The following is a 115,343-nucleotide window of genomic DNA, read 5'->3' as shown; positions in this document are numbered from 1 at the left end:
CCGCGCACGGCCCCCGGCGACCTGGCGTACGTGATCTACACTTCGGGGTCGACGGGGCGGCCGAAGGGGATCGGCATGCCGCACGCGGCGCTCGTCAACCTGATCGAGTGGCACGCGGCGGCGCTGCTCGGCGGGGCGCGCACGCTGCAGTTCGCGGCGCTCGGCTTCGATGTGTGCTTCTACGAGATGTTCACCGCCTGGCGCACCGGCGGCTCGGTCCACATGATCGACGAGGCGGTCCGCCACGACGTGGCCCGCCTCGGCGCGGTCATCGAGGCCGAGGCGATCGAGAAGGTCATCCTGCCGGTGGTGGTGCTGCAGCAGCTGGCGGAGGAGTTCGCAGATCGCCCCGAGGTGCTGCGCAGCCTGAAGGAGGTGACGACGACGGGCGAGCAGATGCACCTGACCGCGCCGGTGATCGCGCTGTTCGAGCGCCTGCCGCGCTGCACCCTGCACAATCACTACGGGCCGGCGGAGAGCCACGTGGTCACCGCCCACGCGCTGCCCCCGGCGCGCGCGCAGTGGGTGCCGCACCCGCCGATCGGGCGGCCGATCGCCAACACCCGCGTGCTGGTGCTCGACCCGCACATGAACCTGTGCCCGGTCGGCGTGCCGGGCGAGCTTTACATCGGCGGCGAGGGCCTGGCCCGCGGCTACTGGAACCGCCCCGACCTGACCGCCGAGCGCTTCGTGCCCGATCCGTTCGCCAGCGAGCCCGGCGCGCGGCTCTATCGCACCGGCGACATCACCCGCCAGCGGCCCGACGGGATCGTCGACTACCTGGGGCGGCGCGACGATCAGGTGAAGATCCGCGGGGTCCGGGTCGAGCTCGGCGAGGTGCTGTCGGCGATCTCCCGCCACCCGCGGGTGCAGGAGGCGGTGGTGATCGCCCGCGAGGACACGCCGGGCGAGCGCCGGCTGGTGGCCTACTTCGTGGCGACCCAGGGCGAGGCCGCCGGCGAAGTGGCGGCCGAGCTGCGGGTGTTCCTCCGCCGCTCGCTGACGGAGGCGATGATCCCGACGGCGTTCGTGGCCCTGCGCGAGATGCCGCTGACGCCGAACGGGAAGATCGACAAGCGCGCGCTGCCGCGGCCCGAGGACGAGGCGACGACGAGCACGTCGGTGCCGCCGCGCTCGGAGCTCGAGGTGTCGCTGGCGGCGATCTGGCAGGACGTGCTGAAGGTCGAGCGGGTCGGGGCGCACGACGACTTCTTCGCGCTCGGCGGGCACTCGCTGCTGGCGACGCAGGTGCTGGCGCGGGTGCGGCGGACCTTCGGGGTCGAGCTGGCGCTGGCGCAGCTGTACGCGGGGCCGACGGTGGCGGCGCTCGCGGGACTCGTGCGGGCCCGGCGGGCGTCGCCGAGCGAGGCGCCGCCGATCGAGCCTGCGGTGCGCGGCGGGCCGCTGCCGCTGTCGCTGGCGCAGGAGCGGCTGTTCTTCCTCCACCGCCTGGCGCCCGAGAGCACGGCCTACAACTGCCCGCACGGGTTCCGGCTGCGCGGGGGGCTCGACGCGGCGGCGCTGCAGCGCGGGCTCGACGGGCTGGTGGCGCGCCACGAGGCGCTGCGCACGACCTTCGTCGAGATCGAGGGGCAGGCGCGGCAGATCGTCGCTACGCGCGGGGCGGTGCCGCTGCGCCGCTTCGACCTGCGCAGCCTGCCGGACGAGCTGCGGGCGCTCGAGCTCGAGAAGCGGCTGGCGACCGAGGTGCGGCGGCCGTTCGACCTCGAGCGCGGGCCGCTGGTGCGCGGCTGCCTGGTGCAGCTGGCCGACGACGAGCACTTCCTGCTGCTCGACCTGCACCATATCGTCATCGACGGCTGGTCGATGCGGCTGCTGCTCGACGAGCTGGCGGCGCTGTACGAGGCCGACGTGCGCGGCGAGACGGCCGCTCTGACGCCGCTCGGGCTGCAATTCGCCGACTACGCGGCGTGGGAGCGCGGGCGCCTGCAGCAGGGGCTTTCGCGCTCGATCGCGTGGTGGCGCGAGACGCTGAACGGCGCGCCGCAGCTGCTGCCGCTGCCGACCGATCGGCCGCGGCCTTCCACCCAGAGCTTCCGCGGCGGGGCGATCGCGCTGACGCCGGGGGCCGAGGTCAGCGCGGCGCTGCGGCGCCTCGGCGCGCCGGCCGGGCTGTCGCCGACGCTGGTGCTGCTGGCCGGGTTCGCGGTGCTGCTGCACCGCTACACCGGCGAGTCGACGATCGTGCTCGGCATGCCGACGGCGGCCCGCGACCGCGTCGAGCTCGAGGGGCTGGTCGGCTTCTTCGTCAACACGCTGCCGATCCGCGTCGACCTGGCCGGCGACCCGAGCTTCGCCGAGCTGCTGGCGCAGGTCCGCAAGACCACCCTGGCGGCGTATGACCACGACGCGGTGCCGTTCGATCGCATCGTCCAGGAGCTGCGGCCCGAGCGGACCCTGAGCCACAACCCGATCGTGCAGGTCGGCTTCGCGCCGCAGCCGCCCGGGGCTCGGGAGCTGCGACTGACAGGGCTTGAGGTCGAGAGCGTCGAGGCCGACGTGCCGCGGGCGATCTTCGACCTGACGCTGTACGTGTCCGAGGAGGGCGGCGAGCTGACTGCCATGCTCGAGTACAGCGCCGACCTGTTCGAGCGGGCGACGATCGAGCGCATGGGCGAGCACCTGCTGGCGCTGCTGCGCGGGGCGATCGCGCGGCCGCAGGGGCGGGTGTCGCAGGTGGCGCTCCTGGGGCCCGAGGAGCGTGCCGAGGTGGTGATTCGCTGGAATCGGACCACGGCGGCGCCAGGGCGATCGGAGGCGACGATGCACGCGCTGGTGGCCCGGGCGGCGGCGCAGGGGCCGGAGCGCGTGGCGGTGAGTCTCGGCGAGGCGCGGCTGACGTACGCGGAGCTCGAGCGGCGCGCCGGGGCGCTGGCGCGGCACCTGGCGGCGCGAGGCGTCGGCGCGGAGTCGCTGGTGGCGGTCAGCGTGGAGCGCTCGCTCGAGCTGGTGATCGCGGTGGTCGCGGTGCTCAAGGCCGGGGCGGCGTTCCTGCCGCTCGACCCGGCGTACCCGGCCGAGCGGCTAGGGTTCATGCTGGCCGACAGCGGCGCCCGGGTGGTGCTGACGCAGGCGCGGCTGGCGGAGCGGTTCGCCGGGCGCGAGGTGATCCGGCTCGACGCCGATCACGACGCGATCGTTGGCGATGCAACGGACGTGACGGTCGCCGACGACCCGGGGCGGGCGGCCTACGTCATCTACACCTCGGGCTCGACGGGGCGGCCGAAGGGGGTGGTGGTCGAGCACCGCAGCGCGGTCAACCTGGCGCGGGCCCAGCGGGCGCTGTTCGGGCTGACCGAGGCCAGCGTGGTGCTGCAGTTCTCGGCGCTGAGCTTCGACGCGTTCGTGTTCGAGCTGCTGCTGGCGTGGGGCGTGGGCGCGACGCTGTGCCTGTTGCCGCCGCGGCTGCCGGTGCCGGGGCCCGAGTTCGGCGAGCTGCTGCGCAGCCAGCGGGTGTCGATGTGCGTCCTGCCGCCGTCGGTGCTGGCGGCGATGGCCGACGACCCGCTGCCCGACCTCGTGCACGTGGTGGCCGCGGGCGAGGCCTGCAGCGCCGAGCTGGTGGCGCGGTGGGGCCGCGGGCGGCGGTTCGTCAACGCCTACGGGCCGACCGAAGTGACCGTGTGCGCCAGCGCGGCCGCCTGCGAGCCCGGCGAGGGTCCGCCGCCGATCGGCCGGCCGCTCGCCGACGTGCAGGTGTACGTGCTCGATCCGTCGGGGGAGCCCGCGCCCGTCGGCGTGTTCGGCGAGCTGTACGTCGGCGGCGCCGGGGTGGCGCGTGGCTACCTCGGGCGGCCCGCCCTGACCGCCGAGCGCTTCGTGCCGGATCCGTTCTCCGGCCAGCGCGGGGCCCGGCTGTACCGCACCGGCGACCGCGTGCGCTGGCGGCCTGACGGGCAGCTCGAGTTCGCCGGGCGGCTCGATCGCCAGGTCAAGCTCCGCGGCTTCCGCATCGAGCTCGGCGAGGTCGAGGCGGTGGTGCGCGCTCACCCCGAGGTGCAGGACGCGGTGGTGGTGGTGATCCGCGAGGAGCTGGCGGCGTACGTGGTGCCGCGCAGCGGTGACGCGGGGCTGTCGGCGGCGGTCCGCGCGTTCGCGCAGGGGCGCCTGCCGGGCCACATGGTGCCGTCGTCGGTGGTGGTCGTGGAGGCGTTCCCGACGCTGCCGAACGGCAAGGTCGACGTGCGGGCGCTGGCAGATCGTGGGCCGCGGGCGGAGGCGCGGGCGCCCCAACTGCCGCGCTCGCAGGTGGAGCAGGCGCTGGCGCAGATCTGGCGCGAGGTGCTGGGCCTCGAACAGGTCGGGATCGACGAGGCGTTCTTCGAGCTGGGCGGGCACTCGCTGCTGCTGGCGCGGGTGCGCACTGCGATCGAGGCGCGCTTCGGGCGGCGGGTCGACATGGTCGAGCTGTTCCAGCACCCGACGATCCGCAGCCTGGCGGGGCGGCTGGCCGGGGCGGCGCCGGAGCTTGCAGTTGCAACTACCGCGACGCGACCGGAGGCGCGGAGCGAGGCGATCGCGATCGTCGGCATGGCCGGGCGCTTCCCCGGGGCCGACGACGTCGAGGCGCTGTGGCAGGGCCTGATCGGCGGGGCCTCGGGCATCCGCTTCGCCGACGCCGAGGAGCTGACCGCGGCCGGGGTCGACCCGGCGCTGCGGACCGCGCCGGGCTTCGTGCCGGCGTTCGGGCGCATGAACGACGCGTTCTGCTTCGACGCGGCGTTCTTCGGCTACAGCCCCCAGGAGGCGCGGCTGATGGACCCGCAGCAGCGGGTGTTCCTCGAGGCGGCGTTCGCGGCGCTCGAGGACGCGGCCTGCGATCCGGCCCGCGGCACGCTGCGCGTGGGCGTGTTCGGCGGCTGCGATCCGCCGCGCCACTGGCTGGCGCTCGGCGGGTCTTCCGGGGGGATCGACGAGTTCCAGCGCGGGGTCGCCAACATCCCCGACAACCTGACGTCGCGCGTGGCCTACAAGCTGGGGCTGCGCGGGCCGGCGGTGACGGTGCTGTCGGCGTGCTCGACGTCGCTGGTGGCGGTCCACCTGGCCAGCCAGAGCCTGCGCGCCGGCGAGTGCGACGTGGCCCTGGCCGGCGGGGCCGCGGTGGCGCCGGCGTCGGTGCTCGGCCACGTCCACGAGGACGGCTCGATCCTGTCGCCCGACGGCCACTGCCGGCCCTTCGACGCCGAGGCCGGCGGGACTGTGGGGGCCAGCGGGGTCGGGGTGGTGGTGCTGAAGCGCTTGAGCGACGCGCTGCGCGACGGCGACGCGATCCGGGCGGTGATCCGCGGCTCGGCGATCGGCAACGACGGGGCCGAGAAGGTCGGCTACACCGCGCCGGGGCTGCAGGGCCAGGTCGACGTGCTGCGCCGGGCCTACGCGGCGGCCGAGGTGTCGCCGGCCAGCGTGGCGTTGGTCGAGGCCCACGGGACTGCGACGCGGCTCGGCGACCCGATCGAGGTCGCGGCGCTGACGCAGGTGTTCCGCGGGGCCGAGGCGGCGGTCGGGAGCTGCGCCCTGGGCTCGGTGAAGAGCAACCTGGGCCACCTCAGCGCGGCCGCGGGGGTGACGGGGCTGATCAAGGCGGCGCTGGCGGTGGAGCGCGGCCAGATCCCGCCGACGCTGCACTTCCGGGCGGCGAACCCGGAGCTGCGGCTCGACAGCAGCCCGTTCTTCGTCAACACGGCGGCGGTGGCCTGGCCGGCGGGCGCGGGGCCGCGGCGCGCGGGAGTGAGCGCGTTCGGGGTCGGGGGGACGAACGCGCACGTGGTCCTCGAGGAGGCGCCGACGCCGGCGCCGAGCGGGCCCGGGCGGCCGTGGTCGCTGTTGCCCCTGTCGGCGCGTACGGGCGCCGCCCTGGCGTCGCAGGCGGAGCGGCTGGCCTCCCACCTGCGCGAGCGGCCGACGCTCCCGCTGGCCGACGTCGCGTACACGCTGCAGCAGCGGGCCGCGCTGGCGCCGGCGCGCTGCGTGGCGGTGTGCCGCGACTCGGAGGGCGCGCAGGCGGCCCTGGGCGGCCGTGGCGCGGGCCAGGTGGTCCGCGGCCAGGTGCGCGCCCGCGCGCCGCGGGTGGTGTTCGTGTTCCCCGGCGGCGGCAGCCAGCACGTCGACATGGGCCGCGAGCTGTACGCCCACCTGCCGGTGTTCCGCGCGGCGCTCGACGAGTGCGCGGCGCTGTTCGTGCGCGAGCTCGGCGAGGACATCCGGGAGTCGATGTTCCCGCCGCCGGGCGGGTTCGAGGCGGCCAAGCAGCGGTTGCTGGCGCCGTCGCGCAACATGGCGTCGATCTTCGCGGTCGAGTACGCGCTGTCGCAGGTGCTCGTGAGCTGGGGCCTGCGCCCGGCGGCGGTGTTCGGCCACAGCCTCGGCGAGTACGTGGCGGCCGCGCTCGCGGGGGTGTTCTCGCTGGCCGACGCGGTCGCGCTGGTGGCCACCCGCGGGGCGCTGTGCGACGCGGCCCCGGCGGCGGCGATGGTCGCGGTGCCGCTGGCGGTGACGACCCGCTTGCCGCCGGGGCTGTCGGTCGCGGCGATCAACGGGCCCGAGGACTGCGTGATCGCGGGCGCGGCCCCGGCGATCGAGCCGTTCGTGGCGGCGCTGCAGGCCGAGGGGCTCGAGGCGCGGCGGCTGCCGATCGCCACCGCGTCGCACTCGGAGCTGATGCAGCCGCTGGTCGAGCGCCTGGTCGAGCGGGCGCGCGAGGTCGAGTTCGCGGCGCCGCAGATCGCCATGGTCTCGGGCGTGACGGGCGACTGGATCGACGCGGAGGTGCGCGACCCGGCCTACTGGGGCCGCCACCTGCGCCAGACGGTCCGCTTCGCCGACGGGGTGGCGACGCTGCACGCCGACCCCGACTTCGTGTGCCTCGAGGTCGGCCCCGGCGGCCACCTGGCGAGCTTCATCCGCAACCACCCGGACGCGGGCCCCGACCGGCTGGTGGTGGCGTCGATGGCCCACTGGCGCTCGGGTCGCAGCGAGCTCGAGGCGCTGATGCTGGCGGTCGGGCAGCTGTGGTGCGCGGGGGCGACGATCGACTGGCAGGCGTTCACCGGCGAGGAGCGCCGGCGCAAGCTGCCGCTGCCGACCTATCCGTTCGCGCGCACCCGCCACGCGCTCGAGCTGCGGCCGGGCGCGCCGACTCTGGTGCTGGTCCCGCCGCCGGCGGACGAGCCGACGGGCGCGGCGGAAGTCGACGCCCAGGCGCCGCGCGACGGTCTGGCGGCGATCGCGGCCGACATCTGGCGCGAGGCGCTGGGGGTCGGGCGCGTGCGCGACGAGGACAACTTCTTCGACCTCGGCGGGACCTCGCTGACCGCGGTGAAGATCCGCGCCCGCCTCCGCGAGCGCTTCGGCGTGACGACCCCGGTCCACGCCCTGCTCGAGCGCCCGAACTTCGCCGAATTCGTGGCCGCGCTGCGCAGCCTGATCGGCGGCCAGGACGAGGCCCGCGGCGCCTCGCTGCTGGTCCAGCTGCGCCCGGGTCGCCCGGGCACGCGGCCGATCTTCCTGGTCCAGCCGATCGGCGGCACGGTCTACACCTACCTGCCGCTGGCGCGCCACCTCGACGCCGGCGGGGCGGCGATCTTCGGCGTGCGCGCGTCGGGCACCGACCCCGGCGAGCCGGTGCTCGACGAGGTGCCGGCGATGGCGGAGCGCTACGTGGCCGACATCCTGCGCGAGCAGCCCGAGGGGCCGTACACCGTCGGCGGCCACTCTGCCGGCGGGATCACGGCCTACGAGGTGGCCCGCCAGCTCGAGGCCCGCGGCCACGCGGTCCGGTTGCTGATCCTCGACGCGCCGTCGATGCCGGCCGTGTACGACGACGTGATCGAGACGATCGAGGACTTCCTGCGCAGCCACGAGGCGTTCGCGTCGTGCGAGTCGGCCTCCTATCAAAGCTTCGTGGCGGCGCTCGAGACCGACCCGGCGCTGCGCCAGATCGTGCTGGCGACGTGCCTGGCCGAGCAGCGCTACAAGCCGCGGCCGATCTCCGCGGAGGTGGTGTACTTCGCGGCCAGCGAGCAACGCGACGCCCGCGACACGCACGCGGGGATGTACTGGCTCGACCTCGTCGAGGGCGAGTTCTCGCTGTACCGCACGCCGGGCGACCACTTCACGATGATGGACGACCCGTGGGTCGAGACCCTGGCGCGGCTGATCGACCGCCACCTGGCGCGCGACCTGCCGCGGCGGGCCTGAAGCGCGCGGCCGCGGACAGGGGCGTCCGCGGCCGCGCGAGGTTTGTTTTCGAGGAGCATGTCTTTCGGGACATGTGATTGGTGCGTCGGGCGGGCTCGAGGGCGAGCATGTCTCTCGGGGCATGTCATTGTCGCGGCTGCGGATGCTCGTGACCGTGGCGTTCGCGCTCGCGCAGAAGCTGTCTTTCGGGACATGTCATTGTCGCGTCGGGCAGGCCCGCGCAGCTGGTGACGAGCCGTCTCTCGCGGCCGGTGTCACTGTCGCAGCGGCCGAGGGCCTGGCATCAGGGCGACGAGACTGTCTTCACGGCTGCGGAGGCGAGCGAAGCCCGGTCTCCGCGTCGTCGAGGGCGCCCCGCACGGCGTCCAGGAAGGTCGTCTCGACCGAGGCCTCGAGCACGAGCTCCGGCATCTTCGCAGCGAACGGGCGCCGGCAGACCGCGCGGGCCGCCGCGACGTCGACCAGCCACAGCTCGCCGACGGCCTGGCCACCCGAGTCTCGGGCGCCGGGGTGGCGCTGCGGCGGCTCGATCTGCTGGACCTGCGCCACGATCACGTGCGTCCACGGTCGCCGCTGCTTGCACACGAAGTCCGCCTGCGGATCGGTAGAGTCGGGGTCGGCGCACAGCTCGAACGCGGGGTCGTGGGGGATCATGTTCGTCCACGCGGGGATCGGCGTACCGGGCGCGAGGCGTCGCGCGTCGAGGTGCGCCGTGCCTTCGGCCGGGGCGGTGGATGCACAGGTCTCGGGCGGCGCGGGCTGAGCCAGGGCGGTCTTCACGGCCGCCCGCGCTTTAGCGACGTCCTCGGCCACCAGGCCCCGCACGCGCCGCGCCGCGTCAGCCGCCGGGTCGTCGCTGCCGCCCGGGAGCGAGCGACAGTCGTCGAGCTGGTCCGCTCCCCCGAGCACCGACCACACCTGCCCGCGGCCGAGGCACAGCTCGAGGACGAAACGCCCCGACATGAAGTCCGGCTGCACGAGCACGCGCGTGAGCTTGTAGCCACCCGGGACGGCGACGAGCTCCCCGCCGCACTCGACGAGCGGAGTACGGCCGAGGCGGCCCCGGCCGGAGTGGTAGAAGTCCATGGCCAGCCAGCACGCGTCCTCGCCCGTCAAGGTCGCCTGCCGGGCGGAAAGGCCTCGCGCGGGCGCTTGGCGCCCGACCGAGGACTGTCCCTTGGGGCATGTCCTTTCATGCCGCCCGGTGAACCCCGGGCGTCTGCGCGACGAGACCCGGGTGTGTCCGGGACCTCGGGCGGAAGGCGGGACTCATGGCTCGCAGTCGTGGCCTCGCAAGTCACAGTCATGGTGTCGCAGAGCCGGGGCGTAGGGAATCATCGAGAGCGGGAGGACGGCGGTGCGGAGCGGGCGACGACCGTTTCGCGTGCTCGGGGTCGGCGGTGAGGTGGGACCTGTCTCTCGGGACACAATTCGCCGACCCTTGAATTTCGCCGCCCACTTCTCGAAGATGCCGGCCGATGGCGACCGAGACGCGCGACTATCTGCTGCGGCAGCTCGACACTGCGTGGATGTTGACGCAGTACCACCTCGACGGGCTCGCCACCGAGGAGTGCCTGTGGCGCCCGGCGCACGTCGGCCTGCACGTCCACCGCGCCCCCGACGGCCGCTGGCGCGCCGACTGGCCCGAGCACGAGGGTTACGACATCGGCCCGCCCAGCATCGCCTGGGTGACCTGGCACGTCGGCTTCTGGTGGTCGATGGCGCTCGACCACTCCTTCGGCGCCGCCACCCTCGCGCGCGAAGACGTGACCTGGCCGGGCGACGCCCAGGGCGTGCGCGAGTGGCTCGCCCGCCTGCACGGGAGCTGGCGCGCCGCCATCGAGGCCCTCACCGACGACGACCTGCGCGCGCCCGAGCGGACCCGCTGGCCGCTCCAGGACCGCCCGTTCGCCGAAGTGGTCGCGTGGGCCAACATCGAGCTGATGAAGAACGCCGCCGAGATCGGCTACGCCCGCTTCCTCTACGCCGTGCGGGCGCGCTGAAGCTGGGCTGTCCTCAGGGACATGTCGAACGCCGCGGCGCTCGCAGCTCGACGAGCAGGCGTACTGAATTGCACATGTCCTCGGAGACATGTTGCCGCACGGGACTCACGACGCTAGTCGCTCGCGGGCAGGTTCTCGTCGCCCGGAGATGACACGCCGGTAATGACGCGAGAAGGCGTCTGTTCGGCAGCCAGCCCTGGCCGTCGAACAGGCGCCCCACGATCTGCAGCCGGCCACGCCCTGCAGCGGAGCCGACGACGGCGGGTCGGCCTTGTATGACGGGCGAGCGATCTACGAGAGTTCCTGTCGAAGACTCCGGGAGACCGAATCGGCCTTGGGCCCCGAGCCCGCGTGAGAGCAAGGTACCCGGAGTCTAGTCTGTCCTCCACGAGCCCGAACAACTGCGTGAAGCCTCTTTCTGAGCTCGTATACAAGGTTGGGAGGGAGGACAGGCACCAATCACAAGGAAGTGAACCATGAAGCGAACAATTTGGATCGGGATCGACGTCGCCAAGGACAAGCTCGACGTCGCGGTGAAGATGACGGAAGCTGGCCAGCACCCGGCCCCGGCGAAGCGGGCTCAGGAGGCGTGGGTCTCGCCGAACACCGACAAAGGAGTGGCGGAGTTGGTCAAGCGCCAGCACTCGCTTGAGCCCGAGCGGATCGTCATGGAAGCGACCGGAGGCTACGAACAGCGGGTGTTTCTGGCGCTGCGGGCGTCTGGCCTCCCGGCGGTGATCGTGCCGCCCGGAGCGGTTCGCGCCTCCGCGGAAGGGATCGGGCGCAAGGCCCCATGCCGACGCGAACCAAGGACCTTCGAACCAGTACATGCCCCGAAGGACATGTCCAAAAGATCATCCAAAAGGACTCTCGAGCTCGAATACCTCGTGCGCCACCATGCGCCCGTACAGCTCCTCCCCGCGATCGATCACCCCCACCACGCGGAAGCCCAGCCGGCGCACCAGCGCTGCGCTGCGGACGTTGCCCGGCGCGATCCGGGCCCGCAGCGTCTTGAGCCCCAGAGTAGCGAACGCGAACTCGACCACCGTGCGCAGCGCCGCCGTCGCCAGCCCGCGGCCAGTCGCCGGCTTTGCCAGCCAGTAGCCGATCGAAGCCGCGCGCGCCGACCACTCGATCTCGTGGAAGCTGATCACCCCCACTGGTTGCCCCCCGTGACGGATCGCCCATTCGATCGCACCTTCGTCGCGGGTCCGGCTGCGCGCCTCGGCGATGAACTCGCGCAGGTTCTCGGCCTGGATCGTCACATCGAGCCAGCCCAGCCACTCGCGGAGGTGCTGTCGGTTCTCCTCGATCAGCCGGAAGTGCCCGGGCGCGTCTGCCTCTTCCATCCGCACCAGCTCCACCTCACCGGCCGCGCTGACCAGCCGGAGGCCTGTCTGCTCGAGCTGTCGGGCCAGGCGCGCTTGCAGCTCGGCGATCTGGCTGGCAGGGCTCTCGTGGGTCATGACGATGCTCCGCGTCGTCCCTCATGCTCCTGCATCGAACCGCATCGTCGGGTCGGCCGCGCCGGGACAGGACCTCAGGCTGCCGGCAGCGTGAAGAAGAACAGGCTCCCCGAGCCGAGCTCGCTCTCGACGCCGACGCTGCCGCCGAGGCGCTCGATGATGCGGCGCACGATCGACAGGCCGAGGCCGTGGCCTTCGGCGCGGACCGTGTCGAGGCGCGAGAACTCGGCGAACAGCTTCGCCTGCGCCTCCTCGTCGATGCCTGGGCCGTTGTCGCGGACCCAGAAGCGGATCTTGCCGTCCTGCAGGTCCGCGCCGAGCTGCAGGCGCGGGGGCGAGCCGCCGTACTTGAGGCCGTTGCTGATGTAGTTCGTCCACGCCTCCTCGATCCACGGGGCGTAGCCGATCGCCGCTGGCCACGCCTCCGGCCCCGCGATCTCGCCGCCGTACTCGCGCAGCATGTAGTCCATGCGTTGCTCGACCTGGCGCAGGATCCCTGCCATGTCGAGGCGGGTCGACTGCACCTGCTGCTTGCGCACTCCGGCCAGCAGCAGCAGCTCGTCGATGATGTTGGTCGCGGTGTGTGACGCGCGGCGGATGTTCTCGACCACGCGTTCGGTCTCCTCGAGGTCGACGTCGTCGATGTTCTCGAGCAGGTACTCCGAGTAGCCGACCATCGCTCCGAGCGGGTTCTTGAGGTCGTGGGCGACGGTGCGGGCGAACGCGTCGAGTTCGGCGTTGCTGGCGGTCAGCGATTGATTGACGCGGTGCAGCTCGTCGGTGCGCTTCTGTACCAGCCGCTCCATGTTCGCGTACAGGTTGGCGTTCTCGATCGAGATCGCCGCCTGCGAGGCGATGAGCTTCAGCGTGTGCAGGCGGGCCTCGGGGAACACCGACGGGATCAGCTCGTTCTCGAGGTAGAGCACCCCGGTGAGCTTGGTCTGGTGGACCAGCGGCGTGCACAGCACCGAGCGCATCCCGCTGCGGGCCACGTACGTGTCGGTGGTGAACGGCCCGGCGCGGGCGGCGTCCTCGAGCACCACGCTGTCGGTGGTGTGGACCACGTAGTTGACGATCGAGACCGGCACCGCCGCCGTCTCGCTCAGCGGCAGCGGCTGCTTCAGCGTGTACGAGCCGGTGTCGACCGACGACTCGGCGACCACGCACAGTTGGCCGTCGCGCTCGAGCAGGAGCACCCCGCGGCGGGCCCCGGCGTTCTCGATCATGATCTGGATGATCTTCTCGAGCAGCGGCTCGACCGCGATCTCGGCGGTCAGCGCCTGCGCCGCCTTGATCACGCTGGTGAGGTCGAGGCCCTGGTTGCCGGTGGTGGTCAGCGAGCTGGTGATCAGCGCGCGGCTGCTGCTGGCGGTGATCGTCGCGCCGACGCTCTCGGCGCGGGCGGCCAGGTGCGGGTACTTGACGTCGAGCGTGCGGACCTTGGCGAGCGCGCCCCAGCGCTCGTAGCCGTAGCGGGCCTGGCCGAGGTAGACGCGGGCGATCTGGGCGCGGCCGCGGGCCTGGTGGAAGCGCCCGCACAGCTCGTTGGCGATCGCCTCGTGGTGGATGAACTGGCTGCGGCGGGCCCACTCGATCGCGCGGTCGTACTCGTCGAGCGCCACCAAATCTTGGCCGCGGATCCGCGCGATCTCGGCGTCGATGATGTGCAGGCGGTGCTGCTCGTTCTCGGGGCACAGCTGGGCCCACTGGGCAGTGACTGCGCGGTGCTCGAGCAATTGGGCCATCAGCGACGCGCGCTCGGCCTCGTCCGCGGCGGCGGCGTGGCTGGCCGCCAGCGCCAGCGCGCTGTAAAACGGCAGGTCGGCGGTGTGCGGCCCGCCGACGGCGACGGCCATGAGCGGCTGGGCGGCGGCGCCGAGCGCCAGCGCCTCGGCGTACGCCTCGAACAGCGTCGCCACCATCAGCTTGTTGACGTGGTGCAGGAAGCGCACGATCACCAGGCCGGCGCCGTCGACGACCTTCAGCCAGTCCGCCTCGCCCTGGTTCTCGCCGAACAGCGGGCCGCCGAACCACCGCTCGTGCTGCAGCGCGTCGACGACGTTGCCGAGCAGCACCAATTGTGCCGTCGACATCGCGTCGCGAGTGCGCACCATCAGCGCCCGGCCTTGATCGATCTCCTCGCGGACCGCCGACAGGTCCTCGCCGCGGCGCAGGTTGGCCAGCGCGTGGAACACGGCCCCCTGCGACGCGTACATGAAGTCGCCCGTCTCGAGGCCGAGCACGCGGGCCTGGTTCAGGTGGTGCAGGCTGTCGCGCAGCGGGCGGGTGTGGCCGGTGTAGAAGCCGACCATGAAGTGGACGCGGCTGGCGACCTCGGTCGAGGTGAAGCGCTCGAGCAATTGCAGCGCGAGCCGGCCGTAGCGCAGGCCGTCGGCGGGGCGGCCGAGCGGGCCGACCAGCAGGTAGCCGTAGGTAGCGAAGCCGAAGGCCGACAGCTCGCCCGGGCCGTGGGTGAGCGACAGCAGCACGTGCTTGAGGATCACGACCGAGCCGAGGCGGGCGTCGACCACGAAGCCGGCGCCGAACGCCTCGTTGAGCAGGCGCAGCACCGCGCTGCGGGCCGGGTCGCGCATCGCCGGCGCGTCTGCCAGCGACTCGACGGTGCGGCCGGCCAGGCTGGCCTCGATCTCGCCGTAGACCGCCCCGAAGGTCGCCATCGTCGCCTCCGGGGTCTCGGGCAGGAGCTCGCCGAATTGCGCGAGGCCGGCGCGGCTGGCCACCAGGCCCTCGGCGAAGCGGCCCTGCGACGACAGCAGCATCACTCGCAGCGCGAACAGGTCGGCCTGCTCGAGCGGCGAGCGGGCGCGGCGGATCAGGTCCTCGAGCTTGGCGTCGGCCCGGTCGACCCGGCCGCACATATAGTCGCACTCGGCCTGCTCGCGGTGGAGCGCGAGGGTCAGCGCGTACTGCGAGTCCCAGGCGTCCTCGGGCAGCACTGCCACGCCGGCGGCCGCGAACGAGGCGCCGGCGGCGTAGGCGGTGGCGCGCTTGGCCGCGCGCGCGGCCTCGAGGTTGGCGCGGGCCAGCTGCAGGCGCTCGCCGGGGTCGGTGAGGCGCGGCGCCCCGGCGTTGAGGTGGCGGACCACGTCGAACAGCGCGTCGCCCCGCAGCTCGCCGACGTGCGCCGCCTGCAGGCTGCGACCGATCCGCAGGTGGACCTCGTGCAGCGCCTCGGGCGTGCTGAGCGACAGCGCGGCCTGTTGCACGCGGTCGTGGAGGAACCGGCAGGCGACCACCAGCTCCACTGTCTCATTCGCCTCGGGCGCGCCGTCGTCGACCGCCTCGAGCAGGCGGTAGTTGGAGTCGAGCGGCACGACCAGGCCGGCCTGCAGCGCGGGCCACAGCTCGGCGGCGACGCGGCCCACGCCGCGCTCGGCGATCCGCGCCAGGGTGACGACGTCGAACTCGTGGCCGACGCAGGCGGCGACGGCGAGCAGGCGCTGGGTGTCGGGCGGGAACTCGCGCAGGCGCTCGGACAGCAGCTCGGCGACGTTCTCGGTGATCGGCGCGGCGGCCACCGCCGCGGGGTCCCACGTCCACCCGCCCGTGGCCGCGTCGAAGCGGACCAGCCCGTTCCGGTGCAGCATCGTCAAGAACTGCGTCAGGAAGAACGGGTTGCCGTGGGTCTTGTCGAACACCAGAGTGGCGAGGCTCTCGAGGCGTTCGACCTCCTCGCGCGGGGGCGCGGCGCCGGGGCGCTCGCGGGTGAGGGTGTCGGCCAGCAGGGCGCGCACGCTGGCGCGGTCGAGCGGGCCGAGCGCGAGCTCGTGGAGGGCCACGCCGTCCTTGCGCAGCTGGGCGACCGCGGCGCGCAGCGGGTGGGCGAGGTCGACCTCCGCGTCGCGGTAGGCGCCGACGAGCAGCAGGTGTCCGCCGTCGGGGTCGGTGAGGACCAGGCGCAGCAGCGACAGCGTGCCGGCGTCGGCCCACTGCAGGTCGTCGAGGAAGACCACCAGCGGCGACGTGCGCGGGCACAGGGCGCGCACGAAGTTCTGCATGACCAGGCCGAAGCGGTTCTGCGACTCGGTCGGGCGCAGCGGCGGCAGCGGCGGCTGCTTGCCGATGATGCGCTCGAGCTCGGGGACGAGGTCGACGACCAGCTGGCCGCTGGCGCCGACGGCCACCTGGATGCGCGTGCGCCACTCTGCCAGCGTGCGCGACGACTCGGTGAGCAGCTGGCGGATCAGCTCGGACAGCGCCGACGCCAGCGCGCTGAACGGGATGTTGCGCTGGACCAGGTCGAACTTGCCGCTGACGAAGCGGCCGCCGCCGCGCGCGATCACGCGGTGGATCTCGTGGGCCAGCATCGACTTGCCGACGCCCGCGCCGCCGGCGACCAGCAACAGCTCGGGGCGGCCGTCCTGGACGCGGCCGAACGCCTCGGTCAGCGCGCGGATGTCGGCCTCGCGGCCGTAGAGCTTCTGCGGGATGCGGAGCACGTCGGCGCGGTCGCGCTGGCCGAGCTCGAACGGCTCGATCTCGCCGGTCTCGTCGAGCGCGGCGAGGCAGCGGGCGAGGTCGGCCGCCAGCCCGAGGGCGTGCTGGTAGCGGTCCTCCGGCCCCTTGGCCAGCAGCTTCATGACGATGTCGGAGACGACGCGGGGGATCGTCGGCGTGCGCACCCACGGCGGCACCGGGGTGCGGGCGATGTGGCTGTGGACCAGCTCCATCGCGTCGTTGGCGTTGAACGGGACCGAGCCCGTCAGCATCTCGTAGAGCGTGACGCCGAGCGAGTAGAGGTCGGTGCGCTGGTCGACGACCCGGTTCACGCGCCCGCTCTGCTCGGGCGACATGTACATCAGCGTGCCCTCGAGCGCCTCCGGGCTCGACACCTGAGCTGTCTCGTGGGCCAGGTTGGTGGCGATGCCGAAGTCGATCAGCTTGACGCTGCCGGTCGACGAATTGACGAGGATGTTGTGCGGCTTGATGTCCTTGTGGATGATGGCCCGCTCGTGGAGCCGGGCCAGGGTCTGGGCCAGCGCCAGGCCGAGCTCGAGCGCGCGGCGCAGCTGCAGCGCCTCGCCGTGGATGACGTCGCTGAGCGGGACGCCGCCGTCGTCCTCCATCACCAGCGCGAGGCCGTTGCCGTAGCTCTCGAGCGAGTAGACCTGGACCACGCCGGGCACGTCGAGCTCGCGCAGGGTGACGTACTCGCGGCGCAGCTGTCTCAATGCGCGGGGGCTCGGGTACTCGCCCTTCAGCACCTTGATCACGACGGGGGTCTGCTCGTCTTCGCGGACGCCGCGGAAGATGATCGAGTTCTGCCCCTCGTGGAGCCGTTGCTTGAGCGAGAAACGTGGAGAGGCGTCCATGTCGGGGTCGCTGAGCCGAACAGGCGTATCATACTGTCTGGCGACCCCGCTGCGTCTCGAGTCGTCACCCCTGCATTCGCGCGGTGCGCAGGGCCACGCCCGCAGGCGGGGTCAGCCCTTAGCGCCCTGGCGGCGATGACGCGCCGCTGGAGCCCGCGAACACCCGTCCGCGGGCCGTGGCGCGCAGTCGGCCCGAAAGCGCGCCTTGCACCATCCGCACGACGTCCGCCTTCGATCGAGCGCCACAGCACAGGGCCCGCGGCGCTCGCAGAAGGGCCTTGTGTTTCGGTTCTCGGCCGCCGTGCCGCGATGTATGCTCAACCATCTTGAACCGTCGGCGGCGGGCCGAGCCGCGCCGTCGCCACGACGGTCTCGGAGCTCCCGCCGATGTCTCTTCAGCCGACCGCGCCTGCAGTTAAATACGACATCCTCAGCCCAGCTTTCTTCGCCGACCCGTACCCGACGCTCCGGCGCATGCGCGAGGAGGACCCGGTGTTCTGGCACCCGCTGCTCAAGAGCTGGGTGCTGACCCGCTACGCCGACATCCAACGGGTCCTGCGTGACAGCAAGTCGGAGTTCTCCAACTCGAAGGTCGAGCAGTACGGCCTCGGCGCGCCCGAGAGCGTGCGCGACAAGCTCGAGGTGTTCAACACCTTCGTCTCCAGCTGGGTCGCGTTCATGGACCCGCCGAACCACACGCGGCTGCGGGCGCTGATCGCCAAGGCGTTCACGGTGCAGGCGGTCGAGCGGCTGCGGCCGCGGATCCAGCACGCGGTCGACGATCTGCTGGCCGCGGTGCGCCGGCGCGGGCGCATGGACGTGGTGGCCGACTTCGCGGCGCAGCTGCCGATGATCGTGTTCAGCGAGTTGATGGGCATCCCGCGCGAGGACGGCGAGCGGCTGCGGGAGGACGCGCTCACCGTCATGTCCCTGTTCGGCGCCGGCATCGCCACCGCCGACGGCGTCGAGTCGGCGTACCGCGGCGTCATGAGCTACTACGAATACTTCAACGCGCACATCGCCGCGCGGCGCAGCCGCTCGACCGAGGACCTGCTGAGCAAGTTGGTCGAGGCGCGCGTCGACGGCGTCGGGATGACCGACACCGAGCTCGTGGCGATGTGCGTGACCCTGTTCCTGGCCAGCCAGGAGACTACACTATATATGGTGGCCAACGCGGTGAACACTCTGGCGCGCCACCCCGAGCAGGCGCAGCGCCTGCGCGAGGAGCCGCGCCTCATCGACGGCGCGCTCGAGGAGCTGATGCGCTACGACAGCCCGACGTTCGGCACCTTCCGTCGCGCGGTCGTGGCCATCACCGACCTCCCCGGCGGCACGATCCCCGCGGGCGACTATGTGCTGAGCGTCATCTGCTCCGCGAACCGCGACGGCCATCGCTTCCCCGATCCGGACCGGTTCGACATCGAGCGTCAAGACACACGTCACCTGTCCTTCAGCTCTGGTATCCACACTTGCCCGGGCGCGGCGCTGTCGCGGCTCGAGGGACGTATTGCGATTCAAACGCTGTTGCGGACGTTCTCCGAGCTCCGCCTCGAGGTCGACGCGCCGCTCGAGTGGGTGCCGAGCATGATGGTCCGCGGCTTCAAGTCGCTGCCCGTCGCGGTGACGCCCGCCTGACAGCCGCTCGCTGCACGGGCCCCGCCCGCGACGCCCCGCCGCAGCCTCGCTCGGCGGGGTTCGGCAATTGTGAGCACGCGTCGTCCTCGGTGTGGCGATTGTACATACAGACTTCGGGCGCGGTCTTCCGACCTCGGCGCGTGGGTCGGGTGCGGTGGGATACCCGGAGCGGGGCGACGTGGCGGGGATTTAATTAATTAATCGTAGACCTAGGATCCTTTGACCTGCTAACATACACTAATACGACGGCGCCGCGCCCGCGCAGGCGCCTCGGACAAGCGACAGTAGGGGTCGGACCCGGGGGGGGACGATTCGTTGGACAATCGGCTCTGCGCAGTTGGAGGTTGGGGATGCTCTCGATAGGCGCGCGCGTATTTTCGTGGTCGGTAGGTCTCGGGCTGGTGATGGGCGCGACGGGGGCGGCGGAGGCGACGCCCTCTTCGTACACCCTGTTCGAAAGCGGACAGGTCCGTCCGCTTGCGCTCTCGCCCGACAAGCAGACGTTATTCGCCGTCAACACGCCGGACGGCCGGCTCGAGGTCTACGACGTCACTTGGTGGGGCCTGTCCCACCGGGCCTCGATCCCGGTCGGCGTCGAGCCGGTCGCCGTGGCGGCCCGCAGCAACACCGAGGTGTGGGTCGTCAATCACGTGTCGGACAGTGTCAGCGTCGTCTATGTCGGCACCGCCGCGCCCAATCGCGTGACGCGGACGCTGCTCGTCGGTGACGAGCCGCGCGACATCGTCTTCGCCGGTCCGAACAAGAACCGGGCCTTCATCACTACGGCCCACCGCGGGCAGAACATCGGCTTCGACCCGCAGTTGACGACGCCGAGCGTCGGCCGCGCCGACGTCTGGGTGTTCGACGCGACCAACCTGGGCGCGGCGATGGGCGGCACGCCGAAGACCGTGATCACCCTGTTCGCCGACACCCCGCGGGCGCTGGCGACGTCGCCCGACGGCTCGAAGGTCTACGCGGCCGCGCACTTCTCCGGCAATCGCACGACCACCATCGACTCGGTGCTGGTCGCCGGCGACACGCCGCCCCCGAACGAGAACTACGACGGCGTCCCCGCGCCCGACAACCCGCTGATCGTCAAGTACGACGGCCAGCACTGGGTCGACGAGCTCGGCGTCCAGTGGGACGCCAACGTCAAATTCAGCCTGCCCGACAAGGACGTGTTCGTCATCGACGCCAACGCCGCCACGCCGGTGCAGCTCGCCGGCTCTGCGGGCTTCTACACCGGCGTCGGCGCCATCCTCTACAACATGATCGTCAACCCGGTGAACGGGAAGATCTACGTCGCCAACACCTCCGCGCGCAACGAGGTCCGCTTCTCCGGACCCGGCGTCTTCGCCGAGTCCAACGTCAACGGCCACTTCGCCGAGAACAACATCAGCATCCTCCATCCGCAGAGCCACACGGTCACTACCCACCACCTGAACCCGCACCTCGACTTCGACGCGCCGTTCCAGCCGCTGCCAAACGAGGACGCCGAGCTCAGCCTCGCGCTCCCGCAGGGCATGGCGATCTCCGCCGACGGCACCACGCTCTACGTCGCCGCGCTCGGCTCCGACAAGATCGGCATGTACGACACCGGGGCGCTCGAGAACAACGCGTTCTGGCCCGACCCCGCGGAGCAGCTGCAGGTCAGCGGCGGCGGACCGACGGCGGTGCTGCTCGACGAGTCGCGCTCCCGTCTGTATGTGATGACCCGCTTCGACAACGCGGTGTCGATCCTCGACACCTCCGACGGCGACGAGATCCAGCACCTGGCGATGCACAACCCCGAGCCGGCGAGCGTGACCGAGGGCCGTCGCTTCCTTTATGACGCGACGTACACCTCGGGCCGCGGCGACTCGGCGTGCGCGACCTGTCACGTGTACGGCGACGTCGACCACCTGGCGTGGGACCTCGGCAACCCCGACGGCGACGTGACGATCGCGCCCGGGCCGTTCAAGACCATCTTCCTGCCCGACTTCCCGATCGACTTCCACCCGATGAAGGGGCCGATGACGACCCAGAGCCTGCGCGGCATGGCCAACCACGGGGCGATGCACTGGCGCGGCGACAAGACCAGCCCGAACTTCCCGCCGAACACGCAGCCGAACCAGGGCTCGTTCGACGAGGTGATGGCGTTCAAGCAGTTCAACAAGACGTTCGTCGAGGTCATGGGCCGGACGCAGGAGATCCCGGCCACCGACATGCAGAAGTTCACCGACTTCGTGCTGCAGATGACCTACCCGCCGAACCCGGTGCGCAACCTCGACAACTCGCTCACCGCGTTCCAGGCGGCCGGCCGCGACCTCTACATGAACAAGCCGGCCACGCTCGGCATGACCTGCAACTTCTGTCACGTACTCGACCCGACCGGCAACGCGCAGTACGGGGTCGACCGCCCGGGCTTCTTCGGCTCCGACGGCTCCTACGTCGGCACCGAATTCGTGCAGACCATGAAGGTCCCGCACCTGCGCAACGCCTATACGAAGATCGGCAAGTTCGGCCTGCCGCGCAACTCGTCGATCAACCCGCAGGAGGACGACTCGTTCCTCGGCGACCAGATCCGCGGCTTCGGCTACACGCACGAGGGCTCGATGGACTCGGTGTTCGGCTTCCTCAGCCAGATCGGCTTCGTCGAAGATCCGGTCTTCAACCCCGGCGGGCTCGAGTCCGACACCCCGACCGAGCGCCGCCAGGTCGAGGCGTTCGTGCTCGCCTTCGACTCCAACATGGCCCCCATCGTCGGTCAGCAGATCACCCTGACCAGCAGCAACGCCACGATCGTCAGCTCGCGCCTCACGCTCATGCGGACCCGCGCCAGCGCCGGCGAGTGCGACCTCGTGGTCCACGGCCCCTACGGCGGGAGGATGCGCGGGTACCTGTGGAACGGCACCGCGTTCCAGCAGGACGAGCAGGCCAAGCCGACGCTGACCGACTCGCAGCTGCGGGCTCGCGCCACCCTGCTCCTGCAGGAGCTCACCTACACCTGCGTACCGCCCGGTTCGGGCACCCGCGTGGCCATCGACCGCGACCTCGACGGCACGCTGAACGGCGACGAGTGCTGACGGCGACGCGGGCGTGAGCCCGACTGTCGGGGGCAGGCCCCGCGGCGCGCGGCGTCGCGGGGCACGTATATCGCGGGGCGCGATTTCGCCGGGAATCGATCTTCTCGATCCTCGCCATCGGCGGCCCCACCGGATTCGCGCATGGGCCGTTCCGCGGGCGCCAGGCGCCGTTTCGGCCGGCTCGGGCCGGTGCGGCGGCGCGGGGCCTCCGATATAGTGCGGCCCGATGGCGACCGCAGATCCTGCTCTCAAGCTTCAGGTCCTGACCGGGCTGCTCGAGTCCGAGAGCACGACGCTGATCGGCATCGACGGCGGCGAGGTGTTGACGCTGGCCGAGGGCAGGGGGCTCGAGGCGATGGGAGTGGCCGGGACTGCGGCGCCGGGCGTCGCGCTCGCGGCGGCGTTCGCCGAGCACCCCGAGCTGGTCGAGCTGTTCCGGCGCAGCCTGCGGGGCGAGCGGGTGCGGGCCGAGAGCACATATGGCGAGGCGTACTGGCTGCAATCGTTCTACCCGCTGCGCGGAGCCGACGGCGCCATCGTCGGCGCCGCGATGCTGGCGATCGACGTCACCCGCGACCTGAACACGGTGCGTCAGGGGCAGATGCTCCGCGAGCTCGTCAACAACCTGCCGACCAACGTGTTCGCCGTCGACCCGCGAGGGGTCTGCGAGATCTCCGAGGGCGGCATGCTGGCGCAGATCGGCCTCAAGCCGGGGCAGAACGTCGGCGTCAACGTCTTCGAGGCCTACAACGCCACCATCCCCGACCTCGCCGACGCCATGGCCGCCGCCTTCCGCGGCGAGACGCGGGTGATCGAGTTCAGCTTCGGCGACTCGCTCTACAGCCAGACGACGCTGCCGCGCCGCGACGCCCAGGGCAACTACGCCGGCGCCTATTGCATCGCCTCCGACATCACCCAGCGGCGCCGCGACGAGGAGCTGCTGCGGGCGCAGATGCGCATCATCCAGGAGCAGAAGGAGGCCATTGTGCGGCTGTCGAGCCCGATCATCGAGGTCGGGCACGACGCGCTGGCGGTCCCGCTGGTCGGGTCGCTCGACGAGCAGCGGGCGGCGACCATCATGCACGGGCTGCTCGAGGCGATCGCGCACAAGCGGGCGCGCTTCGCCATCCTCGACCTCACCGGCGTCGACACCGTCGACCCGACGTCGGCCGAGCACTTGATCCGCATCATCCACAGCGTGCGCCTGCTCGGCGCGCAGGCCGTCATCACCGGCATCCGTCCGCCGATCGCCCGGATCATGGCCGAGCTCGGCCTCGATCTCAGCCGCCTGCACACCCTGCGCTCGCTGCAGGACGCGCTGCGCTACTGCAGCGAATCGAGCCCCGGCGTCCGCTGAGGCCAATCATCACAGTCGGCCGCGCTCGCCGACTCGCTGCTCGCTCGCCGTCGGTTCGCTGGCGAGCGCGTCGCGGATGACGGGGTGGCGAGCCCTCCTGAAGGGGCGCTCGCGCGTGGCCGCGCGCCCCGCGGGTCGCGCCGGGGCGCCGCCGGGAGCGCGACGGCCTGGACGGCCTATTCCCGGCATCGGTGAGCGGTAGACGCACGCATCAGTGACACCGCTGCTGACGCTTCAGGGTTACACTGGCGAGTTCATGGGTTTTTCACGACCGGCGTCCACGATGCGCGAGCGCACCTATCCACCTCCTTTCCCTGACGGGTGGTACCGCGTCGCGCTGTCGAGCGAGGTCAGGCGCGGCAAGATCCGCTACCTCGAGTGCCTCGGCCAGCAGATGGTCGTGTACCGCAGCGACGTCGACGACAGCGTGCACGCGATGGCCGCGTTCTGCCCGCACCTGGGGGCCAATCTAGCCGGTGGCTGCGTCAAGCAGGGCCACGTCGAGTGCCCGTTCCACGGCTGGCAGATGGCGAGCGACGGTCGCGTCGCTCACATCCCTTATGCCAGGCGGCTGCCCACGCGCTCGCTGCAGGCGACCTGGCCGATCCGCGAGCAGTACGGCCAGATCTTCATCTACCACCGCGGCGGTAGCACCCCCGACGCCGCCGTACCGCCGCCGTACGAGATGCCGGCCATCCCCGACATCGACGACGGTCGCCTGGTGTTTCGCGGCAAGCACGACGCGGAGGTGGTGCACATGCACTTGCTCGAGTTCGCCGAGAACAGCGTCGACTTTCAGCACTTCGGCCCGCTGCACGGCAAGATGTTCGTGCCGTGGACGCGCCTGCAGGTGCCGGGGATCGCCATTCGCCACGAGGCCGCGTGGGAGCTGGACATCGACCCGGCGCGCCAGCACCTGGCCTACTTCAAGAACCACGCGATCCTCAAGATCTTCGGCCGCTTCGTGCAGAGCACCCGGGCGTCGGCGCTGATAACGTTCTACGGCCCCGCCGGAGTCGTCACGTTTCGCTTCACGATCCCCGACCTCGGCGAGATCGTCATGTTCCAGACGCACCTGCCGCTCGGCCCGCTCGAGCAGAAGGTCGATTTCCACTGGTTCGCGGCGCCGAAGATCCCGCGGCTCTTGGTGTCGTACGTCATCGGCAATTGGGTGTCGCAGTGGCGCAACGACGTCGTCATCTGGGAGAACAAGATCCACCGCCCGCGGCCGGTTCTGGTCCAGGAAGACGGGCCGATCCACCGCCTGCGCCGGTGGTTCTCGCAATTCTACCCGGACGGCAGCGACGCCAGGCTGACCCCGCAGGGCGACCTGGCGGCGGCCGGCGATTGACCACCTGCTCGAAGGGGCAGGTCATCACGCGCTGCGGTCGATGATCTGCTGCGGCCGGGCGCCCATGAGGTGCTTGCGGACTCGCTCGGTGTCGTTGCTGCCGACCGAGCGGATCGCCTCGCGCAGCTCGAGCTCGGTGACGCCGAGCTCGCGCGTCCAATAGTCGAGCTCCCAGTCGTGGTCGAGGTCGATCTTCTTCGGGTCGTGCGGCCCGTGGATCTTCTTGGCGGCGGTCATTCCTCGAGTGTGAGGGCGGGCGATCGCGGGCGCATGCGGGCTCAGGCGATCGCGGCGGGCCCGGCTCATTCGTCGAGGTCGTCGGGGCTGTAGTCCTCCTCGGGTCGGCCGCGCGAGGCCGGCCTCGTCGGTTCGTGCGGGCCGTCGTCGTGCCGGCCGCGGCCGGTGACCTGCTGCAGGGCGTCGATCCGCTTCGAGGCCTCGGCCTTCGTCAGCGCCGGGTCGAAGTCCTCGTGGGCCTCCTCGCACAGCGTCTTCAGGTACGAGGCCTGGGCGTCGGTCATCCGCTCGTCGCCGGTGACCCAATCGTCGGGATCTTTCTCGAGGTTGGAGGGGGCGTCGTGCTCGCGCGGTGCGAGCTTCGGGTTGTCCTTGCGCATGCAAGGAGTGTAGGGGCGGCGCGCGATTCGCCCAGCCGCGGGCGCAACTGCGGCGAACTCCGGCGCCCGCGGCGGCACGCGCCCGCTGCCGCGCAGGCCGCGGCGCAGCGGCGACGGTCGCGATCGCTAGGCGCCGAGGCGGACGCGCAGCTGCGACGGACCGCGGTCCTGCAGGCTGGCGCCGCGGTAGTCGAATCCGCCGACGAGCTGCCACTCGGGGAATCGCAGCAGGGCCTGCAGCGCCTCTTCGAGCTCGAGCCGGGCGAGCGGGCCGCCGGGGCAATAATGCGGGCCGACGCTGAAGGTCATCGGTCGCCCGCCGCGCGCGAGGTCGAGGCGGTCGGGATCGGCGTAGGCGGCGGGGTCGCGGTTGGCGGAGGCGAGGATCGGGAACACCAGCTGGCCCTTGCGGATCTGCTGGCCGCCGATCTCGAGGTCCTCCGCGGCCAGGCGATTGGTGGTCAGCACCGAAGGGGCGAAGCGCAGCAGCTCCTCGATCGCCGGGATCAACAGTGCCGGGGCGGCGCGCAGGCGGGCGAGCTGGTCCGGGTGCTCGAGCAGGGCCAGGACGGCGCAGGCGATCTGGTTGCGCGAGGTGACGTAGCCGGCGCCGACCATCTGGAAGCACTGGATCGTGACTTCTTCGATGACGGAGGGGTCGTCGCGGTCGTCGCCGAGGAAGCGGCTGATCATGTCGTCGCCCGGGCGGACGCGCCGCTCCTGCACGATCGCGGCGAGCAGCCCGAACAGCCTGGCGGACGACTCCTTGGCCCGCAAAGCCGGGTCTTCGTCGGTGGCGCCGGCGCCGGCGACCTGCATGATGTCGGTGGTCCAGCGGCGGAAGTCGGACCGCTGATCGTCGGGGAGGCCGAAGATCGCGCACAAGACATCGAGGGCGATCGGGTCGGCGTATTGCCACACCACGTCGAGCTCGCCGCCGGCAGTGACGCCCGCGAGGGCGTGCTCGACGCTCGCGCGCACCTCGCCGCGCACGCGCTCGATCGCCGCGGCGCTGAAGCCCCGCATCACCAGGCCGCGGCTGCGCGTGTGCTGCGGCGGGTCGAGGAACCACAACAGGCGCGACCATTGGCCGATCATCGCCTCGAGCTCGCCGGTGCCGCGCAGCGCCGGCATCAGCGTCGACAGCAGCTCGCGCGCGCGGGCATTGACGAGACGTCGATCGCGCACCGCGGCTTCGCAGTGATCGTGGCGAGCGAGGAACCACGCGCCGAGCGGCTCGTGATAATAGACGGGGCACTCCTCGCGGAGCCGTCGCAATAGCGGGTACGGATCGGCGAAGAAGGCCTCGGACAGGATCGGATACTCGGACGACGCAGCCATCGGCCCAGGATAGCGCGGACCCGCGGGCGGCGATCGGCGCTCGTGATCGGCCGCTGCGGCCCTGCGAAACGATGGTTTATGATGAGGTCGGCGATGGGCGCTCGCCATCGCGCGGCTCGCCGTCGCGGGGGCGAGGGTTTCTATTGAAAAGACATTCGCGGGTTCACGCGGGCAGGCGCACCTCGAGCAGCTCGAGATCGGGCGAGCAGGCGGTGAGGGCGTGCGGCAGGGCGGGCGGGACCACCACGCAATCGCCGGCGGCCAGCGATTCGGCGATGGGGCCCGACCAGGTGGCGGTGCCGGCGAGCACGAACCACAGCAGCAGCTCGCCGTCGTGGCGGGCGTCAGGCGTGGCGTCGGCGCCGTGGGGCCGGACCACGCGCACGTCGGCGAGGCCCGCGGTCGCGGCGGCGATGCCGGTGTCGCGCGCGACGAAGCCGGGGAAGCGCCAGGCGTCCCAGCGGGCGCTCGCGGCCTGGTGGCGGACGAACCGCTGGCCGCCGAATTCACGCTCGGGCCGCAGCTCTGCGGTCGGCAGCGCGAGCGCGTGGTCGGCGAAGGTCTCGTGCTCGGCGGGGCAGCTGACCTCGAGCACCTCGAGGCCCGGCGAGCTCTCGAGCACGCGGTGGCGGATGTGCGGCGGTTGCAGCACGCAGTCGCCGGCGTGCAGCTCGAACGGCGGGCCCTGATCCTCGTAGACGACGCGCACCCACCCGCGCAGGCAGTAGATCAGCTGAAACCGGACGATGTGATAATGCACGTAGTCGGGCACCGGGCCGCCGGCGACGATGCCGATCTGCGAGCCGATGAAGCGGCCGCCCAGGCGCCCGGGGATGAGGTCGCGGTAGCGCATGCCGGCCCGGCCGACGCCGCGGTGGGCGTCGTCGCCGGCGCGCGTGAGCACCAGCGCGGACACGAGCGGCGGCAGCTCGAGCGGCGGCTCGGCGGCCACCAGCTCGATCCGGGTGCCGTTGGGCGCGACGAGCTCGGCGGCCCCGTCGGCGACGCGCGCAGGGTCGTCGCAGCAGAGCCGCAGGACGCCGGGCGCGCCCGCGGCCCCATGGAGCAGGCGCAGGCGCAGGCCGTGGCCGCTCAGCAGGGCGGTCCGCGGGGCGTCGGCCGGGGCGATGGCGTCGAGGCGGAAGCCGAGGACGTCGACGAAGAAGGCGATCGTGGGCTCGAGCGCGGGGCAGGGCAGGACGACCTCGGCGGCGCGGATGTTGGTGCTCGTGGACATGTCGTGAGGGACCTGTTGTGATGGACATGTCTCGGAGGACATGTCCGTTGCGTTACGTCGTGGCTCGGGAAGCCCGGGGGCTCGGGGCAATTTAGCTCGAGCGAGCGCGCGACTTTTGGGGGGCGTGGGCCGCAGAGTCCGCGATCCGCGCGAAGGGCGGCGTGGTAGGCTGCGGGCGTGAGACCCGACATCGGACGAAGACTGTGCGTGCCGGCGATCCTGGCGGTGTCCTCGGTGACCGCGGCGCCGGCCTGCAGCAAGGACGACAAGACGACGATGACCGAGACCACCGGGACGTCCGAGGACGGCCCGACGAGCACGAGCACGACCACGACCACGACGGCGACCGAGCCGACCACCGGGACGACGATGGACCCGACGGCGGCGACGACGACCACCACGGAGACGGACACCGACGGGGTGCCCGACTGCGGGGCGATCGAAGATCAGGCGACCTGCGAGGCGACACCGCTGTGCGCCTGGCCGCCGGAGATCTTGCAATGCACCGTCGATTGCATGCAGATCACCGACGAGGCGGTCTGCGGCGTGCAGCAGTTCTGCGCGTGGATCGACGGCGCGTGCGAGATGTTGATCATATGATAGCATCCCGGGCGGCCCGGTCGGGCTGCGAGCTGAACCAGGACGAGAGATGACGGATCCCGAGCGCTGGACCGAATGGAACCTCCGCCGCGCGTCGGTGGTCCGGATCTACGAATGCGGCGAGCGCATGGTGGTGCTGTCCCCGGACGGCGAGGGCCACGCGCTCGCCGGCGACTCGGCGATGTTGGCCGCCGCGGTGCTGGCGTTCCTCGAGGCGCCGCACACGGGGGCCGAGGTGCTGGCGCACGTCGAGGCGCTGGCCGGCGCGCCGATCGAGCGGCCCGAGGTGATCGGAGAGCTGCTCGGCCTGTTGCTGCGAGCGCGCGCGCTCGAGGCGGCGACGGTCGGAGCGCCGGCGAGGCCGACGCGCGCGGGCGGGCCGCGGGTGGTGCTGGGGCTGACCGGAGCGGCGGCGACGATGCACGCGCCGGCGCTGATTCAGCGGCTGCAGGCGCGCGGCTTCGAGGTGCGCGCGGCGGTCACGGACAGCGCGCTGCGGTTCGTCCGCGCCGAGGCGCTCGAGGCGCTGACGCACGCGCCGGTGGTCAGCGCGGTCTGGCCGGAGAGCCAGGTCCACCGCGTGCCGCACATCGAGCTGGCGCAGTGGGCCGACGCGGTGCTGGTGTGCCCGGCGTCGGCGACGACGATCGCGCGGCTGGCCACGGGCGACCACGCGTCGGTGGTGACGGCGATCGCCCTGGCCACGCGCGCGCCGGTGCTGGTGGTGCCGTCGATGAACCCTGCCATGTACGCGGAGCCGGCGGTGCAGCGCAACCTGGCCCGGCTGGTGGCGGACGGGCTGCACGTGGCGCACCCGGCCCGCGCGCTCGAGGTCGCAGACCCGCCGGCGACGCGCACGCCGATGCTGGGCGGGTCGCCGCCGCCGGAGGTGGTGGTGCAGCTGCTCGAGGCGATCGTCCGCGAGCGGGCGAGCGCGACGCTGTCGCAGGCGCCGCGCGGGGCCGCGGGCTGGGACCGGCTGTACCGCACGCACGCGGCCGCCGAGCTGCCCTGGCAGCGCGAGGAGGCCGATCCGGACCTGCTGGCGGCGCTGGAACACGAGGGCGCGTCCGGGCTGGCGGTGCTCGAGGTCGGTGCGGGCCTCGGCGCCCTGGCGTCTGCGATCGCGGGGCGCGGGCACTCGGTGGTCGCTACCGACATCTCGGCGGCGGCGCTCGAGCAGGCCCGCGACCGCGCGCCCGAGAGCCGGGCGATCTGGCTGTGCGACGACATCACCGAGACGCGCCTGCGCGGCCGCTTCGACGCGGCGATCGACCGCGCCTGCCTGCACCTGCTCGCCGGCGCGGAGGCCGGGCGCTACGCGGCGGCGATGGCCCGGCTGCTCCGGCCCGGCGGGGTGCTGATCGTGAAGACGCTGGCCGAGCCGGCCGCGGGCGTGACGCTTTATTCCCGCGAGGCGATCGCGGCGCTGTTCGCCCCGGCGTTCGCGCTCGAGCGCGAGGCCGCGAGCACGCTGGCGGGACCGGCCGCGGCCCCGGCGGCGCGGCTGTTCGTGCTGCGGCGCATGTCCGAATGAGCATGCCCTGAAGGGCATGTCTAAAGGGGCATGTCGCAAGGGACAGTACCATCACGTACGGCGGCGGCTCTCGCCGAGGGTGCCGAGGATCATCGCGCGCATGGCGAGGGCGAGGGCGGGGTCGTCGAGGCGCTCGGGCTCGCGGCGGAGGGTGGTGCGGATGAGGCCGCCGAGGCCGCGGACCAGCACGGTGGCGGTGAGGGCAGGGTGGGCCAGGTCGAGCTCGTCGCGGCTGGCGAGGGCGTGCGAGACCATGGCCTCGACTGCGACCTCGAAGGCGTCGATCGTGTCGAGGTGGTCACGGGCCAGCGATTGGTGCAGCGCCTGATGCAGCCGCGGGGCCACGCGGTGCATGGCGACGATCGCGGCGACCAGGCGATCGACCGCGGCCGGCAGCGCCAGGCCGTCGATGCCAGTGAGGGCGGCGGCGAGCACGGCCTGCATCTCGGCGACGTGGCGGCGACCGATCTCCTGCAGCAGCGCCTCGCGGTCGGCGAAGTACTGGTAGAGGGTGCCGATGCTGACGCCGGCGCGCGCGGCCACTGCGTTGGTGGTGGCCGCGGCCGGACCCTTCCGCGCCAAGATCTGAGCGGCCGCCTCGACGATGGCGTCGACGGTGGCCTGACCCCGGCTCTGAATCGGGCTGCGGCGGCGTTTGGCGGGCTTCTTGCGGGCGGTGGCGGGCACGGGACAAAAGCGAGTAGCGAGGATCTGAGCAAAGGCTCATCTTCCTTGCAAGCCCCGCAGGGAGTGATTCGCATGCGCAAGATCGTCGGCCTGTTCCGCTTCGCCAGCACCTACGTCCGCCTCGTCCGCGACACCGACCGCCTCGACCTGGTGTTCGCCCTCGCCGATTCGTTCGACGAGTCGCCCGGGCTGCGGCGCATGCTCGCCCGCCCCGAGGTGAAGGCGTACCTGGCCCGCCCGCTGCCGCCGCTGACGCTCAAGCTCGAGGAACTGCGCGCGCTGCCGGAGGGCAGCCTGGGGCGCGAATTCGCCAGGTTCCTCGATCAGCGCAAGCTCGACCCGACGGGGGTCTATCACAGCGCGCTCGACACGTCGGGCGACGCAGCGCAGATGAAGCTCCACCTCGAGCGCAGTCACGATCTGTGGCACACGGTGCTCGGCTTCGACACCGACGTGGCCGGCGAGCTCGGGCTGCAGGCGTTCTACATCGCCCAGCTGCAGTCGCCGCTCGGGCACCTGCTGCTGTCGGCGGGGCTGCTCAACGGGATGCTGTTCCAGCACGAGGACGGCGACCGCCGCATGGAGGCGATCACCCGCGGCTGGCGCCTCGGCAAGACGATGCGGCCGCTGTTCGGGGCGGACTGGGCGGCGATGCTGACCTGGCCGATCGAGCAGGTGCGCGAGCACTTCGGGATCACGCCGGAGCACGTGCGCACGGCGGCGATGGCGGCCTGAGCCATGATCGGCGCGGTCGAACCTCGTCTGTGGGGAGCGCCCTTGACAGGGTGCGCCCGGGCGGGCCAGATCGCGCGGCGATGAGCCGGGCTCCGTCGTTCCGCGCGCGCTTCGAGGCGAGGGCCGCCGGCCTGGGCGCGCAGGTTCGCGAGGGGCCGACGCTGCTCGCTTGGGATGGCGAGCATGCGTAGCGCGGCGATCCGGCGCGCGCTGGTGCTGGCATTCGCGTGCGCGTGCGGGCGGCCGGCCGCGGCCCCGCCGGCGACCCTGGTCGGGCGCGCGGTGCTGCCGGCGGCCACGTTCGCGCCGGGGCCGGCCTCGGGCGCCCGGCTCGGTCCGGCGCCGATCCACGGGCAGCAGGCGCCGTTTTCGTCGCAGCCGGTGCAGGGGTTCTCGGCGCTGGTCGCGGTGGGCGACGGGACCTACCTCGCGCTCGCCGACAACGGTTACGGAAAGATCGAGAACTCGGCCGACTTTCACCTGCGGGTCTACACATTGCGGCTCGACCCCCGCGCCGCGAATGGTGGCAGCGGCGCGGTCGAGGTCGTCGGGTACTTCGAGCTGCGCGATCCGGGGCGCGAGGTCGCGTTCCCGATCGTCCAGCAATTCAGCGAGGCGCGGGTGCTGACCGGCGCCGACTTCGACCCCGAATCGCTGCAGCGCGCGCCCGACGGGACGCTGTGGTTCGGCGACGAGTTCGGGCCGTTCTTGCTGCACACGTCGGCCGACGGCATCCTGCTGGAGCCGCCGATCGGCCTGCCGGACGTCGAGCGGCCGGGGCTCGAGCTGCGCGCGCCGCAGAACCCGAACAACGAGGAGGGCGCGGCGCTGCGGCTGATGAACGCGCTGGACTGGCGCGCTCGACAGCGCGGCGCGACCCGGCCGCCGGTGCTGTCGCCGCACCACGCGATGGTGGTCGACGACGAGGCCGGCGAGCTCGGGCGCGAGCTGTTCGACGTGAAGTCGCTGCGCGCGGCCGGGTTCCCGGTGGTGGTGTGGACTGTCAACGAGGTCGCGCGCATGCACGCGCTGATGCGCCTCGGGGTCGACGGCATCATCTCCGACCGGCCCGATCTTTTATTAAAAGCGGCGCGCAGCTTCGACAGGGACGGGGACGGGGTGCCGGAGCTCGTCGGAGTGGACGGGCTGGTGCGGCGCGACGCGATCGACCTGCAAGGTCATCGCGGCGCGCGCGACCTGCGGCCCGAGAACACTTTGCCGGCGATGGAGGCGGCGCTCGATCACCTGGTGACGACGCTCGAGACTGATGTCGGCCTGACCGCGGACGACGTGCCGGTGCTGGGGCACGATCCGCAGCTCGATCCGCGCAAATGTCGTGACGTGCTCGGCGGCGACGCGTCACGGACGGTGCGGGCGCTGACGATCGCGGAGCTGCAGCGGCGGTTCGTGTGCGACGGTCTGGTGCGCGGCCCCGAACAGACCCACGACCGCGCGCTGTCGCCGGTGACTGTCGCGTTCGCCGGCGCGGCGGGGCTCGCAGATCCGTACACGCCGCCGACGCTGGCGCAGTGGTTCCGCTTCGTCGCGGCTTACTCCGACTACTATTCGACGGGACCGGGCGCGAGCCACCCGGAGGCGGCGTTCCGGGCCGCGAACGCCCGGCAGGTGCGGTTCAGCGTGGAGACGAAGTTGACGCCGGAGGACGATTTCGCGGCGCTGTTCGCCGCGCGCGTCAGCGAGGCGATCGCGGCCGCGGGAGTGACCGAGCGGGCGTGGGTGCAGAGCTTCGATCTTCGTGCTCTGGGGCACGTGCAAGACCTTGCGCCGGCGATCGGCACTGTGGTGCTGCTGGCCGACGGGGTGAACCTGCCGCTCGGGAGCGAGGCGCCGAGCCCGTGGCTGGCGGGGCTCGGGTGGCCGCACGGGGTGACCGCGCGGACACAGCCGCTGCGGGTGGCGACGAGCGGCGGGTTCGAGGGGATGGCGCTGCGCAGCTCGCCGCCGGCGCTGCTGCCGATGCTCGAGAAGCCGGTCGCGGGTGCGCCGGCGGGCGAGGTGTGGGTCCACGAGTTCGACCTGTCGCAAAGGACATATACCGGTCGGCGCTGGGTCCATCGCCTGGAGCCGCGCGCGACGGCGGCGGCTGACTTTCAGCTCGACGCGGAGGGACGCGGGTTCGTGATCGAGCGCGACGACAGCGAGGGCGAGCTCGGCGGTTACAAGGCGATCCGCGAGCTCACCCTCGGCGCTCCGGGCGCGACGGCGGAGGTGGTGCGGCAGATCGATCTGCTGGCGATCGCCGACCCACACGGGCTCGCGCCGGCGGTCGCGGGGGACGTGGGTGTGGGCGAGGGTCGTTTCGCCATGCCGTTCGTCACCATCGAGAGCCTGGTGCTGCTGCCCGGAGGGCGGGTGCTGGTCGCCAACGACAACAACTTCCCGTTCAGCGTCGGGCGCCACCGCGGCGACGACCGCCCGGACGACGAAGAATTCGTGGTGCTCCAGTTGCCGCCCCGGTGACGACGGGGGCGGTCGACCTCGCGGCGTAGATCGATCGCGCCGCGGGCTCGTTCGAGGCAGCAGCCTCATTTCCTCGGCGCAGCTCCAGCGACGGCGGTCCTTCGATCCTGTCCGTCGCGGCGAGTTGCGGCGAATGGAAGGTACGCCGTCATGAACCTCGTATGCGATCACCATGGTGCCCTGATCTTGTCCGCCGCGGGCGCGTCCTCGACCCCGCGGTGCAGCCGGTGCGGCGAGTCGATCGCCGGCCGGGAGGTTCGAGGCGCGGGCCGCATGACGGGCGCCCGCGATGAAAACTCGGTGTTGTTCTCGCTCGCCAGCCTGCGCGCGCTCGATGTCGGCCCCGTCGCCGACGCGCCCGCGCCGCTGGCGGTGGCGAAGCGCCCGAAGTCGGCGCCGCAGCCGACCGATGGTTCGGGCCTCATCGACGTGCGGGCGCTCGGCGGGGTGATGCAGGCCGAGCGCCCGCAGGCGCGAGCGCCCCGTTTCAGCGAGCTGACGGCGGCGCCGCTGGTGATTCCGCCGACGCCGGTGCGCAGCCGGGCGACCTCGGCGCCGCCGCCGATGCCGCTGTACCTGCTGCTCGGGGTGGTGGCGCTGGGAATGATGGGACTCGCGGGCTTCCTGGTGACGCGCCCGCCGACGCCGGCGCCGGTGATCATCGAGCGCCACATCTCGCAGGCGCCGATGGTGGTGGCGTCGGCGTCGGCGGCGGAGGCGGAGGCCGAGCCCGAGGCGGAGCCGGAGCCGGTCGAGGCCGTTGCGCCGGTCGCCGCGGTCGAGCCCGCCGAGCCCGGGCCGAGCAAGCGCCCGCGCAAGCCGGGCATCAAGCCGGCGGCGCCGAGCGCGGACAAGCCGGCGCCGATCAAGGTGGTGACGCCTGCCGCCCCGTCCGGCCCGGCGAACGACAGCGTCGAGTGCCTGCTCTCGCCCGAGAAGTGCAAGGCCAAGCCGGCCGCGCCGCCGAAGGCCGATCCGCCGTCGGCGTCTGTCTCTGCGGACAGCTTGCCCGAGAAGCTCGAGCCGGCCGACATCGCCGACGGCACTCGCGCGGCCAAGGCCGCCGCGCTGGATCGCTGCCGAACCCACGCGCGCGGCGGCGAGAAGGTGACGATCAAGCTGTCGATCGCGGGCCCCGATGGCAAGGTGCTGTCGGCAGCGCCGCAGGACGACGCGGGCAACCCGACGCTGGCGAATTGCGCGGCCGGCGAGCTGATGCGCTCGACCTTCAAAAAGGTGAGCAAGGCGCAGATCGGGGCGGTGGCGACGCTCAAGTTCTGAGAGATCCGCGCCAGTAAGACGAGAGCGGTCGCGGGCGAGGATGCCCGCGACCGCTGGCGAATCGGGCCCGCGATTGACGCCGTGGCCCCCGGGGGCGGGCGCCGGGTCGGCCACGACGAGCTCCTGCCATGATTGGTAAGCCAGAGCGTGCAGGCACCGCCAGGTGCGCGTCGAATCTCCGCGATCGCGGATCACGGCTGCGTCGCCCAGAACTCGAGCCGGTGCTCGGCCCGGTGATCGACGGGCTGGATCTTGCCCTCGCCGGCCGCCAGCGCCAGCACGTTCGGGGTCGCCGCAGTGAAGCGGTCCCAGGTCGGGAGCTGCTCGCCGTTCGGATCGCCCGTGCGGGCGAAGTTCGACCAGTAGTGGATCATCTGCTCCGACAGGCGCAGCCGCGCCGGCGTCAACGCCGAGCCGTCGCCGAACAGGTATTCGGTGTCGTCGGCGTGCAGCGCCCCGGTGCGCAGCTCGGGCAAAAACGGGAGGTCGTGCTCGCTCGCCTCGGCGAACTCGAAGAAGTACACCGGGGCGCGCTCGGCGAAGATCGCGTTTTGCTCGAAGGTCGTGCGCGCCCACAGACGATCGGTCAGCAGCTGCGCCCAGGCCTCGGCCGCTGATGCGTAGTTTGCGAGCGGATAGGTGGCCGCAACGGCCTCGGCCTGCTCGCCGAAGGCCTTGGCGAGCAGGTCGGGGTATTGCTCGGCAGTGATCGGCGCGCCGGCGAGGTCGTGGAACAGGCCGACGAACAGGTGGTGCTCGTCGCGGGTGTGACCGGCGAGCACCGGCACCGCGCGGAACCGGCCCGCGCGCAGCGCCTCGCCCGGGTTCTCGGGCAGGATCGGATCGCCGGGCACGTAGGGCTGGAACATGTGCATGACCGCCGGGAGCGCGAGGATCTGCGCGACCGACAGGCCGCGCAGGCAGGCGAGCGCCGTCGCTGGATCGTCGCAGCCGAGCTGGCCTGCGACGTAGAGGCCGAGCGGCTCCTGCTCGTCGCGCGCAGCCCACAAGATGTACGGATCGGCCGGCACGTCCGGGCCCATGCCGCCGGGGACGATGTCCATCAGCGCCTCGCCGCTGTGGAGGATGGCGCGGTGGAACAGCCCGTCGGCGCTCGGCGACGTCAAATGAGCGGTCGTCGCAGTCGCGCCGTACGACACGCCGAACAAGGTGACGTTGTCGGGGTCGCCGCCGAACGCCGCGGCGTTGCGCTGGACCCACTTAAGCGCGAGCTGCTGGTCCTGCAGGCCGAACGTGCCCGAGCCGTCGAGGCCGGGGTAGACGAAGTTGCCGAACACGCCGAGGCGGAAGTTGATCGTGACGACCACGACGTCGCCCTCGCTGGCCAGCCGACGAGCGTCGAACAGGTCGCCGGCACCGATCGCGCCGTCGCCGTGGATCCACACCATCACCGGCCGCGACGTGCCCGGACCGCGCGGGGTGGTCACATTGAGGTATAGACAATCCTCGGTGTCGCTGTCGATGTCGACGTACGCGGTGCCGACCTGCGGGCAGCGGTTGCCCGGGCGGGTGGCGTCGCGCAGCTCGGTCCACGCGCTCGCGGGACGCGGGGCCTGCCAGCGCAGCTCGCCGACCGGGGGCTCGCCGTAGGGGATGCCTTGAAACAGGCGGACCTCGTCGGTCAGCGTGCCGCGCACGCGACCGGCGTCGGTCTCGACGATCGACTCGTCGCTCGTCGAACACGCCAGGGGCAGCGCCGCCAACGACAGCGCCGTCATGACTCCGAACAATTGCTCCGCCGCGCTCTGCATCATCGCCAGACCTCGTGTGCTGCGAGGTTAGGGGACGGACTGCGACGCGCCGGCCTGCGCGGGACGAAGGTCGGCGTCCGGGGGACGAACGCGGCTGCTCGTGGGACGGGCGCGGTTCACGGCAGGCGGTCGCGGTAGCGCTGGCTCACCGGCAGCTCGACGCCGCCGGCGAGGATCGCCCGGTACTCGCCGGCGCCGACGCTGCGCAGCTCCTTGACCGCGTCGAGCCGGACCGCGTAGGAGCGGTGGATGCGCACGAACACGCGCGGGTCGAGCTGGGCCTCGAGGGCGCTCAGGGTCGTGCGCAGCAGGTGGACCTCCGCGCCGACGTGCAGCTCGACGTAGTTGGCGCTGGCCGCCAGCCAGTCGATGCTGGCAGTGGCGACGAAGATCGTCCGTTTGCCGAGGGTGACCGCGACGCGCTCGAGGTAGGTCGTCGCGGCCTCGCCCGCGAGCGCGCGCCGGGCCGCCAGCGCCGCCCGCACGCGGGTGAGCGCGGTCGCCAGGCGAGCCTCGTCGAACGGCTTCAATAAATAATCAATCGCGCCGGTTTCGAAGGCGTCGACTGCGTGATCGGCGTAGGCGGTGACGAACACGATCAGCGGCGCGGGGGTCATGTGGAGCCGCCGCGCCAGCGCCAGGCCGCCGAGGCCCGGCATCTCGACGTCGAGCAGGACGAGGTCGGGTCGCTCGCTGCGAATGGCCTGCAGCGCGGCGTCGGCGTCCTCGGCCTCGGCCGCGATCACGATGTCGGCGTGATCGGCGAGCAGCGCCCGCAGCCGGCTGCGCGCCAGCGGCTCGTCGTCGGCGATCACCACCCGCAGCGCAGTCATGCCGCCTGCCAGGGTTGGAAGGGCAGTCGCAGCTCGGCCGCAGTGCCGCCGCCGTCGGCCGGTGCGAGGGTGAAGCGGGCCGCCTCGCCGAACATCGCGGTCAGCCGCGCGCGCGTGGTGCCGACGCCGGTCCGTTCGCGGCGCCCGGGCGCCAGGCCGACGCCGTCGTCGTGGACGCGCAGCACCAGAGTCTCGCCCTCGCGGCGGGCGCCGAGGCTGAGCCGCCCCGGCCCCGGGCGCGGGCCGATCCCGTGGGCGAGCGCGTTCTCGACGAGCGGCTGCAGGAGCATGCCGGGCACCCGCGCGCCGAGGACGGCCGGATCGACGGCGCGGACGACGGTCAGCCGCGGGCCGAAGCGCATCGCCTGCAGCTCGAGGTAGAGGTCGACCTGCTCGAGCTCGCGGCGCAGCGGCACCTGCCCCTCCGCGCCCGCCTGCTGCGTCAGGCGCAGCAGGTCGCCGAGGCCGACAAGCATCCGCTCGGCGCGCCGCGGGTCGTCGCGGACGAGCGCGGCGATCCCGTTGAGGGCGTTGAACAGGAAGTGCGGGCGCAGCTCGAGCGACAGCGCCCGCAGGTTGGCCCGCGCCAGCGAACGCGCGAGCACCTCGCGCTCGACCCGCTCGTGGGCCCGCTGCAGCACCGCGTGGGCGAGGGTCAGGACGACGAAGCCTGCCGTGCCGCGCATGACGACCTCGCCGGGCTGCATCTGCGCCGCGACCACGCCCGGGTCGGCGCCGAGCAGCGCGACCGCCAGCTCGAGGAACACGAGGGTGACGACGGCGTCGACCGCGACGTAGCCGGCGCACAGCAGCACGCGTAGCAGGCCATGACGCGCCCGCAGCCCGGGCGTGAGCGGCAGGAGGTCGAAGACCCACCACAGCGGCCAGGCGGACGCGACGTACACCGCAGCCCCGGCGAGGCCGACGGCGAACATCTGCCAGCTCTCGACGGCGAGGCCGCGGGCCTGGAGCTCCTGCACCGTCGCGTTGGTCGGGCCGTAGACCATCGCCAGGACGACGCCGACGAACACGAGCCACTGGCCGCGAGTGGTCTGGCGATACACCGAGGGGACGCCCTCGAGCGGTCTGGCGCCGGCGCGCACGCGCGCAGTGTAACCCATGGCGACCCGACCGCGTGCTCGCAGCCCACAGCGCGATGGATGGCGGCTCGCCGCGAGCTCTCGGTCCGCACATCCGGCTCTGCGGATGGTCCGCGAACCCCAGTGAACGGGCGCACCATCGCTCTGCGGCCGAGCCCTCGCGAAATGCGGATGAAGCCGAACGACTTGCTGCGTGTCGGGAGTTCGGGATTCCGTCCTCGGATGGCCTCGCAACTCTCGAGGACGCGATCGGTTCGCGACCCGTAGCGGGGCTGTCGATACCTCGCAGTCTCCGACGCAGCGAACATCCGTCGATCCGACCCGCGCAGTCACGGCGCGCGCAATCCTGCGACGACACGAGCACGCGACCCTGCGGCGCTCGGTCGCAAGTCGACGCGCTCCCTTTTCTTTTTAAAAAAGAAATCATCGGCGGGGCGGGCGCGGCGCCGAATGATCATAGTGCTGCGACGCGTCGTCGCGGGCGCGCCGCCGGGGGCTGCTCGGTTATCCTCGTCGGGTGGAGACGCCTGCCGTTCATCTCGTGTTGTTGGCGAAGTTCGCCGGAGTGATGCTGTTCATCGCTGGTTCGGGCGCCTCGCTGTTGGCGAAGACCCGCGAGGAGCGGCGCCGGGCGACGCATCAGATCGCCTCGACGGGGCTGTTCATCGTCTGGTGCGGCGGGTTCGCCCTGGCGACGCTGTCCGCGATCCCGTTGACCGAGCTGTGGATCTTGCTCGGGCTCGGCCTCTCGCTCGCGGCCCACGTGGTGGTCGTGACCGCGGCCGAGCGCGGGGCCGGACGCGGGCACGTGATCGCCTTCGCGGCGCTGATCCTCGGGATCCTCGCGGCGATGATCTTCCGCCCGGTGTTCGGCGCCTGAGCTCAGCTCTCGCGCTGGCCGAGGTTGGCGTGGATGACCGCGCCGTTCAGTGTCGGCCGTTCGACGCAGAACGCGACGATGTCGGCGACCTCCTCGGGGGACAGCAGGCGGCCGTACGAGATCATGCCGAGCACCCGCTGCATCACTTCGGGGCCGAGCGCGCGCAGCGGGTCGAGCAGCGGGGTGTCGACGAAGCCCGGGCACACGCACACCGCGTGGATCCCGGCGCCGAACAGGTCCTGCACCGTGGCCCGCAGCAGGCCGACCAGCGCGTGCTTGCTGGCGCAGTAGGTGAGGCGGCCGGGCACGCCCTTCTCCGACAGCGTCGAGCCGATGAAGATCACCGACGAGCCGGGCGCCATGGTCGGGAGCAGGCCCGCGGTCAGCTCGGCCGGGGTGACCACGTTGATCCGCATGGCCTGCTCGCAGGCGCGGGCGTCGAAGTCGGTGACCGCGTCGGCGATCGGGAAGGCTGCGTTGTGGATCAGGTGGACGCGGCCGCGCGCGCCGACGAGGTCGCGCACGCGCACGATCGCCTCGGCCACCGCGGCGGCGTCGCCGAGGTCGACCGCGAGGTTCTCCACGCCGTCGACAGGACATGGCCTTCGGGACAGATTGATGACGCGCCGGCCGTCGGCGCGCGAGCGGGCCGCGAGCGCCTGGCCGATGCCGGCGCTGCCGCCCGTGAGCACCACGGTGTCGCCAGCGGCGCTCATGCGCCCCTCCGCCAGCTCGCGGCGCCGAGCTGCCCCGGGCCGGAGGAGACCTTGACCGTGAGCGCGTGGATCGGCGCGACCGCGAGGACCTTGCCCTCGTCGACCAGGCGGCTGACGAGGTGGCGCGCCAGCTCTTCGACCGTGATGTTGCGGATCGGCAGCACCTGCACGTCGCTGCGCAGGAACGGGATCGTCTGGCCGGCGAACTCGGCGTACACGTATTCGCCTTCCTCGCGCAGCTTCAGGTGCGGCGAGCGGCCCGGCAGCAGCATCCACTCGTCGAGGCTGTCGCACAGGCGCGTCACGATGCGCTTGAACTCGGCGTAGTCGCCCATCATCCCGTTGGCGTCCGGCTCGCCGGTGATGCTGACCTGGACCGCGAAGTTGTGGCCGTGCAGCCGCTCGCGCCGCTCGGCCGAGAAGATCGTGAAGTGCCCCGCGGAGAACTTCATCGCCTCCTTGGAGAGCTCGATCGTGATCGGCAGGGACGCGGGGTCGGTGCTCGCGGTCATCGCAGGCCTCAGGCCGCCGGTTGGCGGTCGTCTTCGTCTTCGCCGCGGTAGATGCAGCCGCAGGTGCAGGTCTCGCGCACGCCGACCTCGCACAGGAGCGGCAGCGACGGCTTCAGGCGGCGCCAGATCCACCGCGCCAGGATCTCGCTGGTCGGGTTCTCAAGGCCCTCGACCTCGTTGAGGTAGTGGTGGTCGAGCAGGCGGTGCAGCGGCTCCCAGGCGACGTCGAGGTCGCCGAGGTCCATGATCCAGCCGGTGTCGGCGCCGACCGGCCCGCGCACGCGCACGTCGATCGCGTACGAGTGGCCGTGCAGTCGGCTGCACTTGTGGCCGGGCGGGACCGCGGGCAGGCGGTGCGCCGCCTCGAAGTGATAGACGCGGTAGATCTCCATCGGCGGCCTTTTGCGGGCGCGGCCCGCTAGAACACCACCTTGTGGCGGATGAGGTTGAGGAACTCCTGGCGCGTGTTCAGGTTGTCCTGGAACACGCCGACCATCGACGAGGTCACCGTCCACGAGTTGGGCTTTTGTACCCCGCGCATGATCATGCACATGTGGCTGGCCTCGATGACGACGCCGACGCCGTGCGGCTGCAGCACCTCCTGGACGGCCTCTGCGATCTGCCGCGTCAGCCGCTCCTGGACCTGCAGGCGGCGGGCGAACATCTCGACCACGCGGGCCAGCTTCGACAGGCCGACGACCTTGCGGTCGGGGATGTAGCCGATGTGCGCGCGGCCGATGAACGGCAGCATGTGGTGCTCGCACAGGCTGAACATGTCGATGTCGCGGACGAGCACCATCTCGTCGTGGCCGACGTCGAAGATCGCGCCGTTCAGGATGGTCTCGAGCGACTGGTCGTAGCCGCTGGTGAGGAACCGCAGCGCCTTGGCGACGCGCTCGGGGGTGCGCTCGAGGCCGTCGCGGGCCGGGTCCTCGCCGACGCCGCGCAGGAGCGTGGCGACGGCGTCCATCATCGGGGGCATGACTGTTTCGGCGGGGGGACGGTCGTGGGGATCGGTCACCGAGGCCTCTGAGGTTTTGAGGATAGCACCGCGGCGCGGCGGGCTCCAAGGCCGATGCAGCGAGCTTTCGGACGTGAGAGCCGCGCGTTCTCCGGAGCGAACTCAGCCGACCGGCGCCGGGAAGCAGGTGAACTCGATCTGGCCGTTCACGTCGCCCCAGTTGAGGTTCACTTCGAGCGCCTCGACCCCGAGCGGCATCAGCACGCGGTTGACGCTGGCGTAGTCGGCCGCCTTGAGGTAGCCCGCGAACTCCGAGCTGATGTACGCGCCGCCGCCGTGGATGGTGACGAACTCGAGCAGCGTCTGCATCTCCGCGTCGGTCGGCTGCTCACCGCCGTCGAATTGGCCCGAGCCCTCGAGGTACATCACGATGTCGTAGTCGGCCGCGAGCTGGGCCGGGTTCCCCACGTACTGCGGCGGCAGGTGGATTCCCGACGAATCGCCGGGGTAGTTCCAATTGGCGGGACCGTCGGAGTCGCCCCAGCCCCACCAGAACAGCTTGGGGTTCGGGTCGGGGCTGCCGGCCAGCCATTCGCGGATCGGGCAGTCGGACTGCTCGTTGAACGGGAGGCTGCTGTCGGCGGTGGCGATGAAGCGGCCTGGGCCGGCGTTGCCGAGCGCGTAGACGATCTCGCCCTGCAGCTCGGCGGTGGCGAACACGGTCTGGCCGAGGATCGCCAGGGTGCCCGACTGCTGCGAATCGATCGTCAGGGCACAATCCACGCACTCGGTCATGCCGACGTCGGGCATCGCTCCGAGGTCGAACTTCGCCGCGCCGGTGGTGGTCGCCGGCCCGGTGCTCGTGCTCGTCGCGTCGGTGGTGGTCGGCTCGGTGGTGAGCCCCGCGCTCGTCGAGGTGCCGGTGCCGTCGTCGCTGGTGCCCGTGGTCGCGTCGCCGGTGGTCGTGGTACCCGGCGGCGCGGTGGTCGGCCCCGGGATGCTGGTGATGCCGGCGGTGGCGGTGGCGCTGTCGCGGCCGTCGTCGCCGCAGGCCGCCAGCAGCCCCAGCACCGCGCCGACGAGGCGGCAGAACGGGATTCCGCGCGTGGTAAGGGAATGCATGCGGGCACAGTACGCGGCGCCTGAGCCCGTCACAAGCGCCGCGCGCGGCGCGCGAAACCGGCGTGCGCGGGCCCGGGCGGGTGCGCCAGCAAGCGCGTGCGGACGGCTGTACGGGCCGCTGCAGACCACTGTTGCCGAACGGACAACAGCGCGTTCCACTGTCCAGGCTTACGCGGGCGCGCTCCGGCTGCATACTCGAGCGTGATGCGCGAGCAAGACCCGACCTCCTCCTCGACCGCCGACGCGGTGCTGGGCGTGATCCCGCTCGGCCCGCCGCCGTGGCCGACGCTCGACCCGTTCCTCTTCTGCGTCCACCACGACGACGCGTACCCGGCGGGCAACGAGGCGCTCGGGCCGGCGGCGTCGCTCGCCGGCCGCGACATCGGCCACGACTTCGCGGGCATCGACGGCTGGCGCATGTACCACGGCGACGTGGTGCCCGGATTCCCGGCGCATCCGCACCGCGGCTTCGAGACGGTGACGATCGTGCGCAGCGGCCTCATCGACCACAGCGATTCGCTCGGCGCGGCGGCCCGGTTCGGCGGCGGCGACGTGCAATGGCTGACGGCCGGGGCGGGCATCGTGCATTCGGAGATGTTCCCGCTGCTCGACCGCGAGGGCCCGAACCCGGCCGAGCTGTTCCAGATCTGGCTCAACCTGCCGCGCGCGAACAAGCTGGCGCCGCCGCACTTCTCGATGCTGTGGCGCGAGACGATCCCGACGCACGTGGCGACCGACGGCGAGGGCCGCCGCACCGAGGTGACGGTGATCGCCGGCCAATTCGCGGAGGCGAAGCCGCCCGCGCCGCCGCCGAACTCGTGGGCGGCGCGGCCCGACACCGACGTGGCGATCGCCTCCATCAAACTCGCGCCCGGGGCCCGCTGGACGCTGCCGGCGGCGCTGCCGGGGACGCACCGCGCGCTGTACTTCTTCCGCGGCAGCGAGCTGCGCGCGGGCGGTCGCGCGGTGAAGGTCAGTCATCGCATTCAACTGCGACCCGAGCTCGCGGTCGAGCTGGTGAACGGCGAGGCGGCGGGCGAATTGCTGCTGCTGCAGGGCCGACCGATCGCCGAGCCGGTGGCCGCGTACGGGCCGTTCGTGATGAACTCGCAGGCGGAGATCCAAAAGGCCTTCAGCGACTATCAGCGGACCCGCTTCGGCGGCTGGCCGTGGCGCAGCGACGGGCCGGTGCACGCGCGCGAGGAGGGCCGGTTCGCCGTCCACGCCGACGGGCGCAAGGAGCGGCCAGCGTGAACGGGCAGTGAGCGGGCCGACGGCGGCGGCGCCGGGCTGGCCTGGACGGGCAGCTCGCCGGGCTCGGCGTCGGCGAGCGCGCGGCGACGGAGCTCGCGGCGGATGTGGCGTTCGATCAGCCCCATGCCCAGATACGGCGCCAGAGTGTTGGCGATGACGAACAGGGCGAAGGCGCTCGGCCACCGCATCACGAGGTAGAAGAACACGGGCATCCACGGGAGCGTCACCGACAGCACGATCGGCAGGACCAGGCGCTGCCGCTCGGCGTCGTTCCAGAACCACGTGGTCGGAAGGAAGCCGAGGCGCTGCGGCCGATCGAGGAGATGACGGCGTGCCGACGGGACGTGGAGCGGTTGCACTCCGGACCTCCTCAATCGAGACAACTCGTCAGCGAGCAGGCGACGGCGAGCGCACACCCACCTGCCGAATTCACGCAGCTGCCCGCCGCCGGCAAGAACCCGGCGGCGGCGGCGGTGCAGGTGATCGCCGCGCCTCCGCAAGCGAACGCCTGGCCGAGGATGCTCTTCTTGACGCCCCACCAGCGCGGGCTCGGGACCGCGACTGCAGTCGCGATCTCGAGGCCCGGCGCTCGCGCGTCGGCCAGAGCGAGCCTCAAGGCGTGCGCGTCCTTCCACAGCGTCGAGCCGGCCAGGACCGGTGCGAAGGCGTGATTCACGAGCGCAGCGTCGCCGTGGGCCGCCGCGACTTCACCCTCGAGATCGACCTCGACGAAGGCCGCGGCGTCGGCAGTGTGAGCCGCGAAGGAGAGCGAGCCGGTGAGTCGACCCGAGGTCCCGTCGAGGCTCGACGCGTGGCGAACGCTGCCGAGCCCGGGGAACAGACCTGCGAGCTCGAGCCCGAATTTCGAGCCCTCGTACGTGAAATCAATGCTGACGCTCACGTCGTCCTCGGCGAGGGCGATCGTCAGCTGGCCGTCGAAGCAGACGCAGCGGAGCTCGCTCGCATCTCGGGTCGCAGAGAGGCCGGCTTCGTCGAAATGGACGGTGTAGCCGAGCGCCTCGCCGGCCTCGGCGAGGCGCGCGAGCGCGGGGTCGCAGAACCCGGTCGGCGCGGCGTCGGCGATGGGCGTGGTCGCCAGCGCGGTCGTGGGCGCCATACTCGACAGGGAGACCGCGACGATCGCCAGACGCGCTGCGGAGGACCGGAGGCTGCGGAGCGGAGGTGGGGACATGCACGCAACGTGGCGGAGGGCGCTGCCGCGGCAACGTCGAGCGAGCGGCGCCGGCATCGCCTCGCAACGGACGCGGCGCATCCCGCAGCGGGCCCAGCGCGGCCGGCGAGCGGCTGCGGGGCGGCGCACCGAGGCGCGACCGGCGAGCGTCACCTCGCTCGCGTCGAAGCCATCACAGCGCGAGGGCCATCCAGCGGGTGCCCGGGACCGGGTTGTGGCGGTAAGGCGCGACGTCCTGGAAGCCGAGCGCCTCGTACATGGCGATCGCGCGGGTCATCGACGGCAGGGTGTCGAGGAACACGCGCCGGTACCCGAGCGCGCGCGCCTCGGCGAGCACCTGCGTGACGAGCCGCTGGCCGAGGCCGAGGCCGCGCTGCCCGGAGCGGACGTACAGCCGCTTCATCTCGCAGTCTGTCGCAGTGAGCGCCTGCACGGCGACGCAGCCCTGCGGGACCGCGTCGACGGTGCAGAGCAGGAGCCGGCCCGACGGCGGGGCGTAGGCGCCGGGCAGGCGCGCCAGCTCGTCGGCGAAGCCCTGGAAGCACAGGTCGACCTCGAGCGAGGCCTGGTACTCGCGGAACAGCGCGCGGGCTTGCTCGATCTGCGCGGCGCTGGTGGCGTGCACGACGGCGATCGTCACCCCGATCCGATACCACGAAGGGGCGGCCGGAGGGGATGACCGTCGATCCGCGAATCACAGCAGCGTGTAGCGGGGGAAGATCGCCAGGTACGCCTTGGCTTGCAGGTGGTCGCCGTCGATCGTCAGCTTGACGTAGAACTGGCGGTGGACGGCGACCCGCCACGGCGCGCCGGGCAGCGACACTGTGGTGTGGCCCCACCAGTCGCCGAGCAGCGCCTGCGCCTTTTCGGGGTCGCAGGCGCCGTCGGCGGCCAGGGCGGCGAACGTCTGCTGCCAGGCCGGGAAGTCGGCGGGGCCGCGGGCGACGTAGGCCTCGAGACCGAGGACCGGGCGCAGCGCCTCGCCGGTGGCGATCTGGACCCCGACCTGGCGGAACTCGTCGCCGATCGCCGCGAGGGCCCGCTCGGCGGTCGCCAGGTCGCCGGGCCAGCCGATTTGGCGCAGCCAGGCGGGCACGTCGCGGGCCAGCAGGGCGTAGTGGACCCGCAGGTCGTCGCCGCCGCGGTGCGGGGTGGCGGCGACGTGCAGCGCCCGGCCGGAGGCGGGCAGGGCCTCGGCGGCGCGCCGCAGCGATTCGATGGACCTGGCCGATGGGGCATGTCCAAGGAGCAAGGTCGCGCCGCGCTCGGCGGCGGCGACCAGGCCGGCGAGCGGCGGCCGTTCGGCCCCGCGGTGGGCGCGGAAGGTGTTGGCGCAGGCCGGGTCGAGGCAGAGGAAGGCGAACGCGGCCGGAGGCCCGTCGCCGACGAAGTCGAACTCGAGCCAGACCGACGGGCTGTCCTTGAGGACAGGCTCTCTCGGCCACGCGCGCACCAGCGCCGCCGGACCGGGGCCGCACAGCTCGGGGTCGCGGGCGAGGGCCGCGAGCAATTGCTCGCGGCCGCCGTCCCACGCCTCGCAGCAGCCGGCGAAGTCGATGCGTGGGTCGCCCGCGGCCAGCCGGCACTCGAAGCCGAGCCAGTTGAAGGCCGGGGGCAGCCGCCGCGACCACCCGGCGATCGTCCGCAGGCGGGCCGGGTCGACCAGGGCGGCGGGGACGTGCGGCGCGACGGCGGTGAGGACCTCTTGCGGGGCGGGCGGCACGCTCAGGCCTCGCGGACCTTGAGGGTGCCGAAGTAGCGGGCGACCTTGCGGAACGGCGGCGGCTTCAGGCGGGTGACCGCGACGTCGACCTGGTACTCGCCGGGCTCCTCGAAGCAGGCGATGCAGTCGAAGGTGACCACGTCGACCGGCGGCTTGGGCACCGGGATCGGCAGGACCGGGGCGCCGCGGACGACCGTGCGCTCGCGGCGGAAATACACCTCGACCTCGAACGCCGGGCCGCCAGAGAACTCGTCGGGCGGATCGATCTCGATCGTGATCGCCAGAGTCACCGGCGCGCCGGCGCGGACGATGTCGGGCTTGACGCTGCGGATCGACAGGGTCGGCCCCGGCCACAAAATGGTGGGTGGCGGGACGTCCTTGATCGCGCGGATGGCGTCGACGACCCCGACCGGCAGCAGGGTGACGATGCCCTCGGGCAGCCCCAGCAGGGCCTCATAGTCGGCGGGCTTGACGTTGTAGTCGTCGAGCACCGCGGCGGGGTCGTTGGCGAAGCGGTCGCGGACGCCGGAGACGTCGCGGGCGAAGTCGGTGAGCAGATACAACAGCACGGATAGTCCCTCCTTACGATTCGGGGTACGGAATATAATCAGCGAACAGGGCCACGCGCGTGCAGGTCTCGCCGGGGCACTGGTCGAGCATGCATTGATCGAGCTTGCAGCCGAGCGAGGGCATCAGGTCCTCCTGACCGGACACCAGCAGGCCGACGATCGCGTGGGTCTCGGAGTCGAAGATCGGCGAGCCGGAGTTGCCGCCGTAGGCGTCGAGGTTGGCCTTGAAGTGATCGACGGCCGCGTTGTCGCGTACGACCGCGTTGCCGGCCAGCTTGCGCGGCAGGCCCAGCGGGTGGCCGGCGATATGGACCGGGCGCAGGGCGGCGAGCGGCTCGGTCGCCAGCGGGCGGATCGTGCGGCCCAGGACGTCGCGGTCGAGCTCGAAGATCGCCCAGTCGGCCGGGTCGTCGTCGGCGCAGCGCACGAGCTCGGCCCGCAGCTCGTAGACCTCGTCGACGGGGATCCACACCGCGCCGTCCTGCACCGCCTCGAGGTCGAAGGCGAAGGTGACGACGGTGCTGGCGAGCTGGGCCGGCTCGACGCAGTGCGAGGCGGTGACCAGCCAGCGGCTGCGCCGGCGCTGGGGGAACCGCGCGACCAGGAAGCCCGAGCCGCGCGCGCCCGGCAGGCACGGCTCGCGGGCGAAGCGGTGGTCGCACAGGTCGAAGTGCTCGCGCAGGGGCCTCGTGCGCAGGCGGTAACGGCCGCCTTCGACCTCGCCGAGCTCGGCGCTGTCGAACAGGATCGCCACGCCCTCCTCGTCGGCCCGCAGCTCGCGCAGATAGTCGGTGGCCTGGCGCGGCTCGAGGTCGAGGTTGCCCAGCAGCACGCCGAGGCGCGGCGGCAGCTCGTCGCCGCACTCGGGCAGGTTGACGAGGTCGTTCGAGCCGTGGACCGAGACCATCCGCCGCAGCAGGGCCGCGGTCAGCGCCCGCGACGACACGCCGCTGAGGTCGACCGGCGGATCGTCGCCCGCGAAGCGCCGGTCCAGCTCGCGCAGCAAGGACCTGAGATCGACGTCGCGGAGGTCGGGGGGCGGCATGGCTGTCCGCGAGCGATCGTACGCGCTGGCGACGGCGCGGCAGTTACCGCGCGATTACAGCCAATGTCGACAGAACCCCGGTCTCCGCTTGCGGCCCTGCCCGCCGCGACGTCCGGCGATCGAGGACGAGGTCGTCGCCGCCGTTGTGGGCGGGGAGCGCAGGATCAGGCCGCGTGGAGGACGTGCTGGCGATCGCAGCGCGCGAGCACCTCGTCGCTGTCGACGCTGTCGGTGACGACGAGCACGGTCCACGGGCGGGCGCGGTCGAAGATCCAGTCGAGCAGGGCGGCCCGCTGCGGCGCGGCGAGGTCGAGCCGGTCGAGCCCGAGGTCGATCAGGAGCAGCCGGGGCTGGGCGACGAGGGCCCGCAGCAGCACCAGGCGGCGGACCTCGCTGTCGCTGAGCATGCCGCCGTCGCCGTCGGGCAGCAGCACCTGGTCGAAGCCGTCGGGCAGCGCGAGCACGGACCTGCGCAGCTCGACGAGGTCGATGAGCGCGTCGAGCTCGGCGTGGTCGCCGAGCCAGTCGGGGCCGACGATGTTCTCGAGCAGGGTGGCGCCCACCACCTCGCCGCCGCGGACCAGCGCGACCTGCTCGCGCAGGCTCTCGAGCTCGAGCTGGGCGACGTTGCGGCCGTCGAGCCGACCCGTCAGCGTCAGCGGCGGGTGGCGGTCGTACAGGCCGTACAAGAGGTCGAGGACCTGGCTGTGGCCGTCGTTACCGCCGACCAGCGCGACGCGCTCGCCCGGCTGGATGGCGAGCTGGGTGTGCTCGACGCTCAGCTCGACCCCCATGGGCCGCGCCACCGCCGGCAACACCTCGCCGCCGAGGGGCTCCAGCTTGGCGTCGAGCGTCCGGCCCAGGGTCGCGACCGCGGCCACGCCCTCGTACACCGGGTCGAGCTGCTGTCCGAGGCCGCGGACCATCGCCGCGATCTGCGACACCAGCACCGACGCGGCCACCAGCTGGCCGAGCGTCAGCTCGCGCGAGATGACGAGCCAGCCGCCGATCGCCAGCACGCCGACGATCGCCAGCACCTCGAGCGCGGCGCCGGTGACGATGTGGCGGAGGAGCGTCGAGAAGTAGTTGCCGCGCGCCTGCAGCCAGTCGCGCAGCAGCACCTCGCCGTGCGCGTCGGCCAGGGCCCGCCCACGCGGGTCGGCGAAGATGATCCGCATGTTGCCGACGTCGTCGATCCAGCGGAAAAGCCACCACTTGCAGTCGGACTCGCGCACCGCTCGCGCCTCGGCGCCGAGCCCCGCGAGCATGACGATGGCGATGCCGACCAGCATCACGACGTCGAACGCGAGCAGCAGCGGGTGGTAGAACGCCAGCAGCAGCAGGCTGGCGCCGCTCACCATCATCAGCGAGGTGCCGTCGAGCAGCAGGGACCAGAAGTCCTTCTGCAGGATCGGCATGTCCATGTAGCGGTTGCACAGCTCGCGGTTCGAGATCTCCTGCCGCGACTCGCGCGAGGTCCGGGAGGTGCGGCGGATCCAGTCGGTCACGCCGCGCACCCACAGGCGGCGGTTGACCCGCTCGGCCACGCCGAACTGCATCACCCGCAGCACCGCGATCGCGCTCAGGGCCACCAGCAGCATGGTCGACAGCATCAAGATCGGCTGCGCCAGCGCGTTGGCCGAGATGGTGTTGACGAGCGCCTGGGCGGAGATCGGGACCGCGAGCGAGACGACCGCCATCACCACGCCGTACACGGTGACGACCCAGATCTCGCGCTGTTCGAGCCGGAAGGTCCGCATCAGGCGGATGAACTCGCTGGGCGGGTGCGAGGTCGCCGAGAGCATCATCCGCGGCTCGATCGCCAGCCACGGCTGGCTGACCCGCGCGGCGCCGCGGGGCCGGATCCAGGCCATCAGCGCCGCGGGGCGCATGCGCTGGCGGCGTTCGCTGCGGCCGTCGATCACGACCAGGTCGAGCGCGCCGCGCCGCTGGCCCAGCAGCACGACCCAGCGGTCGCCGACCCGCGTGAACGCCGGCGCGTCGAGGGTGCACAGCCGCGCCAGCTCCTCCGTGGTCTCGACCTCGAAGCGCGCGGCCTTCAGGCCCGCCTGTCGCACTGTCCGGGCGGCGGCGACGTCCCAGCTCTCGAGCCGGGCCGCGGTCTCGTCGTGCGCGTGCATCACCGGGGGCGCGAGCGTCTGCCCGGTCGCCGCGGCGAGCAGCTGGAGCACCCGCGGGGGGACCGGGGCGGGGTCATCCATGATCGGTTGTTGCATCGACTCCACGCGCGACCTCTTGTACTTGCAAAGGACGGAAGGACCGGCTCACGGGGTGACCGGCTGGACGCCCTCGCCGAGCGCCACCTCGAGCCGGGCCTTGGCGACGAAGTAGTCGGAGACGGCCTGGATCTCGTTGTGGGCCGCGTCGGCGCTGGCGACCTCGCGGAGGTTGACGAGGAGGAGGTCGCCGGCGCCGAGCTGGAACTTGCGGTACTCGGCGGCCGCGAGCTGACGCGACAGCTCGACCTCCTGGTTGGCCAGGCGGGCGCGGCGGTAGGCGGCCACGAGCGCCTGGTGGCCGTCGCGGACCTCGACGGCGATCGTGTTGTCGAGGAAGCGCAGCTCGGCGGCGACGATCCGGGCGTTCGCGCGGGTCGCCTCGAGCTGACCGCGGGAGTATCGCAGCGGGATCGGGATCTCGAACAGCAGCGCGATGACGGCGTTGTTGCGCGAGAACTCCGGGATCAGCGGCCGGCCCATGTAGCGCGACACCCAGGCCGACAGCTCGACCCGCGGCGTGCGCTGGTTCTTGGCCCAGCGCAGCTCGACGTCGGCCTGCGAGCGGAGGGTCGTGCGGGCGCGGCGGTCGGGCCGGCGGTCGAGCGCCTCGGCGATCTCGGTGTCGATGTTGCTGCCGGTGTCCGGGGCCTGCATCGCCGGCAGCTGCGCCGGCAGGCGCTCGGCGCCGGCGACGATCGGGTTGCCGTTGCCGTCGCGCAGGTACAGCGACAGCTCGAGGCCGGCCTGCTGGAACGCGCGCTCGGCCGCGACCACGCGGCCCTCGCGGTCGAGGATCAAGCGCCGGTTGTCGACGCCGGCCAGGGGGTCGAGGGCGCCGAGCTCGATGCGCCGGCCGAGCGCCTCGTCGCGCTCCTGCGCCAGCTCGAGCAGCGTCTGCTCGATCTCGAGGCGGAGCCCGTTGGCGACCCACGTCCAGTACTTCGTCGCGGCCTCCACCTCGAGCGAGAGGAGCTGCGCGTCGCGGACGTCCTTCATCCGGTCGAGCTCCATCTTCGTCTGGCGCAGGTTGGCGCGCCGGCGGTCGATCCCGCGGTCGCGCCACAGCGGCAGGGTGAGCCCGGCCGTCAGCGTGCCGGCGGCCGAGCGGACGTCGCGGCTGCCGACGCGGTCGTCGACGTCGAGGATGCTGTCGAGCGTGGTGTTGTAGTAGGGCCGCCGGCCGACGCCGACCTGGTAACCGGCCCACGCGGTGAGGCCCCACAGCGGGGTCGGCTGCTCGACGCGGGCGTCGGCGACCATGTTGCGATAGACCGGCTCGTAGGCGGCGCGGCCGCGCAGGACGGGGTCGTAGACGCCCTTGCTCTGGCGGGCGTGCCCCCGGGCGGTCTCGATCCCGAGCTCGGCGCTCTCCATCCGCGGGTCGCGCTGCTCGACGCTGTCGAGGACCTCGGCCAGGGTCAACACCGGGCCGGTGCGCTGCTTCGGGGCCGGGGCCTCGGCCGGCTTGTCGCGGCTGTCCGGCTCCCACCCCGACGGCTTGCCGGGCTCGTCGACGGGGACCGCGTCGGGGACGCGGTCGCTCGGGCTCGGCGCCCGGGTCGGGACCGGGTCCCTCGGATTCGGCGCCCGGGCCGGGGCCGCCGCTGCCGGCAGGGCCAGGCCGAGGCACAGGGCCGCCGAGCCCGCGATTCGCAGGGTTCGCGTCATCATCGCGCTCACGTGCTCCCTTGCGCGTTTTGCGTCTCGGGCGGCGTGCCGAGGGCCGGCGGGAAGCCGTTGATCTGGCGCCACACCTCGAAGCCGAGGCGGACCCGCTCGAGCAGGACCCAGCCGTTGGCGCGCACGCCCTGGCGCAGCCAGCGGCTCTCGGGCCACGGCAGGTCGTCGGGGTCGGGCAGCACGACGACGCGGTAGCGGCCGTCGTCGCTGGCCATGGCGTCGACGAACACGACCTCGCCGCCGAAGGTGCCGACCGCGACCGACGGCCAGCCGACGAACTGCACCGCCGGCCAGCCCTCGAACTGCAGGCGGACCTTGCGGCCGGCGGAGATCAGCGGCCCGTCGCGGCCCGACGCCCACAGCTCCACGGCGGTCGCGCCCATGTCGGGGACGAAGGTCGCGATCACGTCGCCGGAGGCGACCATGTCGGTGCCGTGGCGGCCGACCAGCTTCAGGACCGTGCCGTCGCGCGGCGCGACGATCTTCATGCGCCGCTGGCGGGCGAAGCGGACCTCGAGCTGGACGAGGTCGGCCTCGGCCGCGGCCAGGTTGCTCTCGGCGTCGGCGAGGGCGCTGCGGGCCTCCTCGATGGTCGCGCGGGCCGAGGTGGAGACGGCGTCGGCGTCGGCCTCGAGGGCCCCGATCTCGCGCTCGGCCGCCTTGAGCGAGGACCTGGCCGTGTCGAGCTCGGCCGAGCAGGTGGCGACCTCTAGCTTGGCCAGCTCGAGCTCGCGGGTCGAGGCCAGGCCCTCGTTGAAGAGCGCCTCGGTGCGGGTGAAGTTGAGCGCGGCGGTCTCGTTGGCCGAGACCGCGGCGTCGACGGCCCGCTGGGCGGCGTCGAGGCGGTCGTGGCCCATCTTGGCCCGCAAGCCGGCCGACGACGACTGGGCCGTCTCGCTCATCTCGAGCGCCGCGATCTTGGCGCGGTTGACTTCGACCGCGCTCTGGGCCGCCAGCCGGCGCGAGTCGATAGCGAGGCGCTCGCGCTCGAGGCGGGCCAGGATCTCCGGGTCGTTGTCGCTGATGTCGGCGATCGGGTCGCCGGTCTTGACGTGCGAGCCCTCCTCGACGTGCCAGGTCTGCAGGCGGCCGTCGATCGGCGCCTCGATCGAGGTCTGGCGGTCGAGCGGCGCGTAGGCGATGACGCGGCCCTGGGCCGGCACGCTCTGCTGCCATGGCACGAACACCAGCGCCGTGACGATCAGGATCAGCGCCAGGCCCAACAGCATGACCGCGACGCGGGTGCTGTGCGGCTGGCGGACGGACAGGAGGCTGGTGCGGGTCGTGTCGAACAACGGGGTCAAGTGCGTGGGTGCGCTCATCGTTCGCTCCCTCCGATCCGGATCACTTGTTGGTGGTCGCAGCGGGCCAGCAAGTCGCGGCTGTGGACGCTGTCGGTGACGAGGAGGATGGTCCAGGGTCGCCTGCGGTCGAACAACCAGTCGAGCAGGGCCGTGCGCTTGGCGGCGGTTAGCCCGAGGCGATCGAGGCCGAGATCGAGCAGCAAGAGCCGGGGGCCGGCGATCAGCGCGCGTACGAGCACGATCCGGCGGATCTCGCTGTCGGTCAGCGGGCCGGCGTCGTTGTCGGGCAGCAGCTCCTGCTGCAGGGCGTTGGGCAGCCGCTGCAGCGCGGGGTGCAGGTCGACCAGGTCGAGCAGGGCGTCGAGCTCGGAGGTGTGACCCGTCCAGCCGACGCCGACGAGGTTCTCGAGCGCGGTGGTGCTGACCACCTCGCCGCCGCGCACCAGGGCGACCTGGTCGCGCATGCTCTCGATCTCGAGCAGGTGGACGTCGTGGCCGTCGAGGCGGGCCGACAGGTTCGGCAGCCAGGTGCGGCCGAAGAAGCCGTAGAGCAGGTCGAGCACCTTGCTGTGGCTGTCGCTGGCGCCGACCAGGGCCGCGCGCTGGCCAGGCCCCACCGTCATGACGACGGCGCCGGCGTCGTCGACCAGCTCGACGCCCAGCGGCGCCGGCAGCCGCGGCAGGACCTCGCCGCCGCTCGGCTCGAGCTCGGCGTCGAGGGCCTGGCTCATCGACCACACCGAGGCGATGCCCTCGTAGATCGGGTCGAGCTGGCGGCCCAGGCGCCCGACGCCGGAGCCGATCTGCGACACCAGCACCGAGGCCGCCACCAGCTGGCCGAGCTCGAGCTCCTGGCTCATCACCAGCGAGCCGCCGATCGCCAGCACCGCGACGGTCGCCACCACCTCGAGGCCGGCGCCGGCGATGACGTGGCGGAGCAGCGGGCGGAAGTAGCGGCCGCGGGCATGCAGCCAGTCGCGCAGCAGGAACTCGCCGCGGCCGTCGGCCAGGGCGCGGCCGCGGGGACCGGCGAAGGTGAGGCGGCCGCCGGCGACGTCGTCCATCCACGCGAACACGGCCCAGCGCGCCGAAGCCTCGCGCTTGGCGCCGGCGGTCGCGCCGAAGCCGGCGAGCAGGACGCCGCCGATGCCCATGATCAGCACCGCGTCGAAGGCCATCAGGACCGGGTGGTAGAAGCCGAGCAGGACCAGGCTGACCAGCATCACCAGCACCAACGAGGAGCCGTTGAGCAGCAGCGCCGCGACGTCCTTCTGGAGGAGGGCGACGTCGAGGAAGCGGTTGGTCAGGTCGCGGTTCGAGGCCGACTGCCGCGACTTGCGCGAGGTCTGGGAGATCCGGCGGATCCAGTCGGTCGCGCCGCGCACCCACCAGCGGCGGTGGATCCGCTCGACCGCCACGAGCTGCAGCACCCGCAGGAACGCGACCGCGCCGAGCGCGATCGCCAGCATCACCGCGAGGATGACGATCTGCTCGAGCATGGCGGTGGCCGAGATCGTGTTGACCAGCGCCCCGGTGGCTAGCGGGACCGCCAGCGAGGCCATCGCCATGGCGACGCCGTAGACGAGCACGATGGCGATGCCGCGCCGCTCGAGCCCCAGGGTCCGCAGCAGCCGCCGCAGATCGTTCGGCGCGTGCGACAGGCGGGCGTACATCAGCTGCGGCTCGATCGCCAGCCACGCCATCGGCCAGGTCGCGCCGTGGTCCGCGAGCCAGCGGATCAGCGCCGGCCCGCGCAGCTGCAGGGCCTCCTCGCCGAGGGCGTCGACGACGCGCAGCTCGAGGGCGCCGGCGCGCTCGCCGACCAGGAGCAGCCAGCGCTCGCCGACCCGCGTCACCGCCGGCGACTCGAGCGAGCGCAGGCGCGAGAGCTCCTGCGGGCCCGCCATGTGGAAGCGAGACGCTTTGAGGCCGGCACGGCGCATGGCCTTGGCGACCGGCGCGACCCAGTCCTCGCCCGTCCAGCGGACGCTGCGCGCAGCTTCGCGGGCCACCTGCAGGGACAGGTCGTGGCCGGCGCTCTTAGCGAGGAGCTCGAGCACGCGGGCGGAGACTCGCGTTGGATCAGTCATCGGAACCTGGATTCAAGGCACACCCGACCAGGCCGTGTGCCGCGATACATGGGCACAGGCGCGCACTGTGGAATGGATTGTTCGCAACACCGGCGAGAGCCCAAGGCGCGGCCTGACACCGCCACCGGCGCAGCCGGCCGCGAGTCATTCGGAGTGGCAGCAATGTCCTGAGCGCTTCACGCGGCCCCCGATCTGCGTCACGAAGTGAGCAGGATGCGGGAGGGTGCAGGCGACCGCGGTCGCCCGAGCAATCAGGCCACCGGCGGAGGACCGCGAGCGCGCGAGACGCAGACCTGACACGAATGGTGCGGGCGGCTCTGCGTCGGCAGCGGCCACGACGCGAACCACTGCTCCTGCCGCTCGAGCATGTCGAGCTGCGGGGGTGCGGGGTCGCTCTGGTCGCGTCGCGGGGAGTGGTCGGGCGGTTCCTGCTGGCGCGTGACGATGGGGATGTCGTGACCGCCAGCGGTCACGCGGTCCTCGTCCTGGCCCCGCTGGATCGCCCACAAGTCGCGCGGCGCCGAAAACAGGAGGGCGGTGAACACTGCGATCAGCAGCGCCAGCACCGACTTCCTTCCTGCTTCCGCGGCGGGACTCATGGAAAACTGCGTAAGGCTATCACAGTCGAAAAGTTCACCAGCAAGAGAGTCGAATCAAAATACAGTGTGAGGTCCAGGCGCCGGGCGTTCCCTCAGCCCAGTTCGTCGCGGACGTTGTGGCCCAGGAAACGCTCTTCGATCGTGGGTCTTTTAGTATAATATACGATCGTTCGTTCCTGTTTTTGGTGTCTTGTGATAGTCTGCGCACAAGCTCGATTCCTTGAATCTTGCACGATTGCAAGGGAAGGCGAGGCGGCCACGAACCCGCTCGGGGGTCTTCACCCCGCACCGCGGTCATTCGGGCGTCGCGGCGCAGCCACACCCCGGATTACGGAAGCGCGCGCCGGACGTCCGTCCGTGGAGCGCCGGTGGGGGCAGCAGCGGCGTCGCGCCGGTCGCTCGAGCTTGCGCGCGGCGGAGGCGATCTCTTCGCGACGGAGCATCGTTCTGCGCGGGCAACTCGCGCATGCGCGCCGTCGGCGACCGCGCACCCGAAGCGCCGGTGCGACCCTCGCCCGCGCGCCGCGCCCGGCCCGCCGGCGCTCACACGAGGAGCAGCCGGATGCCGCCGACGCAGCGGTCGAACGGATAGATGTCGTCGGTCTGCGGCTCGATGAACCACACCGCCTCGTCGCTGGTGATGGCCCAGTTGATCGCGTGCGCCTCGGTGGGCAGCCAGTCGAAGCGGCCCCACGCGAGGCCGACGCACAGGCCGTAGCGCAGCTCGCCGGTGTCGTAGGCGTGGGCCGTCATCTCGCCCTTGATCGCGTAGGCGAAGTCGTCGCAGTCGTAGCGCTCGAGCATGTGCGCCTTGCGGTCGGCCTGGCTCTCGCGGAGGATGAGCGCCAGCTCGCGGCGCGACGGCAAATAGTAGCTGTCGGCGCCGAAGCGCAGCAGCGCGGCCTCGGTCAGCCGCCCGCACAGGGTGGTGCGAATGAGACGGTCGAGCCACTGCGAGGTGGCAATACGACCCGGGGAGCCCGGACGAACGGCGAGCGCGGCTTCGTCTACAGATATCGCCGGTCTCGCCGCGATCCGGGTCCCCGAGAGTCGACCGCGCGCGGATATATAGGGTGAGCTCATCGACCGCCCCTGATTCGCGGGGCCAAGCTCGCACGGCCCCGCCGGCCTGTACATTACCCCTGCGTTACGGCGGTCCAGGCGTCAGACCCGGACGATCTCGACCCGACACGTGCCGAGCCGCAACTGCTTCGTGCCCTTGCGCCGCTCGACCAGCTTCGCCGCGTCGGCGACGCCCGCCAGGCCGAGCTGCGAGCGGCTGCGATGGATGCTGATGTTGAGGTGCCCCGGCTCGATCTTCAGCATTCCCAGCAGCCGGTCCTGCTGCACCCAGCCCTGCTCCGCCTCGGGCACGCCGCGCTGCTGATCGGCCACGCGTGCGCGCGCGAGGAGCAGCAGCGGGTAGTGGTGCGCGCGGGCCTGGAGGTCGAGGCGCCGCTCGCCGACGAACGCCACCAGCTCGACGTACTCCTCGTTCGAGCTGTGAGAGAACCGCAGCAGCAGGTCGGCGACGGTGACGTCCGAGGGGTGCTCCTCCCACGTGCCCGAGCCGCCGGTCGGCAGGTGCACACGCCACATCTCGCCGCGGACCAGGACGACGGCGCGGTCGCCCACCTCGGACAGCTCGCCGTGGCGCTCGCCGATCCAGCGATCGGGCCCGTCGGGGTACAGCAGCAGCTCGGGCGGGTCGTCGTCGGGCAGCGCCAAAAGGCCGGCCGCGGCGACGCGGATCCGTCCGCTGTCGAGGTGGACGGCCATCGGCCGCGGCGGGGCGTCGTCGACGAACTCGAAGGCGCCCGACTGGCGGCCGAAGCGGATCTGGTGGCCGCGCCGCAGCGGCACGCGCTCGCCGAAGGCCAGCCGGTGCTCGCCGACGGCGGTGCCGTTGCGGCTGCCCAGGTCCTGCAGCTCCCACACCGCGCCGGTCCACTGCACGACCGCGTGCTGGCTCGAGACGTCGCGGGCCGCGAGGATCAGGTCGCAGGCGCGCGAGCGGCCGACCAGGCAGCGGGCGGGGAGGAGCTCTTCCCGCCCCGTATCGAGCCCCAGGAGCGCGCCCACGGGCGGCGATGCTATCGCAGTCACGGCAGGAACACCCGTTGCCAGCGTTCGGGGTCGGAAACACCTAGCTCACGGAGGGCCCGCTCGGCCCGCGCGCGTCGCTCGACGTCGGCGCCGGCGCGTCGCTGTTCGATCGACCACGCGGCCAGGGTCATGCCCGCGGCCTGAAAGCCGTCCGCGGCGGCCGCGAGCTCGGCGTCGGCGCGGGCCCGCGACGGCGCGGCGCGGGCCCGGATCCACCGCGCGTGCAGGGCCGCGTCGGGGCGCGACTCGCAGCCGAGGCGGCACGCGACCCGCATCGCGCCGCGACGGTCGCCTCGCGCGAGGGCGCAGCGGGCCCGCAGCAGCAGCGCGTCGATCCGCGAGATCGGGTTGCGCAAGAGGCCCGCGCCGACGATGCTGGGCCACCGCTCGCGCAGCCGCGAGTCGGCGCGGTGGACCTCGCCGTCGTACAGGTCGCAGCAGACCTCGACGCGCAGGGCGTAGAAGTGCTGCAGGGTGTAGTTGCGCTGGGTCCACCGGCGCACGCTGTCGCGCGCGTAGTGGCGGGCCGCCGCGAGGTCGCCGGCGGCGACGCGGGCCTGGGCGAAGAACTGGCTGAACACGACCAGGCCGTAGAGGTCGCCGCGGGCCTCGGCGTCGCGCAGGTGCTCGCCGGCGCGGCGCTCGACGTCGACGAAGCGGCCCAGCTGGTCGAGCGCGGTGAGCTCGAAGCAGGCCCCGAGCACGCGCTCCCAGGGCATGCCGGCGCGCGGGGCCGACAGCGCGTCGAGGCCCTTGGCGGTGCGGGCGACGCACGCGCGCCAGTCGCCGGTGATCATCGCGTCGGCGGCCGAGCACACGTAGGTGAGGCCGAGCAGCTGCGGGTCGTCGCGGGCCTCGGCGATCTCGCGGGCCCGCTGGACGAAGCGCGCGCCGACCTCGGCGCGGCCGATCAGGCGGTGGAAGGCGCCGAGCACCGCGAGCCCGCGGCCGACCCGGCCGGGTTCGCCGGCCTGCAGCGCCGCCAGCACGGCCCGCACCGCGAACAGCATGCCGTCGGCCGGCATGGTGTTGGTGAGGCCCATGCCGACCGACCAGCACAGGTCGACGCGCCGCAGCTGCGCCTCGGTCGGGGCGACCTCGCCGCGGACCTCGATGCCGCGCAGGCGCAGCCTCGCGTAGGTCCACAGCAGCGCGAACACGGCCAGCAGCGGCGAGCGCGGCCACCACACGCCCTCGGCGCGCAGCATCGGCCGCAGCAGGTCGAGCCCGCGGTCGATGTAGCCGGCGGCCATCCACGCGTCGGCGGCCTGGCGCAGGACCTCGGCACGGCTGTCCTCGGGGACATGTTCGGCGCTGGCCAGGAACGCCTCGGCCCCGGCGGCGCAGCGGCCGGCGCGGACCAGCACGCGGCCCTGGCGGCGGCGCAGCTCGGCGGCCCGCGGGTGGTCGAGCCCGGCGATCCACGCGGCCGCGTCGCCGAGCAGGGCGCCGGCGCGTTCGAACGCCAGCGCCTGCTCGGCCTCGGCCGCGGCCTCCTCGGCGGCGCCGCAGGCCAGGCCGAGCTCGCCGGCGCCGTGCCAGTGGCGGGCCCGCAGCTCGGCGGTGCCCCAGCGCTCGCGCTCCAGCGCGTCGGCGATGGCCCCGTGCAGCTGGACCCGCAGCGCCGGCGCCAGGCCGTCGACCACGCCCTCGCCGATCCGGTCGTGGCTCGGCTCGACGATGTCCCACCGCCGCGTGCCCTGCATGCGGATCAGCGACAGCGCCCGCAGGGCCCCCAGCGCGGCCCCGGGGCTCTTCACCCGCGCGGCCTGCAGCAGCACCCCCTGCGGCAGCGGCTGGCCCGACAGGGCCACCGCGGCCAGCAGCCGCGCGGCCTCCTCGGGCAGGCCCTGCGCGCGCCGCCGGACCCACTCGGCGATCGCGGGCGCCGGTCCGGCGGCCCCGTCGCGGGCCAGCGCTTCCACCAAGAACGGGTTGCCACCTGACTCTCGGGCCAGGTCGGAGATCCGCGCGTCGGCCCGCCCGCCGAGGTGATGGCGCAGCAGCGCCTCGCAGGCCGCGGGGGCCAGCGCGCCGACAGTGAGGGGGCGCTCGGCGATGGCCTGGCCGCGGGCGCTGGCGCGGGCGTGGAGCTCGCGCAGGCACGCGCTGTCGGCCTCGCGGTCGCTGCGGCAGGTGGCGACGGTCGTCAGCGCCAGGCCGTCGGCGCGCGGCAGCAGCAGGTCGAGCATCAGGCCGGCAGTGTCGGCGCCGGCGTGGTGCAGGTCGTCGACGAACAGCACGACAGGGCGCCCGTCGGCCGCGGCGGCCAGCAGCGCCCGCACCGCGGCGAACGCCGCGCTGCGATCGTCGCCGTCGGCCGCGGGCAGCGGCGCGCGCAGCAGCGCCGACAGCACCGGGAACACGGTCGAGGCGGCGACCACGTCGTCCTCGCGCCAGCGCCCGGCGGCCTTGAGCCGGCGCATCAGGGCGTCGATCGCCGCGTCGAAGCCGCCGTAGGGCACCGACTCGCACTCGTAGCAGCGCCCGGCCAGCACCCACGCCGCGCCGGTGCGCTCGAGCGACTCGAGCACCTCGCGCACCAGGCGGGTCTTGCCCACGCCCGAGGCCCCTCGCACGCGCACGAAGCCGGGCGCGCCGGCGACGGTCGCCGTGATCGCGGCGGTCAGCGCCTGCCGCTCGTCGTCGCGGCCGAACAGCGGCACCGGGGCGAGCGCGCCCTCGGCCGGTCCGGCGGCGCCGAGGCGGGCGACGATCGCGGCGCCGTCGGGCCTGTCCTTCGGCTCAGGTTCGAGCAGCGCCGCGCACAGGCCGTCGAGGTCGGGCGGGACGTCGGGCGCGCAGGCTCCGGGCCTGCGGCGGGCGCCGGGGAGCTCGCCGGTGAGCAGCTGGAACAGGATCACGCCGACGGCGAACCAGTCGCTGGCGGGCGAAGGCGCGGCGCCCTCGGCCAGCTCGGGGGCGATGTAGCCGGGCGTGCCGGCCGGGCCGCGGCGGCTCTGGGTCGCGCCGGCGCCGGCGCTCTGGGCCAGGCCGAAGTCGAGGATGACGACGCGCCCGCCGGGCTCGACGAGGACGTTGGCCGGCTTGAGGTCGCGGTGGACCACGCCGGCGGCGTGCAGCGCCCGCACCCCGCCGGCGAGCTGGGCCAGGACCGGGCGCAGCCGCGACGGGTCGGCCTTGACCGCGTCCGTGAGGCGGACGCCGGCCACGTACTCCATGGCCAAGAACCAGGTCCCGTCGGCCACCACCAGCGCCTCGTGGCGGACCAGGTTGTCGTGGCGGATGCCGGCCAGGGTGCGAAACTCCTGCTTGAGCCGGAACAGCCGCCACGGGTCGAGCCGGCTCAGGGTCTTGATCGCCACACGATCGCCGAGCTCGTCGTCGATCGCCTCGTAGACCAGGCCCATGCCGCCGGCGCCGAGGTAACGCACCAGCCGGTACGGACCGATGCATTCACCGGGGCCCGGCGGCGGTTCCTGGGGTCCGTCGAAGGAGCCGTCCGCGGTCGTCTCGGTGGTCTCGGACGAATCCGACGTCGGGTCCATGTGGATACGAGGGTTTTACCCAATCCACGCGATTGATGCGAGCCGGGCGCGGCGGCCGGCGCAGGCAGCGAGCGAAACGCAGTTCAGGTGCTGATGTGGGTGGCGCAGGGACTGTCACGACGTCCAGGGGTCGAGGATATTGCCGAGCTCGCTGGCCACGGGGCCCGGTGGGGCGACGGGCCCGCTGCGGCCCGCTGAACGGGGGCAGGGGCCCTGAGCGTCAGGCGCGAGCTCGGGTGATTCGTCGGCGAGCCCTGCTCGGATCGGTCCGCCGGGTGCGAAGATTGGTGGTCCCCCGAGGCTCGTCGCGGGTGTGCATTCACCGCCTGCGGGTCGGTGCATTCGTGGCCGGGGTCATGGCATTGGCCGGAGCCGCGGCAAATGTGAACACCACGCCCCGGTCGGCGAGCGCAGGGGCGCCCGGGCCGACGTCGCGGCACGTGCCCTTGCGGACAGGCCCGCCTGAGCGGGCCCTGCGCTCCCGGCGAGGAGATCTGTCACAAAACGGTCATTGCGCGCCGCCGCGCGCCCCGCCGTCGCGTCCTCGCTGGACGCCGGCGTAGCGATCGGTCGCCGCGGATCGATCTGGGCCGTTTGGCGCCGCGTGGGCCGTGCGTGGGCAACTCGGTGCGCGCTTGTAAGCTCACGATTCTCCGCTTCCGTCGCTGACCCGGGCAAGGTACGTGTGGGGTCACATGGATCTCGAAGAATTCGCGGCGCTCCGGGCCGAGTTCGCTGTTCGAGGGTGGCACCGCAAGGCCACCGGCGCGGTCATCGCCGAGCTCCTGTTCGGCTTCGCCGTCTGCATCACCGGCTACGTGATGTTCCTGGCCTGCGAGTCGCAGCTGTGGGCGTGGCTGGGCATGGCGATCTCGACCTACGGCATGCTGGGGGTCGTCACCAACACGCATACGTCGACGCACAACGGCACGAGCGACAAGAAGTGGGTCAACGACCTGCTGTCGTACCTCGGCTATCCGCTGTTCGCCAACCTGTCCCTCACGTACTGGCGCAACGCGCATATCACGATTCACCACGCGGCGCCGAACGTGATGGGGATCGACGACGATCACGACTTCATGCCGTGGTTCGTGACCAACGAGGCGGAGATGAGGAAGGCGCGCGGGCTGGCGCGGTTCTACTACCGCCACGTCCAGAAGTACTTCTTCCCGGTGATCCTGTGGATCCACGTGTTCCTGCGCCAGAAGTCGAGCTGGGTGTTCTTGACGAAGGCGCTGCTCGACCCGACGCGGCGCCGGCGGGCCCACTGGCTCGACCTGCTGGCCATGTCGCTCTACTGGGTGGCGTGGGTCGGCGTGCCCTGCCTGTTCGTCCCGTTCTCCGACGCGCTGCTGGCGGCGATGGTGCGCATCGCGTTCGTCGGCTACCCGCTGTTCGCGGTGCTGGCCCCGGCCCACTACCCGCACGAGGCGGGGTGCGTCCGCCGCGGCGAGTGGCCCAAGGACTTCCTGGCGCTGCAGACCTGCACGACCATCAACTTCCGCACGGGGCTGTTTGGGGGGTTCGTGTGCTCGGGGCTGCAGTACCAGATCGAGCACCACCTGTTCCCCAACTATTCGCACGTGTACTACAAGCGGATGAGCCCGCACGTGCGCGCCTTCTGCGAGCGCATGGGCTACCCGTACCGGACGATGGGCTGGGGCGAGGCGCTGATGAAGATCTTCGCCATCTTCGCCCGCCCGAAGCCGGTCGCGCCCGACCTCGAGACGCTGCACGACGAGCTGCAGGGCCGCTCGCCCGCCGCGGCCGAAGAGTCGGCCGCGTAGGCGGGCGAATCACGGGAGCGACGGCCCAGCTCGATCGAGGGCCGTCGCTTCGCGAATCACATGAGTGACGACTGACAGGCGCCGAGTTCCTTCATGTCCTTGGCGCTGAGGGCACAGTCGACCTCGGCCCGCGTGCCCTGCTCGGCGCACGCCTCGAGGATGTCGGCGCGCACCTCCTCGAGGATCTCCTCGACCGCCTTGGCCTGGTCGCCGGCGTCGGCCATCGCCAGCTTCTCGAAGTGCGTGAACAGCTTGGTGCAGGTCTCGGGCTCGACGCCGCTGCCGCGCTTCTTCACGTGCAGCTCGCGCTCGGCCTCCTTCTCGGCGTCCTCGCAGCGCAGCAGCGCGTCGAGGGTCTGGGCCTCGGTGACGCACTGCGCGACCTCGGCGAAGATCTCGGGGCCGACGTGGACCCGCTGGTGCTCGAGCGCGTGGATGCAGTCGATCGCCGGCGACGCCTTGTCGGCCATCAGCTTGGCCATGTGCGCGCACAGGGCCTCGTTGCTCGGCCCCTTCTCGGCGTGGTGCGACAGCTCGGCGAGGTGCTCCTTGAGCGCGGGGCTCGTCACCGCCTCGGAGGTCTCGAGCGTCGAGGCCGCGCGCGCCAGCACGCCCGACTTGTCGTGGCTGATGTCGAGGTGCAGCGGCGCGGGCTTGCCCTCCGCGGCCTCCGGCGCCTTCGCTGCGGGCGCCTTGACGTCGGGCGCCTTGGGCGCCTCGGCCTTCTTTTCGCCGCCGGGGGCCGCCTTGCCGGCGTCCGCGCCGCAGGCGAGGGCGAGGGAGATGCTGACGAGAATGGCTGCAGTGCGCATCGCCGGCACGCTACGCGACGGCGATCGCCGTGAACATCGTACAAAATGGCGGGTGTTGCGATTCACGAGAGTGCAGGCGTCGATTCGATGCGACAGGCCTGCGCGATCGGGGGCTCGTCACCCCGGAGCAGCGCCGCGAGCACTGCGGCCCCGTGGGTGACGCTCTGCGGGGTGCAGCGGCTGAACAGGTGCACCGCGTCGACCGCCCACAGCTGACCGTCGCGGACGCAGCGGAGCTGGCCGAGCGGCGAGCGACGGCACAGCTCCTCGGCCTCGGCCGCGGCCGCGGCGAGGTCGTAGCCGCACGGCATGAACACCATGAGGTCGGGGTCGGCTGCCGCGATCTCGGCCCAGTCGGCGCGGCGCGAGGGCTGACCTGTCCCGGAGAGCAGGTGCTCGCCGCCGGCGAGCGCGACCAGCTCGGGCACCCAGTGGCCGCCGAGGAACGGCGGGTGGCCCCATTCGAGGGCGAGGGTGCGCGGGCGATCGAGCGGACGCACCAGCGCGGCGTGGTGGGCGGCGATGTCGGCCAGGCAGGCCTCGCCGCGCTCGGGCACGCCGGCGGCCGCGGCCACGGCCCTCACGTCGTCGGCGAGGCCGGCGAGGCTGGTGGCGGCGAGCTCGACCAGGCGCGCGCCGGGGGGCAGATCGCAGCTGTTCGCGCGGGCGGCACAGACGTCGCAGATCGCCTGCGACAGCACGATGTCGGGCGCGAGGCGGGCCAGCGCCGCGCGATCGACGGTGTACAGCGGCTCGCCCGCGGCCACCGCGGCGCTGACCTGCAGATCGATCTCCGCCGGGCCGGGGCCGTCCGGGTGCATGGCGGCGATCCGGCTGCGCGTGAGCACCGGCAGGCCGCGGGCGATCGGGTGGTCGCACTCGTGCGAGACGCCGACGACGTCGAGGCCCAGGTCCGCCGCGAGGTCGGTGGCGGCGGGGACGAGGCACGCGATCCGGGGCGAGCGCATGCGCGGAGGATAGCGGAGCGCGGGCGCGCGTCGGCCGGTCAATGCGGCCGGGCGACGCGCGGGGTGACGGGGCCCTCGCGGCGGCCGAAGGCGCGGTCGATCCGCAGCACCGCGAGGCCGACGAGCAGGAACACCGCGAGCCCGGCGACTGCGTTGGCCGCGGCCGCGGCGACGCCGAGCGCGCCCACGTCGAGGAACGGGTACGGGTATTCGCCGGCCCAGGCGCCGCGGGCGATTGACCACACCAGGTAGGCCAGCGGGAACAGCAGCCACAGCAGCAGGTGGCGCCTGTTCAAATGGCCATGGTCGATCGCACATGTCCACCAGACCAGGTAGAGCAGCGGCACCGCGTAGTGCAGGCCGGCGTCGGCCCACCACTGCAGGCCGCGCGGGCGCCACAGGTGGCGCAAGACCAGGAAGTACAGGCCGAAGGTGACGACGATGTAGAGCCCGACGCCGCCGCGCGCGCCCGGCCGCGCGAGCAGGCGGGCCAGCGGGCGCTGCGAGGCCGCGGCCGCGAGCCCGGCGGTCAGGGCGACGAGGCCGTTGCTGAGGACGGTGAAGTCGCTGAAAAAGCGGGCGGTGGCCCATGCCGGGCCGACGTTGCCGCGCGCGGCGGCGAGGACGAGGCCGTATCGCAGCACCAGCGCCGCCACGGCGACGCCGGCCACCAGCGCGGCGAAGCGCCGGCCGCCCGGACGCAGGTCGGGGTCGTCGGGGGCCACCTCGGCAGCATGATCCGTGGCCGCCGTTCGTGCATCCGCGGGGGCGAAATCGGCCGACCGCAGAGCTCGCAGGCGTCGCTGTTTCGCCGGGCTCGGCAGCGATGTATGGTGGCACCACCATGGCGCTTGCTCGCTCGATCGTCCCCCTCGGTCTCCTCGTCGCGTTCGCGGGCTGCACCCCCAGCGAGCCGGTCAAGGACAGGACGGCGGAGCAGCCGGCGCCGCCGCCGATCCAGAAGCCCGCCCCGCCCGCGCCGGCGCCCGCGGAGCCGGCGCCCGCGGAGCCCGAAGGCGAGTTCGTGGTGACGCCGACGATCCCGCCGGAGCAGCGCGTGACGCCGCCGGTGCGCCGGCAGGACGGCGAGAAGCTGCGCTCGCTGTGGCAGACGAAGGTCGGTCAGACGACGTTCCGCACGACGATGGCGCAGGTCGGCGAGCAGATCGTGATCGGCACCCACGGCAATTCGCTGGAGGGCAAGAACGACAAGACCGACGGCGTGTACGTGCTCGAAGCGAAGACCGGAAAGCAGATCCGGTTGATCGCCACGCCGGGCAGCGGTGACCGCGACGTCGGCGGGGTGGCGATCGACGGCGAGACGGTCTACTTCACCGCCGACAACGCGCAGATCGTCGCGGCCGCCCTGGACGGCAAGCTGCTGTGGACGGCCAAGGCCAGCGGCAAGGTGCGGGCAGCCCCTGCGCTGGCCGATCTCGACGGCGACGGCGCGGTCGACGTGGTGGTCGGCGACGAGTCGGGGACGCTGCGGGCGTTGAATGGCAAGACCGGGGCGCCGCTGTGGCAGAAGCAGAGCGGCACCAGCGAATACGGGGCGCGCGGCTACATCGGCGCGGTGGCGATCGCCGACCTGGACGGCGACGGCCACGACGACGTGGTCGCAGGGGCCCGCGACGCGATCCTCGCGGCCTATCGCGGCAAGTCCGGCGAGGTGTTGTGGCAACAATCGCGGGACTCGGGGATCCACGCGTCGCCGACGATCGCCGACTTCGACCTCGACGGAAAGCCGGAGGTGCTGGCCGCGTGGTCTTACGGCGACCTCAGCGTCCACGACGGCGCCACCGGCGAGCCGCGCTGGGCCACCGTGGTGCAGATGGACGGCGCGGGTATCGAGGGCCTGTTCGCCACGCCGGTGCCGCTCGCGGGCAAGCCGGGGGTGATCGTGGCCGGGACGGCGTGGTGGGGCGACGAGGACGGGGTGGTGCTGGTCGGGGCCGAGAGCCGGGCCTATCGCGCATACGAGGGCCGGGTGTCGGCCAGCGCGGTGGTGATGGACCTCGGCGACGACGGCCGCCTCGACGCGATCGTCGGCACGGAGAAGGGGCTGCTGCTGGCGTTCACGGCCGACGGCGAGCGACGCGAGCTGGCGCGCCTCGGCGGGGCGATCGAGGCCCCGGCAATGGTGGCCGACGTCGACGGCGACGGGACGCAGGAGATCCTGGTGGCCGCGCGCGACGGGATGCTGAGTGCGTTCGCCACCGGGTCGAAGACGCCGCCGCCGATCCCGCGCTTCCGCGGGGCGTCGCCGCACAACCGCGGCGACGTCGGCAAGGTGGCGCTCGGCTGGCGCTCGGGACAGGGCGGCGAGGCGGTCAAGGCCGCCGGCGGGCGAGGGATCCGCATCGACTATCTGCGCTGCTGTCAGGACCTGGTCGAGGCGGCCACGCGCGCGCCGGCCCCCGACAACGCGCGCCTGCTCGACGCTGCGTCGAAGTGCAACTCGCTGGCCGCCGCGGCGGTCGAGCGCGCCAACGCGATCGCGGCGGTCAAGCTGGCAGCGCAGCCGGCGGAGCTGCCCGCGAGCTGCGAGTGAGGCGTCCGCGGGCTCGCATGCACGAGCCTGGGGGCCGCTGCAGCTCGGGCGCAGTACGAGCATTCGCGTCTGCGCGGTCGACCGCTGCGAATGCAGCGAGCTGCCAGCGAGCTGGGCCGCGAGTTGCATTCGATCGGAGGTGCCGTACCCTCGCGGGGTCATGCCGGAATTCACGGGAAAGGTCGCTATCGTCACCGGGGCCGCCACGGGGCTGGGTGAGGCCATCGCCGAGAAGCTGTACGCGCTGGGGGCCGCTGTGGTGGCCGCGGGGCGGCGAATGGAAGGGGTGCTGAAGCTGGCGTCGCGCCTCGATCCGTCGGGGCAGCGGGCGGTCGCAGTCGAGGTCGACGTGCGCGATCCCGAGGCAGTACGCGCGTCGGTGCAGGCGGCGGTCGAGCGCTTCGGCGGGCTGCACTTCGCGGTCAACAACGCCGGCGTCACCGGGCCCGCGGGCGTGACGATCGCGGACACGACGATCGAGGACTGGCGCGAGGTGATCGACACCGACCTCGGCGGGACTTTCTTCGGCATGAAGTATCAGCTGCCGGCGATCGTGCAGAGCGGGGGCGGGGCGATCGTCAACCTGTCGTCCGCCAACGGGGTGGTCGGGCTGGCCGGCCTGGGGCCGTACACCGCGGCCAAGCACGGGGTCCTCGGCCTGACGCGCAGCGCGGCGCTCGAGTTCGCGACTCAGGGCGTGCGCGTCAACGCGATCGGGCCTGGTTATGTGAACACCCCGCGGATCGCCGAGATGCCGGACGAGGTCCGCGCCGGGTTCGCCGCGGCGCACCCGATGGGCCGCATGGCCGAGCGCGCAGAGGTGGCCGAGCTGGTGGCGTTCCTGCTGTCGGAGCGCGCGTCGTTCATCACCGGCGGGTTCTATGCGATGGACGGCGGCTACACTGCGCAGTGACGACAGCTCTTCACGGCTCGCGCCGGAGCGCCGCGCCGGCGCAGTTTCATGTCGGGTCCGAGCATTCGGGCCGTGATCGCCCTCTGCACATTCGCGGGGCGCGTGCGCGAACGAGGGCTGGACGTGTGCTTCGGGGCGCAGAAGCGCGCCGGTGTGCGCGGGCGGCGGATTCGTTATCATCCCCGGCATGAGCAGCCGCGCCTACAGGGCCGTCCTCGCCGGGATGGCGGTGGCATGCATGCCAGCCGTCGCGCTGGCCGACATTCCGCCCGATCCGGACTCGCCGGACGCTCACTGTTCGCTGGCCGAGCAGTGCCCCGGCGGCGAGTTCTGCGACTACGCGTTCATGCCCGGGCAGCCGGAGGCCGAATGGAAGCACGTCGGGGCGGACTGCCGCACCGCCGTGGCGGCCAAGGGGCTGCAGCGGCGCTGCCGCGACGGCGGCAACTACAGCGGGCAGGAGCTGTTCTGCCCGCCGGGCGCGAAGGGGAGCTGGTCAGCGGACGGCAAGGCGGCACCGCCCGCGCCGACGCCCGCGCCCGCGAACGGCACGAGCGAGCCGGCGAAGCCTGTGGCCGCGGCGAGCGAGCCGACCCGGCCCGCTGCCGGGGCGAGCGAGCCGGCGAAGCCCGCGACCAGCTCGTGCGCGCTGGGAGGCGCGGGGACCGGGGTCGGCTGGCTGGTGCTGGCGTTCGCGCTGCGGCGTAGGCGTCGCTGACGGGCGCGGCCTCGCAGCACGTGGCGCATCGAGCATGTCGAAAAGGACATGTGATTCGAGGCATGTTTTTAAAGACATGTCTCGAAGGCTATAAGTTGGATCAGTCTTCCTCCGCGGGGTCCTCGGGCGACTCGCCCGCCGCGACGTCGGCGGCGATGGCCGTCAGGACGTCCTCGAAGTGGCGGCGGCGGTCGGGGCGGGCCTCGCGGGCGGCGCGGACCAGGGCGTCCTCGGCGAGCGGGCCGAGGCGGCGCAGGGCCGCGACGAGCTCGCGGTGCAGTGGGTCGCGCTCGTGGGCCAGGCGGGCGATCAGCGGGGCCGCTGCGGGCGCGTATCTGGCGTGCGAGACGGCCCGGATCGCGGTGCGCTGGATGTTCGGGTCGGGGTCGTCCAGCAGGTCGAGGGTGCTGCTCAAGTAGCGTCCCCGGTCGCCGGCGCGGAGCAGGCGGTGGGCCTGCAGCCGCACCCGCGGGCTGGCGTGGCCGACCAGCTCGGCGAGCAGCTCGAACCATTCGTCGCCTGTCCTCGAGGACATGTCCTTGAGCGTCTGACGGATCTGCTCGGCCTCGGCGCCGGCGAACTCCGCCCGCAGCTCGGCGATCGAGCGGCCCGGGGACGCGGCCGGGGGCGGGGGCAGCGGCGCGCGCAGGGCCGCGAGCGCGAGCGGAGGCTGGTCCTCTGCTGCGAGCGGGACCGCGGCGGGCGTGCGATCGGCGTGGCCGGGGGCGCGGGCGAGCAGCTCGTGCCATTCGCGAGGCAGGGTCGAGGGCGCGGCGAGCAGGTCGAGGCAGCCCCACTCGCCGGCGCGCAGGCGGGGCTCCAAGTGCGGCAGCAGCCGGGCGGCGGGGATCCGGCGCAGGCTCGTGGCGATGCCGTCGCGCTGGTGCGGCTCGCCGGCGATCCACCAGCGGATCAGGGTCGGGGCGTGGTCGAGGAGGGCGGCGGGAGCGAGGTCGGCGGACAGCGCGATCACGCGGGCCCGCAGCGCGAGGTCGTGCTCGGCGGCGGCGAGCCACGCGGGCGCCTCGGCGGCGAAGCGGGCGGCGAGCTCGCGGGCGCGGGCGGTGGTGATGGCGACATGTCCTTCGAGACAGGAGGCGAGCAGGGCCGACTGCGCGGTTGGCTCGGGCCAGGCGAGCAAGAGGTCGGCGGCGCGCTCGCGCTCGGACGTCGCGGGACGGCCGAGGCGCGCGAGCAGGCCGGCCAGCACCGCGGCGGAGCGCGGCGGCGGCAGGTGCTTCGGCGGCGCGGGCGGGGGCGGCTGCAGGCGATCGACGCCGAGCGGTTGCAGCTGCAACAGGCGATCGAGCCAAACGGCGCGCAGGTCGGCGGGGACGTCGCGGTGGAGCTCGCACAGCAGCTCGGGGGTGAGCCGCGGGTCGTGCAGCGCGCCCCAGTCGCCGCCGCGCAGCGCCTCTGCGAAGCCCTCGCGCAGGCGCCGGGCCTCCTGGTCGAGCGCGGGCAGGCCGGGGAACGCGTCGCGCAGGACGCTGCCGGCGAGGGCGGCCGGGTTCGCGGTGCCGGCGCAGTCGTGCAGGGCGCGCTCGAGGTCGGCGCGCACGAGCACCGCGCCGCAGCGGCGCAGGCGTCCGAGCCATGACCGAGAGGACAGGTTGGGCCGCGGCTCGCTGTGCCGCAGGCGCTCGGCCAGGGCGAGCCCCGCGGGCGCGTCAAGCAGCGGCACCAGGGCGTCGAGCAGCCCGAGCAGCGGTTCGCGCGGCGGGTCGTCGAGCCGCGCGGCCAGGTCGTCGACGAACGCGGCGCAGCAGCGCAGCGCCTGGGCGTCGAGCCCGGCGGCGTGCAGCTGCAGCACGATCGCCAGCGCCCCGGGGCTCGGCAGCGCGAGCAGCCACTCGCGCAGATACGGCCGCACGATCGCCAGCTCCTCTGCGGTGAGCGACTCGGCGTCGGCGAGCACTGCGGCCGCGTGATCTCGAAGCCCATGGTCGCGCAGCGCTCGCACGGCCTGGCGCAGCGGCGGCGGCGCGGGTACTGCGAACTCATGGAGCGGCAGGCCGTGGCGGTGCAGCAGCGCGAGGAGCGAGTCGAGGCCGCCGCGCGGACGGATCTCGCGCGCGATCAGCATTTGCAAAAATTGAGGGAGCCACGGCGCGCTGCGCCGCGCGGCGTGCAGGATCGCCGGCGGCTCGAGCCGGCCGTCGAGCGCCTCCGACCACAAGCGCCAGCGCGCGGCCGCCTGCGGGTCCTTCGGCGACTGACCGTCGAGCGCGGCCAGCAGCGTCGGCGTGACAGCGCCGGCGAGCAGGGCGTCGAGCGCGGCCGACAGCGCCTCGCGCAGGCCGGGGTTGTCGTGCGCGCCGAGCCAGCGCACCAGCGCGGGCACGACCTCGGCGGTTCCGGCCCGCTGCAGCGCCTCGGCGGCGGTCTTCTTGAGGTTCATGTTCGGGTGGTCGAGCCAGGCGGCGATCGTCGGCGCGGCCGCGGTCGCCCGCGCCTCGGCGAGCGCGAGCAAGGCCTGGCGCGCGGTCGGCAGGTCATCGCCCTCGGCGAGTCTTGCTAAACTTGCGCACAGGTCGTCCGGGACATGTCGTCCGAGACAGGTCACCGCCGCGGCGCGGACCCGCGGGTCAGCGTCGCGCAGGTGACGGTGGAGGTGCCGGCGCAGGCGGGTCCTGCGGCCGCGCTGCCCGACCACGGCGCGCAGCACGATCGCTCGCGCCTCCGAATCGAGCGGTTCGTCGTCGAGATCGAGCAGCAGCTCGGCGAGCACCCGCGCCCCGGCGTCGGCGGCGTCGATGGCGTCCAGCAGGCAGGTCGGGCGGATCGCGCCGCGCTCGTGGAGGCGCCCGCCGAGCGCGCGCACTGCCGCGAGGGCGACCGCGGGGATCTGCCGCTCCGCCTCGCTCGCGCGCACCGGCCCGGGCTCGATCCGCAGCGGCGCGCCGTCGCGTTCGACGAGCACCCCGGCGACCACCTCGGAGACGATCCGCCGCAGCAGGTCGCGCACCAGGCCGAGCTCGGCGGCGCCGCCGAAGCGACCGAGCAGCTCGAGCGCCCGCACGCTGACCGGCTCGCTCGCGCACGCGAACAGCAGCGCGGGGTCGAAGCGCGCCGTAGGTCGCTCGAGGTCGCGGCGGATCGCCGGTGGCAGCGCCGCGAAGCGCAAGCGGGCCCGCAGGCGCGCGCGCTCGGGCGCGTCGTCGTCGACGAGGTGCCACAGCAGCGCGGCGGCCTCACCGGCGACGTCGCACAGGTGGGGGCGCACGCCGGCGTGGTCGTCGAGGCCGAGGCCCTCGCGCAGCGCGGCCACCGTGGCGGGCCCGCCGAGCCAGCGCAGCGCCGCGAGGCAGGCCGGGGGATCCTGTTGGAGCCGCGCCAGGACGACTGCCTCGCTGCTCGCGTCGCCGCGCGGGCCGAGGTGGCGGAGGATCTGCCGCTGCAGCTCGCGGTCGGCGGTGGCGGCCAGCAGCGCGTGCAGGGCCGCGGGGACCTCGTCGCTGTCGATCGCGGCCAGCAGCCCTACCAGCCGCGGCCAGCGCGGGTCGTCGGCGGGCAACGCGGCGAGCCGGCGCAGCAGCGGCGTGCGCGCGGTGAAGCACAGCGCGGCCAGCTCCTCGAGGTCGAGGCAGTGGTCGGCGGTCGCCAGCGCGAGCAGATCCGGCAGTTCGTCGTCGCCGACGAAGATCGCCCGACGATGCAGCGCGCGCAGGGCGTGCAGGCAGGCCGGGCCGAACAGCAGCGGATCGGCGAGCGCGAGCGCGAGCCAGCCGGGCAGGGCGTCGCGCTCGCAGCGAGCCATCGCGCGAGTGAACGCGTCGGCGCGCACGCGCGGGTCGGCGCTGTCGTCCCCGGCCGGGCCGCGCAGGTCGGCGACGAGGTCCTGCGCCGCCGCGAGCTGCACCGCCGCGCTCGCGACCGCGGCGTCGTCGTCGGCCAGCAGCGGCAGCAGCGTCGCCCGCGGGCACGGCCAGGCGCGAGCCCACGGCGCCGCCAGTTCGCCCAGCGCGGCGCGGCGGACCTCGGCGTCGGCGCTGGCGAGCAGCGCGCGAAGCGACGCGGCCGCGTCCGCCGGCGCGAGCAGCCCGGCGTGAAGGGCCTCTCGCACCAGCCGCAGCCCTTCCACCTGCACGTCGGCCCGCGCGTGGGCGCAGGCGATCGCCACCAGCGCGGCCGGCTCGAACAGGTCGGCCGCGGTCAGGCCGCGCAGGGCCGCGATCACGAACGCGTCGACCTCGCGGCGGGCCAGGCCGGTCGGCGCGACCGCCAGCTCGAGCCGCAGCCACGCCTGGGCGACCGCCGGCTCGAGGTCGACGGCGCGCCAGTCCGGAAGGACATGTTCGTTGCGCCATGTCCATACGGACCGGTACATCGCCGCCAGCCGCAGCTGCAGCGGCGGGGCCAGGCCGGCCGGCGAGGTCGGCAGCAGCGCGGCCAGCTCGGTCAGCGCGGCCGGGTCCTCGGTCGCCGCCAGCCGGTCCTGCAGCTGCAGCAGGGCTGCCGTGCGCACGGATGCCTGCGGGCTGGCGAGCGCGGCGCGGAGCTGCGCCGGGGTGAGCAGGTGCGGGCCTTCGGCGATCACGGCCCATCGTCACCGATGTCCGCCGCCTCGCGGGCGGAGTCCGCGTGAGCGGGCCCACGGCGAGCGTCCGGATGTCCCCGAGGACAGGTCCGCCTCCGTGCCGCGAGCCGAGCGGCAGGGCCTGTCGAGGTGCCTTCGCGCCCCGGGTCGACGGTCGGCGGGGCAGAGCATGCCGAGGTGTCCCCGAGGACAGGTTCACATCCGCGCGCCGGCCGGCGGGGCGGGGCGTGTCGAGGTGTCCCCAAGAACAAGTTTCTCCGCCTCCTCGCCGGGGCGCCCCACCGGCGCCCGCAGGCGAGATGTCCTTGAGGACAGATCGATAAACCCTTCCCGTGTTGACAGCCCCGCGCGGCGGTGCTCGGATCGGCGCGTGAAGCCCCTTGTCCACATCGTCGGCAACTACGTCTCGCCCTACGTCCGCAAGGTGCTGGTCGCGCTCGACCTCAAGGGGGTCGCCTACACGATCGACCCGATCATCCCGTTCCTCGGCGGCGACGGTTTTACTGCGCTCAGCCCGCTGCGGCGGATCCCCGTGCTCGTCGACGGCGACCTCACTCTCACCGACTCGACCATCATCTGCGAGTACCTCGACGAGGTCCACCCGACGCCGCCGCTCTTGCCGCGCGAGCCGGCGCTGCGGGCCCGGGCGCGCTGGCTCGAGGAGTTCGCCGACACGCGCATGGGCGAGGTGTTCATCTGGCGGGTGTTCGCCCAGCTGATCGTGCGGCCGGCGGTGTTCGGCCAGCAGCCCGACACCGCGCTGATCGAGAAGACCCTGCGCGAGGACGTGCCGCACGTGTTCGACTACCTCGAGTCGCAGGCCCCGGAGGACGGCTTCTTCTGCGGCGAGCTGTCGATCGCCGACATCGCAGTCGCCAGCTTCTTGCGCAACGCCGCGCTGGCGAAGGTGAAGCCCGAGCCCGAGCGCTGGCCCCGCCTGGCCGGCCTGGTCGAGCGGACCCTGGCCCTGCCGAGCTTCGCCCGCCTCAAGGAGTTCGAGCGCGCCCTGCTCAAGGTCCCGCCGGCCGAGCACCGCCAGGCCCTGGCCGCCATCGGCGCCCCGATCAGCCCCGAGACCGTCGGCACCGACCGCCCGCGGTCCGGCCTGTCCCGCGGCTGAGCCTGGCCCAAGGGGCATGCCCGATCGGCCATGCCCTTCAGGACATGTCGAAATCGCCAGTGTCGGTGTACGGTCGACACGTCGGACCCGCGCGGCCTTGAAGCGGCCCGGTCCGCCGAGTAGGGTGGCCGGGATGACCGACGCCGGCCAGGCCCTGGCAGCGCTGGTCGCGGCCGGCGGCGACGCGGCGGCGATCGTGGCGATCCTCAACGACCACCGCAGCGCCTTCGATCGGCTGATCGGCCTGGTCTTCACCAGCGTCAGCGACGACGCGGTCGAGGCCGAGGTGCCGGTCACGCCGCAGCTGCTGCAGCCGTACGGGCTGGTCCACGGGGGCGTGTACGCGACGATCGTCGAGAGCCTGGCGAGCTCGGGCGCGGCGCTGTCGGCGATGCGGCGCGGGCAGTCGACGGTCGGCCTCGAGAACGCGACGTCCTTCCTGCATGGCACGCGAGGCGGCACGCTGCGCGCTCGCGCCACGCCGCTGAGCCGCGGGCGGCGCACGCAGGTGTGGAGCGTGGAGATCCGCGACGACGATCGGCGCGTCGTCGCCAGCGGTCATGTGCGGATGCTGTGCCTCGAGGGCGGCGCCACCGTGGCCGGCGAGTCGCTGGCGCTGCACCGCGACGGCGAGTGAGTCGTCGGACGTCGCACACACCGCGAATGGCCGCCGCCGCCGCTGGAATCGGGGCGCAGGGGCATCGGGCCCGGCCCCTGTGCGCGGGCATTCACGTCCCTCGCTTCGCCTCGTCGCGTCGCCGCGGCGCGTCCCGCGGCACACGCACATCCTCGCACGCTCGGCCTGGTCTTCGTTTCATTCGCGACGCGTCACCGTCGATCTTCTCCGCGAGCGAGCGCTCTTGCGCTCGCTCGACCCTTGTCGGACTCGCCGCAAATGTTCGATGATCGCGCCGCGTCACCGACGCGAAAGGATCGTCCTTGTCCACGACCCTGCAGGAGCTCGTTGCTCGCCCGCTCGCCTCGGAGCGCTCCGCCGTCCTGCTCCGCAGCGTCGCCGCAGCGGTGCACGCGATGCACCGCCAGGGCCGCGCGCATCGCCACCTCGCGCCGCGGCGGATCCACCTCGACGGCGACGACCTGGTCGAGCTCGAGGGCGCGGACGAGGGCGCCGACTGGTTCGCGGTGCATCGCCCCGACGAGCTCGCCTACGCCGCCCCCGAGCTGCTGCAGCCGACGCTGCACGCCCCCGATCACCGCGCCGATCTCTACTCGCTCGGCGCGCTGCTGTACGAGCTGCTGACCGGCGCGCCGCCGTTCACCGCGGTCGACCTGCTCGGGTGGACCCACGCGCACGTCGCCCAGGCCCCGCGCGCGCCGCTCGAGCTGCGCGCCGGGGTGCCGGCGCCGCTGTCGGACATCGCCCTCAAGCTGCTGGCCAAGGCCGCCGACGAGCGCTACCAGAGCGCCGCCGGCCTCATCGCCGACCTCGACCGCTGGCTCGCCGCGGCGGCCCGCGGCGACGGCGAGCAGCGCTTCGCGCTCGGCCTGCGCGACGTGCCCGAGCAGCTGCGGATCTCCCAGCGCCTCTACGGCCGCGACGCCGAGCTGCAGGCGCTCGAGGCGGCGCGCGAGCGGGTGGCCCAGCGCGGCGCGCCCGAGCTGGCGCTGGTGCGCGGGCCCTCGGGCATCGGCAAGTCGGCGCTCGTCCACGGGCTCGAGCGGCGGCAGACCGGCCAGGCCGCATCTACGTCGCCGGCAAGTTCGACCAGTACGACCGCGACATCCCGTACGCCACTCTGGTCAAGGCGTTCGGCGAGCTCGCGCGCACGCTGCTGGCGACCAGCGAGGAGCACCTCGCGGCCTGGCGCCAGCGCCTGCAGAGCGAGCTCGGCAACCTCGGCCAGCTCATCATCGACATCATCCCGCAGATGGAGCTGGTGATAGGTCCGCAGCCGCCGGTCCCGCCGCAGCCGCTGCTCGAGGCGCAGAACCGCTTCAATAGGGTGCTGCGCCAGTTCATCGGCGTGTTCGCCCAGCCCGACCAGCCGCTGATCCTGTTCCTCGACGATCTGCAGTGGGCCGACACCGCCAGCATCCGGCTCCTGCAGCACATCCTCACGCACCCCGACGTGCAGCACGTGCTCGTCGTGTGCGCCTATCGCGACGGCGAGATCGGCCCGTCGCACCCGTGGACCGCCGCGCTGCTCGAGATCCAGAGCGCCGACGTGCGCGTGTCGGACCTCGCGGTCGCCCCGCTGCCGCCGCAGCACGTCGGCGCGCTGCTGGTCGACACCCTGCGCTGCAGCCCCGACGCGGCCGATCAGCTCGCCGCGCTCTTGCACGCCAAGACCGCGGGCAACCCGTTCTTCGTCGGCCAGTTCCTCACCATGCTGGCCGCCGAGGGGCTGCTCTACCTCGATCCCGAGCTCGGCGCGTGGCGCTGGGACCTGACCGCGATCGAGGCCAAGGGCTACACCGACAACATCGTCGCGCTGATGCTCGAGCGGCTGCGCGGGCTGTCCGCGGCGGCGCAGCGGGCCCTGAGCTTGCTGGCGTGCGCCGGCGCCGAGATCGCGCCGGCGACCCTGGCCGCGCTGCTCGGCCGCGACGAGGCCGCGGTGCTCGCCGACCTCGCGCCGGCGCTGGCCGACGGCCTCGTGGTCGTGCGCGGCGGTCAGCTCAAGTTCTCGCATGACCGCGTGCAGCAGGCCGCCTACAGCCTCACGCCCGAGGCCGAGCGCGCCGGCGTGCACCTGCGGATAGGTCAGGAGCTGCGCGGCCCGCTCGGCAGCGACGTCGCGCCCGAGCGGCTGTTCGCGGTCGTCAACCACCTCAACGCCGCGGCCGCGCTGATCGACGACCCGCAGGCCCGCTTCGACCTCGCGCGCCTCGACTTCCAGGCCGGCCAGCGGGCCAAGCAGGCCAACGCCTACGCGTCGGCGCTCATCTACTTGCGGGCCTCGCTCGCGCTGCTGCCGGCGGACGCCTGGGACGCGCAATTCCAGCTGACCTTCGACCTCCACCGCGACCTGTCCGAGTGCGCCTATCTGTGCAACGACAACGAGGCGGCCGAGCAGCTGTTCGAGGCCGCCCTGTCGCACGCCCGCGGGCCGCTCGAGCGGGCCGAGATCTTCACGCTGCAGATCAGCCTCTACTACTCGGTCGGGCGCATGCAGGAGAGCCTCGACGTCGGCCAGAAGGCGCTGCGCGAGCTCGGCATCGACATCCCGGCCACCCCGGAGGCGCGGCTGTCCGCGTTCGGGCCGATGATCGAGGCGGCGGTGGCCCGCTTCTCGGCGCTCGACATCGAGGCGATGGAGCACGCGACCTCGGTCGCCGATCCGGCCCGGCGGGTCGCCGCCCAGGTGCTGGTCAGCCTGCTGCCGTCGAGCTTCTACCTCGACATCATCCTGTTCTCGATCATCATCCTGCGCCTCGTCGAGCTGTCGCTGGTCCACGGCGAGACGCGCGACTCGGTGGTCGGCTACGCCTCGTTCGCGCTGCTGCTGGTGACGGTGCTCGGCGAGCACGACATGTCGGGCCGGATCGCGCGCATGACCCTGCGCCGGCTCGAGCACATCGCCGACGCCAGCGTGCACGCCAAGGTGCGCACGATCTACGGCTGGTTCAGCGGCCCGTGGCACGAGCCGCTGCCGCAGATCCTGGCCCACCTGCGCGCCGGGCAGCAGGCCGGCGTCGAGGCCGGTGACCTCTCGGCCTACGGCGCGTTCGCGCTGCTCGGCCAGGACACCCTGCTCTTGTGCCGCGGCGACGCCCTGGCCCAGGTCGAGGAGCAGTGGGCCCGCCACCGCAGCAGCTACGTGCAGATGCAGCACGAGATCGCGGTCATGACCGTCGACGTCGTCCTGGCCCAGCTGCCGCGCCTGCGCGGCGCCCGGGTCGACGCCGACGACGCGGTCGAACCCGGCATCAGGGCCGCCGGCTCCGCGCTCGGCACCCACCACTTCTTGCGCATGCAACGGCTCTACCTGATCGGCGACCTGACCGGCGCCTTGCAGGCGGCCGAGCGGTTCGCGGCGACCAAGGGCAACGGCCTGCTCGGCACCTTCCTCGGCGCCGACGGCGACTTCTACTGCGCCCTGGTGGCGGCCGCGGTGGCCGACCGCGAGCCGCTGCGCCGGGCCGAGATGTTAGAGCGCGTGCGCCTGCAGGCGGCCGTGTGCGAGCGGCTGGCGGCGCGCTGCCCGGCCAACTTTCGCGCCCGCGCCGAGCTGCTCGGGGCCGAGCTGCTGCGCCTCGAGGGCCGCTCGGCCGAGGCCCTGCCGCGGCTCGAGGCGGCGGCCCGGGCGGCCGCGCAGGACTCGTTCCTCGCGGTCGAGGCGATCGCCTGCGAGCGCGCCGGCGAGCTGGCCCGCGCGCTCGGCCTCGGCGTCGCCGCGGTCGCCTACTTCGAGCGCGCCCGCAGCCTCTACGCCCGCTGGGGCGCGACCGCCAAGCTGACCCAGCTGGCCATGCGGGTGCCCGAGCTCGGGCCGATGACCCCGCCGGGCTCGCAGTGGTTGTCGGTCGACGCGCTGGCGGTGGTCAAGGCCACGCAGGCGCTGTCGGGCGAGCTGATGCAGGACAAGCTGCTCAGCAGCCTGATGCACATCGTGCTCGAGCACGCCGGGGCGCAGAACGGCCACCTGCTGCTGATCGAGCGCGAGCGCCTGGTGATCGCCGCCGGCGCCCGCACCGGCGAGCAGGGCGTCGAGGTGACTTTGCCGGCGCGCCAGGTCGCGGCCGACGACGAGCTGGCGCTGTCGATCGTGCAGTACGTCCGCCGCACGCGCGAGCAGGTGCTGCTGACCGACGCCCGCAACAGCCCGCTGTTCGCCGCCGACCCGCACCTCGCGCGCGGCCAGGTGCGCAGCGTCCTGTGCGTCCCGATCGTCCGCTCCGGCGCCCTGGTCGGCGTGCTCTACCTCGAGAACAACTGGATGAGCGGCGCCTTCACCCCGCAGCGGACCGCGGTGCTCGAGCTGCTGCTGACGCAGGCGGCGATCTCCCTGGCGGTGTCGTCGCTGTACGGCGACCTCGCCCGCGAGAACCGCGAGCGCAAGCAGGTCGAGCAGGGCCTGCGCGAGAGCGAGGAGCGGATGCGCCAGCTGGTCGAGAGCGCCGGCGCCGTCCCGTGGGAGGCCGACGTCGCGGCCGGCCGCCTCACGTACGTAGGACCGCAGATCGCCGGCCTGCTCGGCCACGGCAGCGACCGCTTCACCGGCGACCCAGGGTTCTTGGCCGGCATCACCCACGCGGCCGATCGCGAGGCGCTGGCGCTGCACCTGTCGTCGTCCGGCGGCGAGGCGCGCGAGCTCGAGTTCCGCGTGCGCGCCGAGGACGGCGAGGAGCTGTGGGTCCACAGCATCCGCGCCGCCCACAAGGCCCGCGGCGACTCGCCGCTGCGCCGCGGCTTCTTCTTCGACGCCACCGCCCGCAAGCGCACCGAGGCCAGCCTGCGCGACAAGCTCGACATCATCGCCGCCCAGCAGGAGGCGATCCGCCAGCTCTCGACGCCGATCATCGAGGTCTGGGAGGGCGTGGTGCTGATGCCGCTGTTCGGCACCATCGACTCCAATCAGGCCCTGCGCATGCAAGAGCTGCTGCTCGACGCGATCGGCCGCCTGCGCGCCCGCTTCGCCATCATCGACCTCACCGGCGTCGAGGTCGTCGACACCGGCACCGCCCAGCACATCATCGGCCTGGTCCGCGCGGTCCAGCTGCTCGGCGCCCGCGGGATCGTCGTCGGCGTCCGCGCCGACGTCGCCTCCTCGATCATCTCCCTCGGCGTCGAGCTCGGCCGGATCGCCACCCTCTCGACCCTGCGCGAGGCGCTGATGCTGTGCATGCAGGCGGCGGCGCAGCGGCGCAAGGCCGGGCAGGGCGCCTGACCGGGGCGTATGTCGAGGGACATGCCCGAACGAGCATGCCCCTCGAGGCATGCCCGTAGGAGCATGTCCTTCGGGGCATGCTCGCCGGGGCGGGCCGCTCAGGCCGCCTTGCGCAGCTCCGGCTCGGGCCGGGCCGCCCGCCGCTGCTTCAGCGACGCCGTCAGCCGCGCCGTCAGGGTGCGCTGGCCGGCGGTGCGCTGGCGCTCGAGCAGCAGGGCGACCGCGCGGCGCTCCTCGGGCCGCAGCGCCTGGTAGGCCTTCGGCCCGCGCAGCGAGGTCGGCAGCGTCGCGCCGTCCTCGTAGGCCTCGAGCACCGAGGGGTGGACGTAACACTTGCGGCACACCGTCGCCGTGTTGCCGAGGCAGCCGGCGACCTGCTCGATCGCCTTGGTGACCGCCTGCTTGCGCCGGCCCTTCTGCTCCGGGCGCGGGGCCCGCCACAGCTCTTGAGCGGCCAGCACCGTGCCGGCGAACGTGCGAAAGTCCTTGGCGCTGAACTCGCTGCCGGAGCACGCGCGCAGGTAGGCGTTGACGTCGGCCGAGCCGATCGCGTGGTGGGTGCCGGCGTGGTCGTAGAACTGGAACAGCTCCTGGCCGGGCACGTCGCGGCAGCTGCGGACGATCTTGGCCAGGCGGGCGTCGTCGACGGCGACGCGGTGCTCCTTGCCGCTCTTGCCGCGGAAGCGGAACTCGATGTGCTTGCCGTGGACCCGCACGTGGCGGTCGCGCATCGTCGTCAGCCCGTACGAATCGTTGGAGTGCGCGTATTCGGGGTTGCCGATGCGGATGTGCGTGGTGTCGAGCAGGCGCACCACAGTGGCGAGCACCTTGTCGCGGCCCAGCTCGTGGCGGCGGAGGTCGCGGTCGACGCGGGCGCGGATCGCCGGCAGCGCCGCAGCGAACGCCAGCATGCGCTCGTACTTGGTGCTGTCGCGGACCTCTCGCCAGCGCGGGTGGTAGCGGTATTGCTTGCGGCCGCGGGCGTCGCGGCCGACCGCCTGGATGTGCCCGCGCTCGTCGGGGCAGATCCACACCTCCGTCCAGGCCGGTGGGATCGCCAATCGGCGGATACGCGCCAGCACCTCCGCGTCGCGGAGCGGGCGGCCCTTCGGATCGCGGTAGGCGAAGCCGTGGCCGGTGCGGCGGCGGCGGATGCCCGGCTGCGCGTCGGTCACGTAGACGAGCCCGGCGTCGTCGGCGCAAGTGTAAGCATCGAGGGCGGCGCTCATGGTGCTTCGAGCGTGTCGTGAACGACGGGCTCGCGCCGGTCCGGGCGACGCGGCGCCGCAACGGTCTCGCGGGCAGGCTCGACGCGCCGCTGGGCCCGGACGGGTCGCAATGTGCGCAGCGACCTCGGCTGCGCTTGCCCTGCGAACGACTGCGAACATCGTTGAAACGATGCCGCCGATCTTGCTGGTGGAGGACGACGCCGACATCCGCGACGCGGTGGCCGAGCTGCTGCGCGACGAGGGCTACGACGTCCACGGGGTCGACAACGGCGAGAAGGCGCTGACCTACCTCCATCAGGCCGAGCGCGAGCCGTGCCTGATCCTGCTCGACCTGATGATGCCGGTGCTCGACGGCTGGCAGGTCATCGACCGCCTGCGGGCGCAGGACCGGCTGCTCGCGCTGCCGGTGGTGGTGATGTCGGCCGCGTCGCCGAAGGCCGCGCCGGCCGACGTGGCGGCGTTCGTGCGCAAGCCGATCGACCTCGATCTCCTGCTCGGGCTGGTGAAGCGATACTGCGGGCGATCGGTGGTCGAACCGCATTGATTCGCCCGCGGAACGACGTGCCGATCGCTCCGGACGGTGTACGCAATTGCAACAGCGCGTCCTCCGCCAAGCGGTCGCGGGCACTGACGCCATACGCGCGAAGCCGCACCGGAAGTCACCGCAAGGGTCGACCCCCGGACCGCCGGCCGGCGACTCGCCGCGGCGCTCGCGGGCGCGTCGCGATCCGGCGCCGTCCGCTGGTCCTGGCGAAGTTTTTTCTTTCCCCTGGCGACGAAGTGGCTATGGTTGCGACCCGAGAGCGCCACATTGGAACCTCCGGGTGCATCGTCCGCAAAACCTCCTCCTGCCGCCGGCCGCAGCGTAGCGGTCATTCGCGGGTCAACACCTCTTACTTCTCCGGTGTCGGACCGGGCGGAGGTCGCATGCGGCTCGGCTTGACCTTCAACCTCAAGCCCGAGGCCGGTCCGTCGCCCGGCGACCCGATCGATCGCTTCGAGGAGTTCGACTCGGTCGACACCGTCGACGCCATCGACCGGGCCCTGCGGGGGCTCGGCCACGAGGTCGAGCGGCTGGGGTGGGGCGAGCCGCTGCTGGCGGCGCTGGCGGAGCGTCCGCCGGAGCGGCGCATCGACGGCGTGTTCAACTTCGCCGAGGGCGTGGGCGGCCGCGGGCGCGAGTCGCAGATCCCGGCGGTGCTCGAGGTGCTGGGGATCCCCAACACCGGCTCGGGCCCGTTCGCGCTGGCGCTGGCGCTCGACAAGGGGGTCGCCAAGATCTTCGCCGCGGCCCACGGCATCCGCACCGCCCCGTTCCAGATCGTCGGCGCCGACGAGGCGCTGGGGCCGGTCGAGCTCGCCTATCCGCTGTTCGTCAAGCCGGTGGCCGAGGGCTCGTCGATGGGCATCCGCAAGGACTCGGTGTGCCACGACGAGGCCGCGCTGCGCGAGCGCGTGGCCCGGCTGCAACGCGACTACCGCCAGGCCGTCCTGATCGAGGAGTTCCTGTCGGGCGACGAATTCACGGTCGGCGTGGTAGGGAACGGCGCCGCGGCCGAGGTCGTCGGGGTGATGCAGGTGACCCCGCGGGTGGCCGACGGCCAGGACTTCGTCTATTCGCTCGAGGTCAAGCGCGACTACCTCAACCAGGTCCGCTACGTCATGACCGACGAGCTGCTGCAGTCGGGCCGGCTCGACGCGGCCCGCCTGGCCGCGATCCGCGGCCTCGCGCTCGACGTGCACCGCGTGTTCGGCTGCCGCGACCTGTCGCGCATCGACATCCGCTGCGACCGCCGCGGCGACCCCAACTTCATCGAGGTCAACCCGCTGCCGGGGCTGCACCCGGTCAGCAGCGACCTCGTCATCATCGCCCGCGGCCACGGCTGGAGCTACGAGCAATTGATCGGCCGCATCATCGGCGCTGCCACCCAGCGCTGGTCCAGCCTCGACCGCCCGCCATCGAACCCCCCCGAACATTAGTTAATTGGCCCTCGACCTCGCCGGAGCCCCATGCGGATCGCCATCACCTATCACGTCGCCCCCCTCTCCGATCCGCCCGCCGCGCTCCTCGGCGCGCCCGAGCTCTCGGCCACCGCCCGCGAGGTCCACGCCGCGCTCGCGCCGGACCACGATTGCGTGCTGGTGCCGGTCGGCGACTCGGTGCCCGCCGCGCTCGCGGCCGTCCGCGCGGCCGCGCCCGACGTCGTGTTCAACCTGTGCGAGGGCGCGGTCGGCCGCACGCAGTTCGAGGCCCACCTGGCGCTCGGCCTCGACATGCTCGGCATCCCCTGCTGCGGCTGCGACCCGGTGACCCTCGCGCTCTGCCAGGACAAGCCGTTCGTCAAGCAGTTCCTGCGCCAGACCGGCGTGCCGACCCCGGCCGGCTTCGCCGTCGCGCCCGGCTGCTCCGAAGAGCATGTCCTCGAGGACATTCGTGAATTGATCGCCCGCGCCGCCTCGGGCCGGGTCATCGTCAAGCCGGCGCGCGAGGGCGGGGGCGTCGGCGTCGACGCCGACAGCGTGTGCGGCGACGCCGAGTCGGCGCTGGCGCGCGCGCGTCAGGTATGGGCTCGCCACTACCAGCCCGCGCTGATCGAGACCTTCGTCGACGGCCCCGAGTACAACCTCGCGCTCTACCACGCCCGCCCGCGCGGCCTCGTCGCCTTGCCCCCGGGACAGATCGTGTTCTCGCCGGCGCTGGCGCCCGAGCGGCGCGTGGTCGGCTGGACCGCCAAGTGGGACGTCGCCTCGTGCGAGGCGCAAGGGACCGTGAGCCGGATCGTCGCCGACCTCGACCCCGCCGTGCACGCCGAGCTCCTCTCGGTGTGCACGCGCGCGGCCACCCTGCTCGGCATGACCGGCTACTGCCGGTTCGACCTCCGCCTGGCCGGCCAGTCGGTCCAGGTCATCGACGTCAACGCCAACCCCGACCTCGGCTCCGGCTCGGGCTTCCGCAACGCGCTGGCCGCCGCCGGCATCCCGTTCGCCGACTTCCTCGCCGAACTGATCGCCGCGCGCATGCCCGCCGTTCGCCTGGCCCCCGCGGCCTAGTTCACTCACGTGCCGCCCGCGCCGGGCTGAAGGGCGGCGCGTGCGGCCTTCCAGAGGCCGCTGGCGGTGCGCCGCGTGGCCGCGATTCGCCGGCACGAGGGGCACCCAGGCTTGAGGGGGCCTCCCGGGTGGGTGATACTCCGCCCGCCGCGCATGCCTCCTCGACGTCACTCGATCGCTGCGAGCTCGGTGGCGCTGGCGCTGGTGGCCGGCGCCTGTCGCCTCGCCCCGCCGGCGATGCCCGGCAAGGACGTGGCGGCGCACGTCGAGGAGGAGGCGACCGGCCGCGGGCTGCGGGCCGCCGAGGCGCAGGCCCAAGAGGCTGTCCGAAAGGCCAGGGAGGCCGAGGCCGCTGCGACTGCGGCGCTGCGGGCCGCCGAGAGCGCGGCCGACGACGAGGCTGCGACGCACCAGCAGGACGGCGAGCGCTACGCCCAGGCGATCGCCGAGGCCCGCGCGGGCGCGACCGGCTGCAATCTCGACGTCGAGCGACTGATCGCGCTGCGGCGCCAGCTCGCCGAGTACGTGTCCGAGCCGGAGCGCGACGCCGCGATCGCGGCGCTCGAGCCGTGCCGCAAGGCGGCGCTGAAGCTCCGCCGCCAGCACCACGAGAAGGCGCAGCGCGAGCTGCCGCGCGGGGCGGCCAAGGACGCGGTCGCGGCCGCGCTGCGCGACGAGGGCCTCGCCGATCCGTGGATCCCGGTGCAGTCGGGGGCATTGCCAACACCTGGCCGAAAGGACAGCACGACGGGAGCTGCGCTGGCGAAGCTGCGGAGCGACGCGACCGCCGCGGCGCAGGCGGCGGACGCGGCCGAGGCCGACCGCGAGCGCGCGCAGCAGGGCGTGGCCGCCAGCGAAGCCCGCCTGGTCCAGCTCGACGAGGCCGACGACGCGCGCGAGCAGGCGTGGCGCGGCGAGATGCAGCGGTCCGGCAACCGCTACCTCGCGGTGGCAGGGGCGGCGGGCGCGGTCGCCCTGGTCGGGCTCGGCGTCGGCTTCTTCTTCATCGCCCGCGGCGACGCGATCACGTCCGGGAAGATGGCGTTCCCGACCCGGTCCGAGCGCGAGGAGGCGAGCAGGCACGCGCGCACGAGCAGCCTGGTCGGCTTCGCGGTGGCCCTGCCGTTCGCCATCGTGGGCGTCGTGGCGGCTCACTACGGGCTGCGTCGCCACGCCGTCGGCAAGCGCATCGCGGTGACCGGCTCGGGAGTGATGATCCGCTTCTGATGCAGGCCCGCGCCGGGCGCGTGGCCATGCGATTCGCTGCACCAGCGTCCGCGCGTCCTCGAGCTGCGTACATTCCCCGATCGATCATCCCACCCCGACTGCCGGACGGAGCCGCGTTCGGCGGCCGCGAACGGCGGTCGTGACGCCGCTCCCTTGTCGCGCTCGGTCGCAGGTTCAGCCTGTCGACATGCGTCTCGTCGCCGCCCTGTTCATCGCCCCGATCCTCGCCGGCTGTCCTGACCCGCAGGCCGGAGCGGGTACCACCGAGGACGCAGCCGGCACGACGACGATGGCGCCAGCCGCGACCTCGACCGGCGACGACGACCCGACCTCGACCAGCAGCGGAACCGGCTCTGCGGCCACCGGCAGCGGCGGCGAGACGACCGGCGAGCCGCCGGCGACGACCGGCGAGCCCGAGTCGACGACGACCGGCGAGCCGGCGTGGCAGCCGAAGGACTGCCCGGGCTTCTACGCCCAGGATCGCTTCCCCACGGTGGAGCTGGAGATCGATCCGTCCGAGCTGGCGGAGCTCGAGCAGGAGTGGGCGATCGCCGACGACAACGACCTGCAGGAGCACCCGCTGGTCAGCTTCAAGGTCGACGACACCGTGATCGGGAACGCTTCGGTGCGGCTGCGCGGCAACTCGTCGCACTGGCACGACCAGAAGAAGATGCAGTTCGAGGTCTCGTTCAACACCTACGACAAGCAGGGCCGGTTCGAGGGCCTCAAGCACGTGCTGTTCGACGCCGCCGAGTACAACCGCAGCTTCCTGCGCGATCGCCTGGCGCTGGCGATCTTGCGCGACGTCGGGCTCGCGGCCCCGTGCGCCAACAACGCCCGCGTCGTCCTCAACGGCGCCTACTACGGCCTCTTCACCAACATCGAGAAGGTCGACAGCGAGTTCCTCGAGCGCAACTTCGAGGACCCGCGCGGCAACCTCTACAAGCGCGGCGGCGGCGGCTCGGGCTGGGACAAGAAGACCAACGAGGAGGACCCGAGCGAGGCCGACGTCGAGCAGCTGAACGCCGCCGAGACGGTCGACGACCTGCGCTCGGTGATGAACCTCCAGCAGGCGCTGCTCGAGTGGGCGACCGAGGCGGTGATCCCCGACCGCGACGGCGCGTGGGGCGGGGGGCTCAACCAGTACGTCTACAACGACCCCAAGACCGGCTTCGTCGTCATCCCGTGGGACCTCGACGACACCTTCACCCGCCTCGAGCCCGACACCGACCCGTACACGTACATCAAGGAGAACGACCACGGCCGGCCGTTCTACGCCATCGCCACCGCCGATCCGGTGTGGTTCGGCCGCTACATCGACGCGATCGCCTTCGCGGTCGAGACCGGCTACGACGTAGCGATCCTGCAGGGCCGCCTCGACACCTGGGCCGCGCAGATCGCCGAGGCCGCGGCCGACGACCCGAACCGGCCGTTCACCCTCGATCAGCACGAGGACCAGGTCGATGACATGCGCGAGTTCGTGGCCGAGCGCCGGCTGTTCCTCGACCAATGGCTCGATTGCTGGCAGAGCGGCGGGGTCGACGGCGATCACGACGGCAAGTGCGACGGCGCGTGAGCCCGGCTATGCTGGCCCGGCGATGGCGAGGCGGCGCGAGGGAGAGGGCAGGGACGTCGTCGCCGACGCGCTGGCGCTGGTGCGGCCGGGTCTGACCGGCTTCGGCGGCTGCCACGACCCGCGCTGGGACCTCGCCGCGTTCCGCACCGCCTGCCACGCGCTGGTGCGGGCGGTGCCCCGCGCGACCCTCGGCGCCTGCGAGGGCCCGCACGCGACCGCGGAGTACTACCGCGCCCGGATCGATCACGAGGGCCGGGCGCTGTGGCTGCTGCTCAACGCGATGCAGCCGGTGCTGGCATTCGCCGAATGGGGCGAGCGCCTCGATTATCGGTTCGTCGACGCGCCCGCGCTGGCGGCCGCGTTCTTCGGCCCGCACGAGCTCGCCAGCGCGGCCCGGCTCGAGACGCGGCTGGCGCCGCAGGACTGGCAGAGCCGCCTCGACGGGCCCGAGCTCGCGCAGGCCAACCGCTGGCGACCCGAGCGCGTCGGCCACTACGTGTTCTGCTGGTGGGATTGACCGGCTCGCTGCAGGCGGGCCCGCGGGCGACTCGAGGACGTCGGCGTCGATGGCTTCCTGCCGGTGGGACTGACCGGCTCGCTGCAGGCGCGGGTGCGTCGGCAGGCGCGTGAGGGCGGGCTCCTGCGCGGGCGGCGAACGGGCGCTTGGGGGCGAGCGGCCGCGGCTTTGCGCGCGCAATCACATGTCCTCGGGGACATGTGAGTCAGCCCGCTCGGGGTCCGCCTCGTCCCAATCACCACAGTCTCCCGCGGCGACAATAGGGTGTGTACCCGGCGGTGATTTCGTCGCGGCGCTCCGGGGCTCGCGCGCGCGCAGCGGTTGCCGCGCGTGTCCCTGGCGAGGGCGAGGCCGGCGCGCGCGGGCGGTCGCGGGCGCGCGCGTGGCCGCCGGAGTCCGTCGATTCTCTCGCGGAGATGTGCTACGTGGGGCCAATGCTGGAAGCGAGCGCCCCGTCTGAGTTGAAGTACGATCCGTTCGACCCCGTGTTCGTCGAGGATCCGTATCCGACCTTCCGTCGATTCCGCGAGGAGGCGCCGATCTACGCGTGGGACCACGTCAAGGGGCACATCGTGTTCCGTTATCGCGATGTCATGGCCCTGATCCGCGACCCGCGGCTCGGCACCGATCCGACGCTGGGCGGCGGCTTCTCGCCCGAGCTGCGCGAGGCCTGGCCCGACTACGTCGCGGTGCGGGAAAACGACCTGTTCATGATGCGGCCCGAGGCCCACGCGCGGGTGCGCAAGCTCGTCACCCCGCTGTTCGGGCCGCGCCAGCTCGAGGCGCACCGGCCCCGCGTGGCCCAGATCATCCAGGAGGTCCTGGCCAAGCTGCCGGAGCGCGGCGTCATCAACGTGTTCCGCGACTTCGCCCAGACCTATCCGGTGCGCGTGATTGCGGCGATGCTCAACATCCCGCCCGGCCTCGAGGCCGAGTTCCTGGCCTTCGCCGACGCGCTGATCGCCACCATCTTCCCCGGCCTGTCGCCGGAGCGGTTCGCCTCGTACATGCCGGCGATCTCGCGCGGTCGCGAGATCGTGCGCGCCGTGATCGCCGACCGCCGCGCGCATCCGATGGCCGACGATCTGATGACCCACCTCATCAGCGCGTGCGACGACGCCGATCGCCTGAGCGACGGCGAGCTCGAGTCGCTGATCGGCGGCCTCCTCGTCGGCGGCTCCGACACGACGGTGCACCTCACCACCTACGCGATCCTCGAGCTGCTGCGCCACCCCGACCAACTCGCGCTCCTGCGCGCGGACCCGTCGCTGGCCCGCTCCACGCTCGACGAGACGCTGCGCTACAACGCGTTCGGCCGCGGCGGCGGGCTCACCCGCTTCGTCGAGGAGCCGTTCAGCTGGAACGGCGTCGAGTTCCAGCGCGGTCAGCCGCTGTTCCTCAATACTCAGAGCGCCCTGCGCGACCCCGAGTTCGTCGCCGACCCCGACGTCTACGACATCCGCCGGCGCACCAATTCGAGCCCGTGGTTCGGCCACGGCCCGCACTTCTGCCTCGGGGCCTCGCTCGCGCGGCTCGAGGCCGAGACTGCGCTGCAGCAGTTCCTCGCCCGCTACCCGACGCTCGAGCTCGCGGGCAAGCCGGTGTACGGCAACCACCCGATCTTCCGCGACATCCTCGACCTGCCGGTGCGCGTCGCGGTCGCCGACTAGCGCGCGAGTTCGTCGGCCCCGCGCGGGCGCGCGCGGGCCGGCGCGCTTGAAGGGCCCACGCCGGGCCCGTACAGTGCTCTGCGGTGCTGTTCGACGTGGACCGGCTGCGCGACGACTTCCCGCTGCTGCAGCGAGGCTCGGGGCGCGCGCCGATCGTCTACCTCGACAACGCCGCCACCACGCTCAAGCCGCGGCCGGTGATCGAGGCGGTGCGCGGCTACCTCGCCGACTACAGCGGCAACGTCCACCGCGGCCAGCACGCCCTGGCCGACCGCGCGACCGAGGCCTACGAGGACAGCCGGCGCCGCGTCGCTCGCTTCCTCGGCGCGCGCGCGTCGGAGGTGGTGTTCGTGCGCGGCACCACCGAGGCGATCGGCCTGGTCGCCGGCGGGCTCGGCCTGCAGCCGGAGGACAACGTCGTCGTCAGCGCGCTCGAGCACCACTCGAACCTGCTGCCGTGGCGGACGCGCTGCGGCGTGCGCGTGGTGCCGCTGGACGCCGCGGGGCTGCCGAGCCTGGCCGCGGCCGAGGCGGCCATCGACGCGCGCACGCGATTGCTCGCAGTCACCGCCTGCTCCAACGTCACCGGCGTCTTCGTGGCGATCCAGGACTGGGCGGCGCTGGCCCACCGCCACGGCCTGCCGCTGCTCGTCGACGCGGCCCAGCTCGCGGCCCACCGCGGCATCGACGTGCAGGGCCTGCAGTGCGACTACCTCGCGCTGTCCGGCCACAAGCTGTTCGCGCCGCCGGGCAGCGGCGTGCTCTACGGCACCCAGGCCGCGCTCGAACGCCTCGCGCCAGCGAACCTCGGCGGCGGCTCCGTCAAGCACGTCGGCCTCGACCTCGACTACGAGCTGCGCGAGCTGCCGTGGCGGCTCGAGGCCGGCACGCCCGACATCGCCGCGGCGATCGGCCTCGGCGCGGCGATCGAGTACCTCGAAGACATCGGCCTCGACGCGATCGAGGACCACGAGGACGCGCTGCGCGAGCTGCTCGACGCCGAGGTGGCGACGCTGCCCGGGCTCGACAATCACTCGCCGGCGCCCACGCGCGCGCCGATGCTGACCGTCACGGCGAAGGACGGCGCGCTCGGCAGCGAGTACGTCGCCCGCGTGCTCAGCGACACCTTCGGCGTGATGATCCGGGCCGGCCACCACTGCGCCCACCCGCTCCACGCGGTCCTCGGCCTGCCAGCCACGCTGCGCGCCTCGCTGGCCTTCTACAACACCGAGGCCGACGTGCTGCGCCTGCGCGACGGCCTGCGGGCCCTGCTGCGCCGGGGCACCGGCTGATGGCCACGAGGCGCGGTGCGCCGCCGGTCGACGACGAGCTCTGGCTCACCGTCGGCGCCTACGTGGTGCCGCAGCTGCTCTACGCGGCAGCGCGCCTGGGCCTGGCCGACCTCCTGGTCGCCGGCCCGCTGGACCTCGAAGACATGTCCGAAAAGACAGGCGCCCACCCGTCCACGCTCGCGCGGGTGCTGCAGGCGCTCGCCAGCGTCGGCGTGTTCGCCCGCGCCCGCGACGGCCGCTGGCGCCTCACTCGCGCCGCCGAGCCGCTGCTGTCCGACCATCCGCGCTCGCGCCGGGCGGCGATCCTGTTCGCCGGCCACGAGCAACACCTGGCGTGGGGCTCAGTGATGCACACCGTCGCCACCGGTCAGCCGGCCTTCGACCACGCCTTCGGGCATTCGCTGCACCAGCACCTGGCGACCGACGACGCCGCCATGGCCGTCGCAGAGGCCCAGCGGGCCCGAAGGGCCACGCGCCGCGATCCGGCAGTCGTCGCCGCGCTCGACCTCGGCGACGCCCGCACTGTCGTCGACGTCGGCGGCGGCGGCGGCGAGCTGCTGGTCGCGCTGCTGTCCCGAAGGCCAGGTGTCCGCGGGATCGTCGTCGAGGCCCCGCACGTGGCCGAGCGGACGCGGGCGCGGCTGCAGGCGCAGGGCTGGGGCGAGCGCTGCGAGGTGGTCGTCGCCGACGCGCGCGAGCAGCTGCCGGCCGGCCACGACGTCTACCTGCTGGCCGAGGTGGTGCATTGCTACGACGACGACGAGGCTTCGCAGATCTTGCACAACTGTCGCGGCCGACGGGTGGTCGTGGTCGAGCGCGTGCTGCCGGCCGGCGGGCGCGGCGCGGCGGATCGCCTCGCCGATCTTCACATGCTCGTGATGTACGGCGGGCGCGAGCGGACCCGGCGCGAATACGCCGACCTGTTCGCGACTGCGGGCCTGCGCCTGCGTCGCGTCGCGCCCACTGCCGCGTGGGTGTCGATCCTCGAGGCCGCGCCGCGGGTCGCTCGATAACGATTCGCGCGATCGTGCCCGGCGTGCTGTGGACAATGAGCGTCCCCGCATTTCGGCCCGCGGGCTCGGATTTGACGGCCCGCGGGCGCCGAGGGTACGCTGCCCGCCCGTCTCTGATTGACGGGAGTAGGAGACCCGCATGGCGATCAAGAATCCGCGCACTCAGGAGACCCAAAGCCCCGAGACCCAGCCGGCCGAGAAGGACCGCAAGCGGCGTGAGAAGGCCGCCGACGCGCTCCGCCGCGACATCGGCCGGATCGCGAGCCACATCCGCGCCGGCGGCCAGGGCGGCGACGACGGGGCCGGTGACGTCTGAACAATGACGCTCCAGCGCCGCCGGACCCGCCGCGCCTGCGAGCGGACCTCCGGTGGCAGGACGCGCCCTCCGAAGACGGGGCGCTCCTCGTCGATCCGCAGACCGGGCGGGCCTTCGCGCTGTCCCCGGCGCAGGGCGTGCTGCTGCGGGCGTTCGCCGAGCACTGCGACGTCGGCCGCACCGCCGCGATCGCCAGTGAACAGCTCGACGCCGACATCGACGAAGAGCTGGTGCGGGCATGGCTGCTCGCGTTCGCCGAGCTCGGCCTGCTCGAAGCGCCGAATCGTACTCTCCAGCAATTGCGCGAGCGGCAGCGACAGACGCGGCGCCGCCACTACGAAGATTCATGGAACGACAAGCTGCGGGCCCTTCTGCCCCGCCTGCGCGAGCTGCCGTACTACGCGAAGACGCTGCCAGCCGAGCCGCCGAGCGATGATTCGCCGATCGCCCTGGCCAGCCTGCCGGTGCTCGACAAGGCTGCGGTGCGCTCCCACTTCGACGAGTTTTTACCCGCGAGCATGCCCGCCGGCGAGATCCGCTGGCTGTCGACCTCCGGTACCACCGGCGAGCGGCAGCAGGTCGTGCGCTCGCTGGCCGACTGGGACGCCTCGCAGCCGCACACCTGGGCCCTCAACCGTATCGTCGAAGCGGCCCGCGGCGAGCGCTTCTGCCGGCTGACCACCCCGTTCTGCGACGGCAGCGAATGTCACCTGCGCGGCGCCTCGCGGGCCGAGCGAACCCGCGGTCCGCGGCTGTCGCTCGACAGCGGGCTCGACATAGCGGCGCTCTCGCCAACGCGGCTCGAGCAGATGGCCGCCGAGCTGCGCGAGCACGAGCCGGTCTACGTGCTCGCCGATCCGTCGTACCTGGCGATGTTCGCCGATCAGGCGCTGCGCCGGCGCCTGGCCCTGCCGCGGCTGCGCTTCGTGATCACCGCGTACGAGCTGTGCAGCGCGCTCCACCGGCGGATCATCGAACGAACCTTCGAATGTCCGGTGTACGACGCCTACGGCGCCACCGAGTACGGCGCGCTGGCGGTCCAGTGCGAGGCCGGCCGCTATCACGTCAACCCCGAGAGCTTCCTCGTCGAGCTGCGCGACGACGGGGCCGGCGACGACGCCCGCGAGCTGCTCGTCACCACCCTCGACAAGCAGTTGATGCCGCTCCTGCGCTACGCCACCGGCGACCTGGCCCGCCCGGCCGACGCGCCCTGCGTCTGCGCGTGGAGCGAGACCGACACCCTCGCCAGCCTCGAGGGCCGCGCGGTCGACAGCGTCCGCACCTCCGACGGCCGCCGCCTCACCGCCGCCGCCGTCGACCGGGCGCTCGCCCCCGCTGCCCGCGGGCTCGTCAGCTATTGCCTGCTGCAGCGCGGCGAGGCGCTGTACCGCCTCGACTACCTGCCGGCCGAGGATTTTTCAAATGGCTGCGTCGACGACATCACCGCGGCCCTGCACGTCGCGCTGGGCCCCGGTGCCCGCGTCCAGCTGGCGCGCCGGCCCGAGCTGCTGCCCACGAGCTCCGGCAAGTTCCGCCTGGCGGGCGTCGAGAGCCGGCCGCGCTGAGCTGCGAACGCGACGGCGACGATCCATCGAGATCTGGGCTGCTATGACATGTCTTGCGAGACATATCATCGATGCACGCCTCCAGGTGATTCCCGGGACTTCGGCGCCGTATCACATGTCTCTGAGGACAGCTCGTCCTCGGCTCAGTCCGACGATCGAGCGCCCGACCTCGCCGGTCACGTTCGGCTCTGGCGCGGGTGGGCCCGGGCCCTCGGCGGCCGCATCACATGTCTCGAAGGTCATGTCATCCGCGGCTCAGTCCGCCGGTCGAGCGCCCGTCCTCGCCGATCGCGTTCGGCCGCTCTGGCGCGCTTGAACCCGGGCCTTCGGCGCCCGCGCCCGCGGCTTCGCTCGCTTCGTCCGCACGGCCGCCCGCGCTCCGGCGATCCCCAGCGCGACCCACGCATCGAGGTCGGCCTCCGCGGCGTACCCCGGCGGCGCCACGTACACCAGCCCGCGCGACGGCCGTCCCGTGAAGTCGAACGGCCGCGCATGCGACCGTCCGAGCGCCGTGGCGGTGTCGGTCACGCGAATCACCAGATCGCTGCCCAGCACCCCCCAGGCGATGCTCCCGTCGAGCAACAGGGCGATGCCGCCGAACATCTTGCGCTCCTCGACGAGCCCCTGCGGTCCCGCGCGCATCACCGCCGTCCGCAGCCGGTTCGCCACTCCGTGGTCATAAGGCATCCGTGTCCTCCGTGGACCGCGAGCCTATCCCGCATTCGTCCTCTCGTCCGCACCCGACGCGCATCGGGCGGCCCCGGCGCGTGCCACCTGCAGCGAGCGGTCCGACCGGCGCCCGTGAGTGTGCCCCGGACCTCGCACCGGCGCCCCGGCGCTGGACAGCCGGCCCGACCCGCGGGCATCGTCACGCCATGCTCCGCGCCCTCGCGCTCGTCCTCGGCCTCGCCGGTGCCCCGGCGCCGGTCGCCCGCACGGTCGACGACGCGGCTGTCACGCTGCACGGCGAGGCCCTGCGCGACGAGTACGCCTGGCTGCGCGCCGGCCCCGAGGACCCGGCAGTGCGCGCCCACCTCGCGGCCGAGAACCGCCACGCAGACGCCCAGCTCCGGCCGCACCGCGCCCTCATGCGCACGCTCGAGCGGGAGATCGAGGCCATCGCCTACGTCGACGACGAGACTGCCCCCGTGCGCCGCGGCGAATGGTTGTACTGGTCCCGCCAGCGCCGCCAGGACGAGCACCCGGTCTATCTGCGTCGCCGCGTCGACGCGCCCCCCGGCGAATCACCGCAGGTGGTCCTCGATCTGCAGCGCCTGGCCCGCGGCCGCGATTTCCTCGACCTCGGCGTGTTCGAGGTCAGCCCCGACAACACCGCGCTCGCCTATTCACTGGATCACGTCGGCGGCGAGAACTACACCCTTTTTATTAAAGATCTGGGGACCGGCGTGGTCCGGTCCGAGCAGATCGATCGGATCACCTCGGCGGCGTGGAGCGCCGACAGCCGCGAGCTCGTGTACACCGTGCGCGACGACACCTACCGCTCGTACGCGCTGCGCCGCCGCACGCTCGGCGGCGACGATCGCCTGATCTACGAGGAGGCCGACCCGCGCTTCGACGTCTACGTCGAGCGCAGCCGCTCCGGCGAATGGCTGCTGGCCCGCAGCGCCTCGGCCACCACCGCCGAGGTGAGAGTCGCCCGCACGAGCGCGCCGGACGGCCCATGGACCGTGATCGCCGCCCGCGAGCCCGGCCACCTCTACGACGTCGATCACGCCGGCGACGAGTTTTACGTCCGCACCAATCGCGGCGCCCCGCACTTCCGCGTGGTCGCGGCCGCCGAGGACGACCCGGCTCCCGCGCGCTGGCGCGAGGTCGTCGGCGAGCGGCCCGGCGTCGCCATCACCCACCTCGACGCGTTCACTGGCCATCTGGCCCTCCTGCAGCGCGAGCGCGGCTTTCCGCGGCTCGTGTTCCTCGATCTCGAGACCGGCCGCACCGCGCGCGCCGGCGCGGCCGAGCGCGGTCGCGGCCTGTCCCCGCGGACAGGCGAGATCGTCGACCTCAGCCCCGGCGACAACCCCGATCCGTCGGCCACGCACTACCGCGTCCACCTCACCGCAGTGCACGCGCCCGACGACACCGTCGACCTCGCGTTCGCCGACGGGGCCGAGACCCTGGTGCACCGCCGCCCCGCGCCGGCCGCCTGCGGCAGCAACCTGGGCGCCTTCGCCTCCACCCGCGCCGACGACGGCACCGAGCTGCTCTACATGTACTTCGCCGGCGCCGGTCCGCACGCCGGGCCGCGGCCGATCCTGCTCGAGGCCTACGGCTCCTACGGCTTCGCCTGGGACCCCGACTTCGACGCCGCCCGCTGCGCAGTGATGAACCGCGGCGTCGACTTCGTGATCGCCTGGGTGCGCGGCGGCGGCGAGCTCGGCGAGCCGTGGCACGAGGCCGGCCGCCGGCGCGGGCGCATGAACGCGGTCGGCGACCTGCTCGCAGTCGCCGCCCACCTCGTCGAGCGCGGCTACACCACCCGCGAAATGCTGGCAGTCGCCGGCGACAGCGCCGGCGGGGCCCTGGTCGCCTCGGCGCTCAATCAGCGCCCCGAGCTGTTTCGCGCCGCCGTCCTGCGCGTGCCGTTCCTCGACGCAGTCGGCACCATGGCCGACCCGACCGCGCCGCTCACCACCACTGAATACGAGGAGTGGGGCGACCCGGCCGTGCGCGCCGACTACGACGTCATCCGCGGCTGGTGCCCCTATTCGAACCTCGGCCCGCGCGCCTATCCAGCCCTGCTGGTCGAATCGTCGCTGGCCGACGCTCGCGTCGCCTACCACGAACAGGCCCGCTACGTCGCCCGCCTGCGCCGCCTGGCCAGCGGCGGCGGCCCGACCCTGCTGCGCACCGAGGCCCACGCCGGCCACGCCGGCCCGAGCAGCCGCCACGAATGGCTGCAGAGCCGCGCCTTCGAGGCCGCCTTCCTGCTGGCCCAGCTCGGCCTCGCGGGCCGGTGAAGCGGCGGTTCCGAGCTGCTGAACAGCATCACGGCGTCGCCTTCGCTTGCTGCCGCTCCCACCACGCCAGCCAGATCGCGGCCGCGGCCAGCAGCATGAACGCGAACGGCCCGTGCAGCGCCGCGTGGCTGAGCTGGAGGATCCACCCGGCCACGCCGAGCAGCACCAGGGCGGCCCACGGGCCCTGTTTGGCGAAGAAGCGGGCGGCGGCGGCCAGGGCGGTCATGGCGAACGCTGCCCACGAGCCGGTCTCGCTGACGAACGAGCCGACGCCGCCGACCCAGGGGTCGGTCCATGTCGCGTTGAGCGCCACGATGACGCCTTGCAGCTCCTGATCGCTGAGCTCGCCGCGGGCCACCATGTCCTGCGTCAGCACGATCGTGCGGCCGAGGCCGATCCCGCCGATCGCGTCGAGCACGGTGTAATAGATCAGGAACACGAAGGCGGCGAGCCGGGACAGCCACGCGCACGCGACCGCCAGCGCGCCGTGGACCGTGCGGACGTCGCTGACGAGCAGCCACACGCCGACGGCGACCAGCGCCATCATCGGCGTCTGGATCATGTGCAGGGTGAACCACCAGTCGGGCCCGAAGTACGCCAGCGCCTTGTGCGTCGCGTCGTGGGCCTCGGGCAGCGAGAGGTACTGGTACATCCCGGGGTGCTCGGTGAACTCGGCCGGGTGGAACAGCTCGATGACCGCCAGCACCAGCGGCGCGACCAGCAGACACAACCACCACACGATCCTCTGATACGTCTCGTGCCGCACGCGACCGACCTCCCGCCGCCTCGACGATGGAATGGACCGCGGCCGGGCGCAAGCGCGGCGATCGCGGGAGGGCGCGCGCGGGACGGCGGATTTCGCCTGGATGTCTTTTGGGGCATGTCGATGGATTCGCCGTGAGGACGGTGTTCGCCGCGCGAGCGCCCGCGAGGTCCGCGCCGGGGCGGGCGCGCATGGGCGTGCGCAGGGGGGCAGGCCGGCCCGTCGGGGCGCGATTTCGGCTATCCTCCGCCGGCCATGCGCGTCGCCATCGCCACCTGCCTCCACAAGCCCGAGCCCGACCCAGACGAGGCGCTGCTCGTCGCCGCCCTCGCGGACGCGGGCGTGGAGGCGCGGGTGCTCGCGTGGGACGACCCGGCGGCGGCCTGGCACGAGGCCTCGCTGTGCGTGCTGCGCTCGACCTGGAACTACCCGTATCACCCGGACGAGTTCCTCGCCTGGGCCCGGCGCGTCGCCGCGGTCACGCGAATGTACAATCCGCTGCCTGTCCTCGAGGACAACTATCACAAGAGCTACCTGGCCCGCCTGGCGGCCCGCGGGGTCGCGGTGGTCGACACCGTCCACCTCGCGCGCGGGCAGGCGCCGGACCTCGCGGCGCTGCTGGACGAGCGCGGGTGGGACCGTGCGGTCATCAAGCCCGCGATCTCGGCCGCGTCGATGGGCACGTGGCGGGTCGAGCGTGCGGCCGCGGCGGCCAGTCAGTCGCGCTTTGTCGCGGACGTGGCCCTGCGCGACACGATGGTGCAGCCGTACATGCGCGCGGTCGAGGAGCCCGGCGAGCGCGCGCTGATCTGGATCGACGGCGCGCTGAGCCACGCGATCCGCAAGACCGCGCGCTTCGCCGGCGAGCACGAGCGCGTCTCGGCCGCGCTGCCGATCGCCGACGACGAGCGCCGGCTCGCCGAGGCCGCGCTGGCGCCGCTCGCCGATCGCCTGTTGTACGCGCGGGTCGACGTGGTCCGCGACGACACCGGCGCGCCGCGGGTGATGGAGCTCGAGCTGATCGAGCCGTCCCTCTACCTCGCCGAGCACCCGCCGGCGCTGGCGCGCCTGGTCGCGGCGATCGTCGCCCGCCTGCGCGAGTGACTCACGCCGCGACGACCACGCGATGTGCGGCCGGCTGCGCACCGTACTCGGCCCGACGCGCGCGGCTGAGCGCCTCCGTCACGGTCGCGCACGCATCTTCGTCGCGATTGCGACATCCTCCGACCCGCCGATGCCGGCCCCTTGACCGCGCGCGCGCCGGCGATGTACTCGCAATGCGATGAATCGCCTGACCGCTGCAATCTTGATGGTCCCGGTGCTCGTCGCGTGCGGCGACGACGGTCGACCGGCCGACAGCGACGCCGCCAGCGCGACCGGCACCGCGACCGCGACCGCGACCACGCCGACCGGCACCAGCGAGGCCAGCGACGGCAGCAGTACCACGGCGCCGACCGCCAGCGACACGACGCCGACGACGACCGGCACGAGCAACGATTCGGGCCCGATCTTCGACCTCGGCGGCGCGCCCGACGTGCCGAAGACGCTGCAGTGCAGCCCCGACCTGCACGCGGTGGTCGACGGCACCGGCCAGGTCGTCGAACAGTGCGCGACCGACCAGGGCTGCGCCGACGCCAAGTGCGTGCCCGCCTGCGAGGCCGCGGGGGCCAGCAAGGCCAACTTCGGCTGCGAGTTCCAGATCCCCACGCCGCCGACGTCGCCCTTCTTGCCGACGCCGCCGTGCTTCGCCGCGTTCCTCACCAACAGCTGGGGGCACCCGGCCAAGATCGAGGTGTCGCGCGACGGCGCCGCGTTCGACCTCGGCAGCTTCGCCCGCGTCGTCACGCCCGGGCAGGCCCCGGAGGACTGGTCGCCGGTCGCCGCCACCGGCCTCGGCCCCGGCGAGGTCGCGGTGCTGTTCCTTTCGAGTCACCCCAATTCGATCCACCCCGAGACGATGCAATCGCTCAATTGCCCGGTGCCCGACGCCGCGGGCGCGGCCACCCAGGTCGACGCGACGGGCCGCGGTCTCAACTTTCACGTGACGTCCGACGTCCCGCTGACCGCCTACGACATCGCCCCGTTCGGCGGCGCCTTCTCGTACATCCCGAGCGCCGAATTGCTGTTCCCGACCAGCGCGTGGGGCACCAACTACGTGACGGTGATGCCGCCGGCAGGCACGTTCGAGCCGCCCGGGCCGCTGTGGTTGCAGGTGGTCGGGGCGCAGGACGGGACGACGGTGGAGATCCGCCCGACCGCCGACCTCGAGGCGGGGCCGGACCTCGAGGGCGCGACGAAGGACGTGGTCAAGACGTTCACGGTCGACGCCGGCGAGTATGTGCAATGGGAGGTCGCGGCCGGGGCCGGCGACGCCTCGGGTACCCTCATTCTCAGCGACAAGCCGGTCGCGCTGCACACCGGCAACCGCTTCCTGCGCCTGCAGCCGATGTCGGCCCCGGGCGGCGAGGCGACGCACCAGCAGAACCACGCAGTCACGGCGCTGGGCTACGAATACGTGGCCGGCGCCTACGAGACCCGCCGCGCCGACCTGGCGCCGGAGGAGATCGAGTACCGAGTGGTCGGCGCGGTCGACGGCACCACGCTGACCTACGACCCGCCGGTGCCGGGCGCCCCTGCCACCCTGGCGCAGGGCCAGGTGGTCGACTTCGCGGCCACCGGGTCGTTCCAGATCCGCAGCCAGGACGAAGGCCACCCGTTCGTGCTGTCGCAGATCATGGACACCTGCAACATCCCCGGCGGCACCCGCCCCGGGGCGACCGCGATGGGCTTCGCGCAATTGCTCGGCGACGAGGAGTGGGTGATCCTGCTGCCGCCGGCGCAGTTCCTCCAGGAATACATCTTCTTCACCGACCCGTCGTTCGCCACCACCAACCTGGTGGTCACGCGCGTCGACGACGGCGACGGTTTTAAAGATGTCACCGTCGATTGCCTGGGCACGATCGGCGGCTGGCAGCCGGTCGGCGGCGACGGCCGCTTCGAGGTCACGACGGTCGATTTGATCCGCGCCGACGTCGGCGTCAATGGCTGCACCAACGGCCAGCACACCGCCGAGAGCGAGGGCCAGTTCGGCCTGGTGGTGTGGGGCCTCGACAGCTATTCGTCGTACGCGTACCCGGCCGGCGGCAACGCGATCGCGCTGACGGATCTGGTGATCCCGCCGGGCTGACATGCGATTGCACGTGCGGGCGCCGCGGCGCTCGCACGCGGCAACACAGCCTCGCGGTCGGCCGAGTTTGGCCTCACCGACCGCGGAGTTGCCGCACGATTTTGCAGCCGTGCTGTTCGCCGAGCTCGCAGGCCTTTTCGGCCAGGCGTAGACCCTGGCCGACATCGACCGCCACGCCGCCCACGCCGTCGACGTACGCCGTCGCGAGGTTGCTGCACGCACGGGCGCCGCCCGCGTCGCAGGCCTGCTGGAGGGTCCGAACCCCGCGCTCCGGGTCCGCCGCGAGGCCCTGGCCGAGGATGAGCGCGATGCCGAGGTCCGAGCACGCATTGAGTCCGCCGAGCTCGCAGCTCTTTGCCATCAGCTCGATCGCTCGCTCTAGATCCGCAGTGACACCTCGCCCCTGCGCGTACAGCCCCCCGAGGAACGCGCAGGCGTCCGACGAGCCCGCAGCGCAGCCGCGCTCGTAGTATTCGGCCGCCAGCGCCGGGTCGCGTGGTCCGGCGACCCCCGTCTCGTGGGCCTGGCCGAGGTTGGCACACGCCTGAGCGTTCCCGCCGGTGCAGCCGCGTTCGAACAGGCTCATCGCTCGCGGATAATCGAGGGGTACGCCGGAACCGGTGCCGTACAGCGTCCCGAGGTTCGCGCAGCCGCTCGGATCGCCGCCGTCGCACGCGAGCGTGAACGCGGCCACGGCTCGCGCGAGGTCCGGGGCGACGCCGCCAGTGCCCTTCAGGTGCATCGCCCCGAGGTTGCTGCAGGCCGCGGCCAGGCGGGTCTCGCAGCCGCGCTGAAACAACGCCAGCGCCGCCGCCGGGTCGCGCGGCCCGTGCTTGCCGGTCATGCGTCGGAGCCCGAGGTCGTTGCACGACGGCGCGTGCCCGGCGTCGCAGTTGGTGCGCAGCGCCGCGGCTGATGGGTCCGATTCGCCCGGCGTCGCCTTCGCCAGCGCCTCGCAGCCGCGGGCCTCCCCGCGCTCGCACAGCGCGACGCAGGCGGCCGGATTGCGCTCGCTGCAATCCGCGGGCGGCGGCGGCGGTTGCGGGCTGGCGGGGCGACAGCCGGGCGCGAGCGCGAAGATAGCGACCATGGACATGGATCGGGCGCCGGACATGAGCGGGCGCGAGGTTACCACGCGGACTCATGGGCCGGTGAACTCGAGCTGGCCCGCGCAGTCCGCTGATTTTCGCCTTGTCGGGGCGAGCGCGGCGATGTTTCATGCCGGGCATGCGCTCGTTCGCGTCCACGCTCCTCGCGTCGCTGCTCACGATCACGATCGGCTGCGCCCCTGCTCCGGCTACCCGATGTCCGGAGCCCGCGGCCGCGCCCGCAGTCGCGCCGGGCCCTGCGCCCGTGGAGCCGGCGGCGGCGTCCGTCTCCGCGGCCTCGACCGCGGCCGAGGTGGTGCAGTGGATCAACACCGGCGACGGCGAGGCCCTGTTCGCGCGCTTCTCCGCCCAGATGCAGGCCGCGGTGCCGCTGGCCCAGGTGCAGCCGATGTTCGAGTCGCTGGTCGCGGCGCGCGGCCGCCTCACCGGGGTCGCGCCGATCGAGGCCGGCGAGCGCAGCGGTCGCTTCCGCCTGGTGGCCGAGCGCGGCGAGTGGGAGCTGCAGGTGACGCTCGACGAGCAGGGGAAGATCGCCGGGATGCTCGTCAAGGAGCCCGAGAACCCGGCCCCGCCGGTGGCCCGCAGTGCGCCGATGGGCCTGCCGTTCCGCGGCGAATGGCTGGTGTTCTGGGGCGGCGATCGCAAGGAGCTCAATCACCACGTCGATCACCCGTCGCAGCGGCGCGCCGCCGATCTGGTGGTCGTCGACGCGAGCGGCGAATCGCACAAGGGCGACGGCCGGGCGCTGACCGATTATTATGCGTACGGCCAGGACATCCTGGCGATGGCCGACGGGGTGGTGGTCACGGTCGTCGACGGCGTGCCCGACAGCCCGCTCGGCGAGCTCAATCCTTACATGGCGCCCGGCAACATGGTGGTGATCCGCCACGACGGCGAGGTCCACTCGGCCTATGCACATTTGATCCCGGGCAGCATCAAGGTGAAGCCCGGGGCCAAGGTCCGCCGCGGGCAGGTGCTCGGCGCCTGCGGCAACAGCGGCAACTCGAGCGAGCCGCACCTGCACGTGCAGCTGCAAGACGGGCCGCGCTTCGAGAAGAGCTGGGGCATCGATGCGGTGTTCGCCGAGGCGACCGTGACGCGCGACGGCGCCACGACACCGCGCTCGGACTACACTTTTTTAAAAGGCGACAAGGTCGCGCCGGCCGCGAAGAGGAAGTGAGGCCGCGTCGGCGGCCTCGGCAGCAGGAGCGCGCACCACCCTCGACGCCGCGCCTGTCGTCTCGCGCGGGCCGTGGCGCGCTGATACGATGCCGCGATGAATCGCCTGTTCGAGGCCGAGGTGTTCGTGCGGGTGGTCGAGGACGGCAGCCTCACTGCGGCGGCGCGGCGGCTGGAGATGACGACGTCGTACGTGAGCAAGCTGATGACGCGGCTCGAGGAGCGGCTGGGCGCGCGGCTGCTGATTCGGACCACGCGCAAGCTGTCGCTGACCGAGACGGGGCGCGCCTACTTCGAGCGCTGCACCGAGGTGATCCGCGGGCTCGAGGAGGCCGAGCAGCTGGCGGCGGACCTGCAGCAGGCGCCGCGCGGGACGCTGCGGTTGACGGTGCCGAACGCGTTCGGCTCGCTGTTCGCCATGGGCGTGCTGTCCGAGTTCAAGGCGCGCTTCCCCGAGCTCACGCTCGAGCTGGTGTTCCTCGATCGCCAGGTCGATCTGATCGGCGAGGGCTTCGACGTGGGGCTGCGGATCGGCGAGCTCGGCGATCCGCGGCTGATCGCGCGCCGCCTGGCGAGCACCGACCGGATCGTGCTGGCCAGCCCGAGCTACCTCGAGCGGGCCGGGGCGCCGCGCGAGCCGGAGGCGCTGGCCGAGCACGAGTGCCTGCGTTACGCCTACCACGCGGCGCCGGGGCGGTGGAAAGTGCAGGGGCCGCGCGGCGTGGTCGAGGTCGAGGTGACGGGGCACATGGTCGCCAATCACGGGTCGATGCTGGTCGAGGCGGCGACGCAGGGGCTCGGGCTGGTGTTCGTGCCGGTGCTGCTCGCGGCGGCCGAGCTGCGCGCGGGTCGGCTGCGCCGCGTGTTGCCGGCGTGGCACTGGCCGCTCGGGTTGTTCGCAGTGTACCCGCCGACCCCGCGGGTGCCGGCGAAGACGCGGGCGCTGGTCGACTTCCTGGTCGAGCGCATGCGCGAGCCGCCGTGGGCCGGGCTCACTGGTTGAGCTCGGCGTAGGTGTTGGGGACGTTGACCTGCTTGTGAATCCAGTCCCACAGGCGGTAGCCCTGATAGTCGGGCAGGTCGACCGCGGCGACCGTGGCGTCGAGGTCGAGGCCGTCGTCGACGGCGGTCTGGACCCCGGCGATCATGGCCCGCAGGTAGCCGATCGAGAAGTCCATGGCGGCGGGCGTCAGCGGGCGGCCGTGGCCGGGGACGACGATCGCGTCGGCCGGCAGCGAGTCCTGCACCGCGGTGAGGGTGACCTCGGCGGCGCTGCCGTTGCCGGCGAGCAGCCAGGGGATGCCGGGCTCCTCGGTGACGAAGGCGTTGCCGGTCCACAGCACCTCGGCGTCGGGGACGTAGACGAACAGATCGCCGGGGGTCTGGGCGAAGCCGTAGTGGCGCGCCTCGACTGTGACGCCGCCGAGGTCGACCGACCAGCCGTCGTCGCTCACGCGGATGTCGGCGGCGACCGGCTCGATCTCGTCGATGCCCTGATCGGCGCCGAAGTTGGCCTCCATGAACGCGACGTCCTCGTCGAAGTTCGCGGCGATGTAGTCGGCGGTCTGCTCGTGCTGCACGACCTCGACGTCGTCGGGCAGGAAGACGTTGCCGAAGGTGTGATCGCCGTGGCTGCTGGTGTTGACGACGTAGCGGATCGGCTTGTCGGTCTCGGCCTGGACCAGGGCGACTGCCTGACAGAACAGCTGGCGATTGATCATGCTCTCGACCATCAGCACGCCGTCCTCGCCGACGACGAAGCCGCCGCTGGTGGCCAGCGGGATGCCGGCGGGGCCGTGCTCGGCGGCGTCGCGGTCGTAGATGGCGAACACGCCAGGCGCGAGCTCCTCGGAGACGAGCCGGATCGCGTTGGGCGTCCAGGCGTAGGCGGGGTTCGGCTCGACGAAGCTGGGCGCTGCGTCACAGGCGCGGAAGGTCTGGGTCGCCTCGGTGGCGGCGCCGCCACAGCCGGCGACGAGGAGGGCGAGGAGGACGGGCGAGAAACGACGACGCTGCATGCCGCTACGATGCGGTGGACGGCCGGGTCTGAGTAGCCGCGCGCGGGGACAGGCATTGTTTCCCGAGCGTCCACAGTGAGGCGGGGGAGGCGGAGGAGGCCCGCCAGGGTCACTTCGCGCGAGGGCGGCCGCGATCGAGGGCGTTGAACAGCGCGCCGGTGAGGGTGCCGACGGCGAGGAGGATGGTGTAGCCCGGGTGGGCGTTGCCCGCGAGCTCGCCGGCGACGCCGAGGCCGAGGGTGAGTCCGCCCGCGAGCGCGAGGCCGCGACCCGGCGAGTCGGCCGCCGCGGCGGTGCCGCCGGGGACCGCGGCGTGGAGGACGACGAGGAGGAGCGAGCGCGCGTCGTCCATGCCGCGGAACCAGTCGGTGAGCGCTGCCAGGCAGGCGTAGGTGGCGAATCCTGCCGCCGCGGCGCCGGCGAACCCGAGCGCGCCCCGGACCAGGCGGCGCCGCCAGCCGGCGATCGGCGAGAACACCGCCGCGCAGTGCAGGGCGAGCAGCGGGAGGAGGAGCAGCCAGTACAGGCGATCGTCGCCATAGCCCTGCGCGGCGACGAGGACGAGCACGATCACGACGGCCGCGAGCAGACCGAGGCATACGGAGCGAAGGATTGTCACGAGTCGAAGCATACACCCTTGGCGAGGTGAGCGCGAGCCGGGATGGCGCTTTCCGTCGCTGAAGTCTTTGAATGCGCGGGTGAGGGCACCGAGCCGGGTCGCTGGATGCTGCGGTCGAGAATCGCCGTGTGCCGTCGAATCGGCCGTGTTCTGTCCGATGGGACAGGTCCTTTTCGGATGGCTCGAATGTCTTCAGCTCGATCGCGGCGTCGAGCACGATGATGCATCGAGAATGATGCGAGGGATTCGCAGGACTGTCTTGCGAGCGCGGGTCAGCGCGGCGCGTGCCGGGCCGCGGGAGCGTCCGCCGCCACGGTGGTCGGCGGGATCTCGGCGAGCAATCGCCGCAGCTCCGCGAGCCGGGGCTCGTGTTCGTCGTGGAAGCGGGACAGGACGGCCAGCGCCGCTTCGGCGTCGCGCCGCGCGTCGGCGTCACGCCGCATGCGTCGCTCGAGCAGCGCGAGCGACGCGAGGATGCGGCCGACGTCCAGTCGCGTCGCGCTCGTCGCCTCGGCGATCGCGATGGCGTCGCGGTAGAGCTCGTGGGCCTGGTCGAGCGCCCCCGTCGCCTCCGCGAGCTCGGCCTGTCGGACCCGGATCCAGGCGGTATCGATGTGCTGATGTCCGAGGGCGGCTTCCTGGACGGAGAGGGCCCGCTCGAGGTAGTCGCGGGCCGCGTCGAAGCGCCGCTGCTCGGTGGCCAGGTTCCCCAGCGCGGTCAGGCGGCTGACGAGCACGGGGTGATCGGGGCCGAGCCGGGCGGTCTCGTCGGCGAGCGCCTTCTCGAAAAAGTGGCGCGCCTGGCCGAGGTCGCCCAGCGCATGCGCGACGTTCCCGAGGTTGAAGAGGGGGCTCAGCGTGCGCGCGTCCGCTGGCCCGAAGGCCGCCAGCGCGATCGCGTACGCGCGCGCGAACGCGGCCCGTGCCGCGCCGTACCGGCCGCTCGCAAACTCGAGCGAGCCGAGGGTCTCCCACGAGAGCATGAGCGACGGGTGCCGGGAGCCGAGCGCCCGCTCGAGCCCGACGCGGGCCTGTTCCAGCAGTGCCCGGGCGCGGTCCTCCTCGCCGTGCCACGCGAGCCTCGCGGCGAGGTGAAGGCGCACCATGTGCGCGTTCGGATGGTCGCTGCCCCAGTGCTCCTCGAAGTTTGCGAGCGCGCGCTCGTAGTGCTCGATCGCGGCCCGCACGTCGCCCGCGCGACTCAGCGCGAGGGCGTAGTTGGAGTGGGCGCTGCCCAGGTCGCCCTGGCCCGCCGGCCCGGCGCGAACGAACAGCTCGAGCGCTCGCTCGTAGTGAGCGCGCATGGCCGCGAAGTCGCCGCGGGCCTCCTCGACGGCCGCGAGGAGCCCCTGGAGCTTGCCGAGGTGCCGCGGAGCTCCCCCGGCCCGCAACACCGCGGCCTCGGCGTGCCGGGCCCATTCGAGCTTCGCCTCGATCGCCGAGCCCGCGGCTTCGCCGGCGCTGGCGCGCTCGAGGGCCGCCTGCGCCGCCAGCTCGTCCAGCCCCTCGCGCACGGCTGACCAGTAGGTCTCCGCGAGGGTGCGCTCCGCCGCCCGATCGCCCAGGTCTAGCTGCGCTCTGCCGAGCAGGTACTGGGCCTCGATCGCCACGGCCGCGTCGGCGACGGCGTTCGCGTCGCGGATGAGCTCCTGCGCCAGCGGCACCACCCGCTCGCTCTGCCTCAGCAAGGTGAGCGTCCTGAGCTCCGCGAGTCGGCCCGCCAGCGGGCCGTCCTCCGCGGGCGACGCCTCCAGCCGGAGGTCGCCGACCGAGCACTGGCTCGGCGGCGGGAGCCGGCGCACGGCCGCCGCCGCGTGCACGAACGTGTCGCCCTCGGCCTGCTCGAGCATCACCAGGAGCCCCTCGAGCTCGTGCAACCGGCGGTCGAAGCAATCCATCCGCCGCTCGAGCTGCGCGTCGGACTGCTCCCCGCGGGCGTGGGTCGCCAGGCACGCGTCCCGCCGGGCCTCGGCCCACGTCTGGGCGTAGCCGTCGACCTCGCGCGCGACGGCCTTCGCGGTCGCCGCGCGGTCGCCCGGGCCCGCCGTCAGGAGCGCGCGAAGGACCGCCTGGCGACGGGTGTCGTCCCACACGCGGCTGACCCGGAGCTCGCCCCCGGAGCAGCGCTCCGCCGCCGCGACGGGCACGCGCATGGCCGCGAAGGCGCCGGCGACGGCGAGCAGCCCCGCGGTCACCCACGGCCAGCGGCGGCGCGGCTGGCCGCGCTCGAGGACGGCGAGTAGGGCGTGCATCGACGGCCAGCGCTGCGCGGGTGCGCCGCTCAGGCCGCGGACCACCGCGCGATCGAGCCACGTGGGCGTCGGTCGACCGGGCGGGCGCGCGGCGAGCTGCCCGGCCTCGATCGCGGCGCGCAGGACCGCGACGGAGGCCCCGGCGAACGGCCGCACCCCGTAGAGGCCCTCGAACAGGGCGACGCAGAACGCGAACTGCTCCGAGCGCTCGTCGGCCGGCCCGCCGGCGAGCTGCTCCGGCGCCATGTAGGGCGGCGTCCCGAGCAGCTGGCGGTCGTCGGTGAGCTCGTGCGCGGCCTGCCACGCGCCGTCCGGGGTGCTGCGCAGCGTCTCGATCTCCGCGGGCGTGGGGGCCGTCGGGCGCGCGAGGCCGAAGTCGGTGACGATCGCGCGCCCGTCGCGGGCCACGAGCACGTTGTCGGGCTTGAAGTCGCGGTGCAGCACGCCGGCCTGGTGCGCCGCCGCCAGGCCGCGGCCGGCCTGCACGAACACGCCGAGGACGTCCTGCCAGCGCCGCGGGAACTCGCGCAGCCACGCGCCCAGGGTGACGCCGTCGATGAACTCCATGGCGAGGAACACCTGGTCGTCGACCACGCCGATGTCGTGGATCGCGATCACCGACGGGTGACGCAGCCGCGCCATCGCCTTGGCCTCGCGCAGCAGCCGCGCGCGGCTGTCGGCGTCGCGGAGGTCGGGGCGCACCAGCTTGATCGCGACCCGGCGATCGAGCTCCGGATCGTAGGCCGCGTACACGACGCCCATGCCGCCCTCACCGACGCGACCGAGGATCACGTAACGACCGACGAGGTCGCCCCGCGCCAGCGATGCGGCGGCGCCGGCCCGCGGCGCCCGCGACGTCAGCACCGGCGTCGCGTCGTCGTCGGCCAGTCGCTCCCCGGACGCCATCGATGAGCCGACTACCATGCGTCAGCAGGTCCCACAAGCCAAGGCCATCGAGGCGCAGTCGTCGTCCCACGCGACGTCGCAGCACGCCGGCTTGCTGTCGCACACTGCCAGCACGCAATCGGAGCACGCGCGGTTGAGCGCCACGCCGGCCTCGCACGGGGCGTGCGCGCACAGCTGCGTGCCGGCGGCGCAGGACATCGAGCAGCGCTCCTTGGCGTGGGCCTGGCACATGTCGTCCCACTGGGTATCGCAGCAGAACGCGTCGATGTAGTTGCAGACCAGATCGGTGCACCAGGTGCACTCCTCGGGCAGCGGCCCGCCGACTTCGCACTCGTTGTGCTCGCTGAACGGCCCGGCGCACAGCTGGTCCCAGCCGTCGGTGGTCGAGCCCATGTCGGGGTCGTTGCTCGTGCTCGTGCTGGTGCTCCCGCTGGTCGAGACGTCTCCATCGGTGGTGCCCGTGGAAGTGCCCGTGGTGCCGTCGGTGGGGTCGCCCTGCGTGGTCCCGGGATCGCCGGCGGTGGTGCCGGTGCTCGCGCTCGTCTCGCCGGTCGGGTCGTTGCTGGTGGCCTCCGACGCGCTCGCGCCGGTCGCACCGGGTCCGCCCATCGAAGTCTCGCCGCCGCTGAGGCCGCACGCGCCCGAGATGTCCTCGGGGACAGCGGGTGCGTCGGGCGTCTTGCCGCCGAGGCTGTCGAGCAGGCACTGCAGCGTGTTCTCGGGGATGACCTGCTGTGCGAGCACCTTCTGCGCGCAATTCGGGAAGGTGGCGAGGCAGCCGAGGCCGCTCGCGCACTCGGCCCGCAGGGCGTCGACGAGGCTGTCGCCGAGCGGGAGGACCAGGGCGCTGGCGACCTTGAGCTCGGGCGGGCCCTCGGCGCGGCCGAGCAGCACGTCCGCGCAGCCGCCGATGCCGAACGCGCACTCGTCGCAGAACTGGGTCACGAACGCCTCGTGCGCGGCGCTCGGCGCCAGCCCGCCGATGGCGCCCGCGAGGCACGAGAACGGCGAGCCGCCGGCCTGGATGCAGTCGCTCGCGCTGCGCAAGAAGCCGTCGCTGACGAGGCCGACGACGCTGGCGCAGTCGTCGATCATGGCCTGGTCGCACGGCGTCGCCGCGGCCGCGCAGGCGCCGACGTACTCGGACAGCGACCCGCAGAACTGGGCCGCCGGCGTCAGTTCGCCCCCGCCCCCCGACTTGCCGCCGCCGCAACCGGGGGCGGTCAGCGCCGCGGCGAGCAGCAGGCTGGAGAGGATGGAGGCGGCCGAGCGCCGCGTGGAGTGGTCGAGGTGAGAGGTATGCATGAACCGCTATCCCGCCGGGCCCGTGGTCCTCGTCCGGCGGCGCGACCCTAGCCGCCGCCGATCGCCGCAGCATCGATCGATCAGCGGAGGCGAGGCGCGCTCGCCGGGCGGCGAGTCGGTCATCCTGCCGATGGCCGCGCGCCGGCACGCGCGGCGCTCACGGAGCGAGCAGGCCCGCCTCGGCCATCCGGCGCGCGAGTTCGGCGCGCGAGTGGATGTCGAGGCGCGTGTACACGTGCTCGAGGTGGCTGGCGACGGTGCGCGGGCGAATGCCGAGCCGCGTAGCGATGGCCTGATTCGTCAGACCCTCGGCGACCAGCCGGGCGACCTCGACCTCGCGCTCGCTGAGCCCCGCGACGACCTGCCGCGCCTGGGCCTGCGCCAGCACCCGCTGCAGCTCCGGCGAGTTGGCGGCCGCGAACGACAGCTCCACGTCGGGTCCGAGGCCGATGCGATCGCCGTGGCGCAGCGCGACGAGCTCGACCGGGAGGTCGTTGACCCGCGTGCCATTGGTCGAGCCGAGATCGACGGCCATGAAGCCGTTGTCGATGCCGCGCAGCAACTTGAGGTGCTTGCGCGAGACGCCGCGATCGGGAATCACGAGGTCGACGCCGGGCCCGCGGCCGACGAGGGTGGTGGCGGCGCTGAGCTCGAACACCGCACCGGTGAGGCTGCCGCAGCACACCGCGAGCACGGAGCGCGTCGCCGGCGAGGTGGTCCCCCGACTGCGAGGATTGGGCCGCCGGGTTGTCGGATCGCCGCGCACGCGCCGATCGATGGTTTCCCACACAACCGCGGCGCGTCGCAAGGAGCACGGCGTCGGCGCGGAATCGAACCGGGCGCGCCGGCGAAGCTCGAGGTGCCCCTGCGCGGCCGCGTGGCCTCGATGTAGGCGTCCACCTGACCCGCGTGCTGCGACATCGTCAGTGAGCCTCCAGACACGGTCTTGCAATGTCCATCGGGCCACGGCGATAAAACGTCCGACAGGTGAGGCGGCTGGATCGCCTCTCGAAACCTCAATCCAGGCGAAAGATCGATGCGCGTTCAGAACAAACCTTCGTATGACAAGAACCGGTCCCAGGTCGCGCTGACGCTCGATCGACGCGGCTTCCTCACTGTGGGCGCCACGCTCGGCGCTGGCCTCTTGCTACCCGGCATCACAGGTTGCAGTTCTGTCGATGATGACAATCCGGTTGCGAATGGCGAGCTCTTCACGCCCGCCAGGGTCCGATCTCGGGACGGCGTCCTCGACATCGAGCTGACCATCACCGAGACCGAATTGACGGTGGGTCAGTATACGTTCATGACGCGCGCGTACACGGGTCTGAAGGTCCATCGAGGGGAGTCGAGCCTCGGCGATGCGACGTACACGGGGAGCGTCCCGGGCCCGACCATCGAGCTCCGCCCGGGGGATCAGCTCAAGCTGAAGCTGATCAACGGCCTTCCGGACGACGGCAGCGCCGTGGACCCCGACGACTGCACCATGGACAGCGGCGGCGGGCACGGCGGGCACGGCGCGGGCACGCACAACAACACGACCAACCTCCACACGCACGGCCTGCACGTCGACCCCGGGCCGCCCGGAGATGATGTCTTCCTGGCGATCGGTCCTGGTGAGAGCTACGACTTCGTCTTCGACATCCCGCGAGACATCGAGATGCCGGACGGGACCCAGGCCAATCATCCCGCCGGAACCTACTGGTATCACCCGCACATGCACGGATCGACGGCGATCCAGGTGGCGGGTGGCATGGCTGGGGCGATCATCATCCGCGACGAGGAGAGAGACGACCTCGACAAGCTGTTTTCTACCGAGCCCGGGCCGGGGCAGGGCAAGGAGCAGCTCCTCGTCGTCGGCGAGCTCATGATCCAGACCGAGGATCCGTGCGATGGAAAGACTCGCCTCGCCACGTATGGGGAGATGGGCCATGGCGGTCCCCTTCCTCCTGGTGTCGACGAATTCTTCCACGTCAACGGCCAGCTCGATCCGATCATTCGTATGCGCCCGAGCGAGGTGCAGCGCTTTCGTGTGCTTCACACGGGCTTTCGCGCTCCGCTGGACATCGCCTTCGTCCGCGTGCCGGACGAGCAGGTGGACGCCGCGACGTCGCTGCCGAAGCCCGGCTATAGTCCGTTCGACTATGCTTGTGTCTCCTCGGGCGAGGGCCCACCCACGCTCGACCGGGACGCGCTGCGAGCGAAGTCGGTCACGTACTACCAGGTCGCCACGGACGGGATCACGTACGGCGCACCGCTGAAGATGCCGCTCGCCGATCCCGTGTCCGAGGTGGAGTACGTCATCCCGCCGGGGGGACGCGTGGACATGCTCGTCCAATTCGAGGCGGGCACCTACCAGATGGTGGCGCTCGGCTACCTCGACTTCGTGTGCTGGGCGCCGCAGGTCCTCGCCACCGTCGTCGTCTCGGGGGAGCCGGACACGAGCCTGCAGATCCCGCAGGTGCTCACGCCGCCGGCGCTCTATCCGCCGTTCGATGACACGTCGAAGCCCGGCAACGAGGTCACGAACACGCGCCAGCTCGAGTTCGCGGTGACCCAGGACGCTGCCGGGCAGCACTTCACCATCGACGGCAGGACGTTCTGCGAGAGCCGCGTCGACCAGTGCATCCTCCTCGGTGCCGTGGAGGAATGGACACTCCTCAACAAGTTCACCGTGGGAATGGGGGTTCATCCCTTCCACATCCATGTCAATTCGTTCCTCGTGACGTCCATCAATGGTAAGAAACCGTCCCAGCCTATCTGGCGCGACACGTGCATCGTACCCATGAGCGGCACGGACGCCGACGGCAGCCTCGCGTTCCTGTCGCGCTTCCTGCACTTCAAGGGACCGTACGTGCTGCACTGCCACATTTTGGAGCACGAGGACGAAGGCATGATGCAGCTCGTCGAGGTGCAGGAGGCGGCATGCCCGCCGCTGCCGGTGGACGACGCGTGCGAGGCTGAATAACGAGAGCCGCGACCGGTCGGCCCATGAGCCTGCGATCCGGGTCGCGTCAGACTGCGAGCGGGCGAATGACGCGAAACGGGTTGCCGCCGGCGAGCACGCCGGCCGGGACGTCGCGGGTGATGACGCTGCCGGCGGCGATCGTGGTGTCGTCGCCGATGGTGACGCCGGGGCAGACGATCACGCCGCCGCCGAGCCACACGCGGTCGCCGATCCGCACCGGCTTGGCCGCCTCGAGGCCGGTGATCCGGATCTGCGGGTCGAGCGGGTGGGTCGCGGCGTAAATGTGGACACCGGGGCCGCACAGCACGTTTTCTCCGATGGTGACCGGCGCGCAGTCGAGGATCACGCCGTCGAAGTTCATGTAAAAACCGTCGCCGATCTCGATGTTGGTGCCGTAGTCGCAGCGGAAGGGCGGCTCGATCTCGAGGCGCGAGCCGCAGCGGCCGAGCAGCGTCTGCAAGATCTCGAGGCGCGTCTCCATCTCGTCCTCGGTGGTCTCGTTGAAGCGGCGCGTCAGGCGTCGCGCCGCCCGGCGCAGGCCCACCAGCTCCGGGTCGGCGGCCAGGTAGAGCTCGCCGGCCAGCATCTTCTCGCGTTCGCTGAGCATGCGGGCAGTGTGGCAATAGACGCCGAGCGGCGGGCCGCGACGCGGCTTTTGCCGCTCGGGATCGGCCAGAGGGCGTCGGCGTGCCCGTCTGCGCCGGGTCGCGGAGGAGGCGCTGGGGCACGTGTTGCCATTCGTACTCGCTCGAGCGGGCGACAGTCGCCAGCGACCGGGGAGCCCGGCGTGTTCGGCCGCGAGGCGCGTGGCGAGCGAGGGTGAAAGGCGGGTCGCCTTCGACGGCTCGCGTGCCTCGCCGCAGGCCGGTGCGCATCGTGTCGCGCGGACGCGCCGACGGCTTGTCAACGACGGGCCGCGCTGGTAAGGGTGGCTGTGGTTCACGCCTGGCTCGTTCGCCCCTGGGGTTTGCACGCTCTGATGTTTGCGACGGTCGTCGCGGCGGCCTGCGGCTCCGACACCGATCCGCTCGCGTCCGCGGGGCCCACCACGAACACGACCGCTCCGGGGCCCGGGCCGAGCTCCGGGGCCGCGTCGACGGACGACGAGCCGACGTCGACGGCGACGGCGACCGACGCCGGGACCGACACCGGCAGCGAGCCGACGAGCACGACCGGCGGGATGGAGCCCTCG

General features: G+C 72.7%; 81 protein-coding genes and 2 pseudogenes (2 of these 83 running past the window's edge). 39 read left to right on the top strand and 44 right to left on the bottom strand.

Going from position 1 to position 115,343, the window contains the following annotated elements:
- Positions 1 to 8,217, top strand: the 3' portion of a protein-coding gene (locus OV090_RS08550) for a non-ribosomal peptide synthetase/type I polyketide synthase (RefSeq protein WP_267703035.1). Its footprint begins 1,764 nt before the window's first position; only the last 8,217 of its 9,981 coding nucleotides appear in the window; its start codon lies off the left edge, out of view; its stop codon occupies positions 8,215 to 8,217.
- A 303-nt stretch (positions 8,218 to 8,520) separates the two neighbouring features.
- Here OV090_RS08550 and OV090_RS08545 read toward each other — a convergent pair whose 3' ends face one another.
- Positions 8,521 to 9,333 carry a hypothetical protein gene (locus OV090_RS08545; RefSeq protein ID WP_267703034.1) on the bottom strand — a complete coding sequence of 271 codons (813 nt, stop codon included), beginning with the start codon at positions 9,331 to 9,333 and terminating at the stop codon, positions 8,521 to 8,523.
- A gap of 362 nt (positions 9,334 to 9,695) precedes the next feature.
- Between OV090_RS08545 and OV090_RS08540 the strand changes: the two genes are divergently transcribed.
- Positions 9,696 to 10,220 (top strand): DinB family protein, encoded by a 525-nt coding sequence (locus OV090_RS08540; protein ID WP_267703033.1) that lies wholly within the window; start codon positions 9,696 to 9,698, stop codon positions 10,218 to 10,220.
- Positions 10,221 to 11,074: 854 nt separating this feature from the next.
- Here the strand turns inward: OV090_RS08540 and OV090_RS08535 are convergent.
- Positions 11,075 to 11,686 (bottom strand): GNAT family protein, encoded by a 612-nt coding sequence (locus tag OV090_RS08535; RefSeq protein ID WP_267703032.1) that lies wholly within the window; start codon positions 11,684 to 11,686, stop codon positions 11,075 to 11,077.
- A gap of 74 nt (positions 11,687 to 11,760) precedes the next feature.
- Positions 11,761 to 17,019: an ATP-binding sensor histidine kinase gene (locus tag OV090_RS08530; protein ID WP_267703031.1), complete on the bottom strand. Its 5,259-nt coding sequence runs from the start codon at positions 17,017 to 17,019 to the stop codon at positions 11,761 to 11,763.
- 387 nt (positions 17,020 to 17,406) lie between these two features.
- Between OV090_RS08530 and OV090_RS08525 the strand changes: the two genes are divergently transcribed.
- The 4 genes from OV090_RS08525 (at position 17,407) to OV090_RS08510 (ending at position 24,427) form a co-directional block, all read left to right on the top strand.
- On the top strand, positions 17,407 to 18,654 hold the full coding sequence (locus tag OV090_RS08525) for a cytochrome P450 (protein ID WP_267703030.1): 1,248 nt from the start codon (positions 17,407 to 17,409) through the stop codon (positions 18,652 to 18,654).
- 350 nt (positions 18,655 to 19,004) lie between these two features.
- The gene (locus tag OV090_RS08520) at positions 19,005 to 21,719 is read left to right on the top strand and encodes a hypothetical protein (protein ID WP_267703029.1); all 2,715 of its coding nucleotides are present in this window, start codon (positions 19,005 to 19,007) and stop codon (positions 21,717 to 21,719) included.
- A gap of 226 nt (positions 21,720 to 21,945) precedes the next feature.
- Positions 21,946 to 23,076 carry an STAS domain-containing protein gene (locus OV090_RS08515; RefSeq protein ID WP_267703028.1) on the top strand — a complete coding sequence of 377 codons (1,131 nt, stop codon included), beginning with the start codon at positions 21,946 to 21,948 and terminating at the stop codon, positions 23,074 to 23,076.
- A 256-nt stretch (positions 23,077 to 23,332) separates the two neighbouring features.
- Positions 23,333 to 24,427 (top strand): Rieske 2Fe-2S domain-containing protein, encoded by a 1,095-nt coding sequence (locus tag OV090_RS08510; protein WP_267703027.1) that lies wholly within the window; start codon positions 23,333 to 23,335, stop codon positions 24,425 to 24,427.
- Between the two features lie 24 nt (positions 24,428 to 24,451).
- Here the strand turns inward: OV090_RS08510 and OV090_RS08505 are convergent, their stop codons facing one another.
- From OV090_RS08505 to OV090_RS08490, 4 genes and pseudogenes are all read right to left on the bottom strand, one after another.
- Positions 24,452 to 24,664 carry a DUF3606 domain-containing protein gene (locus OV090_RS08505; RefSeq protein WP_267703026.1) on the bottom strand — a complete coding sequence of 71 codons (213 nt, stop codon included), beginning with the start codon at positions 24,662 to 24,664 and terminating at the stop codon, positions 24,452 to 24,454.
- A 152-nt stretch (positions 24,665 to 24,816) separates the two neighbouring features.
- Positions 24,817 to 25,044, bottom strand: a pseudogene (locus OV090_RS08500) (DUF3072 domain-containing protein); the annotation flags it as partial.
- A gap of 126 nt (positions 25,045 to 25,170) precedes the next feature.
- The gene (locus OV090_RS08495) at positions 25,171 to 26,385 is read right to left on the bottom strand and encodes a cytochrome P450 (protein ID WP_267703024.1); all 1,215 of its coding nucleotides are present in this window, start codon (positions 26,383 to 26,385) and stop codon (positions 25,171 to 25,173) included.
- 163 nt (positions 26,386 to 26,548) lie between these two features.
- Positions 26,549 to 27,622 carry a cupin domain-containing protein gene (locus OV090_RS08490; protein WP_267703023.1) on the bottom strand — a complete coding sequence of 358 codons (1,074 nt, stop codon included), beginning with the start codon at positions 27,620 to 27,622 and terminating at the stop codon, positions 26,549 to 26,551.
- A 177-nt stretch (positions 27,623 to 27,799) separates the two neighbouring features.
- On the opposite strand from OV090_RS08490, the gene OV090_RS08485 reads away from it, so the two are divergent.
- Positions 27,800 to 28,222, top strand: coding sequence for a hypothetical protein (locus OV090_RS08485; RefSeq protein ID WP_267703022.1), 423 nt, complete (start codon positions 27,800 to 27,802; stop codon positions 28,220 to 28,222).
- A gap of 49 nt (positions 28,223 to 28,271) precedes the next feature.
- Positions 28,272 to 29,759 carry a flavoprotein gene (locus OV090_RS08480; RefSeq protein ID WP_267703021.1) on the top strand — a complete coding sequence of 496 codons (1,488 nt, stop codon included), beginning with the start codon at positions 28,272 to 28,274 and terminating at the stop codon, positions 29,757 to 29,759.
- 51 nt (positions 29,760 to 29,810) lie between these two features.
- Here the strand turns inward: OV090_RS08480 and OV090_RS50570 are convergent, their stop codons facing one another.
- Entirely contained in the window at positions 29,811 to 30,446 is a 636-nt protein-coding gene (locus OV090_RS50570) for a TetR/AcrR family transcriptional regulator (protein WP_267703020.1), read from the bottom strand.
- A 72-nt stretch (positions 30,447 to 30,518) separates the two neighbouring features.
- On the opposite strand from OV090_RS50570, the gene OV090_RS08470 reads away from it, so the two are divergent.
- The 3 genes from OV090_RS08470 to OV090_RS08460 all read left to right on the top strand — a co-directional run bounded on the left by OV090_RS08470 (position 30,519) and on the right by OV090_RS08460 (position 34,943).
- Positions 30,519 to 31,181 carry a Coq4 family protein gene (locus OV090_RS08470; RefSeq protein ID WP_267703019.1) on the top strand — a complete coding sequence of 221 codons (663 nt, stop codon included), beginning with the start codon at positions 30,519 to 30,521 and terminating at the stop codon, positions 31,179 to 31,181.
- A 183-nt stretch (positions 31,182 to 31,364) separates the two neighbouring features.
- Positions 31,365 to 33,662, top strand: coding sequence for an esterase-like activity of phytase family protein (locus OV090_RS08465; RefSeq protein WP_267703018.1), 2,298 nt, complete (start codon positions 31,365 to 31,367; stop codon positions 33,660 to 33,662).
- Between the two features lie 300 nt (positions 33,663 to 33,962).
- Positions 33,963 to 34,943, top strand: a complete 981-nt coding sequence (locus OV090_RS08460) for a hypothetical protein (protein WP_267703017.1) — start codon at positions 33,963 to 33,965, stop codon at positions 34,941 to 34,943.
- Positions 34,944 to 35,134: 191 nt separating this feature from the next.
- On the opposite strand, the gene OV090_RS08455 is transcribed toward OV090_RS08460, so the two are convergent.
- The 3 genes from OV090_RS08455 to OV090_RS50565 form a co-directional block, all read right to left on the bottom strand.
- On the bottom strand, positions 35,135 to 36,718 hold the full coding sequence (locus OV090_RS08455; RefSeq protein ID WP_267703016.1) for a carboxylesterase family protein: 1,584 nt from the start codon (positions 36,716 to 36,718) through the stop codon (positions 35,135 to 35,137).
- Between the two features lie 113 nt (positions 36,719 to 36,831).
- Entirely contained in the window at positions 36,832 to 37,548 is a 717-nt protein-coding gene (locus OV090_RS08450; RefSeq protein WP_267703015.1) for a LytTR family DNA-binding domain-containing protein, read from the bottom strand.
- Positions 37,545 to 38,651, bottom strand: coding sequence for a histidine kinase (locus OV090_RS50565; protein WP_267703014.1), 1,107 nt, complete (start codon positions 38,649 to 38,651; stop codon positions 37,545 to 37,547). Before OV090_RS50565 ends, OV090_RS08450 begins: the two co-directional genes overlap by 4 nt.
- Before the next feature lie 514 nt (positions 38,652 to 39,165).
- Between OV090_RS50565 and OV090_RS08440 the strand changes: the two genes are divergently transcribed.
- On the top strand, positions 39,166 to 39,528 hold the full coding sequence (locus OV090_RS08440; RefSeq protein WP_267703013.1) for a hypothetical protein: 363 nt from the start codon (positions 39,166 to 39,168) through the stop codon (positions 39,526 to 39,528).
- 2 nt (positions 39,529 to 39,530) lie between these two features.
- Here the strand turns inward: OV090_RS08440 and OV090_RS08435 are convergent, their stop codons facing one another.
- The 5 genes from OV090_RS08435 to OV090_RS08415 form a co-directional block, all read right to left on the bottom strand.
- Positions 39,531 to 40,244 (bottom strand): SDR family oxidoreductase, encoded by a 714-nt coding sequence (locus OV090_RS08435; RefSeq protein WP_267703012.1) that lies wholly within the window; start codon positions 40,242 to 40,244, stop codon positions 39,531 to 39,533.
- The gene (locus tag OV090_RS08430) at positions 40,241 to 40,756 is read right to left on the bottom strand and encodes a 6-carboxytetrahydropterin synthase (RefSeq protein WP_267703011.1); all 516 of its coding nucleotides are present in this window, start codon (positions 40,754 to 40,756) and stop codon (positions 40,241 to 40,243) included. The genes OV090_RS08435 and OV090_RS08430 overlap by 4 nt, the downstream gene beginning before the upstream one ends.
- Before the next feature lie 8 nt (positions 40,757 to 40,764).
- Entirely contained in the window at positions 40,765 to 41,148 is a 384-nt protein-coding gene (gene queD / locus OV090_RS08425; RefSeq protein ID WP_267703010.1) for a 6-carboxytetrahydropterin synthase QueD, read from the bottom strand.
- A gap of 26 nt (positions 41,149 to 41,174) precedes the next feature.
- Positions 41,175 to 41,777, bottom strand: coding sequence for a GTP cyclohydrolase I FolE (gene folE, locus OV090_RS08420; protein ID WP_346660356.1), 603 nt, complete (start codon positions 41,775 to 41,777; stop codon positions 41,175 to 41,177).
- Between the two features lie 102 nt (positions 41,778 to 41,879).
- The gene (locus tag OV090_RS08415; RefSeq protein WP_267703008.1) at positions 41,880 to 42,839 is read right to left on the bottom strand and encodes a hypothetical protein; all 960 of its coding nucleotides are present in this window, start codon (positions 42,837 to 42,839) and stop codon (positions 41,880 to 41,882) included.
- Between the two features lie 204 nt (positions 42,840 to 43,043).
- Here OV090_RS08415 and OV090_RS08410 point away from each other — a divergent pair, with 204 nt between their 5' ends.
- Positions 43,044 to 44,093 (top strand): pirin family protein, encoded by a 1,050-nt coding sequence (locus OV090_RS08410; RefSeq protein WP_267703007.1) that lies wholly within the window; start codon positions 43,044 to 43,046, stop codon positions 44,091 to 44,093.
- On the opposite strand, the gene OV090_RS08405 is transcribed toward OV090_RS08410, so the two are convergent.
- The 14 genes from OV090_RS08405 to OV090_RS08340 form a co-directional block, all read right to left on the bottom strand.
- A complete protein-coding gene (locus OV090_RS08405; RefSeq protein WP_267703006.1) occupies positions 43,982 to 44,452 on the bottom strand; it encodes a hypothetical protein in 471 nt (156 codons plus the stop codon). The genes OV090_RS08410 and OV090_RS08405 overlap by 112 nt on opposite strands.
- Before the next feature lie 11 nt (positions 44,453 to 44,463).
- The gene (locus OV090_RS08400; protein ID WP_267703005.1) at positions 44,464 to 45,210 is read right to left on the bottom strand and encodes a hypothetical protein; all 747 of its coding nucleotides are present in this window, start codon (positions 45,208 to 45,210) and stop codon (positions 44,464 to 44,466) included.
- 247 nt (positions 45,211 to 45,457) lie between these two features.
- Positions 45,458 to 45,925, bottom strand: coding sequence for a GNAT family N-acetyltransferase (locus tag OV090_RS50560; protein ID WP_267703004.1), 468 nt, complete (start codon positions 45,923 to 45,925; stop codon positions 45,458 to 45,460).
- A gap of 54 nt (positions 45,926 to 45,979) precedes the next feature.
- Positions 45,980 to 47,008, bottom strand: a complete 1,029-nt coding sequence (locus OV090_RS08390) for a hypothetical protein (protein ID WP_267703003.1) — start codon at positions 47,006 to 47,008, stop codon at positions 45,980 to 45,982.
- 2 nt (positions 47,009 to 47,010) lie between these two features.
- On the bottom strand, positions 47,011 to 47,577 hold the full coding sequence (locus OV090_RS08385) for a hypothetical protein (protein WP_267703002.1): 567 nt from the start codon (positions 47,575 to 47,577) through the stop codon (positions 47,011 to 47,013).
- A 13-nt stretch (positions 47,578 to 47,590) separates the two neighbouring features.
- A complete protein-coding gene (locus tag OV090_RS08380; RefSeq protein ID WP_267703001.1) occupies positions 47,591 to 48,622 on the bottom strand; it encodes a serine protease in 1,032 nt (343 codons plus the stop codon).
- A gap of 164 nt (positions 48,623 to 48,786) precedes the next feature.
- Positions 48,787 to 50,844: an ABC transporter ATP-binding protein gene (locus OV090_RS08375; protein ID WP_267703000.1), complete on the bottom strand. Its 2,058-nt coding sequence runs from the start codon at positions 50,842 to 50,844 to the stop codon at positions 48,787 to 48,789.
- Between the two features lie 63 nt (positions 50,845 to 50,907).
- A complete protein-coding gene (locus OV090_RS08370; protein WP_267702999.1) occupies positions 50,908 to 52,533 on the bottom strand; it encodes a TolC family protein in 1,626 nt (541 codons plus the stop codon).
- Positions 52,534 to 52,538: 5 nt separating this feature from the next.
- Complete coding sequence (locus OV090_RS08365) at positions 52,539 to 53,864, bottom strand: HlyD family efflux transporter periplasmic adaptor subunit (RefSeq protein WP_267702998.1); 1,326 nt, start codon at positions 53,862 to 53,864, stop codon at positions 52,539 to 52,541.
- On the bottom strand, positions 53,861 to 55,936 hold the full coding sequence (locus tag OV090_RS08360) for a hypothetical protein (protein WP_267702997.1): 2,076 nt from the start codon (positions 55,934 to 55,936) through the stop codon (positions 53,861 to 53,863). Before OV090_RS08360 ends, OV090_RS08365 begins: the two co-directional genes overlap by 4 nt.
- 251 nt (positions 55,937 to 56,187) lie before the next feature.
- Positions 56,188 to 56,535, bottom strand: a complete 348-nt coding sequence (locus OV090_RS08355) for a hypothetical protein (RefSeq protein ID WP_267702996.1) — start codon at positions 56,533 to 56,535, stop codon at positions 56,188 to 56,190.
- A 543-nt stretch (positions 56,536 to 57,078) separates the two neighbouring features.
- A complete protein-coding gene (locus OV090_RS08350; protein WP_267702995.1) occupies positions 57,079 to 57,618 on the bottom strand; it encodes a lectin MOA-related protein in 540 nt (179 codons plus the stop codon).
- Between the two features lie 81 nt (positions 57,619 to 57,699).
- Complete coding sequence (locus OV090_RS08345) at positions 57,700 to 58,617, bottom strand: FHA domain-containing protein (protein WP_267702994.1); 918 nt, start codon at positions 58,615 to 58,617, stop codon at positions 57,700 to 57,702.
- 20 nt (positions 58,618 to 58,637) lie between these two features.
- On the bottom strand, positions 58,638 to 62,150 hold the full coding sequence (locus OV090_RS08340) for an AAA family ATPase (RefSeq protein ID WP_267702993.1): 3,513 nt from the start codon (positions 62,148 to 62,150) through the stop codon (positions 58,638 to 58,640).
- Between the two features lie 695 nt (positions 62,151 to 62,845).
- Here OV090_RS08340 and OV090_RS08335 point away from each other — a divergent pair.
- A complete protein-coding gene (locus OV090_RS08335; RefSeq protein ID WP_267702992.1) occupies positions 62,846 to 63,937 on the top strand; it encodes a fatty acid desaturase in 1,092 nt (363 codons plus the stop codon).
- Between the two features lie 56 nt (positions 63,938 to 63,993).
- Here the strand turns inward: OV090_RS08335 and OV090_RS08330 are convergent, their stop codons facing one another.
- From OV090_RS08330 to OV090_RS08320, 3 genes are all read right to left on the bottom strand, one after another.
- A complete protein-coding gene (locus OV090_RS08330) occupies positions 63,994 to 64,749 on the bottom strand; it encodes a hypothetical protein (RefSeq protein ID WP_267702991.1) in 756 nt (251 codons plus the stop codon).
- A gap of 62 nt (positions 64,750 to 64,811) precedes the next feature.
- Positions 64,812 to 65,717: an ABC transporter substrate-binding protein gene (locus OV090_RS08325; protein ID WP_267702990.1), complete on the bottom strand. Its 906-nt coding sequence runs from the start codon at positions 65,715 to 65,717 to the stop codon at positions 64,812 to 64,814.
- A gap of 38 nt (positions 65,718 to 65,755) precedes the next feature.
- Positions 65,756 to 66,442: a Pr6Pr family membrane protein gene (locus tag OV090_RS08320; RefSeq protein WP_267702989.1), complete on the bottom strand. Its 687-nt coding sequence runs from the start codon at positions 66,440 to 66,442 to the stop codon at positions 65,756 to 65,758.
- A 119-nt stretch (positions 66,443 to 66,561) separates the two neighbouring features.
- On the opposite strand from OV090_RS08320, the gene OV090_RS08315 reads away from it, so the two are divergent.
- The 3 genes from OV090_RS08315 (at position 66,562) to OV090_RS08305 (ending at position 69,902) form a co-directional block, all read left to right on the top strand.
- Complete coding sequence (locus OV090_RS08315) at positions 66,562 to 68,271, top strand: PQQ-binding-like beta-propeller repeat protein (RefSeq protein WP_267702988.1); 1,710 nt, start codon at positions 66,562 to 66,564, stop codon at positions 68,269 to 68,271.
- 160 nt (positions 68,272 to 68,431) lie between these two features.
- Positions 68,432 to 69,184 carry an SDR family NAD(P)-dependent oxidoreductase gene (locus OV090_RS08310; RefSeq protein ID WP_267702987.1) on the top strand — a complete coding sequence of 251 codons (753 nt, stop codon included), beginning with the start codon at positions 68,432 to 68,434 and terminating at the stop codon, positions 69,182 to 69,184.
- A gap of 187 nt (positions 69,185 to 69,371) precedes the next feature.
- The gene (locus OV090_RS08305) at positions 69,372 to 69,902 is read left to right on the top strand and encodes a hypothetical protein (RefSeq protein ID WP_267702986.1); all 531 of its coding nucleotides are present in this window, start codon (positions 69,372 to 69,374) and stop codon (positions 69,900 to 69,902) included.
- A 100-nt stretch (positions 69,903 to 70,002) separates the two neighbouring features.
- On the opposite strand, the gene OV090_RS08300 is transcribed toward OV090_RS08305, so the two are convergent.
- A complete protein-coding gene (locus tag OV090_RS08300) occupies positions 70,003 to 74,442 on the bottom strand; it encodes a HEAT repeat domain-containing protein (RefSeq protein ID WP_267702985.1) in 4,440 nt (1,479 codons plus the stop codon).
- A gap of 370 nt (positions 74,443 to 74,812) precedes the next feature.
- On the opposite strand from OV090_RS08300, the gene OV090_RS08295 reads away from it, so the two are divergent.
- The 4 genes and pseudogenes from OV090_RS08295 to OV090_RS50555 all read left to right on the top strand — a co-directional run bounded on the left by OV090_RS08295 (position 74,813) and on the right by OV090_RS50555 (position 81,414).
- A complete protein-coding gene (locus OV090_RS08295) occupies positions 74,813 to 75,562 on the top strand; it encodes a glutathione S-transferase family protein (protein WP_267702984.1) in 750 nt (249 codons plus the stop codon).
- Between the two features lie 133 nt (positions 75,563 to 75,695).
- A complete protein-coding gene (locus tag OV090_RS08290) occupies positions 75,696 to 76,199 on the top strand; it encodes a PaaI family thioesterase (protein ID WP_267702983.1) in 504 nt (167 codons plus the stop codon).
- Positions 76,200 to 76,501: 302 nt separating this feature from the next.
- A pseudogene (locus OV090_RS08285) lies at positions 76,502 to 77,311 on the top strand (AAA family ATPase); the annotation flags it as partial.
- A complete protein-coding gene (locus tag OV090_RS50555) occupies positions 77,266 to 81,414 on the top strand; it encodes an AAA family ATPase (protein WP_267707084.1) in 4,149 nt (1,382 codons plus the stop codon). The pseudogene OV090_RS08285 and the gene OV090_RS50555, both read left to right, overlap by 46 nt.
- Positions 81,415 to 81,512: 98 nt before the next feature.
- On the opposite strand, the gene OV090_RS08275 is transcribed toward OV090_RS50555, so the two are convergent.
- Positions 81,513 to 82,643: a DNA topoisomerase IB gene (locus OV090_RS08275; protein WP_267702982.1), complete on the bottom strand. Its 1,131-nt coding sequence runs from the start codon at positions 82,641 to 82,643 to the stop codon at positions 81,513 to 81,515.
- A 169-nt stretch (positions 82,644 to 82,812) separates the two neighbouring features.
- Between OV090_RS08275 and OV090_RS08270 the strand changes: the two genes are divergently transcribed.
- From OV090_RS08270 to OV090_RS08220, 11 genes are all read left to right on the top strand, one after another.
- Positions 82,813 to 83,187 carry a response regulator gene (locus OV090_RS08270; protein WP_267702981.1) on the top strand — a complete coding sequence of 125 codons (375 nt, stop codon included), beginning with the start codon at positions 82,813 to 82,815 and terminating at the stop codon, positions 83,185 to 83,187.
- 383 nt (positions 83,188 to 83,570) lie between these two features.
- On the top strand, positions 83,571 to 84,623 hold the full coding sequence (locus tag OV090_RS08265; protein WP_267702980.1) for a hypothetical protein: 1,053 nt from the start codon (positions 83,571 to 83,573) through the stop codon (positions 84,621 to 84,623).
- 30 nt (positions 84,624 to 84,653) lie between these two features.
- Positions 84,654 to 85,694, top strand: coding sequence for a hypothetical protein (locus tag OV090_RS08260; RefSeq protein WP_267702979.1), 1,041 nt, complete (start codon positions 84,654 to 84,656; stop codon positions 85,692 to 85,694).
- Between the two features lie 153 nt (positions 85,695 to 85,847).
- The gene (locus tag OV090_RS08255) at positions 85,848 to 86,921 is read left to right on the top strand and encodes a hypothetical protein (protein WP_267702978.1); all 1,074 of its coding nucleotides are present in this window, start codon (positions 85,848 to 85,850) and stop codon (positions 86,919 to 86,921) included.
- 187 nt (positions 86,922 to 87,108) lie between these two features.
- Complete coding sequence (locus OV090_RS08250; RefSeq protein ID WP_267702976.1) at positions 87,109 to 88,497, top strand: CotH kinase family protein; 1,389 nt, start codon at positions 87,109 to 87,111, stop codon at positions 88,495 to 88,497.
- A 22-nt stretch (positions 88,498 to 88,519) separates the two neighbouring features.
- Positions 88,520 to 89,014 carry a hypothetical protein gene (locus OV090_RS08245; protein ID WP_267702975.1) on the top strand — a complete coding sequence of 165 codons (495 nt, stop codon included), beginning with the start codon at positions 88,520 to 88,522 and terminating at the stop codon, positions 89,012 to 89,014.
- 434 nt (positions 89,015 to 89,448) lie between these two features.
- Entirely contained in the window at positions 89,449 to 90,684 is a 1,236-nt protein-coding gene (locus OV090_RS08240; protein ID WP_267702974.1) for a cytochrome P450, read from the top strand.
- Positions 90,685 to 90,767: 83 nt separating this feature from the next.
- Positions 90,768 to 91,976 carry a cysteine desulfurase gene (locus OV090_RS08235; protein WP_267702973.1) on the top strand — a complete coding sequence of 403 codons (1,209 nt, stop codon included), beginning with the start codon at positions 90,768 to 90,770 and terminating at the stop codon, positions 91,974 to 91,976.
- Positions 91,976 to 92,989 carry a methyltransferase gene (locus OV090_RS08230; protein ID WP_267702972.1) on the top strand — a complete coding sequence of 338 codons (1,014 nt, stop codon included), beginning with the start codon at positions 91,976 to 91,978 and terminating at the stop codon, positions 92,987 to 92,989. The genes OV090_RS08235 and OV090_RS08230 overlap by 1 nt, the downstream gene beginning before the upstream one ends.
- A 139-nt stretch (positions 92,990 to 93,128) precedes the next feature.
- Positions 93,129 to 93,305 (top strand): hypothetical protein, encoded by a 177-nt coding sequence (locus OV090_RS08225; protein WP_267702971.1) that lies wholly within the window; start codon positions 93,129 to 93,131, stop codon positions 93,303 to 93,305.
- A gap of 137 nt (positions 93,306 to 93,442) precedes the next feature.
- The gene (locus OV090_RS08220; RefSeq protein WP_267702970.1) at positions 93,443 to 94,870 is read left to right on the top strand and encodes a hypothetical protein; all 1,428 of its coding nucleotides are present in this window, start codon (positions 93,443 to 93,445) and stop codon (positions 94,868 to 94,870) included.
- A gap of 255 nt (positions 94,871 to 95,125) precedes the next feature.
- Here the strand turns inward: OV090_RS08220 and OV090_RS08215 are convergent, their stop codons facing one another.
- Positions 95,126 to 95,512, bottom strand: coding sequence for a TfoX/Sxy family protein (locus OV090_RS08215; protein WP_267707082.1), 387 nt, complete (start codon positions 95,510 to 95,512; stop codon positions 95,126 to 95,128).
- 233 nt (positions 95,513 to 95,745) lie between these two features.
- Between OV090_RS08215 and OV090_RS08210 the strand changes: the two genes are divergently transcribed.
- Complete coding sequence (locus OV090_RS08210; protein WP_267702969.1) at positions 95,746 to 97,848, top strand: prolyl oligopeptidase family serine peptidase; 2,103 nt, start codon at positions 95,746 to 95,748, stop codon at positions 97,846 to 97,848.
- Between the two features lie 28 nt (positions 97,849 to 97,876).
- Here OV090_RS08210 and OV090_RS08205 read toward each other — a convergent pair whose 3' ends face one another.
- A complete protein-coding gene (locus tag OV090_RS08205) occupies positions 97,877 to 98,614 on the bottom strand; it encodes a hypothetical protein (protein ID WP_267702968.1) in 738 nt (245 codons plus the stop codon).
- A 252-nt stretch (positions 98,615 to 98,866) separates the two neighbouring features.
- Between OV090_RS08205 and OV090_RS08200 the strand changes: the two genes are divergently transcribed.
- Both OV090_RS08200 and OV090_RS08195 read left to right on the top strand, forming a co-directional pair.
- On the top strand, positions 98,867 to 99,715 hold the full coding sequence (locus tag OV090_RS08200) for a hypothetical protein (protein WP_267702967.1): 849 nt from the start codon (positions 98,867 to 98,869) through the stop codon (positions 99,713 to 99,715).
- A 178-nt stretch (positions 99,716 to 99,893) separates the two neighbouring features.
- On the top strand, positions 99,894 to 101,798 hold the full coding sequence (locus tag OV090_RS08195) for an IgGFc-binding protein (RefSeq protein WP_267702966.1): 1,905 nt from the start codon (positions 99,894 to 99,896) through the stop codon (positions 101,796 to 101,798).
- 73 nt (positions 101,799 to 101,871) lie between these two features.
- On the opposite strand, the gene OV090_RS08190 is transcribed toward OV090_RS08195, so the two are convergent.
- Positions 101,872 to 102,888: a tetratricopeptide repeat protein gene (locus OV090_RS08190; protein WP_267702965.1), complete on the bottom strand. Its 1,017-nt coding sequence runs from the start codon at positions 102,886 to 102,888 to the stop codon at positions 101,872 to 101,874.
- Positions 102,889 to 103,025: 137 nt separating this feature from the next.
- Between OV090_RS08190 and OV090_RS08185 the strand changes: the two genes are divergently transcribed.
- A complete protein-coding gene (locus OV090_RS08185; protein ID WP_267702964.1) occupies positions 103,026 to 104,087 on the top strand; it encodes a peptidoglycan DD-metalloendopeptidase family protein in 1,062 nt (353 codons plus the stop codon).
- 96 nt (positions 104,088 to 104,183) lie between these two features.
- Positions 104,184 to 105,089 (top strand): LysR family transcriptional regulator, encoded by a 906-nt coding sequence (locus OV090_RS08180; protein ID WP_267702963.1) that lies wholly within the window; start codon positions 104,184 to 104,186, stop codon positions 105,087 to 105,089.
- Here OV090_RS08180 and OV090_RS08175 read toward each other — a convergent pair.
- From OV090_RS08175 to OV090_RS08155, 5 genes are all read right to left on the bottom strand, one after another.
- Positions 105,079 to 106,104 carry an MBL fold metallo-hydrolase gene (locus OV090_RS08175; RefSeq protein ID WP_267702961.1) on the bottom strand — a complete coding sequence of 342 codons (1,026 nt, stop codon included), beginning with the start codon at positions 106,102 to 106,104 and terminating at the stop codon, positions 105,079 to 105,081. The genes OV090_RS08180 and OV090_RS08175 overlap by 11 nt on opposite strands.
- Before the next feature lie 109 nt (positions 106,105 to 106,213).
- Positions 106,214 to 106,723 carry a hypothetical protein gene (locus OV090_RS08170; protein ID WP_267702960.1) on the bottom strand — a complete coding sequence of 170 codons (510 nt, stop codon included), beginning with the start codon at positions 106,721 to 106,723 and terminating at the stop codon, positions 106,214 to 106,216.
- A gap of 272 nt (positions 106,724 to 106,995) precedes the next feature.
- On the bottom strand, positions 106,996 to 109,881 hold the full coding sequence (locus OV090_RS08165) for a serine/threonine-protein kinase (RefSeq protein WP_267702959.1): 2,886 nt from the start codon (positions 109,879 to 109,881) through the stop codon (positions 106,996 to 106,998).
- 21 nt (positions 109,882 to 109,902) lie between these two features.
- On the bottom strand, positions 109,903 to 111,186 hold the full coding sequence (locus tag OV090_RS08160) for a hypothetical protein (RefSeq protein ID WP_267702958.1): 1,284 nt from the start codon (positions 111,184 to 111,186) through the stop codon (positions 109,903 to 109,905).
- A gap of 157 nt (positions 111,187 to 111,343) precedes the next feature.
- A complete protein-coding gene (locus OV090_RS08155) occupies positions 111,344 to 111,880 on the bottom strand; it encodes a LuxR C-terminal-related transcriptional regulator (protein WP_267702956.1) in 537 nt (178 codons plus the stop codon).
- Between the two features lie 342 nt (positions 111,881 to 112,222).
- Between OV090_RS08155 and OV090_RS08150 the strand changes: the two genes are divergently transcribed.
- Entirely contained in the window at positions 112,223 to 114,151 is a 1,929-nt protein-coding gene (locus tag OV090_RS08150) for a multicopper oxidase domain-containing protein (RefSeq protein ID WP_267702955.1), read from the top strand.
- Positions 114,152 to 114,197: 46 nt separating this feature from the next.
- Here the strand turns inward: OV090_RS08150 and OV090_RS08145 are convergent, their stop codons facing one another.
- Positions 114,198 to 114,758, bottom strand: a complete 561-nt coding sequence (locus tag OV090_RS08145; protein ID WP_267702954.1) for a sugar O-acetyltransferase — start codon at positions 114,756 to 114,758, stop codon at positions 114,198 to 114,200.
- A gap of 372 nt (positions 114,759 to 115,130) precedes the next feature.
- Here OV090_RS08145 and OV090_RS08140 point away from each other — a divergent pair, with 372 nt between their 5' ends.
- On the top strand, positions 115,131 to 115,343 hold the beginning of the coding sequence (locus OV090_RS08140; RefSeq protein WP_267702953.1) for a hypothetical protein. The gene runs 663 nt beyond the window's last position; only the first 213 of its 876 coding nucleotides appear in the window; its start codon is at positions 115,131 to 115,133; its stop codon lies off the right edge, out of view.

It is taken from the genome of Nannocystis sp. RBIL2 (assembly GCF_026626745.1).
GTDB lineage: Bacteria > Myxococcota_A > Polyangia > Nannocystales > Nannocystaceae > Nannocystis.
The sequence above is the reverse complement of the archived record's forward strand: the minus strand, read 5'-3'. Positions and strand labels throughout refer to the sequence as shown.

Excerpts from the sequence above, each read along its gene's own strand:
- OV090_RS08540 (WP_267703033.1), top strand. The coding sequence starts at position 9,696 with ATGGCGACCGAGACGCGCGACTATCTGCTGCGGCAGCTCGACACTGCG.
- OV090_RS08535 (WP_267703032.1), bottom strand. The coding sequence starts at position 11,686 with ATGACCCACGAGAGCCCTGCCAGCCAGATCGCCGAGCTGCAAGCGCGC.
- OV090_RS08530 (WP_267703031.1), bottom strand. The coding sequence starts at position 17,019 with ATGGACGCCTCTCCACGTTTCTCGCTCAAGCAACGGCTCCACGAGGGG.
- OV090_RS08525 (WP_267703030.1), top strand. The coding sequence starts at position 17,407 with ATGTCTCTTCAGCCGACCGCGCCTGCAGTTAAATACGACATCCTCAGC.
- OV090_RS08520 (WP_267703029.1), top strand. The coding sequence starts at position 19,005 with ATGCTCTCGATAGGCGCGCGCGTATTTTCGTGGTCGGTAGGTCTCGGG.
- OV090_RS08515 (WP_267703028.1), top strand. The coding sequence starts at position 21,946 with ATGGCGACCGCAGATCCTGCTCTCAAGCTTCAGGTCCTGACCGGGCTG.
- OV090_RS08510 (WP_267703027.1), top strand. The coding sequence starts at position 23,333 with ATGGGTTTTTCACGACCGGCGTCCACGATGCGCGAGCGCACCTATCCA.
- OV090_RS08505 (WP_267703026.1), bottom strand. The coding sequence starts at position 24,664 with ATGACCGCCGCCAAGAAGATCCACGGGCCGCACGACCCGAAGAAGATC.
- OV090_RS08495 (WP_267703024.1), bottom strand. The coding sequence starts at position 26,385 with ATGGCTGCGTCGTCCGAGTATCCGATCCTGTCCGAGGCCTTCTTCGCC.
- OV090_RS08490 (WP_267703023.1), bottom strand. The coding sequence starts at position 27,622 with ATGTCCACGAGCACCAACATCCGCGCCGCCGAGGTCGTCCTGCCCTGC.
- OV090_RS08480 (WP_267703021.1), top strand. The coding sequence starts at position 28,272 with ATGACGGATCCCGAGCGCTGGACCGAATGGAACCTCCGCCGCGCGTCG.
- OV090_RS08470 (WP_267703019.1), top strand. The coding sequence starts at position 30,519 with ATGCGCAAGATCGTCGGCCTGTTCCGCTTCGCCAGCACCTACGTCCGC.
- OV090_RS08465 (WP_267703018.1), top strand. The coding sequence starts at position 31,365 with ATGCGTAGCGCGGCGATCCGGCGCGCGCTGGTGCTGGCATTCGCGTGC.
- OV090_RS08455 (WP_267703016.1), bottom strand. The coding sequence starts at position 36,718 with ATGATGCAGAGCGCGGCGGAGCAATTGTTCGGAGTCATGACGGCGCTG.
- OV090_RS08450 (WP_267703015.1), bottom strand. The coding sequence starts at position 37,548 with ATGACTGCGCTGCGGGTGGTGATCGCCGACGACGAGCCGCTGGCGCGC.
- OV090_RS08435 (WP_267703012.1), bottom strand. The coding sequence starts at position 40,244 with ATGAGCGCCGCTGGCGACACCGTGGTGCTCACGGGCGGCAGCGCCGGC.
- OV090_RS08430 (WP_267703011.1), bottom strand. The coding sequence starts at position 40,756 with ATGACCGCGAGCACCGACCCCGCGTCCCTGCCGATCACGATCGAGCTC.
- queD (WP_267703010.1), bottom strand. The coding sequence starts at position 41,148 with ATGGAGATCTACCGCGTCTATCACTTCGAGGCGGCGCACCGCCTGCCC.
- OV090_RS08415 (WP_267703008.1), bottom strand. The coding sequence starts at position 42,839 with ATGCATTCCCTTACCACGCGCGGAATCCCGTTCTGCCGCCTCGTCGGC.
- OV090_RS08410 (WP_267703007.1), top strand. The coding sequence starts at position 43,044 with ATGCGCGAGCAAGACCCGACCTCCTCCTCGACCGCCGACGCGGTGCTG.
- OV090_RS08400 (WP_267703005.1), bottom strand. The coding sequence starts at position 45,210 with ATGGCGCCCACGACCGCGCTGGCGACCACGCCCATCGCCGACGCCGCG.
- OV090_RS08380 (WP_267703001.1), bottom strand. The coding sequence starts at position 48,622 with ATGCCGCCCCCCGACCTCCGCGACGTCGATCTCAGGTCCTTGCTGCGC.
- OV090_RS08375 (WP_267703000.1), bottom strand. The coding sequence starts at position 50,844 with ATGGATGACCCCGCCCCGGTCCCCCCGCGGGTGCTCCAGCTGCTCGCC.
- OV090_RS08370 (WP_267702999.1), bottom strand. The coding sequence starts at position 52,533 with ATGATGACGCGAACCCTGCGAATCGCGGGCTCGGCGGCCCTGTGCCTC.
- OV090_RS08365 (WP_267702998.1), bottom strand. The coding sequence starts at position 53,864 with ATGAGCGCACCCACGCACTTGACCCCGTTGTTCGACACGACCCGCACC.
- OV090_RS08360 (WP_267702997.1), bottom strand. The coding sequence starts at position 55,936 with ATGACTGATCCAACGCGAGTCTCCGCCCGCGTGCTCGAGCTCCTCGCT.
- OV090_RS08355 (WP_267702996.1), bottom strand. The coding sequence starts at position 56,535 with ATGAGTCCCGCCGCGGAAGCAGGAAGGAAGTCGGTGCTGGCGCTGCTG.
- OV090_RS08350 (WP_267702995.1), bottom strand. The coding sequence starts at position 57,618 with ATGAGCTCACCCTATATATCCGCGCGCGGTCGACTCTCGGGGACCCGG.
- OV090_RS08340 (WP_267702993.1), bottom strand. The coding sequence starts at position 62,150 with ATGGACCCGACGTCGGATTCGTCCGAGACCACCGAGACGACCGCGGAC.
- OV090_RS08335 (WP_267702992.1), top strand. The coding sequence starts at position 62,846 with ATGGATCTCGAAGAATTCGCGGCGCTCCGGGCCGAGTTCGCTGTTCGA.
- OV090_RS08330 (WP_267702991.1), bottom strand. The coding sequence starts at position 64,749 with ATGCGCACTGCAGCCATTCTCGTCAGCATCTCCCTCGCCCTCGCCTGC.
- OV090_RS08325 (WP_267702990.1), bottom strand. The coding sequence starts at position 65,717 with ATGCGCTCGCCCCGGATCGCGTGCCTCGTCCCCGCCGCCACCGACCTC.
- OV090_RS08315 (WP_267702988.1), top strand. The coding sequence starts at position 66,562 with ATGGCGCTTGCTCGCTCGATCGTCCCCCTCGGTCTCCTCGTCGCGTTC.
- OV090_RS08310 (WP_267702987.1), top strand. The coding sequence starts at position 68,432 with ATGCCGGAATTCACGGGAAAGGTCGCTATCGTCACCGGGGCCGCCACG.
- OV090_RS08305 (WP_267702986.1), top strand. The coding sequence starts at position 69,372 with ATGAGCAGCCGCGCCTACAGGGCCGTCCTCGCCGGGATGGCGGTGGCA.
- OV090_RS08290 (WP_267702983.1), top strand. The coding sequence starts at position 75,696 with ATGACCGACGCCGGCCAGGCCCTGGCAGCGCTGGTCGCGGCCGGCGGC.
- OV090_RS08275 (WP_267702982.1), bottom strand. The coding sequence starts at position 82,643 with ATGAGCGCCGCCCTCGATGCTTACACTTGCGCCGACGACGCCGGGCTC.
- OV090_RS08270 (WP_267702981.1), top strand. The coding sequence starts at position 82,813 with ATGCCGCCGATCTTGCTGGTGGAGGACGACGCCGACATCCGCGACGCG.
- OV090_RS08265 (WP_267702980.1), top strand. The coding sequence starts at position 83,571 with ATGCGGCTCGGCTTGACCTTCAACCTCAAGCCCGAGGCCGGTCCGTCG.
- OV090_RS08260 (WP_267702979.1), top strand. The coding sequence starts at position 84,654 with ATGCGGATCGCCATCACCTATCACGTCGCCCCCCTCTCCGATCCGCCC.
- OV090_RS08255 (WP_267702978.1), top strand. The coding sequence starts at position 85,848 with ATGCCTCCTCGACGTCACTCGATCGCTGCGAGCTCGGTGGCGCTGGCG.
- OV090_RS08250 (WP_267702976.1), top strand. The coding sequence starts at position 87,109 with ATGCGTCTCGTCGCCGCCCTGTTCATCGCCCCGATCCTCGCCGGCTGT.
- OV090_RS08245 (WP_267702975.1), top strand. The coding sequence starts at position 88,520 with ATGGCGAGGCGGCGCGAGGGAGAGGGCAGGGACGTCGTCGCCGACGCG.
- OV090_RS08240 (WP_267702974.1), top strand. The coding sequence starts at position 89,449 with ATGCTGGAAGCGAGCGCCCCGTCTGAGTTGAAGTACGATCCGTTCGAC.
- OV090_RS08230 (WP_267702972.1), top strand. The coding sequence starts at position 91,976 with ATGGCCACGAGGCGCGGTGCGCCGCCGGTCGACGACGAGCTCTGGCTC.
- OV090_RS08225 (WP_267702971.1), top strand. The coding sequence starts at position 93,129 with ATGGCGATCAAGAATCCGCGCACTCAGGAGACCCAAAGCCCCGAGACC.
- OV090_RS08215 (WP_267707082.1), bottom strand. The coding sequence starts at position 95,512 with ATGCGCGCGGGACCGCAGGGGCTCGTCGAGGAGCGCAAGATGTTCGGC.
- OV090_RS08210 (WP_267702969.1), top strand. The coding sequence starts at position 95,746 with ATGCTCCGCGCCCTCGCGCTCGTCCTCGGCCTCGCCGGTGCCCCGGCG.
- OV090_RS08200 (WP_267702967.1), top strand. The coding sequence starts at position 98,867 with ATGCGCGTCGCCATCGCCACCTGCCTCCACAAGCCCGAGCCCGACCCA.
- OV090_RS08195 (WP_267702966.1), top strand. The coding sequence starts at position 99,894 with ATGAATCGCCTGACCGCTGCAATCTTGATGGTCCCGGTGCTCGTCGCG.
- OV090_RS08190 (WP_267702965.1), bottom strand. The coding sequence starts at position 102,888 with ATGGTCGCTATCTTCGCGCTCGCGCCCGGCTGTCGCCCCGCCAGCCCG.
- OV090_RS08185 (WP_267702964.1), top strand. The coding sequence starts at position 103,026 with ATGCGCTCGTTCGCGTCCACGCTCCTCGCGTCGCTGCTCACGATCACG.
- OV090_RS08180 (WP_267702963.1), top strand. The coding sequence starts at position 104,184 with ATGAATCGCCTGTTCGAGGCCGAGGTGTTCGTGCGGGTGGTCGAGGAC.
- OV090_RS08175 (WP_267702961.1), bottom strand. The coding sequence starts at position 106,104 with ATGCAGCGTCGTCGTTTCTCGCCCGTCCTCCTCGCCCTCCTCGTCGCC.
- OV090_RS08165 (WP_267702959.1), bottom strand. The coding sequence starts at position 109,881 with ATGGCGTCCGGGGAGCGACTGGCCGACGACGACGCGACGCCGGTGCTG.
- OV090_RS08160 (WP_267702958.1), bottom strand. The coding sequence starts at position 111,186 with ATGCATACCTCTCACCTCGACCACTCCACGCGGCGCTCGGCCGCCTCC.
- OV090_RS08150 (WP_267702955.1), top strand. The coding sequence starts at position 112,223 with ATGCGCGTTCAGAACAAACCTTCGTATGACAAGAACCGGTCCCAGGTC.
- OV090_RS08145 (WP_267702954.1), bottom strand. The coding sequence starts at position 114,758 with ATGCTCAGCGAACGCGAGAAGATGCTGGCCGGCGAGCTCTACCTGGCC.